The sequence below is a fragment of the Acinetobacter sp. S-1 genome, assembly GCF_059579785.1.
The window spans coordinates 3,168,952-3,284,294 of record NZ_CM184207.1 but is presented as its reverse complement, the minus strand read 5'-3'; the positions used below and the strand labels follow the sequence as shown (position 1 = coordinate 3,284,294).

Annotated in this window: 106 protein-coding genes and 2 pseudogenes (1 of these 108 running past the window's edge); 68 read left to right on the top strand and 40 right to left on the bottom strand. The window is 39.1% G+C overall.

Annotated elements, in window-relative coordinates; genetic code table 11:
* Positions 1-464: the start of an acetate/propionate family kinase gene (locus AC52J8_RS15760; protein ID WP_068930376.1), read on the bottom strand. It extends 739 nt beyond the left edge of the window; the window shows 464 of its 1,203 coding nt (coding positions 1-464); the start codon lies at positions 462-464; its stop codon lies off the left edge, out of view.
* Positions 446-565 carry a hypothetical protein gene (locus AC52J8_RS15755; RefSeq protein WP_079380912.1) on the bottom strand — a complete coding sequence of 40 codons (120 nt, stop codon included), beginning with the start codon at positions 563-565 and terminating at the stop codon, positions 446-448. The genes AC52J8_RS15760 and AC52J8_RS15755 overlap by 19 nt, the downstream gene beginning before the upstream one ends.
* 659 nt (positions 566-1,224) lie before the next feature.
* Here AC52J8_RS15755 and edd point away from each other — a divergent pair.
* The 5 genes from edd to AC52J8_RS15730 all read left to right on the top strand — a co-directional run bounded on the left by edd (position 1,225) and on the right by AC52J8_RS15730 (position 7,598).
* The gene (gene edd / locus AC52J8_RS15750) at positions 1,225-3,078 is read left to right on the top strand and encodes a phosphogluconate dehydratase (RefSeq protein ID WP_086400278.1); all 1,854 of its coding nucleotides are present in this window, start codon (positions 1,225-1,227) and stop codon (positions 3,076-3,078) included.
* A gap of 20 nt (positions 3,079-3,098) precedes the next feature.
* Positions 3,099-3,728, top strand: a complete 630-nt coding sequence (eda, locus tag AC52J8_RS15745) for a bifunctional 4-hydroxy-2-oxoglutarate aldolase/2-dehydro-3-deoxy-phosphogluconate aldolase (RefSeq protein WP_086265041.1) — start codon at positions 3,099-3,101, stop codon at positions 3,726-3,728.
* Between the two features lie 185 nt (positions 3,729-3,913).
* The gene (locus AC52J8_RS15740; RefSeq protein WP_002115035.1) at positions 3,914-5,272 is read left to right on the top strand and encodes a GntT/GntP/DsdX family permease; all 1,359 of its coding nucleotides are present in this window, start codon (positions 3,914-3,916) and stop codon (positions 5,270-5,272) included.
* 17 nt (positions 5,273-5,289) lie between these two features.
* On the top strand, positions 5,290-5,802 hold the full coding sequence (locus AC52J8_RS15735) for a gluconokinase (RefSeq protein ID WP_004794739.1): 513 nt from the start codon (positions 5,290-5,292) through the stop codon (positions 5,800-5,802).
* A 167-nt stretch (positions 5,803-5,969) separates the two neighbouring features.
* Positions 5,970-7,598, top strand: a complete 1,629-nt coding sequence (locus tag AC52J8_RS15730) for an NADP-dependent glyceraldehyde-3-phosphate dehydrogenase (RefSeq protein WP_086400277.1) — start codon at positions 5,970-5,972, stop codon at positions 7,596-7,598.
* A gap of 67 nt (positions 7,599-7,665) precedes the next feature.
* On the opposite strand, the gene AC52J8_RS15725 is transcribed toward AC52J8_RS15730, so the two are convergent.
* Positions 7,666-8,931, bottom strand: a complete 1,266-nt coding sequence (locus AC52J8_RS15725; RefSeq protein ID WP_086400276.1) for a glutamate-5-semialdehyde dehydrogenase — start codon at positions 8,929-8,931, stop codon at positions 7,666-7,668.
* A gap of 299 nt (positions 8,932-9,230) precedes the next feature.
* On the opposite strand from AC52J8_RS15725, the gene AC52J8_RS15720 reads away from it, so the two are divergent.
* Entirely contained in the window at positions 9,231-10,544 is a 1,314-nt protein-coding gene (locus AC52J8_RS15720) for an alpha/beta fold hydrolase (RefSeq protein ID WP_032005602.1), read from the top strand.
* Between the two features lie 55 nt (positions 10,545-10,599).
* Here AC52J8_RS15720 and AC52J8_RS15715 read toward each other — a convergent pair whose 3' ends face one another.
* Positions 10,600-11,442, bottom strand: coding sequence for a class I SAM-dependent methyltransferase (locus AC52J8_RS15715; protein ID WP_086400275.1), 843 nt, complete (start codon positions 11,440-11,442; stop codon positions 10,600-10,602).
* Positions 11,443-11,815: 373 nt separating this feature from the next.
* Complete coding sequence (nagZ, locus tag AC52J8_RS15710; RefSeq protein ID WP_032005600.1) at positions 11,816-12,835, bottom strand: beta-N-acetylhexosaminidase; 1,020 nt, start codon at positions 12,833-12,835, stop codon at positions 11,816-11,818.
* A gap of 192 nt (positions 12,836-13,027) precedes the next feature.
* Between nagZ and AC52J8_RS15705 the strand changes: the two genes are divergently transcribed.
* From AC52J8_RS15705 to AC52J8_RS15640, 14 genes are all read left to right on the top strand, one after another.
* Positions 13,028-15,211 (top strand): carboxy terminal-processing peptidase, encoded by a 2,184-nt coding sequence (locus AC52J8_RS15705; RefSeq protein ID WP_032005599.1) that lies wholly within the window; start codon positions 13,028-13,030, stop codon positions 15,209-15,211.
* 137 nt (positions 15,212-15,348) lie between these two features.
* Positions 15,349-16,638 carry a glycosyltransferase family 4 protein gene (locus AC52J8_RS15700; protein ID WP_081032067.1) on the top strand — a complete coding sequence of 430 codons (1,290 nt, stop codon included), beginning with the start codon at positions 15,349-15,351 and terminating at the stop codon, positions 16,636-16,638.
* Between the two features lie 24 nt (positions 16,639-16,662).
* The gene (locus AC52J8_RS15695; protein ID WP_005066176.1) at positions 16,663-17,214 is read left to right on the top strand and encodes a phosphatase PAP2 family protein; all 552 of its coding nucleotides are present in this window, start codon (positions 16,663-16,665) and stop codon (positions 17,212-17,214) included.
* Positions 17,215-17,313: 99 nt separating this feature from the next.
* Positions 17,314-17,514, top strand: a complete 201-nt coding sequence (iscX, locus tag AC52J8_RS15690; RefSeq protein WP_004698764.1) for a Fe-S cluster assembly protein IscX — start codon at positions 17,314-17,316, stop codon at positions 17,512-17,514.
* Positions 17,515-17,627: 113 nt separating this feature from the next.
* Complete coding sequence (gene ndk, locus AC52J8_RS15685; protein WP_000963851.1) at positions 17,628-18,059, top strand: nucleoside-diphosphate kinase; 432 nt, start codon at positions 17,628-17,630, stop codon at positions 18,057-18,059.
* 123 nt (positions 18,060-18,182) lie between these two features.
* Positions 18,183-19,415: a dual-specificity RNA methyltransferase RlmN gene (gene rlmN, locus AC52J8_RS15680; protein WP_000093084.1), complete on the top strand. Its 1,233-nt coding sequence runs from the start codon at positions 18,183-18,185 to the stop codon at positions 19,413-19,415.
* 15 nt (positions 19,416-19,430) lie between these two features.
* Entirely contained in the window at positions 19,431-20,231 is an 801-nt protein-coding gene (pilW, locus tag AC52J8_RS15675; protein ID WP_203079963.1) for a type IV pilus biogenesis/stability protein PilW, read from the top strand.
* Complete coding sequence (locus AC52J8_RS15670) at positions 20,222-21,013, top strand: helix-turn-helix domain-containing protein (RefSeq protein ID WP_033849429.1); 792 nt, start codon at positions 20,222-20,224, stop codon at positions 21,011-21,013. The genes pilW and AC52J8_RS15670 overlap by 10 nt, the downstream gene beginning before the upstream one ends.
* 21 nt (positions 21,014-21,034) lie before the next feature.
* Positions 21,035-22,150 (top strand): flavodoxin-dependent (E)-4-hydroxy-3-methylbut-2-enyl-diphosphate synthase, encoded by a 1,116-nt coding sequence (ispG, locus tag AC52J8_RS15665; protein WP_086400274.1) that lies wholly within the window; start codon positions 21,035-21,037, stop codon positions 22,148-22,150.
* On the top strand, positions 22,147-23,439 hold the full coding sequence (hisS, locus tag AC52J8_RS15660) for a histidine--tRNA ligase (RefSeq protein ID WP_086400273.1): 1,293 nt from the start codon (positions 22,147-22,149) through the stop codon (positions 23,437-23,439). Before ispG ends, hisS begins: the two co-directional genes overlap by 4 nt.
* Positions 23,440-23,467: 28 nt before the next feature.
* Positions 23,468-24,166, top strand: coding sequence for a YfgM family protein (locus tag AC52J8_RS15655; protein WP_086400272.1), 699 nt, complete (start codon positions 23,468-23,470; stop codon positions 24,164-24,166).
* Positions 24,166-25,311, top strand: a complete 1,146-nt coding sequence (bamB, locus tag AC52J8_RS15650) for an outer membrane protein assembly factor BamB (RefSeq protein ID WP_086400271.1) — start codon at positions 24,166-24,168, stop codon at positions 25,309-25,311. Before AC52J8_RS15655 ends, bamB begins: the two co-directional genes overlap by 1 nt.
* A 189-nt stretch (positions 25,312-25,500) precedes the next feature.
* On the top strand, positions 25,501-26,910 hold the full coding sequence (gene der / locus AC52J8_RS15645; protein ID WP_005066184.1) for a ribosome biogenesis GTPase Der: 1,410 nt from the start codon (positions 25,501-25,503) through the stop codon (positions 26,908-26,910).
* 115 nt (positions 26,911-27,025) lie between these two features.
* Positions 27,026-27,682 (top strand): 4'-phosphopantetheinyl transferase family protein, encoded by a 657-nt coding sequence (locus AC52J8_RS15640; RefSeq protein ID WP_086400270.1) that lies wholly within the window; start codon positions 27,026-27,028, stop codon positions 27,680-27,682.
* Between the two features lie 70 nt (positions 27,683-27,752).
* On the opposite strand, the gene secB is transcribed toward AC52J8_RS15640, so the two are convergent.
* The 4 genes from secB to rsgA all read right to left on the bottom strand — a co-directional run bounded on the left by secB (position 27,753) and on the right by rsgA (position 30,084).
* Positions 27,753-28,211 carry a protein-export chaperone SecB gene (gene secB, locus AC52J8_RS15635; RefSeq protein WP_002115005.1) on the bottom strand — a complete coding sequence of 153 codons (459 nt, stop codon included), beginning with the start codon at positions 28,209-28,211 and terminating at the stop codon, positions 27,753-27,755.
* 27 nt (positions 28,212-28,238) lie between these two features.
* The gene (gene grxC, locus AC52J8_RS15630) at positions 28,239-28,496 is read right to left on the bottom strand and encodes a glutaredoxin 3 (protein WP_002114715.1); all 258 of its coding nucleotides are present in this window, start codon (positions 28,494-28,496) and stop codon (positions 28,239-28,241) included.
* 11 nt (positions 28,497-28,507) lie between these two features.
* Positions 28,508-28,924 carry a rhodanese-like domain-containing protein gene (locus AC52J8_RS15625; protein WP_000443006.1) on the bottom strand — a complete coding sequence of 139 codons (417 nt, stop codon included), beginning with the start codon at positions 28,922-28,924 and terminating at the stop codon, positions 28,508-28,510.
* Between the two features lie 98 nt (positions 28,925-29,022).
* Positions 29,023-30,084, bottom strand: a complete 1,062-nt coding sequence (gene rsgA, locus AC52J8_RS15620; RefSeq protein ID WP_032042044.1) for a ribosome small subunit-dependent GTPase A — start codon at positions 30,082-30,084, stop codon at positions 29,023-29,025.
* Positions 30,085-30,209: 125 nt separating this feature from the next.
* Between rsgA and orn the strand changes: the two genes are divergently transcribed.
* The 3 genes from orn to AC52J8_RS15605 all read left to right on the top strand — a co-directional run bounded on the left by orn (position 30,210) and on the right by AC52J8_RS15605 (position 32,601).
* A complete protein-coding gene (gene orn, locus AC52J8_RS15615; RefSeq protein WP_000099436.1) occupies positions 30,210-30,776 on the top strand; it encodes an oligoribonuclease in 567 nt (188 codons plus the stop codon).
* A gap of 152 nt (positions 30,777-30,928) precedes the next feature.
* A complete protein-coding gene (locus tag AC52J8_RS15610) occupies positions 30,929-31,660 on the top strand; it encodes a Bax inhibitor-1/YccA family protein (protein WP_086400269.1) in 732 nt (243 codons plus the stop codon).
* A 137-nt stretch (positions 31,661-31,797) separates the two neighbouring features.
* Positions 31,798-32,601 (top strand): enoyl-ACP reductase FabI, encoded by an 804-nt coding sequence (locus tag AC52J8_RS15605; protein ID WP_031944198.1) that lies wholly within the window; start codon positions 31,798-31,800, stop codon positions 32,599-32,601.
* 68 nt (positions 32,602-32,669) lie between these two features.
* Here AC52J8_RS15605 and AC52J8_RS15600 read toward each other — a convergent pair whose 3' ends face one another.
* The 6 genes from AC52J8_RS15600 to leuS form a co-directional block, all read right to left on the bottom strand.
* The gene (locus tag AC52J8_RS15600; RefSeq protein ID WP_086400347.1) at positions 32,670-34,064 is read right to left on the bottom strand and encodes an efflux transporter outer membrane subunit; all 1,395 of its coding nucleotides are present in this window, start codon (positions 34,062-34,064) and stop codon (positions 32,670-32,672) included.
* Between the two features lie 22 nt (positions 34,065-34,086).
* Entirely contained in the window at positions 34,087-36,081 is a 1,995-nt protein-coding gene (locus AC52J8_RS15595; protein WP_017385757.1) for a MacB family efflux pump subunit, read from the bottom strand.
* 2 nt (positions 36,082-36,083) lie between these two features.
* Positions 36,084-37,424, bottom strand: a complete 1,341-nt coding sequence (locus AC52J8_RS15590; protein WP_208753446.1) for a MacA family efflux pump subunit — start codon at positions 37,422-37,424, stop codon at positions 36,084-36,086.
* Between the two features lie 107 nt (positions 37,425-37,531).
* A complete protein-coding gene (holA, locus tag AC52J8_RS15585; RefSeq protein WP_002114918.1) occupies positions 37,532-38,521 on the bottom strand; it encodes a DNA polymerase III subunit delta in 990 nt (329 codons plus the stop codon).
* An 18-nt stretch (positions 38,522-38,539) separates the two neighbouring features.
* Positions 38,540-39,049, bottom strand: coding sequence for an LPS-assembly lipoprotein LptE (locus AC52J8_RS15580; RefSeq protein WP_002115142.1), 510 nt, complete (start codon positions 39,047-39,049; stop codon positions 38,540-38,542).
* 27 nt (positions 39,050-39,076) lie between these two features.
* Positions 39,077-41,701, bottom strand: a complete 2,625-nt coding sequence (leuS, locus tag AC52J8_RS15575) for a leucine--tRNA ligase (RefSeq protein WP_069036275.1) — start codon at positions 41,699-41,701, stop codon at positions 39,077-39,079.
* A gap of 534 nt (positions 41,702-42,235) precedes the next feature.
* On the opposite strand from leuS, the gene AC52J8_RS15570 reads away from it, so the two are divergent.
* From AC52J8_RS15570 to AC52J8_RS15555, 4 genes are all read left to right on the top strand, one after another.
* Complete coding sequence (locus AC52J8_RS15570) at positions 42,236-43,960, top strand: acetolactate synthase 3 large subunit (protein ID WP_005079103.1); 1,725 nt, start codon at positions 42,236-42,238, stop codon at positions 43,958-43,960.
* Positions 43,960-44,451 (top strand): acetolactate synthase small subunit, encoded by a 492-nt coding sequence (gene ilvN / locus AC52J8_RS15565; RefSeq protein WP_002114824.1) that lies wholly within the window; start codon positions 43,960-43,962, stop codon positions 44,449-44,451. The genes AC52J8_RS15570 and ilvN overlap by 1 nt, the downstream gene beginning before the upstream one ends.
* A 32-nt stretch (positions 44,452-44,483) precedes the next feature.
* Positions 44,484-45,500, top strand: a complete 1,017-nt coding sequence (ilvC, locus tag AC52J8_RS15560) for a ketol-acid reductoisomerase (protein ID WP_002115094.1) — start codon at positions 44,484-44,486, stop codon at positions 45,498-45,500.
* Between the two features lie 326 nt (positions 45,501-45,826).
* Complete coding sequence (locus AC52J8_RS15555; protein ID WP_086400268.1) at positions 45,827-47,881, top strand: bifunctional diguanylate cyclase/phosphodiesterase; 2,055 nt, start codon at positions 45,827-45,829, stop codon at positions 47,879-47,881.
* Positions 47,882-48,298: 417 nt separating this feature from the next.
* On the opposite strand, the gene AC52J8_RS15550 is transcribed toward AC52J8_RS15555, so the two are convergent.
* Complete coding sequence (locus AC52J8_RS15550) at positions 48,299-48,871, bottom strand: TetR/AcrR family transcriptional regulator (protein ID WP_086400267.1); 573 nt, start codon at positions 48,869-48,871, stop codon at positions 48,299-48,301.
* A gap of 325 nt (positions 48,872-49,196) precedes the next feature.
* Here AC52J8_RS15550 and AC52J8_RS15545 point away from each other — a divergent pair, with 325 nt between their 5' ends.
* The 7 genes from AC52J8_RS15545 (at position 49,197) to AC52J8_RS15515 (ending at position 58,615) form a co-directional block, all read left to right on the top strand.
* Entirely contained in the window at positions 49,197-50,060 is an 864-nt protein-coding gene (locus AC52J8_RS15545) for a hypothetical protein (RefSeq protein WP_086400266.1), read from the top strand.
* 231 nt (positions 50,061-50,291) lie between these two features.
* Positions 50,292-51,884: a peptide chain release factor 3 gene (locus AC52J8_RS15540; protein ID WP_005066204.1), complete on the top strand. Its 1,593-nt coding sequence runs from the start codon at positions 50,292-50,294 to the stop codon at positions 51,882-51,884.
* A gap of 69 nt (positions 51,885-51,953) precedes the next feature.
* A complete protein-coding gene (locus AC52J8_RS15535; protein WP_208753448.1) occupies positions 51,954-52,796 on the top strand; it encodes a hypothetical protein in 843 nt (280 codons plus the stop codon).
* Between the two features lie 90 nt (positions 52,797-52,886).
* Complete coding sequence (locus tag AC52J8_RS15530) at positions 52,887-53,828, top strand: RsiV family protein (protein ID WP_086400264.1); 942 nt, start codon at positions 52,887-52,889, stop codon at positions 53,826-53,828.
* The gene (locus AC52J8_RS15525; RefSeq protein WP_086400263.1) at positions 53,828-54,640 is read left to right on the top strand and encodes a TatD family hydrolase; all 813 of its coding nucleotides are present in this window, start codon (positions 53,828-53,830) and stop codon (positions 54,638-54,640) included. The genes AC52J8_RS15530 and AC52J8_RS15525 overlap by 1 nt, the downstream gene beginning before the upstream one ends.
* A 124-nt stretch (positions 54,641-54,764) precedes the next feature.
* Complete coding sequence (gene acnA / locus AC52J8_RS15520; RefSeq protein WP_032005569.1) at positions 54,765-57,521, top strand: aconitate hydratase AcnA; 2,757 nt, start codon at positions 54,765-54,767, stop codon at positions 57,519-57,521.
* A 332-nt stretch (positions 57,522-57,853) separates the two neighbouring features.
* Positions 57,854-58,615, top strand: a complete 762-nt coding sequence (locus AC52J8_RS15515; protein ID WP_032035284.1) for a tRNA threonylcarbamoyladenosine dehydratase — start codon at positions 57,854-57,856, stop codon at positions 58,613-58,615.
* A gap of 64 nt (positions 58,616-58,679) precedes the next feature.
* On the opposite strand, the gene AC52J8_RS15510 is transcribed toward AC52J8_RS15515, so the two are convergent.
* Positions 58,680-58,802, bottom strand: a complete 123-nt coding sequence (locus AC52J8_RS15510; protein ID WP_002117232.1) for a hypothetical protein — start codon at positions 58,800-58,802, stop codon at positions 58,680-58,682.
* Positions 58,803-58,898: 96 nt separating this feature from the next.
* Between AC52J8_RS15510 and AC52J8_RS15505 the strand changes: the two genes are divergently transcribed.
* Positions 58,899-59,798 (top strand): LysR family transcriptional regulator, encoded by a 900-nt coding sequence (locus tag AC52J8_RS15505; protein ID WP_086400262.1) that lies wholly within the window; start codon positions 58,899-58,901, stop codon positions 59,796-59,798.
* 8 nt (positions 59,799-59,806) lie between these two features.
* Here the strand turns inward: AC52J8_RS15505 and AC52J8_RS15500 are convergent, their stop codons facing one another.
* Entirely contained in the window at positions 59,807-60,319 is a 513-nt protein-coding gene (locus AC52J8_RS15500; RefSeq protein WP_086400261.1) for a hypothetical protein, read from the bottom strand.
* A 335-nt stretch (positions 60,320-60,654) separates the two neighbouring features.
* Positions 60,655-61,672, bottom strand: a pseudogene (gene dusA, locus AC52J8_RS15495) (tRNA dihydrouridine(20/20a) synthase DusA).
* A gap of 134 nt (positions 61,673-61,806) precedes the next feature.
* Here dusA and AC52J8_RS15490 point away from each other — a divergent pair.
* The 6 genes from AC52J8_RS15490 (at position 61,807) to AC52J8_RS15465 (ending at position 69,292) form a co-directional block, all read left to right on the top strand.
* Complete coding sequence (locus AC52J8_RS15490; RefSeq protein WP_228149123.1) at positions 61,807-62,589, top strand: hypothetical protein; 783 nt, start codon at positions 61,807-61,809, stop codon at positions 62,587-62,589.
* 368 nt (positions 62,590-62,957) lie between these two features.
* Complete coding sequence (locus AC52J8_RS15485; RefSeq protein ID WP_086611595.1) at positions 62,958-64,004, top strand: DNA adenine methylase; 1,047 nt, start codon at positions 62,958-62,960, stop codon at positions 64,002-64,004.
* 17 nt (positions 64,005-64,021) lie between these two features.
* Positions 64,022-66,229: an Eco57I restriction-modification methylase domain-containing protein gene (locus AC52J8_RS15480; RefSeq protein WP_086611594.1), complete on the top strand. Its 2,208-nt coding sequence runs from the start codon at positions 64,022-64,024 to the stop codon at positions 66,227-66,229.
* A complete protein-coding gene (locus AC52J8_RS15475; RefSeq protein WP_086611592.1) occupies positions 66,226-66,810 on the top strand; it encodes a hypothetical protein in 585 nt (194 codons plus the stop codon). Before AC52J8_RS15480 ends, AC52J8_RS15475 begins: the two co-directional genes overlap by 4 nt.
* A complete protein-coding gene (locus AC52J8_RS15470) occupies positions 66,800-67,954 on the top strand; it encodes an AAA family ATPase (RefSeq protein WP_086611590.1) in 1,155 nt (384 codons plus the stop codon). The genes AC52J8_RS15475 and AC52J8_RS15470 overlap by 11 nt, the downstream gene beginning before the upstream one ends.
* A complete protein-coding gene (locus tag AC52J8_RS15465) occupies positions 67,955-69,292 on the top strand; it encodes a 5-methylcytosine restriction system specificity protein McrC (RefSeq protein ID WP_086611588.1) in 1,338 nt (445 codons plus the stop codon).
* 143 nt (positions 69,293-69,435) lie between these two features.
* Here AC52J8_RS15465 and AC52J8_RS15460 read toward each other — a convergent pair.
* The 4 genes and pseudogenes from AC52J8_RS15460 to AC52J8_RS15445 form a co-directional block, all read right to left on the bottom strand.
* Positions 69,436-69,501 (bottom strand): annotated as a pseudogene (locus AC52J8_RS15460) (hypothetical protein); the annotation flags it as partial.
* Positions 69,502-69,643: 142 nt separating this feature from the next.
* On the bottom strand, positions 69,644-70,834 hold the full coding sequence (locus AC52J8_RS15455) for an MFS transporter (protein ID WP_496538851.1): 1,191 nt from the start codon (positions 70,832-70,834) through the stop codon (positions 69,644-69,646).
* 15 nt (positions 70,835-70,849) lie between these two features.
* Complete coding sequence (locus AC52J8_RS15450) at positions 70,850-71,260, bottom strand: RidA family protein (protein WP_086400259.1); 411 nt, start codon at positions 71,258-71,260, stop codon at positions 70,850-70,852.
* Between the two features lie 68 nt (positions 71,261-71,328).
* Positions 71,329-72,255 (bottom strand): DMT family transporter, encoded by a 927-nt coding sequence (locus AC52J8_RS15445; RefSeq protein WP_017387604.1) that lies wholly within the window; start codon positions 72,253-72,255, stop codon positions 71,329-71,331.
* A gap of 238 nt (positions 72,256-72,493) precedes the next feature.
* Here AC52J8_RS15445 and AC52J8_RS15440 point away from each other — a divergent pair, with 238 nt between their 5' ends.
* From AC52J8_RS15440 to AC52J8_RS15430, 3 genes are read left to right on the top strand one after another with little or no spacing between them, the layout of a single operon-like run.
* A complete protein-coding gene (locus tag AC52J8_RS15440) occupies positions 72,494-73,621 on the top strand; it encodes a Re/Si-specific NAD(P)(+) transhydrogenase subunit alpha (protein WP_002117245.1) in 1,128 nt (375 codons plus the stop codon).
* Positions 73,622-73,632: 11 nt separating this feature from the next.
* Positions 73,633-73,947 (top strand): proton-translocating transhydrogenase family protein, encoded by a 315-nt coding sequence (locus AC52J8_RS15435; protein ID WP_000230434.1) that lies wholly within the window; start codon positions 73,633-73,635, stop codon positions 73,945-73,947.
* 12 nt (positions 73,948-73,959) lie between these two features.
* Complete coding sequence (locus AC52J8_RS15430; RefSeq protein WP_005079030.1) at positions 73,960-75,414, top strand: NAD(P)(+) transhydrogenase (Re/Si-specific) subunit beta; 1,455 nt, start codon at positions 73,960-73,962, stop codon at positions 75,412-75,414.
* A gap of 53 nt (positions 75,415-75,467) precedes the next feature.
* Here the strand turns inward: AC52J8_RS15430 and AC52J8_RS15425 are convergent, their stop codons facing one another.
* The 6 genes from AC52J8_RS15425 to AC52J8_RS15400 form a co-directional block, all read right to left on the bottom strand.
* A complete protein-coding gene (locus tag AC52J8_RS15425) occupies positions 75,468-76,289 on the bottom strand; it encodes an SDR family NAD(P)-dependent oxidoreductase (RefSeq protein WP_086400258.1) in 822 nt (273 codons plus the stop codon).
* Between the two features lie 206 nt (positions 76,290-76,495).
* Positions 76,496-76,897 carry a ribosome silencing factor gene (rsfS, locus tag AC52J8_RS15420; RefSeq protein ID WP_001047580.1) on the bottom strand — a complete coding sequence of 134 codons (402 nt, stop codon included), beginning with the start codon at positions 76,895-76,897 and terminating at the stop codon, positions 76,496-76,498.
* An 81-nt stretch (positions 76,898-76,978) separates the two neighbouring features.
* Positions 76,979-77,773 (bottom strand): hydroxypyruvate isomerase family protein, encoded by a 795-nt coding sequence (locus AC52J8_RS15415; RefSeq protein WP_017387608.1) that lies wholly within the window; start codon positions 77,771-77,773, stop codon positions 76,979-76,981.
* Between the two features lie 13 nt (positions 77,774-77,786).
* Positions 77,787-78,656 (bottom strand): NAD(P)-dependent oxidoreductase, encoded by an 870-nt coding sequence (locus tag AC52J8_RS15410; RefSeq protein WP_002117186.1) that lies wholly within the window; start codon positions 78,654-78,656, stop codon positions 77,787-77,789.
* 12 nt (positions 78,657-78,668) lie between these two features.
* A complete protein-coding gene (locus AC52J8_RS15405) occupies positions 78,669-79,457 on the bottom strand; it encodes a crotonase/enoyl-CoA hydratase family protein (RefSeq protein ID WP_005066251.1) in 789 nt (262 codons plus the stop codon).
* A 92-nt stretch (positions 79,458-79,549) separates the two neighbouring features.
* On the bottom strand, positions 79,550-82,357 hold the full coding sequence (locus tag AC52J8_RS15400) for a GacS-like sensor histidine kinase (RefSeq protein ID WP_496538850.1): 2,808 nt from the start codon (positions 82,355-82,357) through the stop codon (positions 79,550-79,552).
* A gap of 172 nt (positions 82,358-82,529) precedes the next feature.
* On the opposite strand from AC52J8_RS15400, the gene cysM reads away from it, so the two are divergent.
* Genes cysM through AC52J8_RS15380 form a run of 4 tightly spaced genes read left to right on the top strand, consistent with a single transcriptional unit; the run spans position 82,530 to position 88,031 of the window.
* A complete protein-coding gene (gene cysM / locus AC52J8_RS15395; protein WP_002117176.1) occupies positions 82,530-83,462 on the top strand; it encodes a cysteine synthase CysM in 933 nt (310 codons plus the stop codon).
* 12 nt (positions 83,463-83,474) lie between these two features.
* Entirely contained in the window at positions 83,475-84,293 is an 819-nt protein-coding gene (locus AC52J8_RS15390) for a 3'-5' exonuclease (protein ID WP_086400256.1), read from the top strand.
* Positions 84,294-84,302: 9 nt separating this feature from the next.
* Entirely contained in the window at positions 84,303-85,694 is a 1,392-nt protein-coding gene (gene rlmD, locus AC52J8_RS15385) for a 23S rRNA (uracil(1939)-C(5))-methyltransferase RlmD (RefSeq protein ID WP_496538849.1), read from the top strand.
* A 30-nt stretch (positions 85,695-85,724) separates the two neighbouring features.
* Positions 85,725-88,031, top strand: coding sequence for a RelA/SpoT family protein (locus AC52J8_RS15380; RefSeq protein WP_002117181.1), 2,307 nt, complete (start codon positions 85,725-85,727; stop codon positions 88,029-88,031).
* Positions 88,032-88,071: 40 nt separating this feature from the next.
* On the opposite strand, the gene AC52J8_RS15375 is transcribed toward AC52J8_RS15380, so the two are convergent.
* The 5 genes from AC52J8_RS15375 to AC52J8_RS15355 all read right to left on the bottom strand — a co-directional run bounded on the left by AC52J8_RS15375 (position 88,072) and on the right by AC52J8_RS15355 (position 92,842).
* Positions 88,072-89,076, bottom strand: a complete 1,005-nt coding sequence (locus AC52J8_RS15375) for a CsgG/HfaB family protein (RefSeq protein ID WP_086400254.1) — start codon at positions 89,074-89,076, stop codon at positions 88,072-88,074.
* A 70-nt stretch (positions 89,077-89,146) separates the two neighbouring features.
* Positions 89,147-89,749 carry a penicillin-binding protein activator LpoB gene (gene lpoB, locus AC52J8_RS15370; RefSeq protein WP_063098120.1) on the bottom strand — a complete coding sequence of 201 codons (603 nt, stop codon included), beginning with the start codon at positions 89,747-89,749 and terminating at the stop codon, positions 89,147-89,149.
* A gap of 53 nt (positions 89,750-89,802) precedes the next feature.
* The gene (locus AC52J8_RS15365; protein ID WP_063098121.1) at positions 89,803-90,213 is read right to left on the bottom strand and encodes a YcfL family putative periplasmic lipoprotein; all 411 of its coding nucleotides are present in this window, start codon (positions 90,211-90,213) and stop codon (positions 89,803-89,805) included.
* Positions 90,214-90,232: 19 nt separating this feature from the next.
* Positions 90,233-91,546 (bottom strand): COG3014 family protein, encoded by a 1,314-nt coding sequence (locus tag AC52J8_RS15360; protein WP_086400346.1) that lies wholly within the window; start codon positions 91,544-91,546, stop codon positions 90,233-90,235.
* A gap of 522 nt (positions 91,547-92,068) precedes the next feature.
* Positions 92,069-92,842 (bottom strand): SDR family oxidoreductase, encoded by a 774-nt coding sequence (locus tag AC52J8_RS15355; RefSeq protein ID WP_208753450.1) that lies wholly within the window; start codon positions 92,840-92,842, stop codon positions 92,069-92,071.
* Positions 92,843-92,954: 112 nt separating this feature from the next.
* Here AC52J8_RS15355 and mazG point away from each other — a divergent pair, with 112 nt between their 5' ends.
* From mazG to yjgA, 9 genes are all read left to right on the top strand, one after another.
* On the top strand, positions 92,955-93,761 hold the full coding sequence (mazG, locus tag AC52J8_RS15350) for a nucleoside triphosphate pyrophosphohydrolase (RefSeq protein WP_017482387.1): 807 nt from the start codon (positions 92,955-92,957) through the stop codon (positions 93,759-93,761).
* Positions 93,730-94,134, top strand: coding sequence for a ComEA family DNA-binding protein (locus tag AC52J8_RS15345; RefSeq protein ID WP_032007083.1), 405 nt, complete (start codon positions 93,730-93,732; stop codon positions 94,132-94,134). The genes mazG and AC52J8_RS15345 overlap by 32 nt, the downstream gene beginning before the upstream one ends.
* 125 nt (positions 94,135-94,259) lie before the next feature.
* Positions 94,260-95,723, top strand: coding sequence for a polynucleotide adenylyltransferase PcnB (pcnB, locus tag AC52J8_RS15340; protein WP_032007084.1), 1,464 nt, complete (start codon positions 94,260-94,262; stop codon positions 95,721-95,723).
* Entirely contained in the window at positions 95,720-96,202 is a 483-nt protein-coding gene (gene folK, locus AC52J8_RS15335; RefSeq protein WP_014208398.1) for a 2-amino-4-hydroxy-6-hydroxymethyldihydropteridine diphosphokinase, read from the top strand. Before pcnB ends, folK begins: the two co-directional genes overlap by 4 nt.
* A gap of 45 nt (positions 96,203-96,247) precedes the next feature.
* On the top strand, positions 96,248-97,057 hold the full coding sequence (panB, locus tag AC52J8_RS15330) for a 3-methyl-2-oxobutanoate hydroxymethyltransferase (protein WP_002117298.1): 810 nt from the start codon (positions 96,248-96,250) through the stop codon (positions 97,055-97,057).
* A gap of 3 nt (positions 97,058-97,060) precedes the next feature.
* The gene (panC, locus tag AC52J8_RS15325; RefSeq protein ID WP_086400250.1) at positions 97,061-97,909 is read left to right on the top strand and encodes a pantoate--beta-alanine ligase; all 849 of its coding nucleotides are present in this window, start codon (positions 97,061-97,063) and stop codon (positions 97,907-97,909) included.
* Between the two features lie 23 nt (positions 97,910-97,932).
* The gene (gene rapZ, locus AC52J8_RS15320; RefSeq protein WP_002117179.1) at positions 97,933-98,784 is read left to right on the top strand and encodes an RNase adapter RapZ; all 852 of its coding nucleotides are present in this window, start codon (positions 97,933-97,935) and stop codon (positions 98,782-98,784) included.
* On the top strand, positions 98,781-99,050 hold the full coding sequence (locus tag AC52J8_RS15315; RefSeq protein WP_000567533.1) for an HPr family phosphocarrier protein: 270 nt from the start codon (positions 98,781-98,783) through the stop codon (positions 99,048-99,050). Before rapZ ends, AC52J8_RS15315 begins: the two co-directional genes overlap by 4 nt.
* A 2-nt stretch (positions 99,051-99,052) precedes the next feature.
* Positions 99,053-99,589, top strand: coding sequence for a ribosome biogenesis factor YjgA (gene yjgA / locus AC52J8_RS15310; RefSeq protein ID WP_019767969.1), 537 nt, complete (start codon positions 99,053-99,055; stop codon positions 99,587-99,589).
* Positions 99,590-99,637: 48 nt separating this feature from the next.
* Here yjgA and AC52J8_RS15305 read toward each other — a convergent pair whose 3' ends face one another.
* Positions 99,638-101,275 (bottom strand): acyl-CoA synthetase, encoded by a 1,638-nt coding sequence (locus AC52J8_RS15305; RefSeq protein ID WP_069030166.1) that lies wholly within the window; start codon positions 101,273-101,275, stop codon positions 99,638-99,640.
* 392 nt (positions 101,276-101,667) lie between these two features.
* On the opposite strand from AC52J8_RS15305, the gene thrS reads away from it, so the two are divergent.
* The 4 genes from thrS (at position 101,668) to AC52J8_RS15285 (ending at position 105,479) form a co-directional block, all read left to right on the top strand.
* A complete protein-coding gene (thrS, locus tag AC52J8_RS15300) occupies positions 101,668-103,590 on the top strand; it encodes a threonine--tRNA ligase (protein WP_002117224.1) in 1,923 nt (640 codons plus the stop codon).
* Positions 103,591-103,595: 5 nt separating this feature from the next.
* Positions 103,596-104,147 (top strand): translation initiation factor IF-3, encoded by a 552-nt coding sequence (gene infC, locus AC52J8_RS15295; protein ID WP_075383312.1) that lies wholly within the window; start codon positions 103,596-103,598, stop codon positions 104,145-104,147.
* A 229-nt stretch (positions 104,148-104,376) separates the two neighbouring features.
* Entirely contained in the window at positions 104,377-104,997 is a 621-nt protein-coding gene (locus AC52J8_RS15290; RefSeq protein WP_002117212.1) for a glutathione S-transferase N-terminal domain-containing protein, read from the top strand.
* A gap of 53 nt (positions 104,998-105,050) precedes the next feature.
* Complete coding sequence (locus AC52J8_RS15285) at positions 105,051-105,479, top strand: YqaA family protein (RefSeq protein WP_086400249.1); 429 nt, start codon at positions 105,051-105,053, stop codon at positions 105,477-105,479.
* 40 nt (positions 105,480-105,519) lie between these two features.
* On the opposite strand, the gene nreB is transcribed toward AC52J8_RS15285, so the two are convergent.
* Complete coding sequence (gene nreB, locus AC52J8_RS15280) at positions 105,520-106,770, bottom strand: MFS transporter (protein ID WP_208753451.1); 1,251 nt, start codon at positions 106,768-106,770, stop codon at positions 105,520-105,522.
* A gap of 38 nt (positions 106,771-106,808) precedes the next feature.
* On the opposite strand from nreB, the gene AC52J8_RS15275 reads away from it, so the two are divergent.
* Genes AC52J8_RS15275 through rplT form a run of 3 tightly spaced genes read left to right on the top strand, consistent with a single transcriptional unit; the run spans position 106,809 to position 107,574 of the window.
* Positions 106,809-106,997 (top strand): hypothetical protein, encoded by a 189-nt coding sequence (locus AC52J8_RS15275; protein ID WP_068929622.1) that lies wholly within the window; start codon positions 106,809-106,811, stop codon positions 106,995-106,997.
* Positions 106,998-107,008: 11 nt separating this feature from the next.
* On the top strand, positions 107,009-107,203 hold the full coding sequence (gene rpmI, locus AC52J8_RS15270) for a 50S ribosomal protein L35 (RefSeq protein ID WP_002054552.1): 195 nt from the start codon (positions 107,009-107,011) through the stop codon (positions 107,201-107,203).
* Positions 107,204-107,214: 11 nt separating this feature from the next.
* Entirely contained in the window at positions 107,215-107,574 is a 360-nt protein-coding gene (rplT, locus tag AC52J8_RS15265; RefSeq protein WP_000124858.1) for a 50S ribosomal protein L20, read from the top strand.
* Between the two features lie 52 nt (positions 107,575-107,626).
* On the opposite strand, the gene AC52J8_RS15260 is transcribed toward rplT, so the two are convergent.
* Positions 107,627-108,619 carry a hypothetical protein gene (locus AC52J8_RS15260; protein WP_086400247.1) on the bottom strand — a complete coding sequence of 331 codons (993 nt, stop codon included), beginning with the start codon at positions 108,617-108,619 and terminating at the stop codon, positions 107,627-107,629.
* Positions 108,620-108,777: 158 nt separating this feature from the next.
* On the opposite strand from AC52J8_RS15260, the gene pheS reads away from it, so the two are divergent.
* Genes pheS through AC52J8_RS15245 form a run of 3 tightly spaced genes read left to right on the top strand, consistent with a single transcriptional unit; the run spans position 108,778 to position 112,465 of the window.
* A complete protein-coding gene (pheS, locus tag AC52J8_RS15255; RefSeq protein WP_002117277.1) occupies positions 108,778-109,758 on the top strand; it encodes a phenylalanine--tRNA ligase subunit alpha in 981 nt (326 codons plus the stop codon).
* Between the two features lie 32 nt (positions 109,759-109,790).
* Entirely contained in the window at positions 109,791-112,172 is a 2,382-nt protein-coding gene (pheT, locus tag AC52J8_RS15250) for a phenylalanine--tRNA ligase subunit beta (protein ID WP_086400246.1), read from the top strand.
* Positions 112,169-112,465 (top strand): integration host factor subunit alpha, encoded by a 297-nt coding sequence (locus tag AC52J8_RS15245; protein ID WP_000126166.1) that lies wholly within the window; start codon positions 112,169-112,171, stop codon positions 112,463-112,465. The genes pheT and AC52J8_RS15245 overlap by 4 nt, the downstream gene beginning before the upstream one ends.
* A 149-nt stretch (positions 112,466-112,614) precedes the next feature.
* Here the strand turns inward: AC52J8_RS15245 and AC52J8_RS15240 are convergent, their stop codons facing one another.
* Complete coding sequence (locus tag AC52J8_RS15240) at positions 112,615-112,866, bottom strand: hypothetical protein (protein WP_044099474.1); 252 nt, start codon at positions 112,864-112,866, stop codon at positions 112,615-112,617.
* 94 nt (positions 112,867-112,960) lie between these two features.
* Between AC52J8_RS15240 and AC52J8_RS15235 the strand changes: the two genes are divergently transcribed.
* Positions 112,961-113,086, top strand: a complete 126-nt coding sequence (locus AC52J8_RS15235; protein WP_002117184.1) for a hypothetical protein — start codon at positions 112,961-112,963, stop codon at positions 113,084-113,086.
* 190 nt (positions 113,087-113,276) lie between these two features.
* On the opposite strand, the gene rho is transcribed toward AC52J8_RS15235, so the two are convergent.
* Positions 113,277-114,545 carry a transcription termination factor Rho gene (gene rho, locus AC52J8_RS15230; protein ID WP_002117304.1) on the bottom strand — a complete coding sequence of 423 codons (1,269 nt, stop codon included), beginning with the start codon at positions 114,543-114,545 and terminating at the stop codon, positions 113,277-113,279.
* A 321-nt stretch (positions 114,546-114,866) separates the two neighbouring features.
* On the bottom strand, positions 114,867-115,193 hold the full coding sequence (gene trxA, locus AC52J8_RS15225) for a thioredoxin (protein ID WP_002054512.1): 327 nt from the start codon (positions 115,191-115,193) through the stop codon (positions 114,867-114,869).
* Positions 115,194-115,343 lie beyond the last annotated feature (150 nt).

Below are 115,343 nucleotides of genomic sequence, written 5' to 3'. Positions count from 1 at the left end.
ATTGCATAACGGTATGCATGCGGTGGCATGGTTTGATGGAATGCAGTGTCGAATACGGCAACTTGAGGTAATTCAGGAAATAGACGTACGGTTGCGTCAATACCAATTAAATGTGCTGGGTTATGAAGTGGGGCTAAAGGTGTCGCAGCACGAATACGTTCAATAATTTCAGGAGTGAGTAATTCTGCTTTGGTTAAACTACCACCGTGTACAACACGATGTCCGATTGCTTGCGGTTTGTAGTTGGCAAGACGTGCAAGTAAAGTTTCTAAAGCTTTGGCATGGTCAGCATAAGGGATTGAAAGTTCAAGTGGTTCACCACCTACTGTAATTCCCTTAATACGAGCATCAGCTGCCCCCAAGTTTTCTGCTAAACCGTAAATACGCTCTTCACGACGCTCTGAAACCAGTGCGTATTTAATAGATGAAGAGCCGCAATTGATAACTAATACTGATGTAGCCACGTTGAAATACCCAAGTCCTGATTTAAAATAGTTTTCCTAACTTCCTGTTCAAGATGTATTATTTTTTGATACAGATTGAACGGGTTGTCATGTTTTAGCATGTGTTGTTTTTCTGTCCAAGATAGACTTTAGCCCATTAGACTTAAGAACTATCGACCATCAAATTATTTGCAACTAATATCTGTCCAGTATAAAGCTTAACCACTGTATTCCTTGTTTTTTTGTAGAAGAATTAAACAGTTTTTTGTATATATTTATGAAAGGTAAATTTTGAATTAATGTAATTTTCAAATATTCGATATAAATTTTTAAAAGAAAAAGAAGTGCTGTTATTTTAATCAAACCCGATGGATATATTACAAATAATATACGTAACTGGAATTAAGTTTTAATCGCTTATATATAAGTTAAAAAGAATAAATCATAAACATTTTTAATATAAAACTCAGTATAAAAAGTCGGTATCTGTACATTTATAAAGATATTTCATTGCATTGATATTATGAGAATTTTCTCATAGTTTTTAGAGTGTAATATACCTGTAAATATAGTCCAAAATAAAACCCTTCACTTGTTTATAACTTAAACATTATTTGTCTTTAATACTCATGCTTGGGTATTCCCGTAAAGTTGACTAGGGCTTGCATGTCGCTTTTTGCCTTAATAATATTGTTCCTCCCCCTTACCAAATGATTATGAAATATATCATTTGGTCTATTTTTTATGTTCCGGCTTATCCGGTTGTACAGGAGCGTCCAGCATGGACTTGCCGAATCCAATATTGGCAAAAGTGACCGAGCGTGTAATCGCACGTAGTCAAAAAACTCGTTCTGCATATTTACAACGTATTGAACATGCACAAGGCAAATTTCCTGCCCGTGGAGCACTTTCATGTGCCAATCTGGCTCATGGTTTTGCCAGTATGGAAGATAATGAAAAATTAATTATTAAAGTAGGCCGTGAACCAAATATTGGCATCGTATCTTCGTATAACGAAATGCTGTCGGCGCACGCACCTTATAAAACATTTCCAGATTTAATTAAAAGTGCCGCTCGCGAAAATGGTGGCGTAGCACAATTTGCAGGTGGCGTTCCTGCGATGTGTGACGGTATTACCCAAGGTAATGCTGGCATGGAACTATCATTGTTTTCTCGCGAAACCATTGCGATGAGCACAGCGATTGCATTGTCTCATAACATGTTTGACGCAGCTTTATGTCTGGGCGTTTGCGATAAAATTGTGCCGGGCTTGCTCATTGGTGCTCTGCAGTTTGGCTATTTACCTACTATTTTTGTGCCAGCTGGCCCAATGACCAGTGGTCTATCTAACGATGAGAAAGCCAAAATTCGTCAGCAATTTGCAACGGGTCAGGTTGGACGAGATGCTTTATTAGAAGCTGAGTCAGCTGCTTATCATGGACAAGGGACTTGTACTTTTTATGGTACAGCCAACAGTAATCAGATGTTGATGGAAGTCATGGGTTTGCATTTGCCAAGTGCTGCATTTGTTCATCCTCATACACCATTACGTGATGCACTCACCGCAGAAGCTGCGATTCGTGTACTTGATTTAACAGTTGAGCGTGGAAACTACACGCCGATTGGTCATGTTGTCGATGAAAAAGCAATTATAAACGGTATTGTGGCTTTACTCGCTACAGGTGGTTCAACCAACCATACTTTGCATTTGATTGCGATTGCTCGTGCCGCTGGCATCTTGATTGATTGGGATGACTTTGATGAGTTATCGGCTGTTGTTCCATTACTCGCAAAAATCTATCCAAATGGTAAGGCGGATGTAAACCATTTCCAAGCTGCGGGTGGAGTAGCTTTCCTCATTCGTAATCTACTTGAAGCTGGCTTATTACATAACGATGTAACGACTGTAGCTGGTAAAGGTTTGCAGCATTACACCAAAGAACCAAAACTGATTGATGGTAAGCTCACTTGGGTTGACGGTGTGGTTCAAAGCCTTGATGATAAAGTTTTGCGTAGTATTGATGCGCCGTTTCAACCAGATGGTGGTTTACGTTTAATGCAAGGCCGCCTTGGCCGTGGCGTAATCAAGATTTCTGCTGTTGCGCCAGAACATCGTAAAGTTAAAGCTCCAGCAATTGTGTTTGATTCGCAAGAAGCAGTGCAAGCTGCATTTGATCGTGGTGAATTACACAGAGACTTTATTGCGGTTGTGCGTTTCCAAGGTGCACGTGCGAATGGTATGCCTGAATTGCATCGTTTAACGCCTGTGTTGGGTGTTTTACAAGATCAAGGTTTCCACGTTGCTTTAGTCACTGATGGGCGTATGTCTGGTGCTTCAGGCAAAGTTCCTGCGGTCATTCATTTATCTCCAGAAGCCTTATTAAATGGGCCGATTGCTAAAGTTCAAACAGGCGATATGTTAATCATTGATGCTGAGGCTGGCGTACTTGATGTCGAAATAGATGACGATTTATGGCAGTCACGCCCTGTTGCACAGCCAGAACATCAGGCAGAAAACGAAGTTGGCTTTGGCCGTGAATTATTTGGTGTTTTCCGTGCTGCTGCTGCGCCAGCTGAACATGGAGCATCTGTGTTTGGTGCATTGGTTGGTGAAAATTCACCAGAGCAGATTTGAATCAAAGGAACTGAAAAATAATGATTAAAATTGAAGATATCGTTAAATTAGGCCCGGTCATTCCTGTATTGGCATTTGATTCTGCCGAGCAAGGTGAAGATGTATCACGTGCTTTACATGCAGGTGGCGTAAAAGTCCTTGAAATTACCTTACGTACCGCTGCTGGTCTTGCTGCTATCGAGCGTGCTAGCCAATTGGCTGATGACATTGTGGTGGGTGTAGGAACAATTACCAAACCAGAACACTGTGCTCAAGCCAAAAAAGCAGGCGCTCAATTTGGGGTATCTCCTGGTTTGACTAAAGATCTGCATTTGGCTGCGCAAGATGCTGGTTTACCTCTATTGCCTGGTGTGATGACACCAAGTGACCTGATTCAAGCGATTGAATTGGGTTATGACATTGTGAAGTTCTTCCCAGCTCAACAAGCAGGTGGCGTTGAGATGCTAAAAGCATTTTATGGTCCATTTTCAAACTTGCGCTTTTGTCCGACTGGTGGAATTACGGCAGAGTCAGCGCCAGATTTCTTAAAACAACCTAACGTGGTTTGTGTAGGTGGTTCATGGTTAACACCTAAAGCTACTGTAGCTGCCCAAGACTGGGCTGAAATTACTCGCTTGGCACAAATTGCGAGTCAGTTGAGAGCTTTGTAAATGTAGACAATATTTATAAAAAATGAAGTGCATTCTATGTGCTTTAAAGGCTGTATTGATGTGACCAGTTTGTGCTGGTCACACCTAAATATAAAAATTTAATGTCTTAACAGTAGGAATTACTGTGGTTGAAGACCCTTGTTTAGGCAGTGTGCCTAAATAATTATTCCAAGGAGAAGTGTCCCATGGAGACGGTTCAGGGTGGCATGTTACTGATCTACACTGTAATCGCGATTATTGCTTTAGTGGTCATGATCGCGAAGTTTAGAATTTATCCATTTTTAGTTCTTATTATTGTTTCACTCGGTTTAGCCTTGGCTGTTGGCATGCCAATGGGTGATATTGTTAAGTCTTATGAAGCCGGTACAGGTAAAACCTTAGGTCACCTTGCGATTGTAATCGCACTGGGAACGATGCTCGGTAAAATGATGGCCGAGTCTGGTGGTGCAGAGCGAATAGCAATTACTTTAATTAAGTGGTTTGGTGAGAAAAATATTCACTGGGCCATGATGTTTATTGCCCTTATTGTTGGCCTTCCCGTATTTTTCGAAGTAGGTTTCGTTCTACTCATTCCAATTGCATTCAACATTGCTAAACGGACAGGCAAATCTTTATTAGTTGTTGGCCTGCCAATGGTTGCAGGTTTATCGGTTGTGCATGGCTTAATTCCACCACATCCAGCAGCATTGTTGGCAGTACAGGCTTATCATGCTGATATTGGTAAAACAATTGCTTATAGTCTGATCGTTGGTGTGCCAACAGCTATTGTTGCTGGACCATTGTATGCACTTTGGATTAATAAATACGTTAAATTGCCCGAAAATAATCCGTTAGCGAAGCAGTTTATTGAAGCAGATACGAATAGAACTCGTGAGCTACCAAGCTTTGGGATTACCTTATTCACAATTATGCTGCCTGTAGTATTAATGTTGGTTGGTAGCTGGGCTGATCTATTCTTTGCACCACAGACTTTCGCAAATGATTTGCTACGTTTTATTGGTACTTCTGATATCGCATTACTCATTGCCGTACTGGTCAGCTTTATTACCTTTGGTACGATGCAGGGCTTTAACCGTGAACAAATTGAAAAATTCTGTGGTGGATGTTTAGCTTCTATTGCTGGGATTATGTTGATTGTAGGTGCTGGTGGTGGTTTTGGCGGCATTTTGCGTGACACCGGTATTTCTAATGAGATTGTTTCTACAGCGTTGAAGGCAAATTTATCGCCGTTATTGTTGGGCTGGTTTGTTGCAGCATTAATTCGTTTGGCAACAGGATCCGCAACGGTGGCTATGGCTACAGCGTGTAGTATTGTCGCTCCAATTGCAGCTACGGCGGGTGTCGCAGTTAGGCCAGAACTTTTAGTACTTGCCACAGGTTCAGGTTCATTAGTTTTCTCACATGTAAATGACGCAGGATTCTGGTTAATCAAAGAATATTTTGGTATGACAGTAGGACAGACACTCAAGACTTGGTCAGTATTGGAAACAATCATTTCGGTGTTGGGTTTATCTTTCACGCTACTGCTTAGCACTATTTTATAATTAAAGGTGAGTAATCCATGATTGTGATTGCAATGGGTGTCTGTGGAACAGGTAAAACCCTAATTGGTGAATTGTTATCAGAGCGTTTGGCTTGTGAGTTCCTTGATGGCGATACGCTTCATTCAGCTGCAAATAAAAGTAAGATGAGTCAAGGCATTCCCTTAACTGATGAAGACCGCTTGCCATGGTTACAAGCAATTCGTCAGGTCATTGAAACCAAACAAAGAGACGGTGAAACGGCTGTCTTTACATGCTCATCTTTAAAACGCATGTATCGCGATATTTTAAGAGGGCAGGACCAGAATATTAAGTTTGTCTACTTAAAAGGTTCTTATGAGTTATTACAGCAACGACTTGCAGAAAGATCAGGTCATTTTTTTGACCCAGCGTTGCTACAAACACAGCTAGACACATTAGAGGAACCTGATGTGAATGAAGCAATTGCTATTGATATTGCTCTTACACCAGAACAGATCATTGAACAAGTCATCCAGAAGCTAGGAGTGACTGATAGTGTGTGTCGGGGGTAAATTCATCTAGAAAGATTATCAACGCTTTAAGATATTCACCTTGTGGTTTACGGTTCAAGCAAGGTGAGTACGGATAATAATAGTGATATTGACCCGAATAAAACCTGATTACAGTGGCGAGTTCGGGAATATATAAAAGACATACGAATAATAAGGTATTAAGAAGAATGAATCAGTTAAATAATTTACAGCATAAATTCCCAGTAGTGGGCGGTATTCCTGAAAGTGTGCGTCTGCCATCTCAAATTCATCAGCGTGTTTCACTCGTGGATGGTGAGTTGAAGTTATGGGCTGGTGCAACCAAGAAAACATTATCTCCAATCTGGATTCAGCAGCCTGACGGTAGCCTAGAGCAAGTTGAACTTGGTAGTTATCCGGTCATGGGTGAAAAAGAAAGCGATGAAGCACTAGAAGCAGCGGTACGGGCTTACAATAATGGTCGTGGCGAATGGCCAATGATGAAGGTTGGTGAGCGCATTGCCTGTATGCAAAATTTTATTCAGCGTATGGTGGAGCAGCGAGATCTGATTATTAAGCTGATCATGTGGGAAATTGGCAAAAGCTTGGCGGATTCAGAGAAAGAATTTGACCGTACAATTACCTACATGCGTCAAACGATTGATGCCCTAAAAGATTTGGATAATGCTAACTCTCGCTTTGTAATTGCCGAAGGTACGATTGGTCAAATCCGTCGAACTCCACTAGGTGTCGTGTTGTGTATGGGGCCATACAATTACCCACTGAACGAAACCTTTGCGACTCTGATCCCAGCCATGCTGATGGGTAATACCATTATTTTTAAACCACCTCAATTTGGGACTTTGTTGTTTGAACCGTTACTAGAAGCGTTCCGTTATTCATTTCCAAAAGGCGTGATCAATACTATTTATGCACCAGGTTCTCTAGTGGTACCCCATCTACTGGCATCTGGGAAAATTAACGTACTGGCACTGATTGGTTCTAGTAAAGTGGCTGATCACTTGAAGAAGCAACATCCTAAATCTCACCGTCTGCGTGCGATTTTGGGATTGGATGCGAAGAATGCAGCCATTATTCTGCCAGATGCTGATTTGGATCTGACAGTGAAAGAGTGTCTGCTGGGTGCATTGTCGTTTAATGGTCAGCGTTGTACCGCGCTCAAAATGCTGATGGTACATCGCTCGATAGCCGATGAATTTGTTAACCGCCTAACGGCTGAACTGGCCAAACTTAAAGTGGGTATGCCGTGGGAAAAAGGTGTATTTATTACGCCGCTACCAGGTATGCATCGTACGACCTACATGACTGAAGTCATTGAAGATGCTGTAGCTAAAGGGGCAAAAGTAGTTAATCCGGAAGGTGGTGAATTCTGCAAAACGATGTTCTATCCAGCTGTAGTTTATCCAGTGACTGAGGGAATGAGGCTGTATCGCGAAGAACAGTTCGGTCCAGTGATACCAGTCTCTGTTTATGATGACATTGAAACTGTACTGGAATATGTCACTACTTCTGATCATGGGCAGCAGGTGAGTATTTTTGGTAGTGACCCTGAGCAAATTGGTCATTTAGTTGATCCGTTGGTCCATCAGGTCTGTCGTGTAAACATCAATTGTCAATGTCAGCGTGGCCCTGATGTATTCCCGTTCGGTGGTCGTAAAGATTCTGCGGAAGGTACATTGTCTGTGCATGATGCTCTGCGAGCGTTCTCTATCCGTTCTATGATTGCTGCTAAGCAGACAGATGATAGCAAAGGCATGTTGGCCTCTATGGTGTCTGAGCACTATTCTAAATTCGTGAATACCGACTTTATTTTCTAATTAATAACTTGAATAATAAAAAACGCCTGAAATTGATCAGGCGTTTTTGTTTGAACTCATAGATTAATTATTGGCGAATTTGACCATCACCTAACACAATCCATTTTTGAGAAGTTAAGCCTTCTAAGCCAACAGGACCGCGGGCATGGATTTTATCTGTAGAGATACCAATTTCTGCACCTAAGCCATATTCAAAACCATCAGCAAAACGAGTTGATGCATTAATCACGACTGAGCTTGAATCTACACGAGCCAAGAACTGACGAGCCAAAGTATAGTTTTCAGTCACAATGGCATCAGTGTGATGTGAACCATATTTGTTAATATGGTCAATTGCTTCATCAATACCGCTAACCACTTTAACAGCAAGAATTGGCCCTAAATATTCGGTATACCAATCTTCTTCTGTTGCAGGTTTTACAGAGGCGCCCAAAATACGGCGTGTTTCTGGGCAGCCACGTAATTCAACTTGTTTTTCAGAATACAGTTCGGCAATGCGTGGTAAGAAAACGTCTGCAATTTTTTCATCAACAAGCAGTGTTTCCATCGCATTACAAACACCGTAACGATGTGTTTTTGCATTTAATGTAATTGGTAAAGCTTTTTGCAAGTCGGCCTGTGCTTCAACAAATACATGGCAGTTACCATCAAGATGTTTAATGACAGGAATACGCGCTTCGTTGGTTACGCGCTCAATTAAGCTTTTACCGCCACGTGGAACGATTACATCTACATATTCAGCCATGGTGATGAGATGACCAACAGCTGCACGGTCAGAAGTTTCAATGACTTGTACCGAATGCTCAGGTAAACCAGCAACTTTTAAACCATGTTTAATCGCTTCTGCGATTGCTTTATTTGACTCAAGTGCTTCTGAACCACCACGTAAAATAATGGCATTGCCTGATTTAATCGCTAAAGATGCAGCTTCAAGTGTTACGTTTGGACGTGATTCATAAATCATACCAACAACACCTAAAGGTACACGCATTTTTCCAATTTGAATGCCTGTGGGGCGATATGCAAGATCAGTAATTTCCCCAATTGGATCGACAAGCGCGATCACATCTTTTAAACCTTGCAACATCCCTTTAAAGCGTGCGGGCGTAAGCTCAAGGCGATCAAGTAAGGCACTGTCGAGCTGATTGCTACGACCTTTATCCATGTCGATTTGATTCGCTGCCAAAATAGCTGCCTGATTATTTTCTAAAGCAGTATAAATAGCAGAGAGCGCATGATTTTTTAGTGAGGTAGAAGCACTTGTGAGGACACGAGAAGCCTCGCGTGCTTGTTGCCCAACTTTTTGCATATATTGTTCAATTGAATCTTGCATAGCATTTTTTAATCATTTACCAATGACTACGATAGTAGCAGTCAAATGCGGAACAATGAATGGCTTTTTTTCAAAAATGTGACCGCCATAAAAAAACATTTAAATATTTTGCAAACTATTAGCGGCTTAAACAAGATGAGCGGTCATTTCAGCGATTGCGTATATTTCAGACAATTGTTTAGAATGTTATTGTGCAATACAAACTAATACAAATTTTAAAGATTTGTGCATAAAAGATTACGTGTTCAAGAAGGAACTCTTGCAGCATAAAAAAATTACAGCAAGGAGGAAGCAAGGATATGAATTCCATTATTCAAATGGATTCGGAGATCAACCAAGCTTATGCCGGTTTTGGCTTTTTCGATATCTACCATAGAGATAGTTTTAAACAACCTGCTCGTACAACATGGATTGACGGTTGGAAAATTGAATATATGGCAATTGCCGATCCTAAAACGATCCACAAAACGCCGATTGTGATTGTTGGTGGTGCTTTCCAGAATTTTAATTCTTATAAATATTGTGTTGAACAATTGTTTGAAAGTGGTCCGGTTATTTTAATTGACTTACCTTCAATGGGTGCAAATCAGCAAATTACCAATCGCGACACAGGAGTGTCTGCTGGTACTTTAGAACTTCCTGATTTATCTGAAATGTTAGGACGTTGGTTAGATATCGTTGGAATACAAAAAGTTTCTGTAATGGGAATGTCTTTAGGGTCCGTGATTGCCTCTTGTTTTGCTCATCAGCGCCCAGATTTGATGGATCGTATGATCTTGATGGGAGTTATGCAAAAGACTCGTAAAAGTTGGCGAATGATTTTGGAAGAATCCCTCAAACTCATGCAAGAAAACCGTATGGAAGAGTTTGGGCAAGCTGTAATTTTGTATTTAGTTAATCATGCAAAATTAGATAAAACTCGTATGTCGCCAACCGCTAAAAAGTTATTTTTTAGACAAATGGCCGAGTTTACGGGGACTGAGCGAGAACGTTATGAAATTAACTGTAACCGCCTTTTGCGATTAACAGATGTACCTATTCCAGAGTGCAAAACGCTGGTAGCAGCAGGGCAGTACGATAGTTTTACTTTGCCTCATGAAAATGCGAACTTTGCGTTGCAATGTCCAGATATGGAATTTGCACTTATTGCAAACGCTGATCATGTACCGCAACTCCAACGTCGTAAAGAAACCATGAGTTTGTTCACTTCATTTTTGAAGGGTGAATCTATCCAAAATCTGGATGGCATTATTCCTATGACACGTGAACAAATGCAAAACATGGAACGCCGTGGTGAAGAGCGAGTTCGGGTCTTGCAACCGAATACTCAACTGAGCCACCGTGAATGTAAAACAGAAGTGCCAGTGACGATTGTTGACGTGACTTTCTTTGGGATGTATTTAAAAATGGATGATGTTTCGCAACTTGATTTTGTGAATGACCATCCACGCGATTTGGCACTTCATTTAGAAGATGAAGAAGGTAGTTTTGCGATTGAGTGCTTAATTTTTGAAAGTACAGCGCAGGGTATTCGAGCTTTATTTAAACATGGTAGTTTTGAGCTTGCTGATCGGTTAAGCCGTTTTATTGCGCGTCAAAAACAAGCAGCTTAATAATATATTTATAGATGGGAGCTCGTTTATTTCGAGCTTCCATTTTTTATATTTATTATTTTATTTGCGCGTGAATAATCCAGACTAAATCGCCTAAATGCTCTTCATGGTTATCTTGAGAAACTTGCCCAAAGAATATTTGTGGCTGTTCAATAGTAACTTGCCCAAACTCTGTATCTTTAAAAAAGTCTTTAACCTCTTGTGGACTTTTGAAATGAAAACTAAATGAACTGCGAGACATGAGTTTAAGTAACTTACTACTATTCCAGATAATACTAGCAAGTTTGTTTTTAACTGGTTCAGGGTAGAGGTCTGTTAAATAGTGAAACTTTTTAAAAGTAACACCATAGTGGCCAATCGATTGGATCAATTGTTTTAATAAATTTTTATCAAAATAATTAATTAAACCTTCACTAATCACAACCAGTGGGCGGTTCGGGTCAAATACTTCAAATGCTTGTGCAAAAGCTTCTGTAAATAAATCAACTGATAAGATTTCAGGTGCATTTTTTTCAATTTGCTGTAACGCATTTTGTTTGGTTTGTGCCATATCGGGCAAATCAAGCTCCCGATAGGTAATAGAAGGGTAATGTTGTCTAAACCACCAGCCACGTGGCGACAAGCCACATGCTATTTCAAGCACCTGTAAATCAGGATTTTCTTGAATGAGGTGTTCTAAATGGTGATCAAGCATGGTGTGGCGTTGTTTGAGCGTCGTACGCATGCTACCGCCCACATATTTCTCTGCCCATGATTCTATCGGGTGAACTAAATATGCCAATGATTTGCCTTTGGTTGTGGCAAGTGCTTCATGAGAGATTCCCATTTGATACCAGATATAACCCGTATAGTGGGCTGTAAAAGAGATATGGCGGTGTTTTGAAAGTTGTTGTGTCATTCGTCCTGAACTCGATTTATTGTTTTTGTGTGATCTTCATTATTTATAAAAATGAAGAATTTTTACTGCATTGATGTTGAATGAACCTGCATGACGGAGTCCTGTGAATTAGGTTAGCATTTTGGGATGAACTTTCAGTTGGAGTTACTTTTCTTTCGGGAAAAGTAACCAAAACCTGAGGTACGAAAAGCAAAGATTGATTATCTTTGCCGTACCGTAAAACGAAAGCTATGCTTGAGTAAAATACTACGCACTTCGTTTGTCTTGCGCAATGCGAAAGCGCTAACGCTTTTGCATTGCTCAGGTTGCGTATGACTTAACCGCGTATCAGATAGTGAATAGGTTTTTGTAGCTAATTAAAATTTTTACTAACTTAAATCGAATTTTTAAACTCTTCAATGGCTGTTTTGACAGCTTGCCACTCGTTTCCAAGCGATAAGGTTTCACCAATTTGAATTTGTGGAATTTGGCCGCGCATGCGTTCTAAACGCTCTTGGTTTGGTAGCTCTAAATCTGTAATACCTTCAAGTGCTGTACAGGCTGCACTTCGGTCATTACATACCAGCCCCATGTCACACCCAGCCGCTAGAGCAGCTTGAATACGAGCATCTGCGCCACCTGCTACACATGCAGCCTGCATGCTTAAGTCATCAGAGAAAAGTACACCAATAAAATTCAAACGCTTGCGTAGAACTTCTTGAATCCAGAAAGGTGAAAAACCTGCCGGATTTGGATCAACTTGATCATAAATCACATGTGCAGGCATGAGTGCATCTAGCTGAGGCATAAGCTTAATGAAGCTTTGCATATCGTGGTTATAAATTTCGTCATAGCTACGGCTGTCGATTGCAGCAGCAACATGAGAGTCGGCTTTCACAGAACCGTGGCCTGGGAAATGTTTGCCCGTATTTGCCATTCCAGCTTTTTTCATGCCTTGCATAAATGCGCCTGCGAGTGGGGCAATATCTTCAATATTTTTAGAGAAGCCACGGTCGCCAATCACGTCACTAATTGCATTAAGATCTAAAACTGGTGCAAAACTAAAATCGATGCCGACTGCAAGCACTTCGGTTGCCATGAGCCAACCGCATTGCTCAGCCAGCTCAAGTGCTTTTTGAGGTTGAGTTAAATATAACTCCCCAAAACGACCCATGGCTGGTAATAATGTAAAACCTGATCTTAGGCGCTGAACTCGGCCACCTTCTTGGTCAACAGCAATCAAAATATCTGGGCGAATTTGACGCATATGGTCGGTTAAAGCACGCACTTGTTGTGGAGATTCAATATTTCGTGCAAATAAAATCATGCCACCGACTTGCGGAGCGCGTAATAGTTCAATATCTTCTTGAGTAAGTTCTGTGCCGGCGATGTCCAGCATCAATGCGCCAATCATATTGGTTCCATTTGAATTTTGATTGAAAAACAATAAGCGAATTTTGCAATGTTTTGCTACATTTTGTCAGTACAGAATATGATAAAACTACACGGTATAAACAATTTAGTTGGTTAAGATTTTGAATCTGCTTAGTTCATATCGAAAACAGAGCGTGTAAGATAGGAACACCCAAGGAAGTATTAAAAATTTATGAAACTTCAAACTATAGCTTGTGCAGTAGCGATCGCGACTGGCGGTTTATTCTTCTCTCATACGATGAATGAAGCGAGAGCGGCAACCAATACTGCTGCGGTTTCTCAATCAATCCAGCCAACGCAAGAACAGGCTTTGGTGGCTCGCCAACTGGCAACTTTAGTTGATCGTCAACATTATTTAAATATGCGTCTGGATGCGACCACATCAAATCGTATTCTGGATATGTATTTAGATAGTCTTGATCCAGATCACTCATTATTTCTAGATTCTGAAGTTCAAAATTATAAAAAACTATATGGTTCAAATTTTGGTGCTTCATTAAAAGCGGGGAATTTAACTGGACCGTTTGCAATTCATCAGCAATATCGTGAACGCTTAAAACAATTTTATGAGTTCATGTTAGCTGAGTTAAAACAACAGCAAAATTTAAAGCAGCCTAATAGTTATATTGAAGTTGATCGTGAAAAAGCACCGTATTTTAAAACGACTGCTGAGCAACAAAATCATTGGCGCAAAATGTTGGTTTCACAGTTAATCAACTTAACCATTAGCCGTGAAGAAGAGCAGGCGAAACAAAAAGCGCTTAAAGAAAATCCTTCACTTGCTGATGGTCAGGACTTAACTGGCCCAGAAGATTTAACGCCAGCTCAAACGTTAACTAAACGTTATACGCGTCAGCTTGAAAGAATTAGTCGTGTAAAAAGCGATGACGTCTTGGACAAAACATTAAATGCAATGTTGGCGACCTATGATCCACATAGTAACTATTACCCGCCAATTGATGCGATCGAACTTAATCGCCAAACTACCTTGCAACTAGAAGGTATTGGGGTGTCGATTCGTCCAGAACGTGGCAACGAAGATTACACCAAGATTGAAACCATTGTAGAAGGTGGTCCTGCAAGTAAGTCTGGTCAAGTGAAATCAGGAGATCGAATCATTGGTGTCGCCCAAGAAGGCGAGAAAATGATTGATGTGATTGGTTGGACAAGTTCTGAAATTGTTGGGCTTATTCGTGGTAAACGTGGAACGAAAGTCACATTAAAACTTCTTGGTGCTGGCGCATCAATGAGTCAGGCACGTAATGTGACCCTAGTACGTGATGTGATTCAAGAAGAAGATGCTGGTGTTCGTTCACGCACAGTTGAAGTGACACGTGATGGTAAAAAGCATGTGTTGGGCGTAATTGAAATTCCATCATTCTATTTTGACTATCGTTCACGTCGTGCGGGTAAACAATATCGTTCGGTTTCTGAAGATACTGCAAATGCTTTCGAAGCGCTAAAAGCGAAGAAAGTAGAAGGTATTATTATTGACTTACGTAATGACCCAGGTGGCTCATTAGAAGAAGTTGCACGTATGTTGGGACAGGTGATTAAGTCTGGTCCGGTTGTACAAATTCGTGATGGCAATGGCAACGTAAGCGTGTTTGAAGATAACGATGGTGGTCAGCAAATTTATACAGGTCCACTCGCTGTATTGGTGAACTTGGCATCGGCATCAGCAAGTGAGATTTACTCTGCTGCAATTCAAGATTATGAGCGCGGTATTATTATTGGTAGTACAACCACTGGTAAGGGTACAGCTCAGGTACAACTTGATACTCTGGCATATGGTCAAGCAACTTTAACTCAGCGTAAGTTCTATCGCATTACTGGCGGTAGTACACAAAATAAAGGTGTAGTGCCAGACATTAAACTCGTCGATATCTATAACGAAGAGTTTGGTGAGCGTAAATCGAAGAATGCATTGAAGTGGGACACAATTCCTACCGCACCATTTAAACGTGAAGGCTCTGTTCAACCTTATGTGACAAAGTTGTCTCAATTCTCTGAACAACGTGTTGCTAATGATGCTCAGTTTAAATATCTAAATAAACGTACTGCGATTGCTAAGATGACGAGTGATCAAAAACAAGTAGTACTTGATATTGATAAGCGCCGTGCTGAATTACTTGGTTTAGAGAAACAAACTTTAGATGCAGAGAATCAACGCCGTGCTGCAACGGGTCAAAAGCCTTTTGCAAACTGGGAAAGCTATCAAGCTTCATTAGATGCTCTAGCTGAATCTCGCGCTAAAATGAAAGCATCCCAACGTCCAGCGTTACCAGAAGAAGAAACTTTTGTGACTGAAGCTGCTAATGTACTCATGGATTATGCAAAATTGCAAAATCGCTAAGAGTTACTAGGCTTTAAGAAAAAAGCATGCTGTCATCAGTGTGCTTTTTTATTTTTCATGTCAGTAAACTGTCACGCATTTATCATCAAAATGTCAAAAAAACTGCTTAATCTTTAAGCATGAAAATAAATACATTGATGGATGGCGCTATGCAAAGTTCATACGCGACAGCACTATTAAAACAACAGCAACTTCCCGAAAGCTTCCAATTCTTTTTTAAACAAAAGCAGCAGCTATCTAATACGCATTCATTGCATGATTTGGTGCGCCCACGTTTAAAAATTGCGATTGTGACGGAAACTTGGCCACCCGAAATTAATGGTGTGGCACTTTCATTATTACAATTATGCCAAGGTTTACAAAAACAGGGGCATAAGATTTTACTGATTCGCCCAGAGCAAAAAGCAAAATGCCATGACTTTACACCAGAGCAAGAATGCTTGGTTATGTCGCAGGCGATTCCCAAGTATCCAACTTTACAATTTGGTTGGCCACAATATTTAAAAGTATCGAAAGCTTTTGAAAAGTTTGTCCCAGATGTCGTGCACATTGTAACTGAAGGGCCATTAGGTTTAACTGCCATGCAAGCTGCTAAGGCAAAAGCTATTCCTGTTTCGAGTGGCTTTCATTCACCATTTCAAGACTTTAGTCGATTCTTCGATTTGGCTTTTTTAGTCAAACCGATTCAAAAATATCTGTGTTGGTTTCACAATAACACTCATGTAACTTGTGTGCCGAGTAAAGATACTCAAGAAGCATTACGCGGTTTTGGTATTACTTGTCCACTGGTTGTCGTTGGGCGTGGCGTAGATACAACCAGATTTTCACCGAAGCATCGCTCTGAAAATTTGCGAAAACAATGGGATGCTGATGAGAATACACGCGTTATGCTTTATGTGGGGCGTTTGTCTCCCGAAAAAGAAGTACAAGTTCTCATTGAAAGTTATGCGAACCTGCAAACTATTCAGCCAAATAAAACTAAATTAGTAATTGTAGGAGATGGCCCAGATTTTGCTCGTTTAAAGTCACTACCTGAAGCGAAGGGTGTTATCTTTACTGGAAGTCTGAGAGGTCAAGATTTGGCGGCTGCCTATGCGAGTGCAGATGTATTCGTATTTGCGAGTCAAGTTGAAACGTTTGGTAACGTAGTTTTAGAGGCAATGGCAAGCGGTTTACCAGTTATAGCGTATGATTATGCATGTGCACATCAATACTTAACACATGGTGTGAATGGCTGGTTAAGCCCACTTGGACAAAAAAACCACTTTATACAACAAATTTATCAGCTTCCTTCAGTACAACAACTTAGAGAAATGGGCGTGCAAGCCTGTCATAAAGTACAGCAAAGCGGTTGGCAACTTCCGGTTCAGCAATTGGAGCAGGCATTTTATCAGGTAGTGAAGGAGCCCTCGTTGGACTTCACCTAAGTATCCTAAGATAGGAGAATGACCATGAAATTTAAGAATGCAAAAATAAAAATACTCGATTTAGATTTGAGAGGCTGTTTATATCTGAACAATTTCTCTCACTCACAGCGTGTTGCCCTTTTTTTCAAAATTATCAGTCGTGTTGGTGATGGTCCATTTTGGTATCTAATGTTGGCAATCGTGTGGGGTATGCAAGGCATTAACTATAGCTTGCAAATCATCTACTTGTTATTAGGTGGTTCTGTTGGCACAGCAATCTATAAATTTTTAAAACACAAAACAACGCGACCACGTCCTTATCAGGTGCATCAGGTGATTGTACTCGGTGAAAGACCACTTGATCACTTTAGTTTTCCATCAGGTCACACGCTTCATGCGGTCATGGTGACAATTGTATTGGGTTACATCCAGCCAGTTTTGCTTGCTGCCATGTTCCCATTTATGGTGCTTGTCGCTTTGTCTCGTATGGTACTGGGTCTTCATTACCCAAGTGATGTGATTGTTGGTGCGCTAATTGGTGCAGCGGTCGCGGCTACGATTATTTTTGTGGCGCCATTATTGAACATCGCTTTATAAGCATCGGTAATTTTTATCAGCTTAAGCTATCGATTAAGTTTGTGGATTTGCTAAAGTACACAGTTCGTGATTTAGCAGATTAAACAGATAGGAGCCGCTATGGGCTTACGTTGGACAGATACGATTGATATTGCCATTGAATTGTCAGAAGCACATCCAGAAGTTGATCCGCAATGGATCCGTTTTACCGATTTACATGCATGGGTGTGCGCATTGCCAGACTTTAGTGATGACCCAAATAAATCGACAGAAGGATTGCTAGAAGGCATTCAGATGGCCTGGATAGACGAAGTTCGCTAAAAACAGTAGAAAAAATCGCAACTTTTACACATTCAAAGCTGATTATTGCCTATGACATCGGTATAATGCGGCAAATTTTTTAAAGTTTAAATCTTAAAATAAAGGAGCCACTCATGGCTATTGAACGTACTTTGTCTATCGTAAAACCTGATGCAGTGTCTAAAAACCACATCGGTGAAATTTTTGCTCGTTTTGAAAAAGCGGGTTTAAAAATTGTTGCGACTAAAATGAAACACCTTTCTCAAGCTGATGCTGAAGGTTTCTATGCTGAGCATAAAGAACGTGGTTTCTTTGGTGACTTAGTTGCATTCATGACTTCTGGTCCAGTTGTAGTATCTGTTCTTGAAGGCGAAAATGCAGTTCTTGCACACCGTGAAATCTTAGGCGCTACAAACCCTAAAGAAGCGGCTCCTGGTACGATTCGTGCTGACTTCGCTGTAAGCATCGACGAAAACGCTGCTCACGGTTCTGACTCAGTTGCTTCTGCAGAGCGTGAAATTGCTTACTTCTTTGCTGACAACGAGATCTGCCCACGCACTCGTTAATCGAAAGCATTCAAACCAGATAAGTGGTATACTACTTATCTGGTTTTTTTATTCTCTTAAGAGAATATTGTTTGATTCTTGAACAACATCTTCAGTTTTTTGACATGGTTTAGGTAAATACACATGAGTTCTGCAGTGGTCGTTTCATCTGAAAATCTTGATGGACAGCAGCAATCTTCGTCCACGCCAGCATCGCCTGCTGCCGAAAAAGTGAATTTACTCGGCATGTCACGTGCTGAATTAGAAAAATTCTTTGAAGATATTGGTGAGAAAAAGTTTCGTGCCGGTCAGGTTATGAAATGGATTCATCAATACTTTGTTACTGATTTTGCTGAAATGACTAATATTTCAGGCAAATTGCGTGCAAAGCTTGAACAAATTTGTGAAATTAAAGCTCCTGAAGTGGTACACCGTCATTATTCAAAAGACGGAACACGTAAATGGGTGTTTCGCGTAGGTGAAGGTTCTGGCTCTTTAGTAGAAACTGTATTAATTCCTGCCGAAGATAAAACAGGTTCACGAAAAACTTTGTGTATTTCTTCACAAGTGGGCTGCGCATTGGACTGCTCATTTTGTTCAACAGGTAAGCAAGGTTTTCAGCGCGATTTAACGCCAGATGAAATTATTGGGCAACTTTGGATGGCAAACTATTCCTATATGGAAGAAGTGCCTGTTGCTGAGCGCGAGCGTTCAGTGACTAATGTCGTGATGATGGGGATGGGTGAGCCATTGCTCAACTACGATGCTGTATTAAGCTCAATGCACATTATGCTCGATGACTTTGCTTATGGTATGTCAAAACGTCGTGTGACTTTGTCAACGTCAGGTGTTGTGCCAAAAATTGACCAACTTGCAAAAGATATTGATGTTGCTTTAGCAATTTCCCTACATGCGCCAAATGATGAATTGCGTAATGAACTTGTGCCTATTAATAAAAAATATCCATTGGCTCAGTTGATTGCGGCATGTCAGCGTTATATTGCAAAAGATGGTAATGAAAGCGCGCGTAAACATGTGACCATTGAATATGTCATGTTAGAAGGTGTGAACGACCAACCTGAACATGCACAGCAGTTGCTTAAATTACTTAAAAACTTACCAAGTAAAATTAACTTGATTCCATTTAATCCGTTCCCTCATGCGCCATATGGACGCTCAAGTCGAAATCGTATCATCTCTTTCCAAAAAACTTTGTCTGATGCAGGATTTGTGTGTACGATTCGTCAAACACGTGGCGATGATATTGATGCCGCATGTGGACAATTGGTCGGCCAAGTTGCTGACCGTACGCGTCGTGCTGAGCAGTGGCAAAAGAAAGTGGCTCAACGACAAGAGATTTTACGTACACAAGGATAATATTGAGGGCAGACTTTGAGTACTCCGAAGTTGAAGATCATGTTATGTATGGGGGTTGCTGTTGCACTTTTGGCAAGTGGTTGCCAGACTTCGCAAACGGTTAAAAAGGACCCGGAAAAAGCAGTAAAAGTGCGTACGCAGCTTGCTGCCGAATACATTCGTTCTGGTGACTTGGACTCAGCAAAGCGAGCTCTTGATCAAGCTTTAAGTGTAGATAGCCGCGATGCTACTGCAAATATGATGATGGGTATTTTGCTACAGCAAGAAGGTAGCAAACCCAATTTAGAAAAAGCAGAACATTATTTCAAACGAGCAATTTCATCTGAACCGGATAATGCTCAAGCACATAATAATTATGGTACTTATTTATATCAAATGGAGCGTTATAATGATGCGGTTGAGCAATTTCGTATTGCTGGCGCAACATTAGGTTATGACCAACGCTATCAGGCATTAGAAAATCTGGGGCGTATTTATTTAAAATTGGGTGATGTTGCGAATGCTGAAAAAACATTCAAACAAGCACTCCTTGCTAACCGCGACTCTTATATTTCAATGTTAGAGTTAGCGGAAATTTTTTATTTGCAGCAGCAGATTCCGGCTGCTACACAAATGTATGAGCAATATGTTCGTACAGTGGGGCAGAAAAATCAGGGTGCAAGAGCACTTTGGATTGGTGTAAGAGTGGCTCGAGCCAATGCGGATAAAATGGGAATGCAAGTGTTAGTAAACCAGTTACGTGCCTTGTTCCCGGAAAGTCCAGAATATCAACGTTATTTGCAATTACAGTATAGTACTGAGGCCGTATGGAAATAAATCCTAATTCACAGCAGCCAACTGGCTCAAGCTTACCGACTTCTGCTTTAGGAAATATTCAACGTCCTGGTGAGTATTTACGTCAAATTCGAGTTGCTCAGAATAAAGAGTTAGGGCAAGTTTCTTCAGATTTAAATATGCCGGTTAAGACCTTGACCGCTTTAGAGCAAGATGACTATAAATCATTGCCGGAAGCGACTTTCATTAAGGGTTATTACCGTTCATATGCAAAATATTTAAATACGGACGCGACGGCAATTATTCAGCGTTTCGATGAAATTTATGCAAATGATACTGGGCTGTTACCAAATCATGCCTTAAATAATTCGCCAATTAAAATCATGGGCAAACTCCCGGGTTCTAATAGTGATCGTAATAAGAAATGGTTAAAGCGCGCACTTCTTGCTGTTGTAATTCTTGCTGTTGTGTCATTGCTTGTTATGGGTGTCCAAAAATGGACTTCAAAGAAAGAAGATGCTGATTTACCTAAAGTAAATCAATCGAATGTTGAAGTTTTACCTATGCAAGGAGCTACCACCTCAACAGTGGGTGACCAATTGGTGTTAAACTTCAACCGACCAACTTCTGTTCATATTGTTGATGCAACGGGTAAAGTTTTGGCGACAGGTCGTCAGTCATCAACTTTAAGTTTAAATGGTGAGTCTCCATTTCAGATTCGTCTTGATGATGCAACGGCTGTGTCATTAAGTCTAAACCAAGAACAGATTTCATTGTCTCCATATACGGTAAACGGTAAAGCAGAATTCCGTTTATCCCGCTAATACCATGAGTTGAGCGATACAATGATAGAGAACCCAATTAAACGTCGACCAACACGTAAAATCCGTGTTGGTTCGGTGTATGTCGGTGGCGATGCACCTATTAGTGTGCAAAGTATGACAAATACCGAAACTTGCGATGTCGATGCAACCGTTGCTCAAATTGAGCGTTGCGTTGATGCAGGTGCTGATATTATGCGTGTTTCGGTCCCATCTATGGAGGCTGCTGAAGCATTTGGCGCGATTCGTAAACGTGTTTCAGTTCCATTAGTGGCTGATATTCACTTTGACCATAGAATTGCTCTAGCTGTTGCAGATTATGGTGCAGACTGTTTACGTATTAACCCAGGTAATATTGGTTCAGATCAGAAAGTGCGTGAAGTGGTTGCTGCGGCGCGTCATCATGGCATTTCTATGCGTATTGGGGTCAATGCGGGTTCTTTAGAAAAAGATTTACAAAAGAAATATGGTGAGCCTACAGGTGAGGCGCTGCTCGAATCAGCTTTACGTCATATTGATATTTTAGATCGTCTTGATTTCCATGAGTTTAAAGTTAGTGTAAAGGCCTCAAATGTGTTTTTAACCATGGATGCTTACCGCTTGCTTTCTCAGCAAATTGATAATCCATTACATTTAGGCGTAACTGAAGCTGGTATTTACCGTACAGGTACGGTGAAATCAGCGATTGCCCTTGGTGGATTGTTGATGGAAGGTATTGGCGATACGATGCGTATTTCGCTTGCTGCCGAACCGGAAGATGAAATCAAGATTGGTTTTGATATTTTAAAATCACTTGGGCTTCGTTCTAACGGAATTAACTTTATTGCTTGCCCGAGTTGTTCACGCCAAGAATTTAACGTTATTCAGGTGATGCAAGCGTTGGAAGAACGTTTAGAAGATATTCGTACTCCAATGGATGTGTCGGTAATTGGTTGTAAGGTAAACGGTCCGGGTGAAGCAAAAGAAGCTGATATCGGGGTTGTTGGGGCTGCGCCTCGCTCATTGGTTTATCGTAATGGTGAAAAAAGCCATTTAATCGATACCGATCAATTGGTTGATGAAATCGAAACTATGGTTCGTCAACGTGTCCAAGAGCTTGAAGAAGCTAAATCTAAAGAAATTATTCGTAGTTCATCATGAGTTCAATCGTCGCAATCAAAGGTTTTAATGACATCTTGCCAACGCAAACAGTAGCGTGGAGACGTCTCGAGCAACATTTAGCATCTTTAATGGATGCTTATGGATATCAACAAATTCGTTTGCCGATCGTTGAACAAACGGGCTTGTTTAAACGTGCTATTGGTGATGCTACCGATATTGTTGAAAAAGAAATGTATACCTTTTTCGACAAAGGTAATCCACCAGAGTCATTAACCTTGCGTCCGGAAGGTACAGCAGGTTGTGTTCGTGCATTGGTTGAACATAACTTGTTGCGCGGTGCTACGCCACGCGTGTGGTATATGGGACCTATGTTCCGTTATGAAAAACCACAAAAAGGACGTTACCGCCAGTTCCACCAGTTTGGCGTGGAAACTTTCGGTGTTGCGACTCCTGATATTGATGCTGAATTGATTATGTTGACCGCTCGTTTATGGAAACGTATGGGCGTTGCTGATAAGGTTCAGCTTGAGTTAAATACTTTGGGCGAAACTGATGAGCGTACAGAGTATCGTAATGCTTTGGTTGCGTTTTTAAACGAGCATAAAGATGCGTTAGATGAAGATTCACAACGCCGTTTAACAACGAATCCATTACGTATTTTAGATTCTAAAATTGAATCTACTCAGAAAATTTTAGAAAATGCGCCGAAATTACATGACTTCTTGAAAGAAGAAAGCTTGGATCATTTTAAGCAGTTACAAGATTATTTGACAGCTGCTGGCATCCAATTTGTCATTAATCAAAAATTAGTGCGTGGTCTGGATTACTACAATAAAACCGTTTTTGAATGGACAACTACCGCTTTAGGTTCGCAAGGTACTGTATGTGCTGGCGGTCGCTACGACGGTTTAGTTGGTCAGCTAAAAGGTAAGCCAGATCAATCTGTACCTGCTGTTGGTTTTGCGATGGGTATGGAGCGTTTATTGCTTCTACTTGAGCAGGTTGAACAGGCTCAAGTTATTCGTGATTGTGAAGTCTTCTTGGTTGCAGAACCTGCTTATCAAACTAAAGCTTTGATTTTAGCGGAGCAATTACGTGACCAGTTAGAAGCTGCAAATAGCAGTATTCGAATCAAAACAGGTTCACAAGGCAGCATGAAGAGTCAGATGAAAAAAGCTGATCAGGCTGGGGCTGTTTACGCCATGATTTTAGGTGAGCGTGAATGGGAAGCACAGCAGCTTGCTATCAAAGAGTTAGCAACAGCTGAGCAGTCTCAAGTTGCGCTGGCTGAGCTTGTACCATTCTTAATCAAAAAATTTACAAAATAAACTGAAACATCTGGAAAAGGACAATCACATGAGCTTAAGTGATGAAGAACAATTCGACAGCTTAAAGTCGTTCGCCAAAAAATATGGTTCTGCCATGATTAGCGGGATTCTCATTGCATTGATTGCCTTTTTTGGGTGGGAATATTGGCAAAAAAGAAATCTTGCGAGCAGCCAGACAGAAACTGCAAAAGTACAGCAGTTAATGGATGAGGCAAATGCAAGTGCTGATAATCCTAATGCTTTAACTTCGGTCACTGCATCGGCAGATAAAATCGTAAAAGATGATATCAATTCTGTTCAGGCGATACAGACTCAGTTTGTATTAGCAAAATTAGCCTATGAAAAACAGGATTATGCTGCTGCTGAAAAAGCATTGAAGAAAGTTGAAAATTCAAAAGTAAAAGATGAAGGTTTGATTCAGGTTGTAAAATTGCGTTTAGCAGATGCACAATTGGCGCAAAACAAATATGATGAAGCACTAAAAACCTTGTCTGGTAACGTCGATCCTGCATTTAAAGCAACAGTAGAAGAGTTACGTGGTGATATCTTTGTTGCTAAGAAAGATGTTGATTCTGCTAAAAAAGCGTATCAGGCAGCATGGGATTCGTTACTGGAACGTAAACAAGAACGACAAATTTTACAAATTAAACTCGAAAGTGTTGGCGTTTTAGTTGAAGATCCACAGATTGAGCGCCCAATTTTGGAAACACAGGTGGAAGAGTCTTAATGAATCAGAAATTCAAACTGCCTTTGGCAATTGCAATCGCATCAGCTGTACTGGTGGGATGTTCTAGCAACAAAGTAAAAGAAGCAAAACCAAATCCACTACCGAAATTGACTGAGTCGAAAAAGACTCTAGTACCCGTGTTTTCGCGCAGTGTTTCTTCTACTGATAAGGCAGATCCGTTACGTTTGCAGCTTGACGCAAGTGAGGGCGTGGTCTTTACGCTTGACCCAAAAGGTGAAGTCGCTGCATATCGTGGTAAGCAGCGTCTTTGGGAGAAAAAAGTCAGCAAATTAGGCTTGAGCTCTGGTGTTGAAGCTGCTGAAGGAATTGTTGTTGTTGGTAATAGTAAAGGTCAACTTTTTGCTTTAGATCAGGCAACAGGTGAACAAAAGTGGACTGCGCAGTTATCTGGTGCACTATTAAGTCCTTCTTTAGTTCAGTCTGGACGCGTTATTACTATTGCTAATGATGGTACTGTATTTGCGCATGATGCTGGTTCAGGCCAACAAGTTTGGGCTTATAAATTACCAAATGTCCAATTTAGTTTACGTGGTCAGGCCTCACCGGTGAGTCTTGACCCGCGTACCGTATTAATCGCATCTGCTAATGCGTATGTTTATGCAATTGATACGATTAGTGGTATTCCACGTTTCCAACGCCGTGTTGCAGTAAGTGAAGGCCGTTCTGATATTCAACGTTTGATTGATATCGATGGTGATCCTGCAGTTGCTGGACAGTTTATGGTAACGACTAGTTTCCAAGGACAAGTGACCGTAACTGATCTAGCTTCTCAACGTGTAGTTTGGAGTGAAGACTCAAGTAGCACGAAGCGTCCAGAAGTTTATGACAATAAAGTATTTGTTTCATCAACTGATGGTAAGTTAACTGCTTATGATTTAACGACAGGCGAACAAGTTTGGCAAAATGATAGTTTATTAAACCGTCATTTAAGTAACCCTGTTGTGTTGGGATCGGATCTTATTGTTGGTGATTTAGATGGCGTATTACATCTTGTTGATCCTGCAACAGGTAAGTTGATTGGTCGTTCAAAAACAAGTGGTGAGGTCAATACATTACGTGTTATTGAGAACCAACTTTACGTTTCGACCAGAAAAGGCGATTTAAGTATTTGGCAGAATCGTTAATTTCGTTTGCTTGTGCTAAAATAGCCGCTTAACAAATTACGCTGTTAAAAAAATATCGGGGTGTTTGAATTAAATCAGTTCAAAGCCCCGTCTTTTATTATGGTCATATCTGACCTTAAAATATATCTCCTGTATTGTTTCTAATGCTCATGCCATGAGATATGGCTGGTCTTGAATTAAGGTTATTGTATGAAACCCGTTATTGCGCTCATTGGTCGTCCGAATGTCGGAAAATCAACGTTATTTAACCAGATTACCAAGAGTCGTGATGCACTTGTAGCCGACTTCGCGGGTCTGACTCGTGACCGTAAATATGGTGATGCGACTTATCAAAATAAGTCTTTCATTGTTGTTGATACTGGTGGTATCGGTGAGAGTGAAGGCGGTATCGATAACTACATGGCCGAGCAGTCAAAAACAGCGATCAATGAAGCAGATATTATTATTTTTGTGGTTGATGCTCGTGCGGGATTGTTAGCTTCTGATGAGCAAATTGCTCGTGAACTACGTACTTTAGGCAAGAAAATTTATCTTGTTGCGAACAAGGTAGATGGTGTTCATGCTGAAGCAGCTTTGGTTGAGTTCTATAAACTTGGTATGGGTGAACCATTACAAGTTGCCGCTAGCCATGGTCGTGGCGTACAGCAAATGCTGGAAGATGTACTTGCGGAAGTTCCAGAAGATGAAAATCCTGAAGAACATGACAAAGATACTGGCTTACGTTTAGCAATTATTGGTCGTCCTAACGTTGGTAAGTCAACACTGGTCAACCGTTTGCTTGGTGAAGACCGTGTGGTGGCATTTGACCAACCAGGTACAACGCGTGACTCGATTTACATTCCTTTTGAGCGTGAAGGCCGTAAATACACTTTAATTGATACAGCAGGTGTGCGTCGTAAAGGTAAGGTTGATGAAATGATTGAGAAGTTCTCAATTGTTAAAACTTTGCAAGCAATGAAAGATGCACATGTTGTCGTAGTTGTAGTCGATGCGCGTGAAGGTATTGTTGAGCAAGACTTGCATTTAATTGGCTATGCGCTTGAAGCTGGTCGTGCCATGGTTATTGCTATCAACAAATGGGATAACATGTCTGAATACGACCGCAAGCAATGTAAGCTTGATGTTGAACGTCGTTTTGACTTTATTCCATGGGCAAAAATCCATTTAATTTCTGCTTTACATGGAACTGGGGTAGGTGATTTATATCCTTCTATTCACCGTGCTTATGAGTCTGCGAACTTAAAAGTATCACCAGCTAAATTGACTCAAATTTTGAGTGATGCGACAGAAGCTCATCAACCACCAATGATTAGCGGTCGTCGTATTAAAATGCGTTATGCACATATGGGTGGTCAGAATCCACCGACTATTGTGATTCATGGTAATAAGGTTGATAAGACACCTGCCGATTATCGCCGTTATTTAGAAAACGTGTTCCGTAAAGTGTATAAACTCGAAGGTACACCAGTTCGTATTGACTTTAAAACTTCTGAAAACCCGTTTGAAGGTCGTAAGAGTCAGGTTGATGAACGTACTGCTGCACGTCGCCGTCGTTATATTCAGAAATTTAAGAAAGCAGAGAAAAAATTTAACCGTTAAGTTTTTTTACTGTTCAAAAACCCAAAGTTTTCTTTGGGTTTTTTATTACATGGTTTAATAAGTTATTGGTATTTTTTATATTAGCTTTAGTCCCTCATGGGATGGATTTAGAAAGATGAATGATAGGAAAATTGAAGTTTATATAGGAAAGCTCAATGAGTTTTTAAAACAAGAACAACAAAACTTTCCAGACTTCCGCTCATTTAACCATTATAAAAAACAACAAATACAGAGTGTCAGAAATCGACTGATTGCAGAGAAATTACAACTCACTTCAACGGAATTAGAGTTTGCCAAGCATGAATATGGTAAACCTTATTTATTGAATCACACTTTGCATTTTAATCACTCACATAGCCAACAATACTACGCTTTAGCCATGAGCGAACATGTTAAAGATATTGGTGTGGATGTTGAGGAACTTGATCGGAATGTACGCCTAGATGCTCTAGCAAAACATGCCTTTCATCCCGATGAATATGAAACATGGCTAAGCTTAGAACAAGATAGAGAATATTGGTTCAAAGTCTGGACCATTAAAGAAGCCGTTTTAAAAGCTTCAGGATTAGGAATACGTTTAGATTTAAATACGTTAAATACTCAGGCACATCCTACTGATCATGGTGGACTCTGTTCTCATCCACTTAATGGGACATTTGCTTATCAGAATTTTATTGTTGGCAATATGATATTAACCGTTGCATGGCGTTCAGAGTTATCTTGCCGTGGCTTCCAGTTTCCATCTATTCAGCTTCACTCACTTGATCTTTAATAATTTTAATAGCGCACATAAAAAAACCGCGTAATACGCGGTTTTTTTATTAAAAGGAGAAGCTAAAAAATTAAGCTTGACCTTCAACAGCAGCAGCTTGAGCACGTTGCATATTCGCTTCAAACTCTGCATCAAAGTTGATTGGAGTAAGAAGTAACTGTGGGAAGCTACCTTTAGTTACTAAATCATTTACAGCTTCACGTAAGAACGGGAACAAAATATTTGGGCAGTATGCGCCTAAAATATAAGGTAAACGCTCTTCTTCAATGTTGTCGATCAAGAAAATACCTGATTGAGTTACATCTACAATGAACGCTGTTTCGTTGTCGTTATCGGCTTGTACCACAACTTTTAAAGAAACTTCAAAGTGAGTTGGGTCAATCTTTTCTGCAGCAGAAGAAAGATTGATATTAAGTTCAGGTTGCCATTGTTTAGTAAAAACCTGCGCCCCAGGAACCTCAAAAGAAATATCTTTTGTATAAATACGCTCTAAAGCTAATTGTGGTTGAACTTGTTGTTCTTCGCTCATTGTTTTTTCCTTAATATGGATGCGATGTTAAGCCAATAATTCGTCGAGTTTACCTTCACGCTCTAAAGCATAAAGTTGGTCAAAACCACCGATAAACTGATCGTTAATGAAAATTTGTGGGACAGTACGATGATTTGTGCGTTGCATTAATTCAACACGTACTTCTGGTGCTTCAACAGAAAGATTTACTTCTTTATAAGCAACACCTTTACGCTCAAGTAACTGTTTAGCACGAACACAATACGGGCATACAGAAGTTGAGTAAACAATGACATTTGCAGCCATGATAATTCTCCTTAAGCTTTTGGTTTGCTTTTAACAAGAGGTAAGCCTTGTGCTTTCCAGTTACTAATACCACCATCAAGACGATAGCTATCGTGGTGAGCAACTTTTTGCAAAGCACTTCCAGCAACTTGCCCCAAGTTGCAAATAAATACCAGTGGACGGTCACTTGCTTTTAATTCGTCAGCATGACTTGCAATTTGGCTATACGGAATATTGCGACTGCCACTAATGTGACCTTCGCGGAAATCTTTGCTATCGCGTAAGTCAATCAAAAGAGCATTTTTCGCTTTCACTAAAATACCAAGCGACTGTGGAGAAATTTTACGACCATTACGTTGACCTTCAAAAATGAAGAACAACACGATCAAGACTCCGAGCGTACCAAACAAAATGGGGTGATTCCCCATAAACTCTAACCAGCGTTCCACAAGTCACCTAAAAAAATTAAAAAACAAAATTGACCTAGAGTATAGCGTATATAGATGGTGATCAAAATCACCACTTCAAGGGCAAATAGGGCAGAAAATCAGTTTTTTTGCTGCGCTTCTTGAATCTCATCGATTAAACGCAAAAAGCTATCTAAACGTCGTGGCAAAATTTCACCTGCTTCAACGGCCTGTTTTAGCCCACAATTCTTTTCATGAGTATGTGTGCAATTACGGAATTGGCAAGATCCTAGATGTGCGGCAATGTCAGGAAAGCCCATACGAATTTTTTCTAAATCGAGATGCCAAAGCCCAAACTCACGAATTCCCGGAGAATCAATTAAGGCACCATTTTTACCGAAGTTGATTAAGCGCGTAGAGGTTGTCGTATGTTGTCCAAGTGCAGAGTTTTCAGAAATAACATTGGTTTTTTGCTCTGCATCTGGAATGAGCACATTAATTAAAGAGCTTTTTCCTACGCCTGATTGCCCTACAAATGCTACGGTTTCACCATCTAAACGCTCAGCTAAAGCAGAGATATCTCCCTTCTTAGACTGACAAATCATCACCTCATAACCCAAGGTTTTATATTCTTCTAATAGGGTAAGAATTGGGTCATTTTCAGTGAGTAAATCAGACTTATTGAGGACCAAAAGAGCAGGAATATTAGCGTCTGCACAAGCAACTAAATACCGATCGATTAGCGTTGGCGCAGGTTCAGGAAGCGGTGAAAATACAATCACAATCAAACTGATATTCGCGGCCACTGGTTTAACTTTGTGATAGCGGTCAGGGCGGGTAAGTAAAGATGTACGTGGGTGAATGGCTGTAATAATACCTAGACCCGTATTTGGGTCTGCCTGCCATTTAACACGATCACCAGTTACAAGTAACTCAAGATTAGTTCGAGTATGGCAACGCCAAACACTATTGAGCTCGATCGGCTTCCAGAATGGTTCTGGTTCTCCTTCGGCAACTTGTGGTTTTTCTGGGTGATGCTCAGGTACAGAGAGGGCTTGTACTTCAAGTTGACGGCCATAATGTTGTACAACGAGTCCGTCTAGATCCTGTGAAGTATCGATCTCTTCTTGGCGAGTTTTATGCTGTTTTTCAATACGACGTTGCTGTTGTTCAGTTAAACGACGCTTACGAATTAAAGCCATTCATATCCCAAAAAAACCATTGTTTGAAGACCGCAAAAATAGCATGAAGCAGCTATAGAATTACAGCGCGGAAGCAAGAAATTTGCTACTATTGATGTTTTTACGGCATTTTAGAACGTACATTCATGAGCAGTACTTTAAATACACGATTAATTTGGATTGATCTGGAAATGACCGGATTAGATACCGATAATGACCAAATTATTGAAATCGCAACAATTATTACAGATGATCATTTAAATGTACTTGCTGAAGGTCCAGTTTTGGCGATTCATCAACCTGATCGTATTTTAAATGCAATGGATGAATGGAACACTCGTCAACATGGGCAGTCTGGTCTGATTGAACGAGTTCGTCGTAGTAAATTAACAGCCCGTGATGCTGAGTTACAAACTTTAGAATTCCTAAAAAAATGGGTGAATCCAAAAGTTTCACCAATGTGCGGTAACTCAATCTGTCAGGATCGTCGTTTCTTACACCGTCTTATGCCTGAACTTGAGCAGTATTTCCATTATCGTAATCTTGATGTATCTACGGTAAAAGAACTTTCAAAACGCTGGCGCCCTGAAATTATGAGTGGCTTGAAAAAGAATGCATCACATTTGGCAATGGATGATATTCGTGACTCAATTTCAGAGTTGAAATATTACCGCGAATATTTCTTTATTATGAATACAGATGGTAAAGATTAATAATGTTTTAGATTTAATATGAAAGGGGCTATAGCCCCTTTTTTTATTACTTAAAGGACCTTGTTACAATAATGCCGATCGCCTGATTTGGCTTTCATATTCATTTTGCTTAAAATGATGTTTTAAATTTTTATTATAAAAAGAGAGCATTTATGCAAAGTAATAACCCGATACTGACGCGCGTTGAAACGGTCAGTGACTATAGTCAACCGATGACTGTGCAAGGTGCGATTCAAAAATCTGTTATGTTGACGGCCATTGCAGCTGCAGTGGGTGTCGCTTTATTTTTCTATGCAGCCTTTACTGCAAATGTTGGTATTGCTTACGCAGCTTCAATTGTGGGTGCAATTGGTGGCTTGGTTTTAGCTTTAATTACAACCTTTAAACCAACGACCGCCCCAACATTAGCAATTCCGTATGCCTTATTTGAAGGGGCTTTTTTAGGTGGTATTTCTTTTACTTTCCAGTTGAAATACCCAGGTGTTCCACTTCAGGCTTTATTAGCGACCTTTGTCACCACTTTGGTGATGTTTGGTCTATATAAATTCCAAATTATCCGCGCAACTGAAAAGTTTAAGTCAGTTGTAATCTCTGCATCTTTGGCGATCTTTATTGTATTTATCGTGCAGATGATCATGCGTTTAGCTTTTGGTTCAAGCGTTCCTTATATTTTTGAAAGTAACTGGTTAGGTATTGGTTTTGCTGCATTTGTCGCTGTCATTGCTTCGCTTAACCTGATTTTAGATTTTGATTTAATCGAAACTAATGCAGCATATCGTGCACCAAAATTCATGGAATGGTTGTGTGGTATCGCATTACTTGCAACTTTAGTATGGATGTATATTTCTTTCTTACGCTTACTGGGCTTATTGTCTGACGACTAAGATTGAATTCATCTAGAAGTCGCTCCTCATCAGGAGCGATTTTTTTTCGTGCGATTTTTGAAAAAAGATGCATTATGCAATTTCGAAAACCGCCGAATATTGGCATTATGCTTGAAATTGTTTTGAGTGAGATCGGCATGACACAAGGACTTTTAGCAGGTAAGCGCTTTTTGATTGCAGGCGTTGCTAGTAAATTATCAATTGCTTTTGGTATTGCACAAGCATTACACCGTGAAGGTGCAGAGCTTGCGTTTACTTATCCAAACGAAAAATTAAAAAAACGTGTGGATGAATTTGCTGAGCAATTCGGTTCTAAGCTTGTGTTTCCATGTGATGTTGCTGTTGATGCTGAAATTGATAATGCATTTGCAGAACTTGCAAAACATTGGGACGGCGTAGATGGTGTTGTGCACTCAATTGGCTTTGCACCTGCACACACGCTTGATGGTGACTTCACTGACGTGACTGACCGTGAAGGTTTTAAAGTTGCTCATGACATCAGTGCATACAGCTTTGTTGCAATGGCACGTGCTGCAAAACCTCTATTACAAGCTCGTCAAGGTTGTTTATTGACTTTGACTTACCAAGGTTCTGAGCGCGTTATGCCTAACTACAACGTAATGGGTATGGCAAAAGCTTCTTTAGAAGCTGGTGTTCGCTATTTAGCATCAAGCCTTGGTGTTGATGGTATCCGTGTAAACGCGATTTCTGCGGGTCCAATCCGTACTTTAGCTGCTTCTGGTATTAAATCTTTCCGTAAAATGTTAGATGCCAATGAAAAAGTTGCGCCGTTAAAGCGTAATGTAACTATTGAAGAAGTAGGTAACGCAGCATTATTCCTATGCTCACCTTGGGCTTCAGGTATTACTGGTGAAATTCTATATGTAGATGCTGGTTTCAATACTGTAGGTATGAGCCAATCTATGATGGATGATGAATAAGTTTTAAAATTTATTTAGCCATAAAAAAGCCGTAGTTGAAGGACTACGGCTTTTTTAATTGGTACAAGTTATTGCGGTAGTTCTTTTACAGGGGAACCACCTAGAGCTTGCATGAGGGTGACATAAGCATTGTATTGGCTTTGCTTGGTTTCAACGAGGCTTAAGCGAGCAGTACGTGTGGTTTGCTGTGCATCGAGAAGTGTTTTTAATGCAACAGCACCATAACGGTAACGAACTTCGGTTAGACGTTCAGTTTTTTCTGCAAGTTCAACATTACGCTCTTGTAATGCTACTTGTTTGTCGAGTTCGGTACGACTCGATAAAGCATTTTCTACATCAGCAAAAGCCTGATAAAGCGTTTGACGATATTGAATAATCGCTTTTTCATAATCCAGATTACTAATCGCGATATCTTTTTTCATATCGTTATATTGCAAAAACGGTAAGCTCAAACTCGCCCCAAGCGTGAGGGCAGGGTTACGTAACAACTCCGTTAACGATGTGCTGCTTGAGCCCAAACTACTGGTTAAGCTAATCGATGGATAGTAGCTCGCTTTAGTAGCATCTTTAGTGGCTAATGCTTTTCTTAAGCGTAGCTCACTTGCTTGCAAATCAGGGCGTCGCGATAAAATATCTGCAGGTAAACCAGCACTAATTGCAGGTAGAGCAGTGCGTGGTAAACGCTTTGGCTCTTGAATATTTAATTGCTGCAATGGTTCATGCAATAACACCGCAATGGCTGTGCGAGTTTCAACCAGTTGTTGTTCAATCTGGCTTAAACTCGCTTTCTGGCTTTGTACTGATTGTTCTGCTTGAGTCAGATCTACACCTGAAACGGCACCAGCTTTATATTGAATCTGTACCAAGTCATAAAGCTTTTGAGAAGTTGCTAGACTTTGCTGTGCGGTTGTATAACGCTCATTTAAATAACCGAGTTGCCAATAAAGTTTGGCAGTAGTTGCAATTAAACTTTGTCCCGTGGCTTGTAAGTCTTGTTCTGTCGCTAAAGCTTCCCATTTACTTGCTTCGGTTTGGCGGGCAAGCTTGCCAAACAAATCAAGCTCATAGCTTACCCCAGCACTCATGGAAAGACCTTTAGCACTGTCATCTCCCGAATTTAAATCGAAAGAATGCCCTGTAGAAACACTTGAACTGGTTCGTAAGCCTTGTTTGTTAGCGGTTAAGTCAGCTTGTAGACGGGCTTGCTTTAGAGCAATACCTGCAACTGCTAAATCACTATTACGTTCTAATACATTACTTACAAGTTGATTGAGCTGTGCATCGTTAAAGAGTGTCCACCAACGGTCAGAATATTGATTGGCAGACATGGTTTTTGTTTTTGCTGTGTCATACTGAAAACTACCCGGAACTTGTACTGCAGGTGTTTCATAAGGTGTTTTTACTACAGCTGCACATCCGACAAGAGAACCTGTGAGAAGAAGTGCTGTGCTGAGTTTAGTCATAGAGAAAGACATGCAATTTTCCTTATTCTCGAGATAGTGCGGCAACAGGGTCAAGTTTCGCGGCATTCTTGGCAGGCAAGAAACCGAATACGACACCAATCAGTGTTGAACAGACAAATGCTGCAATAATAGAAGTGCTTGAATAAGCCACGCTAAAGTTACCGCCAGCAAATTTATTAATAAGTTGCCCAAGGCCAAGCGATAGTAAGACGCCAAGCACACCACCAATTAAACACACCAAAATTGCTTCAATTAGGAATTGCTGCAAAATATCACTTTGACGCGCACCTACGGCCATACGTACACCAATTTCTTGAGTACGTTCAGTCACCGAAACCAACATAATATTCATTACCCCGATACCACCAACGACCAATGAAATTACGGCAATTGCTGAAACCAGAAGGGTCATTGTGCTGGTTGTTTTCTCGATGGTTTGGCGGATACTGTCACTGTTCATAGTGAAAATATCTTGTGCACCATGGCGCTGGGTTAATAGATTTACAATCGCATTTTCTGCGGCAGCAGTTGAATATTTGTCATTAATACGAACCACGATATTGCGAACATGGGTTTGCCCCAACATACGGCTCATCACGGTTGTATAAGGCATATAGACATTTAGCGTGTCATCTGAGCCCATGCCACTCGTTTGCGGTTCTACAATGCCAATAATACGAGCAGGTACACTACCGAGCAGTACGACTTGACCGATAGGGTTGGTACCGTCACTAAAAAATTGTTTTTGAGTATTGGTATCAATGACCACATCCTGTGAGCGATCACGGACACTACGTTGATCAAAAGTTTGTCCATCTTTAAAGACCAAACCTTTCACATCGAAATAATCGTTACTCACACCATTAATGGTCGCATTAGCTTCATTTTGTTGATAACGCATGGTTTTGGATGTACTGACGATTGGGCTGACTGCACTAACATACGGTTGAGTCATTAACGCATCGGCATCGGCAGGCACCAAGGTTTTAAAACTTGCAGTTTTAGAGTTGTCACCAAAACCACGGCCCTGAAATACCGTAATCGTATTTGTTCCCAGACTACTAATATTACTTAAAATTTGCTGTTGAGAGCCTTTACCTAATGCGACAACCGTAACAACCGATGCAATACCAATAATGATCCCAAGCATGGTTAAAAAAGTACGCATGCGGTGGGCATTCATAGACAGTAAAGCCATTTGGAAGGCTTCTGATAAACGGTCTAAAGTAGAACGCCATGCAGAAATACTTTTGCCTTTCTTCTGTTTACCTTGCAAAGCAGGCGCCGCATCAGGATCAGTCTTGATTGGTTCAGCTGCTTGATCTGGAACATTAGGGCGGTCACTAATAATCTCTCCGTCACTAATCTCAATAATACGAGTCGCATTTTTTGCAACTTGCATATCGTGGGTGACTAAAATAATAGTGTGACCTGCAGCATTGAGTTCACGCAAGATACGCATCACCTCAACACCACTATGAGAGTCGAGTGCCCCCGTCGGTTCATCTGCCAGAATAACGTCACCGCCATTCATCAGCGCACGGGCAATAGAAACACGTTGCTGCTGACCGCCAGAGAGCTGGCTGGGTCTATTAAGTGTTTTAGTACCTAAACCTAATTCAGTCAGTAGAGCCGTTGCGCGTTGTTTACGCTCAGAAGGTGTAACCCCTGCATAAACAGCTGGAACTTCTACGTTACCTTCGGCAGATAAGTCACCGAGTAAATGGTAGCGCTGGAAAATAAAACCAAAATATTCACGGCGTAGTCGAGCCAGCTGATCTGGCTCAAGTTTACCTGTTTCTTGTCCATTAACCTTATAACTACCACTCGTAGGTCGGTCCAAACACCCCAAAATATTCATGAGGGTCGATTTACCAGACCCAGACTGGCCGACAATAGCAACCAGTTCACCTTCATAAATGGTCAGGTCAATGCCTTTTAAAATTTGTATCGTGCTTTCGCCAGCAGGGAATTCCCGGACTAGATTGCTGACTTCAAGCAAAGCTTGTTTTGTCATGCTTACATTCCCATTGGGCCACTACGGCGACGGTTATTACTACTATTTGCTGATGCAGCAGAAGTATCGGCACTATCGGCAATGACAACTTGATCACCTTGTTTTAAGCCCGCAAGAACTTGCGCATTTACACGGTTGTTAATGCCCACCAAAATTTGAGTCGGTTTAGTTGTGCCGTCAGCTTGTAATACACGTACAACACTTAACGTTAATTTACCTTGTTCAACGAGTTGTTTTTGTTCAGCAGTCAAGTTTAGGCGTTGTAGACGAGCTCCGTTTCCTTGAGATTTTTTATCTGCTTCAGGTGAAAAACTTGATTTATCAGAGGATTGGCCTGATTTTCTTTGACCTGAAAATTGTTTAGAACTCAGTGCTGATGAAGGAACGAGTAGAGCATTTTTAGCTGAATTTAAGACGATATAAACTTGTGCGGTCATATCAATACGCAATTTACCATCGGTATTTGGCACATCGAATAAAGCATTATAATAAACAGCCGAGCTTGTTGTTGAGCTTGTCGTACTTGTTGATTCGCTAGAAATTGAGTCGGGAGCAGGCTCAATTTGACGTAAAGTTGCGTAGCGTTTAGTTTCATCACCTAAGGTTGTAAAGTAAACCTGTTGTCCTTTTTCAACTTTCATAATGTCAGCTTCACTGACTTGCGCCTTAATCGTCATGTTTTGTAATTTTGCAATTTTGACAATTGTTGGCGCGCTTTGGTTCGCGTTTACGGTTTGACCTTCTTCAGTCACAATCGCGACAACCGTACCATCAGTTGGAGCAACAATACGTGTGTAACCAATATTGGTTTGTGCCGTAGATTTTGTGACTTTTGCAGATTCGATCTGTGCATCTAATGCTTTAATTTGTGCCTGAGCTGTTTTATAGCTTGCCTCAGCCGATTCTAAATCTGCACGTGGCGTTGCGTCTTGCGCATACATTTGTTGCTGACGACGGTATTCAAGTTGCTTTTCATTTAAGGAAGCAACTTGTTGAAGACGCTGTGCTTCTAAATTTTTAATGTTTGCATCAGAGGTCTTTAAGCTATTTTCTTGGGTGGTTGAGTCAATTTGCGCAATGAGTTGACCTTGTTTAACCTGATCACCCAACTGTACATACATCTTTTTAACCTGACCAGATACCTGCGCACCCACACTAATCAGTTTGGTTGCATCCAGTGTACCTGTCGCAAGTACATTATTTTCAATATCCCCACGTGTTACCTCAGCAGTAATATATTGAGGTTGCTGCTCTTTAGGCTTTAAAAACTTCCAAGCTAATACAGCAATAACTGCTATACAGAGGATAATAATAACAAGTTTGATTGGCTTTATTTTTGGCATGGTGAGAGGTCGAAAAGTTTAAAATTTAATTTAGTATAAAAGCGAAATGAGGATAAAACGTGAATTTTTATTATATTTCAAGAATGAAGAAAAATGATTCCGCCGAATTATTGTATAAATAGCGTTTTACCACATAATTCAGCAATGGCCTGCTGCATCAAATGTTGGGCATTTTCATTCGACATTCCTTTAATTGCTGCATCAACTTGCAATAGAAGGGTGGACCAGCCTAGAAATTGTTGAGGATTTAATCTTCTTAACGCTTGTTGATATAAACTGACTTTAGTTTTCCAGATACCAAGTTGTAATGCATTATGAGGCTGTTCAAATAATTGCATCAGTAAACGCATTTCTTTGCTTAGTGTCCATAAAATCAGACTTTCTGGTTCGCCAGCAGCAATTAAATATTGAAAAATTTTAATAGATTGAGCGAGATTACCTTCTAATAAAGCATCGCTTAAATCGTAAGTGGTGTAACGAGATTGATCTTGTAAACAAGCATACAACTGTTCAATTTGAATCAGTTGTTGGTCTGGAAAAGTATCTCTTACACGCATCAAGCTATTCTTAGCTGCGAGCAGATTATGCTCATGATGCTGCATGAGCCACTGCCATGCGTCATTATCGAGTTGAATTTCGAGTTTCTCTGCTTCGGCAGATAAAATTCTTTGGCGGTCTTGCGGATAGTTTGCCGTAAGGGCAACAACAACACCATTTGCTTCAACAACCTGGAAAAAAGCAGACTTTAAGCTACTACTATCTTGCTTAGGTAGAACAATTAAAAGCAGGTTAGTTTCATTATGCTGAATATAGCTTTTAAGTTGTTTTAGCCCATTTGCGTCAGGCTTTATATTGCCATGTACTTCAATGGCAAGCTGCTGAGAAAATAAAGATAAGCTGTTAAGAGCGTTAAAAACATTTTTCCAGTCGCTTACACTACTAATATCGTAGCGCTGTCTTTCAACTTCTTGTTGTTGCCAACTTTTACGAAAAGCATCTAATAAATTTTGTTCCAGCAAAGGTTCTTGGCCATGTAAAATCCACGCACCCCGTGCTTCCGGAATGCGTTTTAAGGCTTGTAAATAGTCAATTTTCATTGCTGGTAAAAATAAAGATTAAGGCTGAGCTTTTGGTAAACGATTTGCTGAAATCTGACGAGTAATTTGCTGTGCAATGTCATCGATCACAATACGTTGCAAATAAGATTCTTGCTGATTTTCGGTGTTAACCGTTGCAAGATCATATTGGTAACTACGAGATGCAGTTAATGAACGTGGTTCAGTAATTTTATTACCCTGACGGTCTTCAATCTGGAAGGTTACGGTTAAGCGTAATAATACTTCCGTTAGTTTTCCATTTAAAAGCTGACGACGTGGTGTGTACTCTAAAACACGGAGTACGTAGGCATCATTATCATTGCTGAATTGAACACCATTTGCAGCTAAATAAACTTTTAACTGGGTTTCTAAATCATCAGTTTTAGCTGGTAACTCAAGGCTTAATTTTTTATAAACAAGCGGAGTTGCAGTCGGGTTGGTTCCTTTTAAATGAAATCCACACCCGACTAAGCCTGCACTAAGGCCTAAGGTTAAAACAACAGCGGCTAAACGTTTGGCAAAGTGCATGCTTGATCCTCTCATTAATAACTTTAATTAAACCACGAGGTTAACTAATTTATTTGGAACCACAATTTCTTTCTTTGTTGGTCCTGTTAAGAATTGTTGAACTTCTGGAAGGGCTTTAGCTTGAGCTAATAGATCTTCTTTAGAGATATCAACCGAAACTTCAAGTTTACCGCGAAGTTTACCGTTAACCTGTACAACAATCGTTTGCGTATTACGAGTTAATGCAGAAGCATCGACTTCAGGGAATGTTGCTTCTGTTACATCCGTACCAAACTGAGCCAATAAAGTTTGACTTAAATGCGGTGCAAATGGAGCAAGTAAAGTTAACAGTGTGGTGATCGCTTCACGTTCTACAGCAACGTCGTTGTCATCTTTTGCTTCAAACTTATTGCTTGCATTTAACAATTCCATTAAAGCAGCAATCGCAGTATTGAATGCATGACGACGTTCGATATCATCACTTACTTTTTGAATAGTTTCATGAGTTTTACGACGTAAATCTTGAGCATCTTTAGACAAGTTAGCAGCATCAATCGTAGAAGCTTGGTTGCCTTTTTCAAGGAAGCTCGCTACAAGGCGCCATACACGTTTTAAGAAACGGTTTGCACCTTCAACACCTGCATCAGACCATTCTAAAGATTGATCTGGTGGAGCAGCGAACATCATAAATACACGTGCTGTGTCTGCGCCGTATTGATCAATAATCGCTTGTGGGTCGATACCATTGTTTTTCGACTTAGACATTTTTTCTTGTCCGCCGATCACAACTTCTTGACCGTCACCTGAATATTTTGCAGAAAGAATACGACCTTTTTCATCGCGTTCTAATTCGATATCAGCAGGGTTAAACCAAGTTTTCTTACCATTTTCTGCTTCACGATAGAATGTATCAGCAAGCACCATGCCTTGAGTTAACAAGTTGGTAAATGGCTCATTACCTTGTACTACACCTTCATCACGCATTAATTTGTGGAAGAAACGTGCATAAAGTAAGTGAAGAATCGCGTGTTCAACACCACCAATATATTGGTTTACAGGAAGCCAGTTTTGAGCTGCTTCAGGTTTAACCATACCGCCAGTAAAGTCTGGAGATGCATAGCGTGCGTAGTACCAAGATGACTCTACGAAAGTATCCAAGGTATCTGTTTCACGACGTGCATCGCCACCACAGCAAGGACATTTTGTTTCATAGAATTCAGGCATTTTATTAAGCGGATTGCCTGAACCATCTGGAACAACGTCAGTTGGTAATACAACCGGAAGCTGATCTTCTGGAACTGTGACTTGACCACAAGTATCACAGTTAATCATTGGAATTGGACAACCCCAGTAACGTTGACGAGAAACACCCCAGTCACGTAAACGGAATTGAACTTTAGAATTTGCTAAACCTTGTGGTTCTAATTTTGCAAGGAATGCATCGAAAGCAGCTTGGAATTCTAAACCGTCAAACTCACCAGAGTTAACAAGTTTACCTTCTTTTGAGCCATACCATTCTTGCCAATCAGTTGCAGAGTAGTCTGCATCGTCAGCGCCTTTGGCATCAATTACTTGCTTAATAGGCAAGTTGAACTTGTTAGCAAATTCGAAGTCACGTTCGTCATGTGCTGGTACAGCCATGACTGCGCCAGAGCCATAAGACATTAATACGTAGTTTGCAATCCAAACAGGGAGCTCTTCACCAGTTACAGGGTGTTTCACAAACAAACCTGTTGCCATGCCTTTTTTCTCGGCTGTTGCCAAGTCTGCTTCTGCAACTGAACCCATGCGGCATTCTTCAATAAATGCAGCCAATTCAGGGTTATTTTCAGCAGCTTTAAGTGCAAGAGGGTGTTCTGCTGCAACAGCAACATATGTTACACCCATTAGTGTGTCGGCGCGTGTTGTATAAACAGTTAAGCCATCAGCATAAATTTCGGTATTGGCAGATGGGAAAGTAATTTCCATGCCTGTAGAACGACCAATCCAGTTACGTTGCATGGTCAACACTTGTTGAGGCCAGCCGTCTTGTAGGGTGTCTAGGTCGTCTAATAATTCTTGTGCATAGTCAGTAATACGGAAGTAGTACATTGGAATATCGCGTTTTTCAACCAATGCACCAGAACGCCATCCGCGACCATTTTCAACTTGTTCGTTTGCTAAAACAGTTTGGTCAACTGGATCCCAGTTTACTGTTGAAAGTTTACGGTAGATCAGGCCTTTTTTATAAAGCTGAACAAATAACCATTGTTCCCAGTGATAATACTCTGGTGTACAAGTTGCAAATTCACGATCCCAATCTACAGATAGACCTAATTTTTTTAATTGGTCACGCATGTAGGCAATGTTTTCAAATGTCCATTTTGCCGGAGCAACTTTATGGGCAATTGCTGCGTTTTCCGCAGGTAAACCGAATGCATCCCAACCCATAGGTTGTAATACAGTTTCACCTTTTAAACGGTAAAAACGGCTAATCACATCGCCAATTGTATAGTTACGCACATGCCCCATATGCAGCTTGCCGCTTGGGTAAGGAAACATTGACAGGATGTAACGATGTTTACCTTCGACAGTGTCGGCAACTTTAAAGACTTTACGATTTTCCCAATCTTGTTGAACTGATGGTTCAATCGTGTTTGCTTGATATTCGGGGTCAATGTGAGAAATAGTCATAGACGTAAGCTATACAACAAAAATTGATATTAAAGATTGTTGCACAGCATAGCGCAAAATCGACAAAAATGCAGTTTTGGGATGGATTTATTTTCCGTTAAAAATTAAACAAGAATAAACCTGAAAAAAGCGGGGTAGTCATAAAAAAAGAAAAGTGGAAAAATCAAATAAGATGAAAAAATAGTCAGTTAAAAAATAATCATAGAAAAGTGTTTCTTTAATCTTGACTTTAGTGAATTAAACAACAAAAATGCTTCCTTTAGTTTTATATGCGATTATTTGATCACCCTTCGAATAACCGTCATGTTTTGTAATAGACATTCTCTCTAGCCGAGAGATTGATTTTACTTAAAGTATGTATATCCAGACATGCTTTATTAATGTTAAAAAAGCTTATACGGCTGAAAAACAGAAATTTTTCTATTGCAACGAAAACTAGACAATATGTGTGCTATAACAGTGCAGACAATTCAATGAATGAAACACTATTTGTGCCTTCCATAAATAGTGATAAAGATTTTAGGGTGAATCACGTTGGAACTTTTATCTGGTGGTGAAATGCTCGTTCGTGCTCTTGCGGACGAAGGCGTTGAACATGTTTTTGGTTATCCAGGCGGCGCTGTATTACATATTTATGATGCGCTATTTCAACAAGACAAAATTAATCATTACCTCGTACGTCATGAACAAGCTGCTGGTCATATGGCAGATGCTTACTCACGTGCTACAGGTAAGACTGGCGTAGTACTGGTCACTTCTGGACCTGGCGCAACTAATACTGTGACTCCAATTGCAACAGCTTATATGGACTCAATCCCGATGGTGATTTTGTCTGGCCAGGTTGCATCACATCTTATTGGTGAAGACGCTTTCCAAGAAACTGATATGGTGGGTATTTCACGTCCTATCGTGAAACACAGCTTCCAAGTTCGTCATGCAAGCGAAATTCCTGCAATTATCAAAAAAGCATTTTATATCGCAGCAAGTGGTCGCCCTGGTCCAGTTGTCGTCGATATTCCTAAAGATGCAACAAATCCTGCAGAAAAATTTGCGTACGAATATCCTGAAAAAGTGAAGATGCGTTCTTATCAGCCACCTTCACGTGGTCATTCTGGCCAAATTCGTAAAGCGATTGATGAGCTTTTAAGTGCAAAACGCCCTGTAATTTATACGGGTGGTGGTGTTGTTCAAGGTAATGCATCGGCATTATTGACTGAACTCGCGCATTTACTCGGTTATCCGGTAACTAACACACTTATGGGCCTTGGTGGCTTCCCTGGTGATGATCCACAATTCGTGGGCATGTTAGGTATGCACGGTACTTATGAAGCAAATATGGCGATGCATAATGCTGACGTCATTCTTGCAATTGGTGCGCGTTTTGATGACCGAGTGACCAATAACCCAGCAAAATTCTGTGTGAATGCTAAAGTTATTCATATTGATATTGATCCGGCGAGCATTTCAAAAACAATTATGGCGCACATTCCGATTGTAGGGGCGGTTGAGCCTGTACTTCAGGAAATGTTGACGCAGTTGAAACAATTGAATGTGTCTAAGCCAAACCCTGAAGCAATTGCTGCGTGGTGGGATCAAATTAATGAATGGCGTAAAGTTCATGGCTTAAAGTTTGAAACTCCGACTGATGGCACAATGAAGCCACAGCAAGTTGTTGAAGCTTTATATAAAGTCACTAATGGTGATGCCATTATTACTTCGGATGTGGGCCAACACCAAATGTTTGGTGCGTTGTATTACAAATACAAGCGTCCACGTCAATGGATTAACTCGGGTGGATTAGGCACCATGGGCGTAGGTTTACCTTATGCAATGGCTGCGAAGCTCGCTTTCCCAGATCAACAAGTTGTTTGTATTACTGGTGAAGCTTCAATTCAAATGTGTATTCAAGAGCTTTCGACTTGTAAGCAATACGGCATGAATGTGAAGATCTTATGCTTGAATAACCGTGCTTTAGGTATGGTGAAGCAGTGGCAAGATATGAATTATGAAGGCCGTCACTCAAGCTCATACGTCGAATCATTGCCTGATTTTGGCAAGTTAATGGAAGCTTATGGTCACGTTGGTATCCAGATTGATCATGCTGATGAACTAGAGTCGAAGCTTGCTGAAGCAATGGCGATTAATGATAAATGTGTATTCATTAATGTCATGGTTGATCGCACGGAACATGTTTATCCAATGCTGATCGCAGGTCAGTCTATGAAGGATATGTGGTTAGGTAAAGGGGAGCGTACATAATGAGACATATTATTTCTGTACTCGTTGAAAACGAAGCTGGTGCGCTTTCTCGCCTTGTTGGTTTATTTAGCCAACGTGGATATAACATTGAAACACTGAATGTTGCGCCAACCGAAGACCCAACTTTGTCACGTTTAACATTAACAACTTATGGTGATGACCATAAGATTGAACAGATTACAAAGCAGCTCAATAAACTTGTTGAAGTTGTAAAAGTAGTTGATTTATCAGAAGGTTCACATATTGAGCGTGAACTGATGTTGATTAAAGTAAAAGCGTTAGGTGCTTCACGTGCTGAAATTAAGCGAACAGCGGATATTTTCCGTGCGCAGATTGTAGACGTGACACCAACTACCTATACCATTCAAATAGCAGGGACAACTGAAAAATTAGATGGTTTTATCGATGCGCTTGCAGAAAACACTATTCTAGAAGTCGTTCGTTCAGGTGTATCTGGTATCGCCCGTGGCGAAAAAGTATTGGCCATTTAATTTTTTAAAAAGTATTTTAGCGGAGAACACAAATGCAAATTTTTTACGATAAAGACTGTGACTTATCAATCATCCAAGGCAAGAAAGTAGCGATTATTGGTTACGGTTCTCAAGGTCATGCTCATGCACTTAACCTTAAAGACTCAGGCGTAGACGTAACTGTAGGTTTACGTGCAGATTCAGCTTCTTGGAAGAAAGCTGAAAATGCAGGTCTTAAAGTTGCAGAAGTTCCTGCTGCTGTTAAGCAAGCTGACCTCGTAATGATTTTGACTCCAGATGAATTCCAATCACAACTTTACCGTGACGTGATTGAGCCAAACATCAAAGAAGGCGCGACTCTTGCATTTGCTCATGGTTTCTCTGTTCTTTACAACCAAGTTGTTCCACGTAAAGATTTAGATGTAATCATGGTTGCTCCAAAAGCACCTGGTCACACTGTACGTTCAGAGTTCCAACGTGGTTCAGGTGTTCCTGACCTAATCGCAATCCACCAAGATGCTTCTGGTAATGCACGTAACGTTGCTCTTTCTTACGCTTCTGGCGTAGGTGGCGGCCGTACAGGTATTATCGAAACTTCATTCCGTGAAGAAACTGAAACTGACTTATTCGGTGAGCAAGCAGTTCTTTGTGGTGGTGCGGTTGAATTAGTGAAAATGGGCTTCGAAACTTTAGTTGAAGCTGGTTATGCACCAGAAATGGCTTACTTCGAATGTTTACACGAACTTAAATTGATCGTTGACTTAATGTTCGAAGGCGGTATCGCTGACATGAACTACTCAGTATCTAACAATGCTGAGTACGGCGAATATGTAACTGGTGTTGAAGTAATCAACGAACAATCTCGTGAAGCAATGCGTAATGCATTGAAACGTATTCAATCTGGTGAGTACGCTAAGATGTTCATTCAAGAAGGTGCGTTAAACTACCCATCTATGACTGCTCGTCGTCGTCAAAATGCTGCACATGGTATTGAAGTAACTGGTAATAAGTTGCGTGCAATGATGCCATGGATTCAAGCAAACAAAATCGTAGACAAAGAAAAGAACTAATTTTCTTTATCTAACGTTTTAAAAGAACCCTGCTTTAAGCAGGGTTCTTTATTTATACTATTTTATTTGAATGTGAAAATTGCGATTAGGCCAACTTGACTAGATTAAATAAATTCTATATTTTTCATATAATTGGCTGCTTAATTTTTATTTACTTTATTGATTTATAAAGTAAAAAATACTTGACCAAAAGATAGATAATGTTATTGTTTATAACTGACTGAATAAGTCAAATTTACTAAAATTTCTTTAACATGTTTAATTGTATTTTGGGCAATGAGTTGAACAAAATAAAAAAAAGTATTGAATAATCATGGAAGTCCAATATGGGTCATGTTGATTACGATAGCACATTGATCGTCGGCTCTTTTATTGCAGCTGGCTTCATTTGTTATATTGTAATTTCCATGGAGCAGCTAATATTCAAGCAAGTCTATAAGAAATTTGAGTCCTTAATTTTATTTATTAATGGATTGCTACTCGCCTTAGCAATTAGCATCGTCCATATTGTTGGTATACAAGCTTATCATCTGTTTGATACAGCTCACTCTAATATTCCTTTAATTGCAATATCTTATGCTATTAGTGCATTGTTATCTTGCATTGCGATGTGGTTGACTTCGCGTTTTACACTCCCTTTATTTAGACTCATTTTGAGCTCGATTATTATGGGAATCGGAATTTCAGCTTCATATTACATTAGCATGCTGGGCTGGAATATTAATGTTTATAAAAAAGATTACACTTCGTTTTTACTTTTATTTTCTGTATTAATTGCGATGAGTGGTTCAGGGCTAGCGTTTTTATTAGCCTATAAATTAAAAGACGCTGAACGATATCGCTCAACTTTAAAAATCGCATTTTCGGTTATGATGACCTTAAGTATTATGGGGATGCACTACACAGCGCTTATTGCGACGAATATTACTGATAAATTTATTAGCCAATATCAGGCTGAACATGACTTATTATTATTCACAATTATTCTAGTCACCTGTTTGGTACTCGTAGCAAGTTTTATTGTTGCAATGTTAGAGCAACGCCTTACTCAACAGAATTTAGAGCTGCGCAAAGCAAATAAAGAATTAGCTAACCTATCTATACAAGACAATTTAACCAAATTACCTAACCGCCTTTATTTGGTGGATTATGCTGAAGTATTACTTTCAGATCATCGATATAAAGACCAGAAAATTGCTTTCTTATACATTGATTTAGATCGATTTAAATCGGTGAATGATGCATTTGGACATCATGTGGGTGATCAATTACTTATTCAGATGGCGAACCGCTTACATTGGCAACTCAATGAGAAGTGTAAACTGCTTAGAATTGGCGGTGATGAGTTTTTACTTATTGCCGAAAATACAAATGCCGATGAAGCAGTTATTTTGGCTGAGAAAGTTTTACAACTGATTCAAGAAAGTTATCAGATTTCTGGTAAAGAAATTAATATCTCTGCAAGTTTAGGGGTAGCACTATTTCCTGAGCACGGACAAAATGTTCAGGACTTACTCATGAACGCTGATGCCGCGATGCTCATGTCTAAAGAACAAGGCCGAAATACTTACACCATCTTTAGTTATTCAACCCATCAACAAGAAACGAGAAGTCAGTCAAAACTGATCAATGATCTTTATAAGGCCGTAGAAGAAAAGCAGTTCATCCTATATTACCAACCAAAATTTAATACGAATCTTGAAGTCTGTGGCGTTGAAGCATTAATCCGTTGGAATCATCCAGCTTTAGGAATACTCACACCGCATATGTTTATAGAAGGTGCAGAAAAAACGGGTTTGATCATTCCAATGGGATATTGGGCACTTGAGCAAGCTTGCCTGCAAATTCAAGAGTGGGAACGCAGTAACACTCCATTTTATCCAGTCGCAGTAAACCTATCTGCACTACAGTTCGAAAATAAAAAATTATTTAGTACACTCGAAGCATTATTGAAAAAATATCAAATTCAACCTCATCACTTAATTGTTGAGATTACTGAATCAACTGCAATGCGACATATTGATTTAAGTATTCGAGCTTGTGAGCGACTACGTGATATGGGTATTCGAGTCGCAATTGATGATTTTGGAACAGGCCATTCAAGCTTTTTATATTTAAAAGATTTACCTGTAGATGAATTGAAAATTGATCGTGGTTTTATCGTTGACTTAAAACCAGGCTCAAAAGAAGAAGTTATATTAGAAAGTATAATACATTTAGCTAAAAAGTTAGGTTTAACCGTAACAGCGGAAGGGGTGGAAACTCAACAGCAAGTTGAGATTTTAACTCGTTTAGGTTGTCAGCAATTTCAGGGTTATTTATTAGGAATGCCTGTTCACGTCGATCAACTGATTGAATCTCAAGGCGCTTACTTCGCTTAATCTTTTCTATATCGATTTTTAAAACTAATATTTCCTTTTAATTTTTTCTTTAAAGAACAATTAATTAAAATGAATTTATCTTCTAAAACACTCCTATATATTTGTAGTAGTGAATAGTATTAGTTTCTCAGTTAGTTAAGTATTTTACATATAATAATTTATGAATATATACTGCAAGTATAAAGTAATACTAATAAATTGATGTTTGTATTTTATAATACATAAGGAGTAAAAAGGATTAATATAAAGTATTGTGAAGTTTATGTAATAATTGGAATTAATTAAGGTAGAACTAAATAAAAATATTAATTTTTAGGGGTTGAATAGATTTTTGGTGGAGTTGGAGAGTAGACTCCACCGAATTAAAAAAATACTTTTTATCTTTATTAAAATATAAATATTTAATTAATTTATAAATTAAATAGTTGCGCACTCTTGAACTGTTTCTAACTCAATAATTTTGTTTATATAAGACCATGTTTGTTCTGGATTAATCTTTCCTTTATTTATAGTGCCATCGATAATGATTCCATCTACAATGTTAAGAAAGAGTCCTGTAAGAATTTTTGTATTTTCCACTTCTAACTCTGAAAGAGCTGAGAAAACTAATGAGTAAACCCACTCCCGATACTCATTAATTTGATGCTTAATAGAAGGGTACAATTGCATGACTTCGATGGTTGCTTTTTTAAATAAGCAGCCATTAAAGTCATCTGTATTAATCCAATCGATATACCAATTAAATATATTTTTTAATTTAATCAGTGGGTTATTAGTGTTTTTAATTTTTTCCAATATTGAATATTGGATTTCTAAATTTCTCTTATAAAGACATTCTTCAATTAAGGCTTCTTTAGAAGAAAAGTATTTATAAAAAGTCATTTTTGCAACATTTGATTCAGCAATAATGCGATCAACACCAATAGAAGTATAGCTTTTTTGGTTAAAGAGGGATGTTGCTGTTGTTATAATAGTTTCTCTTTTTGTCATCGGGTTCCCCGTTGCGGATATTTTTTGATTAACTTTGCTATTGTAAAGTGTATAAGCTTAAATAAAACTTATTTTATAGTATTTAAAAAATTATATTTATTCAATAGTTTGGTTAATTTAAAAAACAACATATTATATATTTAATTGGCAATAGTTTACTTTTTTAAATATTATTAATTAATCCGTTGATTTGTTGAGGTAATACACATAGTATCGACTTGTTAAGTATGGGTGTACGGAATTTATTTTGGCAATTGAATGCGAATTGTAATAAAGAGAGAGCCTATAACTTAACTATAAGAAAAACTTTTTACAGAGAATCATTATGTTAAAAAAATTTGAAGACTTTAATAATCCAAGAGAAAAAGCATTGCAGGGGATGAGAAATAGTATTCCTGCAAAACAATGGGATGAAAATTTACAATTTCTTAAACAATTAAGAAAAACAATTGCAGAGTTACCCGTTTGTAACCATCCTGCTATTGAATTGTTAAACGGTGGATATCTTGATAAACAACGTTTGACTCTTATCCATTTAGAATATCGTCATGCGATTGTACAAATTTTTACTGATGCTTTATTAAAGGCTCAATTTTTAACAAAACAATTGGAACCTAAACTCCACTCTGGAGCGAAGATGTATCCACGGGTATTATTAAGTTTAAATATACTTGATGAGTTTGGTTTTCGCCCTGGTTTAGGTAAAGATAATTATTATCTAGGGAATCCTGAATATGCTCACTATCCATTATATGAAGATTTACTTAATGATTATGGTTTAACAGAGCTTGATCGTCGTAACTTTAAACCATCAAAAATTTCAGATCAGGTTAGATCATTTTTAGAATCTTCTTATGATAGTTATATTAATGTCGTAGCATTATTAGCTGTTGCAGAAGAAGAAGTCATTCTTTTTAGTCCTCCATTACGTCAAGCAACCAAATTCGTAAATATCGATGTTGAAGGCGGTGGTTACTACCATGTACATGGTGTATCTACGGATGAAACATCTGAGGCCGCTGATGACGATCATGAAGATGACTTGTGGTTTGCATTAGCACAAGCAATTACAAAAGATGATTATGAAAGCTTAACCAAGCTATGTATTGATTACTGTGCTTTATGGAATGAGTTCTGGGATGCACAAATTGCCGATGTTCAATTCATTGAAGAAAAGAAATTGGCGTAAAGATTCTATTAAGTCTTGATCAAGCCCCATCTTAAACAGGTGGGCTTTTTTAACTGTAAAATTTCTAAGAAGTTAAACTCCATACCCAAAAAAGATCTAAAAATTTTGTGAATAACTCATGGTTTATCAACAATCATTAAACAGTTCTATAAATCTGCTACAATTACGCCAATTTTTATTTTGATCGACTTTAGGTCTTTGGCACTGCAATCTCCGCAGTAGGTGTATTTCATGAGTTTTAAAGATGAGTTAGCGGCACAGGTTGCTCAACGCCGCACATTTGCCATCATTTCCCACCCCGATGCCGGTAAAACGACCATGACAGAGAAATTACTGTTATGGGGTAAAGCAATTCAGGTTGCAGGGATGGTAAAAAGCCGTAAATCTGACCGCGCAGCTACATCTGACTGGATGGAAATGGAAAAAGAGCGTGGAATTTCCATTACCACTTCTGTTATGCAGTTTCCTTATAAAGGTCACACCATTAACTTACTTGATACACCGGGGCATGAAGACTTCTCTGAAGATACTTATCGTACCCTAACTGCAGTTGACTCTGCATTAATGGTGATTGATGGTGCAAAAGGTGTCGAAGAACGTACCATCAAATTGATGGAAGTTTGTCGTATGCGTGACACTCCGATCATTTCATTTGTAAACAAGATGGACCGTGAGATTCGTGAACCACTTGAGTTGCTGGATGAAATTGAGAACGTCCTCAATATTCGCTGTGTACCAATTACATGGCCATTAGGGATGGGACGTGATTTTGCTGGTGTATACAACATTCTTGAAAACAAATTGTATGTCTACAAAGCAGGCTTCGGCTCAACTATTACCGATATTGAAGTACGCGATGGTTATGACCATGCAGATATCCGTGAAAAAGTAGGTGAGCTGGCTTGGGCGTCTTTTGAAGAGTCACTTGAGCTCGTACAAATGGCGAATGAACCTTTAGACCGCGAATTATTTTTACAAGGTAAACAAACTCCAGTTCTATTTGGTACAGCATTAGGTAACTTTGGTGTTGACCACGTGTTAGACGCATTTATGAATTGGGCACCAGAACCTAAAGCGCATCCAACACAAGAGCGTGTTGTCGACGCGAAAGAAGAAGGTTTTTCTGGTTTCGTCTTTAAAATTCAAGCCAACATGGATCCGAAACACCGTGACCGTATTGCCTTTATGCGTATCTGTTCAGGCAAATACGAGAAAGGTTTGAAAATGAATCATGTACGTATTGGTAAAGATGTACGTATTAGTGATGCATTGACATTCCTTGCGGGTGAGCGTGAACATCTAGAGGAAGCGTGGCCAGGTGATATTATTGGTTTGCATAACCACGGCACAATTCAAATTGGTGATACTTTCACAAGTGGTGAAAATCTACATTTCACAGGTATTCCTCACTTCGCACCAGAGATGTTCCGTCGTGTGCGTTTGAAAGATCCATTAAAGTCAAAACAATTGCAAAAAGGTTTGAAAGAGTTGTCTGAAGAAGGCGCAACTCAGGTATTTATGCCACAAATTAGCAATGATTTGATCGTGGGTGCTGTGGGTGTACTTCAGTTTGACGTTGTTGCTTACCGTCTGAAAGAAGAATACAAAGTTGACTGTGTGTATGAGCCTGTAAGTGTTAATACGGTTCGTTGGATTCATTGTGATGATGACAAGATTCTCAATGAATTTAAGAAAAAAGCACATGATCAGCTTTCTATCGATGGTGGCGGTCACTTAACTTATCTTGCACCAAGTCGTGTGAACTTGCAGATTATGCAAGAGCGTTGGCCTGATATTCAGTTCCGTAACACGCGTGAACACTAATCTTTAAGATTTGACAGACAGCTTCGAACAGAAGCTGTTTTGTTTTGAAAAATAAGAAAGGATGATGAAATGAATTTGAATAGAAAGACAGTTATTGCACTTTTAGTTGCGGTAATCATATTACTTTTAGCTATTTGCCTTTTTGTCTGGAAAGGCTTTCAACCTTCATCATCTTATCAAATGAAATCGGCTTCTCACCAAAATCAAAATATAGAGAAAGCGGAAGTACTACCATTTCTAAACTTGCAACAAGTAAAAGCTGATTATGCTTTGCCATTTTGTGAGAAGAAAAATTGTATTGATGTCGATATTCAAACAATAAAGACTCAAGATGCATGGCTAAATGAATGGATCGCGAAAAGTCAGGCTAAAGTGATCCAAGACCAAATTGATTTGAAAAAAGACTTAAGTTTGCAGCAAGCCATTAATGCTTATGTTAAAAAGTCTGATGAATGGCAAGATAAATATTCAAAGAATCGGGCTTATGAATTGCATCTTCATACCCGTATTGCATCGCAGCGTAACCAATATGTTTTATTGCAATTAGGACTGGATACCAAGCAGGAAGAGCTCACGATTAAAGACCGTTATTACTTTTTTGTGGCCGACCGAAAACTGCATAAGAGCTTAACTTTGTTAGATGTTTTACAAAAAGATCAACAAACTACTGTGCATCAAATGGTGCAGGTGGCCTATCAAGACTGGTTAAAAAAGCAGACTGCTGACATAAAGAAAGAAGCACCAAAAACTTTATATTGGGGGCAGGCAGATTGGTTCTTTGATGGTGAAGGGGTTGGCTTACATTATCAGGCAAACCAGATTACTAAAGAAGCTCCACAGCTCGATATTTATTTATCTAAAGAACAGACCAAAAAAATATTACAACCCGAGGTTTATGAACAAATGTTTTAAGATGGTAGCAGAATTTGCAACCTCTATTTATATGCGCTAATTTCTTAGAAAGGCATAGCGTAATCTCCTTAGAATAAAAGGCAAAATATGATGTTATCTTCTAAAGCTTCACTGCGATTAACTTTGCTTGCTTCTGCTATATTTCTGGCAGCATGCCAACCTAAAGCTGATCCTAAGGATTCTCAAGAGCAGCAGAAATCAACTGTTCAAGAACAAAAGCCAGTAGAGTTGACTTTGAAGGGTGAAACAATTCCTAGTAAGGCGGTTTTACCTGATTGTGATGGTAAAACTTGTCCCGAATTCACAGTTGAACGTTTACAAAGTAATTTTCCTTTTATTGACAAAATTATAGATCAACAAATCTTAAGTACACTAAATCAAATTTTAGAAATTGCTGAACCTGATGCTAAGGGCACGCAAGCGGAACAAAAAGCAGAAGCTTCAGCAGTTGCGGGTGCAGAGCAAAAAAATAGCTTTGATGCACAGGTGCAGCGCTATGCAAATTCATTTATTGATCTAGATAATGAGTTAAAAGCTTTAAGTAGTAATCATCAGATTAATCTTTTAGTTAAACCTAAGATTTTGCAGGCTCAAGGTAAAGTTGTAACTGTAGTGCTTAACAGTAGTAGTTATTTAGGTGGGGCTCATGGCTCTGCTGCACAGCATTATTATAATTTTGATTTAAAAGAGCAAAAGCAAATTAAGCTTGAAGATTTATTACGTCCTCAGCAAAAAGCAGCTTTAGAGAAGTTAGCCCATGAAGCCTTTAAGACATGGGTGATGGACTCTAAATTGGCTGATAATGTTGCTGACTATGAACAAGCATGGCCATTTAAATTATCTAATAACTTCTTGTTGGGTGAACAAGGTTTAATCCTTCAATACGGTGAGTATGAAATTGGCCCATACGTGGTTGGACTCCCTCGATTAGTCATTCCTTATGACCAATTACAAGATGTGTTGAAAGAAGAATATTTGCCACAGCCTAAAGCTAAACCAGCTTCGGCACCAGTTGCAAAAAGTGCTGGCTAATGCATTTGTTCGATACCCATACCCATTTTGATGTTGCCGATTTTGATGAAGATCGGCAGCAACTAGCACTCGAGGCTAAAAAAGTGGGTGTAGATGCTTTGGTTTTAATTGGCTTTCTACAGTCACGTTTTGATGAGTTGGTGCAGACTCATCATCAGTTAAAAAGTTGGGAAAATGTGCCTACTTCTTATTTAGCACCAGGCTTACACCCGTTTTATATTGAGCAGCATCAACCAGAGCATTTGAGCCATCTTGAGCACATCTTGCAGCAAGAAAACTGCGTGGCTGTAGGTGAAATTGGCTTAGATACTTTCTTGAAAGAACATAAGCAGCCAGATGTATATGCAAAGCAAAAACAATATTTTGCAGCTCAGTTAGAGCTTGCAACCCAATACCAAAAACCAGTGTTACTCCACATTCGAAAAGCGCACGGTGATGTGCTCGCTCTATTAAAAGCTCAAAAATTTAAATTTGGCGGAATTGCTCATGCCTTTAGTGGTGGAGTAGAAGAGGCAAAGGGTCTTATTAAGCTTGGTTTTAAAATTGGTGTGACGGGGCAGATTACCAATCCAAATGCAAAAAAACTTCATACGGTTGTGCAGGCTATAGGTGCAGAGCACTTGGTGATTGAAACAGATTGTCCAGATATGACACCGCTTTGCTGTCAAACCTCAACAGAACAGCGGACTCGTAATACCCCTGTTAATTTGCCCTATGTTTTACAAAGTCTGGCTGAAAATTTAAATATGCCAGAGCCAGATTTGGCTAAGTTGCTGTGGAAAAACTCTCTTACTGCATTGAAATTATCGTAATAAAAATCAAAGATTAGAAATAGTAACTAAAACAAAACACAGCGATTAAAAAAGAAGCTTAAAGTAAGAAAACAACATGTAAAAACGTGAAAAATAACATTGCCAGACGTGGGAGGATAACCCAATGGCTAAGTATAGCAATATCAATAGTTTTAATGCTTTACAGACGCTAACAGTAGGTTCCAGCAATTATCAGATTTTTAGCTTAGCCCAAGCAGAGAAAACGCTAGGGGATATTGCCAAACTGCCGAAATCTTTAAAAGTATTATTGGAAAACTTATTACGGTTTGAAGATCAGCATAGCGTTAAAACGGAACACATCCATGCTTTAGCAGAATGGCTAAAAACCCGCACCTCAGATCAAGAAATTCAATATCGACCTGCAAGGGTTTTAATGCAAGATTTTACGGGTGTGCCAGCGGTCGTTGATTTAGCTGCAATGCGAGCAGCGATGGCACAAGCGGGCGGTGACCCTGAAAAAATTAATCCATTATCTCCTGTAGACTTAGTCATTGACCACTCTGTCATGGTTGATTATTTTGCCGATGATCAGGCGTTTGAAGAAAACGTACAAATCGAGATGCAGCGTAATGGTGAGCGATATCAATTTTTACGTTGGGGACAGTCTGCATTTAATAACTTTAGTGTAGTGCCACCGGGTACGGGAATTTGTCATCAGGTTAATTTAGAATATTTGGCTCAAGCGGTGTGGTTAGGCGAGGACAACGGACAAACCTTTGCTTTTCCAGATACTTTAGTGGGTACAGACTCACATACCACCATGATTAATGGTTTAGGTGTATTGGGTTGGGGTGTAGGGGGAATTGAGGCCGAAGCGGCTATGCTGGGCCAACCTATCTCAATGCTCATTCCTGAAGTCATTGGTTTTAAATTGACAGGAAAACTACCAGAAGGGATTACTGCAACTGACTTAGTGCTGACTATTACTCAAATGCTCCGTCAAAAAGGAGTTGTGGGGAAATTTGTAGAGTTCTATGGAGATGGCTTAGCCGATTTACCACTTGCTGACCGTGCAACCATCGCTAATATGGCACCAGAATATGGGGCGACTTGTGGTTTCTTCCCGATTGATGAAGTGACATTGGGATATTTGAAATTAACTGGCCGTCAAAGTGATCGTATTGAACTGGTTGAAGCGTATAGCAAAGCGCAAGGTTTATGGCGAAATGCAGGTGATGAACCTGTTTTTACAGACACTTTAAGTCTTGATATGAGTACGGTTCAGGCAAGTTTGGCAGGTCCAAAACGCCCTCAAGACCGTGTGCTTTTATCGGAAGTACCTAAAACGTTTAATGCGCTGATGGAATTAACTTTAAAACCAGCCAAAGAAGCTAAAGAGCGTTTAGAAAATGAAGGTGGTGGCGGTACTGCTGTCGAGGCAAAAAAAGCAAATATCCAACATGAAAGCCCTTCTTGCGTGATTGAAGGAAAAACTTATCCATTAAATCATGGTGATGTTGTTATTTCGGCAATTACCTCATGTACCAATACTTCTAACCCAAGTGTAATGCTAGCAGCAGGTTTGCTTGCAAAAAAAGCGATTGAAAAAGGTTTGCAGCGTAAACCGTGGGTGAAAAGCTCTCTTGCACCAGGTTCTAAAGTCGTGACTGACTATTTGCTGGCTGCTGGACTTACGCCGTATTTAGATGAGTTGGGTTATAACTTGGTGGGATATGGTTGTACGACCTGTATTGGTAACTCAGGCCCACTACCTGAACCAGTGGAAGATGCAATTCAATGCCATGATTTAAATGTTGCATCAGTACTTTCTGGTAACCGTAACTTTGAAGGACGCGTACATCCATTAGTTAAAACGAACTGGCTTGCTTCGCCACCTTTGGTAGTGGCATATGGTTTAGTTGGTAATATTCGTACCGATTTGACTACGCAACCTATTGGGCAAGGTAAAGATGGACAACCTGTCTATTTAAAAGATATCTGGCCAAGTCAGGCAGAGATTGATGCTGTCTTACAGAAAGTAAATACAGAGATGTTCCATAAAGAATATGCTGCGGTGTTTGATGGTGATGAAAGCTGGCAATCCATTCAGATTCCAAAAAGTAAAACTTATGAATGGGCGGATGATTCGACTTATATCCGTCATCCGCCATTCTTTGAAGGAATTGGTGAGCCACCAAAACCAATTAAAAATATTGAACAGGCACGTATTTTGGCAGTGCTTGGTGACTCGGTAACGACTGACCATATTTCACCGGCTGGTAATATCAAAAAAGACAGCCCAGCAGGTCGATACTTACAAGAGCAAGGTGTTGAGCCAAAAGACTTTAACTCCTATGGTTCTCGACGTGGTAATCATGAGGTTATGATGCGAGGTACCTTTGCCAACATTCGTATTAAAAACGAGATGCTAGGTGGTGAGGAGGGTGGTAATACGATTCATGTGCCAAGTGGTGAAAAGCTCGCTATTTATGATGCTGCAATGCGTTATCAACAAGAACATACACCGCTTGTGATTATTGCTGGTAAAGAATACGGAACAGGTTCTTCACGTGACTGGGCTGCCAAAGGAACGAACTTGTTAGGTGTAAAAGCAGTCATTGCTGAAAGTTTTGAACGTATTCATCGTTCAAACTTGGTGGGTATGGGCGTGTTGCCATTACAGTTTATTGATGGACAAACTCGACAATCTCTCAACTTAACTGGTCATGAGGTGATATCAATTCGAGGTTTGTCTGATGGCGTTCAGCCTCATCAAATTCTTGAGGTTGATGTGAAAGGGCCAAATGGAGTCGCCAGCCACTTTAATGTGTTGTGTCGAATTGATACGTTAAATGAGGTTGAGTACTTTAAGGCAGGTGGTATTTTGCATTATGTACTTCGGAATTTGATTGCTGGTTAATTTGGCTAAGTTTGCATAGCCTTGTAATGAGGGTGCTTTGGCTAATGTTGGGTATATAGCCATATCCTTACTTTTTAAGGATAAAAAGTAACAAAAATCCTTTGTCGGGCTGACGGTATGTCCTTATACCGCAGCCCAACTGAGCGGCATCCATGCCGCCTGCCACACTAGTAATCAATAGTTTAAATCTTAAGCCGTATAATTTGATTAATAATCATAAGACTTGTCGTGAGTTTAAATATTACAGTCTCAAGTTTTCTTTGATCTAAAATACACTTTCTTCTGAAAAGCAGTAAAATACTCTCTGTGTTTTATATCCCCAAAGAGTAGCAATGACCGATCTCCAACAAGATGAATATGACCGCCGTTTTGCAGGTGTAGCCAAAGTTTATGGTGATTCATCGTTCCAGCACTATGAAAAAAGTCATGTGATGGTGATTGGTATTGGTGGTGTTGGTAGTTGGGCGGTAGAAGCTTTAGCACGTACAGGTATTGGTGAGTTGACTCTGGTGGATATGGATGTGGTTGCGGCATCAAATGTGAACCGTCAGTTACCTGCGATGACATCAACTCTGGGCTGTGAAAAAATTGAGATTATGGCGGAGCGTTGTCGCCAAATTAACCCACGTATTAAAGTTAATATTATTGATGACTTTTTAACACCTGAGAATGTCACAGAACTTTTAAATCCTGTACCTGATATTATCTTGGACTGCATTGATGACGTTAAAGCAAAATTGGCTTTGATGCTTCATTGCCGTTTTAATAAAATTCCTTTAATTGTGTCGGGTGGAGCAGGTGGTAAGCTCGATCCACTTAAAATCCGCGTGGCCGATCTATCAAAAACAGAACAAGACCCAATGTTAGCGAAGCTACGTAGTCAACTTCGTGCTCGCGGCATCTGTAAAAAGCCAAAAGAGAAATTTGGTATTACCTGTATTTACTCAATCGATAATCCATTTTCTAGTGCAGATGTTTGCCCATCGGCGGGATTACGTTGTGGTGGCTATGGGTCAGCGGTAGTGGTGACTTCAAGCTTTGCTATGATTGCCGTGGCTGAAGTTTTGAAAAAGCTTGATTTAAAGAAAGCCTAATTTAAATATTGAAAAGGCATGTGCTTATGTAAGTGCATGCCTTTTTATTTTTGAGAGAAACTATTTAATCATACAGCTCTATGTTGTCTTGCTGGGGTTGTGTGGGTAACTGCTGATCATAAAATTTAAAGCACCATAAAATTAGAACAACAACGGTGAAAATGACAAACCCTTTTAAATACTTCATGAATAATTCAATCAATTGAACGGTCTTGATAAAATTCTAGCGAAGGCTATCTATCTAATCTAATATAGAAAATAGACCTAATAATCTAATTTTGAGATGGTTATGCTCACATTAAAACAATTCCAATATTTCATAAAAATTGTTGAAGAAGGGAGTTTCACTGCTGCTTCAGAGAAATTATTCATTGCTCAGTCTGCTTTAAGTCGGCAAATGAAGCTATTAGAGGAAGCAATTGATTTTCAGTTATTTGATCGTACTGATAAGAAAGTAAAACTCACGGCGGCAGGAGAGGTCTTCTATAAAAAAATTAAAGATAATATGCATTATTTAAATGAGATTATTGGAGTTTCTAAGAATATTGCAGAAGGAAAAAATCGTCAGATTAAAATTGCTCATTCGAGCAGTATTATTATGGATGATAGAAAGATCCAGATATTAAAAGAAATTAGCTTAACGCAACAAATCAATTTTGAGATAAATACCTTGTCATCTGAGCATCAGATTTTGGCTTTACTGAATGGGGAAATTGATATTGGTTTGATTAGACCACCAGTTCTGCATAGCCTTGAAGAAATAACGACCTTGAAACTATATGAGCAGCCATTATTTGCAGCTGTTTATATTGATCACCCTAAATTTAAAGAAACACAAAGTATCCAGATAAAAGATTTAAAAGATGAATATTTTGTTTCGACTCCACATCCTAAGCGGGGAGGTTTGAGTTATTTAGTCTCAAACTTGTGTGTAGGGGCTGGCTTCTGGCCTAAAGCAGCGACGATCCAATCACGTAAGCTAAACCAATTACAGTTAGTTGCTGCAAATTTGGGTATTAGCATTGTTCCCCAAGAGTTTGAGAAAATATTACCCAATCAGGTCAAGCTATTACCTTTGGCAGATTATTTGTCACTTTCAGAAGTTTTGTTGGTCTATAGAAAAGATCATGATGAAATGATTCAGCATTGTGCTGAACTCATTTATCAAACGTTTCAATCTTAGAAAAATGATTAAGCGGCTAATCTATAGTAAGTATAAGTGACGTTATCATCTTTATAGACGTCATAGCTATTTTGTTTGAAGTCAGAGACCCATTCACTTCCAGTGTACCCTGCGATATGTCCATAAACATGGTTGCGGGTTCTGTGAATGATGTAAATGTCACCTTCTTGAGGTTCGTCGAAGGCTGGATCAATTTGTTTATAGCCAATCTTTTTGAGAGTATCGCCCCAATCTGAAGCTGCGATTGGGTGGTTTTCAACATTAGCACCAGCAGATTCGAGTGCAAGACGGATACTACGTGCGCATCTAGCTTTACTGCGTCTAGAAGTTACGCTTTCTAATTTTTCTACAAACTTTTCTACGTCGATCGGTGGGTTGGTTGAAGTTTGAGTTTGATGATTATTGGGTTTCATGGTGAAAGGATAAGGGAGGCTTGGTGCGCTGTGCGATACAACAATGGCTGCCTGATTTGAATCCTGATACATGTAATTATCAGCTACTTGTCCGTCATAAATAATCATCGTGAAATCTCTACCGTGCTACCCATATCCATATTAAAAAAATCACCACCTACCTGTGGCGTTCAGAGATACTAATAGGCATATCTTAAAAGTTTTGTTTATGTTATGTAATAACGTATCTTTTTTCCAAAGGTGGCTGCCTTGGTGCGAAAATATACTTATCAAAAGAAGTGGTCAAAAATTGTGAAATTTAAATTATTGATATCATTATAAATAAATAACTAATCAGAACTTAAATTTGAATATTTTTTCCCAACATTTGCGAATATACTCAAAATCTAAGTCTCTGATTTAAAATGCCACATTTTCTTACAATTTAAAAAGTCGTTGTCAACTTAAACCTGCTGCTCTTTTACATACTCTTCAGTGCGAATCATAGCTTGCTCGCATGTTCTGAATTGCATTTTCAACATCAGCTAAAGTCTTTGCATTTCCGCCACTTAGTGCTTGGCGCCATTTACGAGCACCCGGTAAGTTTTGGAATAAACCTAAAATATGACGTGTAATGATTGAAAGAGGAGCACCTTCAGCTATGCGTTGCTCAATATAAGGTAGCATTTGTTCCATAATATCGAAACGATCTGGCGCTTCTAAATTCCAAAGCTGTCCCAATTCGGCGAGTAGGTAAGGGTTGTGATAGGCTTCACGGCCAATCATGACACCATCAACATGTTGTAAATGAGCTTGAGTTTCGGCAAAAGTTTTAATTCCGCCGTTAATTTCAATGGTTAGGTGTGGACGTTCTTGTTTTAAGCGGTATACATCTTCGTAGCGTAAAGGAGGAACTTCTCGATTTTCTTTTGGAGACAAACCTTTCAAAATAGCAATACGGGCATGCACAACGAAATACGTACAACCTGTTGCAGCGACAGTATCTACGAAATGTAGCATTTCTTCGTAAGACTGCATGTCATCAATACCGATACGGTGCTTTACCGTTACGGGAATACTCACCGCCTTTTGCATGCTGTGAATGCATTCAGCAACCAAGTCTGGCTCTGCCATTAAACATGCACCGATTTTATTATTCTGTACGCGGTCACTTGGGCAGCCTACATTGAGGTTGACTTCATCGTAACCCCAGTCTTCGGCCATTTTTGTGCAAGTTGCAAGCTCTTGTGGGTTTGAACCGCCAAGCTGCAATACGATTGGGTGCTCTTGAGCATTATAGTCCAAATGGCGTTTTGCATCGCCAAATAAAATCGCGCCTGTAGTCACCATTTCTGTATAGAGCACAACGTTTGGGTTAAACAAGCGTGCAAAGAATCGGTAGTCCTTTGTAGTCCAGTCCATCATTGGAGCTACACTGATTCTTGGAGATTTAATAGTTTCAATGGTTTTATCAATAGTCATTAAAAATCATACCTTTAATCAGTGTTTTACAACCTGTTTGAATCTGTGGGAACTCATGTTTAGCTGCATTAATCGGTTTGCATTTACACCAAAATTTACACCATAATGAAAAAAATGGTTCATGGTGTAAATTTATGGGGTCAATTACTGCCAGAAAAGGTGCAGATGGAAACGTTAGTTACCGAGCTGCTATCCGGATCAACAAAAAGGGCTATCCAGCATATTCTGAAAGCAAAACATTTCATTCAAAAAAAGTGGCAGAAAACTGGCTTAAAAAAAGAGAAGTCGAGATTCAAGAAAATCCAGATATTTTATTTGGCAAAGAACAACTAATTGACCTAACTTTGTCAGATGCCATAGATAAATATTTGGATGAAGTTGGGAGCGAATACGGAAGGACGAAACGCTATGCTCTACTCTTAATTAAGAAGTTGCCAATCGCGCGCAATATTATCACAAAAATACATTCAACACATTTGGCTGAGCATGTTGCTCTGAGACGGAGAGGTGTACCGAATCTTGGTTTAGAACCTATTGCAACAAGTACACAGCAGCATGAGCTTTTACATATTAGAGGGGTTCTGTCTCATGCTTCTGTTATGTGGGGCATGGATATTGATTTAAGTAGCTTCGATAAAGCTACAGCACAGCTTAGAAAAACTCGCCAAATCTCATCTAGTAAAGTTAGAGATAGGCTTCCAACAAATGAAGATTTGGTTACTTTACGGGGCAAGAGTACGATCCAAAGTTATCGTCAGCCTGTGTATTACGTGGATTTGACTCTAAGAGATTCGATTGGATTTGCAAGAGCTTTAAATGAAGCCCGTTTAATAGATCAGGATTGTAAAGCAAATGGTTTTAATCAAAGTGCATTAGATGAAATAGCTCGACGGGGATTTGAAAATTCTCCTTTTTAATTTTTGGAAGAAGAGAGTTGTCTCCAAGATAATATTTTTACTTATGATACTGATGATGAGAGAAAAAGTGATTTTGCTGAGGAATTAGCAAAAAGTTGTTTAACCCAATGATTAATATAATAAGAGAGCTTTTTTAGGCTCTCTTGTAATTGATAAGCAATTGTTTTTTAATCCTATTTTTTGTAAAAAAATAGGATGGGATTGTGATAGTATTACTGCCAATATTATTGGATTCAAAATTTTGACGGTCAAGAAATAATGAGATTTTCTTGATTCTGCTCAAGAGTTTTAATGTTGTAGGTATTGATGTTTAGGATTACACAAGATTTAAATATTCTATTGAAACAAGTTAATTGGCAGATAACAAAATGAGTTTTAGATATATTGGTTCTAAGGCTCGGCTTGTTGACCAAATTTCACAATTTATACCAGAATCTAGGAATGAAGGTTTTTTTGTAGATGCTTTTTGTGGAACAGGTAGTGTTGCAGAAATCGCTGCTTTAAAAGGTTGGAATATTAGATTAAATGATAATCTACTTTCTGCTCTAATTACAGCACATGCACGCTTAATAAGTGATGAGGAGGTGCCATTTTTATCTTTAGGTGGTTATGATAATGCGATTCAAATTTTAAATAATTTGAACCCTTTATCTGGATTTATTTGGCGCACTTATAGTCCAGCTTCTTTATCTCATTGTGGTATTGAACGACGTTATTTTACTGAAATCAACGCACAACGTATTGATGCTATTCGGGAAAAAATTTCTGCATGGTCTGAGAATAATTTAATTACTGAAATAGAAAAAAGGTTGCTAATAGCAGATTTATTTAGTGCTCTAAATAAAGTTGCTAATATTGCCGGCACTTTTGGTTGTTTTATGGCTAAGTGGACTAAGCAGTCAGAAGGAGACCTATATTTAGTTCCTAGAAAATTAAAGAGACAAAAGGTAAACGTGCAGGTATTTGTTGGGGATGTCTTTGATGTACCTAATTCTTATCAAGATGTCGTATATCTAGATCCACCATATACTAAACGACAATATGCAAGTTATTACCATATACTTGAAACAATAGCTTGGTGGGATTCTCCTCAAGTTGAGGGCGTCGCGGGTCTTAGACCATGGAAAGATAAAGCCTCTGATTTTTGTTATAAAGTTAGAGCTTTGAAAACTCTTTCACGATTAATCCAAAGTTTAAAAGCCCAAAATATTCTTCTTTCATATAGTAGTGAAGGGCATATTCCAATGTGTGAAATGGAGGAGGAGCTAAGAACTTTTGGACGGGAAATTAAAGTAATTCCTTTGGGGAAAATTGGTAGATACAGACCTAATAAGATTGCAAGTGAAAGTGCATCTGAAGTTAATGAGTATCTGATTCATTTGAATAATGAATCAGAAGTATCTATAGATAGTTAAGAGTTGGATAAGTATTTATGAGTTCGCCACGTCCATTAGAATGGGATTATCTTTCAGACATTGAAAAGAGCTTACAAAAAATTATCACTCCTTTAGGAAATAGCCACGAAGTCAGATTGCAAGTTTTGGAAACTATAGCATCTTATTTTGGTGGATTTGATATTGAAAATTTTCATAAAAAATTTAATATCAAACACTTATCTTTTAGTGCGGAAACTACAGAATTAATAAAAGAATTAAAAAGATTAATTGAAATTAGTCCTGTCGAGTATCCATTGATTTTGAGTATTTTGTCACGAGAAGATTTATTAGAACACAATAGAAAAACTACGGGTGCTTATCATACCGATTTTCGATTGGCTCAGCGTTTAGCAAGAGCTTTAATTGAGAAAATCACTCCAAATGACAAAATAATTGATCCTGCCTGTGGAGCTGGCATTCTTTTGACTGCTGTTGCGCTAGAGTTTCATAAAAAAACACCTAATATGATCTCTTCATGGCTAAAGAATTCAGTCTTTGCTGCCGACCTTTCAGCAAACTCTTTAAGAGGAACAGTGTTAAGTTTAGCATCCTTAACTGATGATGTTGATGCACTTATTAATATGCGAAATAAGTGGTTTTGTGGGGATAGTCTTCTGGCAGAAGATGAGATTTGGACTGGGATGTGTCCAAATGGTTTTGATGCAGTGATTGGTAATCCACCCTGGGAAAAAGTTAAAATTTCAAAACATGAATACCTTAAAGCGAATGGTGTCGAGAGATCTTACGGACAAAATATTGAACAACTAGATGAAACAGATTTCCATAATAAAAAAATAGAAGTAAGTGGTTACTCAAAGTTGTTGTCTAAAAAATATCCTATTTTAGGATGTGGAGATCCTGATTTATATATCGCATTTATGGATTTATCTTTTAGATTGTGTAGAAATCATGGGCATGTTTCTATCTTAATTCCTGGAGGATTTATCCGTTCTCAAGGAACTCAAACTATCCGTCAAACTATTTTAAGTTCTTCCGAATCTACTACCATTTCGATTTTTGATAATAAGTCTAGATTTTTTTCTATAGATACTAGGTTTAAATTTTTACTAGTGGAATTAACTAAAAATCCTAATATAGTTAAAACTAACTCTATTATTAAGTTAACCCATGAACAGGGTGCAGAATACAATACATATTTAATATCTGAATCCGATATACCATTACATGAGTTGGAAAAGGTTAGAAGAGATTTAAGTATTCCAGAAGTAAAGAATATTGAGAGTTGGAATCTATTCAATAAGTTATTCTCAAATTCTTGTTCATGGGAAGATGAAAATTATGGATGGTCGCCAAAATTTTGTCGTGAGATAGATATGACAAAAGATAAGCGACTATTTTATAAGGATAAACACATACATTCTTTACCATTAATTGAAGGACGCATGGTAAATGCGCATAGATTAGGGGTGAAAGGGTATGTAAAAGGAGATGGGCGAAGTGCAGTTTGGGAAAGTTACGATATTGGGGAAGAAAAACTCCAACCTCAATTTTTTTTGAGAATTGAAGATTTACCACATTCTATAGTCGAGCGTTCTAAGCAATATAGAGTAGGTTTTTGTGATATTGCTGGTCAAACAAACGAACGCTCATTGACTTCTGCTATTATTCCACCTGGGGTTATTTGTGGTAATAAAGTTCCGACTATTACATTTCCTCATGATACAAGTTTAGAGCGTTTAATTGTGTGGACTGCAATTAGCAATAGTTTTGTATTTGATTGGATGTTAAGGCGAGTATTAACAACTACCGTTAACTATTTTCTACTACAAAGCATTCCTTTACCTAAGCTTAAAAAATCTAGTGAAGAATGGAATCTATTAGTTGATCTGATTTCTAAAATTAGAAACCTATTAGAAAAGGGAAATCTGACCGACGAAAATAAATTTCAAATTGCTTTGCTTAGAGCTGAAATTGATGCTGAGATTGCAATGGCATTTAATTTGAATTTAGATGAAATGAAGCTAATACTCGATGATTTTCAATTATTAGATAGAGGTCAATCACCTATTAATAATGAAAAAAGATCTACAGTTACAACTGATCTTGTAATGAATCAATTAGCTAAAAAATTGAAATTAGATAATAGCTTTTGGGAAAAACGAGTAAAGCAAGCTTTTAATTTAGGGGCGGTTGGCTATATACCATCACAGTTAGCAATGAGTAATTTGAGAGTATCAAAATGAGTAATTTGGTTGTTAGAATTTTATATAAAGAATTGATGCCGGGGGATCTAAGAAAAATTCAGGCTAATTCTAACGATTCTCCAACAGGAGGTGGTGCTAGAGATTTTAGATTTGGGGCATATAAAAAATTAGCACCAGCAATAAAAAAAATGTTTCCTCAAGTAACTTTAGAAAAAAGAAAACGTGGAGAAGCAGAGGTAGAATTAGAAGTTTTTAAGGGAGTGTTTTCTTGGCTAGATAAAGATGGAAATTTAGTTGAAAAAGACTCTTTTTTTGAACCGCCTACTGATGCAAGACCTTCTGAAGGGCGTATTGTAAGAGTGCCTGAATATGAATGTTTTGATCCTTCTAAAATTCCTCAAGGTAGTGCTAGTAATAAGATCATTCTTCTATTCATTCAAACTGATGACGGTCGAGTTTGGCCATATTTTGCTGAGGAAAACTCCTTGCGTTCAGGACAATGGGATCCAAGAGTAGAGAAGGCAATATTGGGTTGCATTGATAAAGATCGGGCATGTAATAAAGCAGTTATAGGCTACTACGATTTACAAACACAGGAGTGTTATTGTAATGGCAACTAACTATTCTAGTGAAGTTATAAAAATTTTAACTTCCTTAATGAAATCTAAAAATGTATTAATTTCTGGTGCGCCCGGTACTGGTAAATCGACCTTACTTGCTGAGGTTGCGGAGGCATTCCAAAATATTAATAAGGTTAATACTCAAGGTGTGCAGCCTAAATTGAATTTAACAGGAGGAGTCGCGATACCTCCACCTTCAAGTAATAATGGACCTGTTCTTCCAACTTTTACTGCTCAAAATAGAAAAGTATTTCAGACAGTCTTTCATCAAAATACTAAGTATCGAGATTTCGTGACAGGTATTATGCCTGTTGTAAGTGCTAATCAAAATGGGTTAAATTTTAAAGTTACAAAAGGGATTTTATATAGAGCTAGTGAGTTTGCAAAACAACAAAATAGCGCAGCTTTAATTATTATTGATGAAATAAACAGAGGTCCTGCTGTACAAATTTTTGGTGACACACTAGTCGCCATAGAATCTGATAAAAGATTGGGAGTGGATGGATCTAAAAAAAATACGACTCACTCTTTTGAGTTACTTCATCCTGATACTGGGGAGTTAGGGGAGTATTCGTTACCAGAAAATCTATATATTTTGGGTGCCCTGAATCAGGCTGATGCTTCAGTTGATCCTTTAGATGTAGCATTTTTGCGAAGATTTGAACCATTTAAGCTATTACCTAACGAACAGTTGCTAAGAAATTATTATGAATTAACAGATTCTGATAAAATAATTGATTTTAATAATCAAGGTACTTTAACGCCAAATATTTTATTTGAGGCCTCAGTTAGAGCGTGGTGCTCTATAAATTTAGCTATATCAATTGGTAGAGGTGAAGAATTTCAAATAGGTCATGGTGTTCTAATGTCTGAAAAAGATATTAGTAAAATGACTCCTAGCGATGCATCCGAAGCTTTATGTCGAGGATGGGAAAAAATTATTGCACATGTTGAAGAATTATTTTTTGGTGATCTAAAAGGAATTGCAGTCACATTCAATGCATTAAATTCTACTTCTACAAATCCGTATAGTTTGGAAGAGATTGAATTTGGAGATACTTTGCGGTTGAAACTAAATCGCCCTGATCATTTATCAGAAAAAAATATTTTTAAAATCCTAAAGTCTTTTATTAGAGAAAAATAAATGATTAAGAATCATAGGTTTTCTCTGGTTGAGTATGGGAAGCCTAATAGTCTAGTTCAGCAAATAAAAGCTTCTACAGGGCTGCCAGAGTTGCAAGTTCTGAAGTTGTTAATAGATGCAGATTTACGGATATCAAAGCAATTAAAGGTTACAAATAACTCTTTGGTTATTAGTACAAGTGGAGTTTCTGCTAAAGCTTTTGCTGGAATTATAAGATTATCTCCTACCATTGAATTGGAAATTGCACCAAAATTTTTGGGACTTAACGACACCCATTCTGAATGGAAAGAGGATTTCTTTTTTTTACTAACTCTTTCTCGCTATGGTTCTTTGCTTCCTCGAGAAAATTTAAGATCTTCTACTAGTGCACATAGAGATCTAGCTAATTTAGTGGCAAGGTCTTTTATTCAAATGTATGAAAGTAGAAAAAGGCGACCGATAAGAAACTATCAAAAATTTACCTTTGAAAGTTTTGAATACGAAGGTGATCCTGATCCAATGGATTTAATTAATCCTTCTCCAGATGGATTTGTACAAAGTGTCTTTAGATTTGATAAAAGGAATCAGTGGAATTTTAATATACTGACAGCAGCCAAAATACTCTCAAATGAGGTTACTGAAGCAGAATTAAAAGGAGGGCTATTACGAATTGTAAGTGAACTTTCTCCACAATTTAAGAAAAGTTTAAATTTACGTAATCGCGTTATACCGTCAAGATCAAAGGATTGGGAAACTCTTTATGAATTATCGATAAATATTCAAAATGGTTTTGGCATTAATTATTTACAAGGTACTTTGGCGGCACCAGGGTTCGTTATACAAACGTGGAGAGTATGGGAAGATTTAATATCAATTGCTTTACATATGGCATTTGGTTCAAAAAATATACAAAGACAGCCATCAAGTAGACTTGGTTGTAGAATTAAATCTGACTCAATGAAAAAAGAATTAAGTGTAGAACCAGATTATTTAATATTTGATGACACAGAAAATGTAAGTTTCATTGTTGATGCTAAGTATAAGGGGCATATAGATAAAGGTGGGGACAGGATTGCTGAGACAGATATTTATGAATCTTTAGCTTTTTCTAGAGCTGTGGGATGCAAAAGAGTGGCGTTGATTTATCCTGCAATATATACAGAAGAAAAAAAATCAGTAGGTTGTTGTTCAATTTTTGAGGAAATCCAAGTCGAAGATATTAATATTTATGGAATATCTATCGAAGTTAGAGGGATAGCAAAACGAGGGGGATTGAAAGAGTTTGCCAAAGAGTTGCGTAAATATCTTATCGAAGTAGGACGCTGCCATTCTCATAAACAAAAGTCATCTACTCTTTAAACGTAACCATTCAAATTGTGTTGAATAGTGGGAATTTATAATAAATTCCCTAGTTTTTTAGCTAATAATTAATTTTTACGCCAAATTTACACCTTATTCTTTTGTTTTTATATTAATGTATTGATATATATCAATTATTATTTTTTTAGTGTCCAATCCATCATAGGTGCGACAGAAATACGAGGTTGTAACGATTGAAGTGATTGCATAGCCAATAGACCCAAAAGTCGCTAAATTAATGAAAGGGCAGCATTATACGGGGTTTAGCCCTGAATCGACAGTGGCATTTAACCGAGTAATTTATAACCACCCTTATGTTGAATATAGAAAGATGATTTATAACAATTTACTTTATGAGTGAGCGAGCTGCTTTTTTTGTAAGAAAGCATCAATGACACTAAATAAAATACAAAGCAGAACAAGAGCTACACCTGCAACACATGTCATAGTCCACCCGCCATGATTCCAAGCAAAAATCCCTAAGGCAGAGCCACCAGCTCCTCCAATAAAATAAGTCGTCATATAGATGGCATTAATACGAGATTTGGCATCTGGACGTAAACGGAAAATAATGCTCTGGTTGCTGGTATGAACGAGCGCGAGTGCTAATTGAATTAAAGCAAAGCCAATAACATAACTAGAAAGGAGGGTTTGTCCGAAATAGAAACAAAGCCAGCTCACCAAAAACAGTCCACAACCCATCCATGTAAGTAATCGTGTGTAGCCTTGGTCGGCATATTTACCAATATAGCGTGTTGATAATGCCCCAAAGATACCGACTAGTGGGACTAGTCCGATAAATAGATCGGGTAAATGGTGTGTCGAAGTTAAAAGTAAGGCGATGGTGGAATACAGAATACTGACTGCGGCAAAGGCGAAAGCACCTGTAAGCGCTCTTAATAATAGTCGCTTTTCCTCTTTTAAGAGTTGAGCCATGGAAACAAATATTTGTCCATAGTTCATTTTCATACGCAAGACATAAGGTAAGCGACTTTTTAAGGTAAATGCCAACAGAAGCATTAATACGCCGCTGACGACATACACTACTTTCCAGTGGAAAAGGTTGGAAAATAAGCCAGCTAAACTGGTAGAGAGTAAAATTCCGACCAATAAGCCACTCATTAAAAAACCAATGATCTCGCCAGTTTTCTCGGGTTTTACGGTCATTGTGGCAAGTGGGATGAGGACTTGGGCAGCAACAGAAAATAATCCCGCTAAAATTGTACCAATCCACAACATGGGTAAGTTCACAGCAAAAGCAGATGTAAATAGACCAACTGCGCAAAGCACCATCAAAAACGGAATAGCTTTGGCTTTATTGACAATATCACCCAATGGGACAATAAAGAGTAAACCGAGGGCATAAGACACCTGAGCAAATGTCACTGTTAAAGCAGCTTGTGCTTGAGTTACAGCAAACTCTTGCTGAATGGAGTGAATGAGAGGCTGACAATAATAATTCACACCTGCACATAAACCGCATGCTGCTGCCATCAACCAAAGCAAAGGTTTATTTTGACTGATATCTTCAGGGGTAGACATGACGTTCTCTCAGTTTTATTGGGTGTATGCCGTTGCTTCAACTTCAATAAGCATGTGTTCTAGCGCAAGGCGCGGCACAGGAATAAGTGTACAGGCAGGAAAAGGATGATTTTTCCATAAATTTTGCATAATTTTAATCAAAATTTGATGTTTTTCGACCGAGTGGTCAACAACTAAAACTCTCAATACAGCAATATTGCTAAGCTCTGCATTGGCTGCTTTTAAAGCATGTTGAATATTATCAAAAACTTGGTTCGCTTGTTCTTCAAAACTTGGGTTTAATTCACCTTGGGAATTTTCGCCTCCTTGACCTGCTACATGAATAATATTCTTAAAGCTTTCCACTACAGCAACATGACTATAAGCATTTGGCGTTGGGTTATATAAAGTTGATGGATTTATGATTTTAAAAGTTTCTTGATTCATTGGAACTCAACCGTTTATTAAAATTTAGATGAGTATCCAACCTCAACTTAAGTTGAGGTCAAGAGAATTTAATGTTTTAGTCTTTTCTTTCTGAGAGTAATCATCATGACACCGACAATATTAAGAAGGCAGCCGACCCATTGCCACATATTGAGATGTTCATTTAAAAAAGCAACGGCAAGCAAAATCGTTAAAACTGGTCCAATTGAAGCAATCATTGCAGATTGAGAGGCACCTAATCGTTCAATGCTTTGCATGAGCATAACGGTGGGTAATACGGTAACTAAAAAGCCTAAGCCAATGCCATACCAAATTACACTAGAGGGGAGTTGTAATAGGAGTTGAATTGGATGAGGTGTGCTTAATGCGTAATGAGTTAATGTACCGATACAAGCCACAGTTAAGGCTAACCCTGTGAAATTCCAAGAACCAAATTTCTTAATGAGAGGTGGCGTCAGCAACAAATAGCCGGCGAAAGCCACGGCACTTGCAAATACGAAACTTGTCCCTAACCAGAAGTTGCCCTGAATTGGTGCGTTGTTATGCTCCTGAAGCATAACCAGCACGGTTCCACCATAACTAAGAAAAATGGCAAAGAAACTTTTTACATCTAATTTTTGTTTGTAGAGTAAGCTTGATACGATGACAGTAAGCGTGGGATATAAAAATAGAATAATTCGTTCTAAAGAGGCACTAATAAACATAAGGCCCATGAAATCGAGCCAACTTGCAAAATAGTAGCCTAATAGACCGGCAAAAATTAAAATTAGCCAATCCTTCTTTTTTATGCCCTGATTATGATGCCTGTTAAACCAGCAAATTAATAGAAAGAACGGTAAAGCGCTTAACATACGTAAAGCCATCAGGACCGTACCGTCTACTAATGGAGAAAGGGCATAAGTCTGTTTAATAAAGATTGCTTTTGTACTGAATAGAAACGCAGAGCAAAGAGCAAAAAAAGACCCGATTTGAAACGAAGATAAAGAAATTTTCATATACAGGACTGTATAAGAGAGACTATTGTCTGCAAAAAAAGAAAAACCTTCCCATATTACACCTCTAAACAAATATCGTGAATCATCAGTTCAAAATATGGGTATTTATTAAATAAATAGTGGGTGGTATTTTAAAAAAGTTCAATTAGAATCCAAATTCTGTACAAAGAATACACATGGGGGAAACATTGCAGCTTGCAATGTTTTTGACAATGAGAAATTAGCTTGAGGAACGCTCATGCAGATCGGAATCCCAACCGAAACTGTCGTCGGTGAAAATCGTGTAGCTGCTACGCCAGAGACAGTAAAGAAGTTGATTAGCGCTGGTCATAGCGTTGTGATTGAACGTGGTGCTGGTGTAAAGGCTGCGTACATTGACAGTGCTTATGAACAGGTCGGTGCAACCATTACGGATGATGCCTATACGGGTAGTCAAATTATTTTGAAAGTTCGCGCACCACAGGGCGGGGAAATTCAGAAACTTGCAGCAAATACCGCTGTTGTAGCAATGTTTGATCCTTATCGTAATACCGAGCTAGATCAGTTTGCGAATCAACAAGTGTCTGCTTTTGCTTTAGAACTGCTTCCTCGTACGCTTTCTCGTGCACAAAACATGGATGTGTTGTCTTCTCAAGCAAACTTAGCTGGTTATAAGTCAGTTTTACTTGCTGCTGCTGAATATCAACGCATGTTCCCAATGCTTATGACTGCTGCGGGTACTGTAAAGCCTGCGCGTGTTGTAATCATGGGTGTTGGGGTTGCTGGTCTTCAAGCGATTGCAACTGCAAAACGTTTAGGTGCAATTGTTGAAGCGACAGACTTACGTCCTACAGCTAAAGATCAAGTTGAGTCTTTAGGTGGTAAGTGGTTAGACGTCCCAATGTCTGAAGAAGAACAACAACGTGCAGCAGATGCCGCTAAAAATGGTTATGGATGGATGCCGGGTGAGCAATACATCAAAGACCAAGCTGCGATTGTAGATAAAGCTGTTTCTAATGCTGATATCGTGATTACTACTGCATTGTTACCAGGTCGTGATGCGCCGCGTCTGATTAAAGCTGAAACTGTTGCCAAGATGAAACCAGGCTCTGTCATTTTAGATATGGCTGTTGAAACTGGTGGTAACGTTGAAGGCTCTAAAGTTGGTGAGACTGTGTTTACAGAAAATGGCGTGAAAATTTTGGGTGTTCCAAATATTCCGGCAACTGTAGCAACAGAAGCTTCTGCATTGTATGCGCGTAACGTTTTTAATTTCGTAGAGACCTTATTCGACAAAGAGAAAAACTTTGCGATTAATCAGGAAGACGAAATCCAAAAAGCCCTATTAGTCACTCATGGCGGTCAAGTACTGCTTAAGCGTGGTTAAGGAGATTTCTCATGGTTGAAACTATTACAATTTTCGTCCTTGCCATCTTCGTAGGTTATTACGTGGTTTGGGGTGTTACGCCAGCTTTGCATACACCACTTATGGCGGTAACCAATGCTTTGTCATCTATTATTGTGGTAGGTGCGATGTTGCAAACTGTAGGTCTGCCAGTTTTAGGTGTAGATGCTAACGTTGCATTTCAAAGTGTGAATGTGGTGAGCGTACTCGGTGCGATTGCAGTATTTTTGGCAAGCATTAATATTTTCGGTGGCTTTGCAGTAACTGCACGCATGCTGGAAATGTTCAAGCCTAAGCAAAAGAAATAAGAGGGCTTTGACATGGAATTTATTCAAGCAAATGCAAACTGGTTGTACCTTGTTGGCGCAATCCTCTTTATCTTGACGCTTCGTGGCTTATCTGGCCCTAAAACAGCAATTCAAGGTAACCGTTACGGTATGATCGCAATGGCGATTGCAGTTGTAACAACCTTCTTTGTTGCCAATAATCCAGTTATTTGGATGATCGTTGGGGCAATGGTGCTAGGTGCAATCGTGGGTATTGCGCGTGCACGTACAGTGCCAATGACGCAAATGCCGGAAACTGTTGCGCTTATGCACTCATTGGTGGGTTTGGCTGCGGTATTAATTGCGATTGCTGCAATTTTACATAACAACCAACTTACTGAACTATTCGCTCAAAATGAGGCGGCTTTAACAGCAGCTGGCGTGCAGCATGCACACATGAGTAAGGTTCATTTATTTGAATTGTTTGTTGGTTGTTTCGTTGGTGCGATTACCTTTACTGCATCTGTGTTTGCGTACGGTAAATTGGCTGCGAAAAAATGGGCTAAAACAATTTCTGGTGCATGGGTTAAACCTGTTCAAGCACTTATCTTTGTTGCGATGTTGGCTTGTGGTTTCTACTTCTTCACAACTGGCAACATGACTGCATTCTGGGCAATGACAGCACTTGCACTTGCATTTGGTTGGGTTTGGATTGCACCGGTGGGTGGTGGTGATATGCCTGTAGTGGTATCGCTTCTTAACTCATTCTCTGGTTGGGCAGCGGCAGGTATTGGTTTTACTCTTGAAAACAACATGTTGATCGTTGCGGGTTCGCTTGTAGGTTCATCTGGTGCGATTCTGTCGTACATCATGTGTAAAGCAATGAACCGTTCGATCATCAATGTATTGTTCGGTGGAGCAATGGGTGGTGCAGCAGTTGCATCCGCAGATAAAGGTGAACAAGTTCAACGTAACTACCGTTCAGGTTCTGCTGATGATGCTGGCTTCTTAATGTCAAATGCGGATAGCGTTGTGATTGTACCGGGTTATGGTATGGCGCAAGGTCGTGCTCAAAATGCTGTAAAAGAGTTGTGTGAACTTTTGAAAGAACAGGGTGTAACGGTTCGTTTTGCAATTCATCCGGTTGCGGGTCGTATGCCTGGTCATATGAACGTACTACTTGCTGAGGCAGACGTAGCATATGAAGACATTTTGGAAATGGATGAGATCAACTCAGATTTCCCTGCAACTGACGTAGTACTTGTAATTGGTGCAAACGATGTTGTAAACCCAGCTGCGAAAGATGATCCAAGCTCACCGATTTATGGTATGCCGATTCTTGAGGCTCATAAAGCGCGTACAATCATGGTGATTAAGCGTTCTATGGCAACTGGTTATGCTGGTCTAGACAACGATTTGTTCTATAACGAAAAAACAATGATGATCTTTGGTGATGCCAAGAAGGTTGTTGAAGATATGACAAAAGCAATTAACGGTACAGGCCACTAAGTTGCTTTGAAATAAAAAACCACCTTCGGGTGGTTTTTTATTTGGGCTGTTTTTTAAAGAAATTTTTCTACAAGGCCCATAGATTGTTGATAGAGGTCACGTGCAAGTTGCTGATTTTTAGCATGTGATGATTTCCAGTCTGGCATATGTGCGCTGACATATTCGCCATTACGGTTCTGCCATGCCTCAGAAGTTGCCATTTCTGTAATGAGCTTTGCTGGAACTGAGGTTGGGACTAGGCCTAATTTCATCGCTGCATAGACAGGTTTGGGTAAGTCGCGATAAATATCAGAAGCGACACCGCCTGGATGTAGTGCGTTATTGGTAATTGAACTTCCAGCTAACTGTTCTGCTAATGCATTGCTGAATAGTAAATTCGCAAGTTTTGATTGTCCGTAATAGAACAGGGGATTGTAAAAACCTTCTGCACGAAACTTGTTGGGTTTAATTGAGCCCACCCAGTGAGCAATAGATGCAAGATGAATAATGCGCGCTTTAGGAGATTGTTGTAAAACTGGGAGTAGTTTTTGAGTTAATAAAAAATGGCCTAAATAATTAACCCCGAATTGTTGCTCAAAGCCTTCATTGGTCAGTTGCTTTGTTTTGGAAAATAAACCTGCATTATTAATGAGTACGTCAAGGTTGCCATAGCGATCAGCAATTTCATCTGCTGCTTTTTGGGTTAACTCAAGGCTATTTAGATCGAGGGAAACTAAATCGACCTGGCCTTGATTGAGTGAACGTAGCTTGTTTTGCGCCTCTTGCGCTTTTTGTGGATTTCGACATGCCAAAATCACATGTTGCCCTTGTTTAACGAGTTGTTCTGCTGTGGCGAAACCTATGCCCGTATTAGCACCTGTAATTAATATCTTCACTTTCTGTACTCCAGTTATGCTATTTATTGGTGGGGACTTCAAGAATTTGTATAGTGCTGTAAATTTGACAATTTGTCATGTCAAATTTAGATATATGTGATGATTGGTGTTTTGGGGATAGGGTATGGTATTTGAAAGTGATTAAAATAGATGTGGATAAATAAAAAAAGCGGCTCAAAAGAGCCGCTTTTTTTAAAAGCAAAATTTTAAGCAACCGACTCTGGAGCGGTACGCCATAAGCTTTCTAAATCATAGAATTTACGAGCTGTTGGTAGCATTACGTGTACTACAACAAAGCCGAGATCAATCAAGATCCATTCTGCATCTCGTTCACCTTCAACGCCAATCGGGCGGAAACCGGCTTTTCGAGCTTCTTCTGCAACATTGTCAGCAAGTGCTTTGACATGGCGAGTAGAAGTACCACTTGCAATTACAATAGCATCAGCGACATTGCTAATTGAGCTAACATCTAACTGGAGAATATCTTTTGCTTTTACATCAACTAAAGCGTCGTGGACGACTTTGAGACAAGCTTGTACGTCTTTATTTGAGGTGTTCATTGCGAAATCGTGAGAATTAGACACGCTGGGCGATGGTTCTAAATTCATATAGGGTATATTTTCCTGACAATTACTCACTATCTAATATAGTGGTTTTCGCACTAAATTTCAAACAGAAGTCGTAACAGTTTATATATTTACATCATCAGAAAAGTATTTTTTCTTCCATGTAAACGACTGATTTGAACCATTCTCAGGTTTATATTCCGCTGCAATATAGTTCTGATATGAACTTTGCTTTAACCAAGAAAAAATTTGTTCATAAGGAATTTGAGCTGTATCAGGCTCATGGCGGCCCGGACAGTCTGCAAATTGAATATGTCCAATTAAGTTAATATTCTCTTGTAAACCCTCAAGTACATCTTCACCCATCATGGCCATGTGATAGCAGTCATATTGCATTTTGAGGGCAGGGTGATTGACTGCTTCTAGCATTTCTTGGCCCTGCGCAATGTTCTGCACCAAAAAGCGAGGCATATCCGTGCCATTAATCATTTCAAAAACGGGTTCTATATCATGTTCACTGAGTAAGTTGCAGGCAAGTTTTAAATTGGCTGCTAGTGTTTTTAAACAAGGAAGCAAGTCTGCATCTAGTGGTTGTTTGCCCGCTAAAATATTAACACGAGGAACGTTTAAAGCCGTGGCATAGCTAATAGCCAATTCTAATGCCTCATGGAAAGCTGTTTCTTGGCCAGGAATGCCTGCTAAACCGTTTCCACCTTGCATAAGATCACCGGCAGGCACATTAATTAAACAAAGGCTGAGGTTATAGCGTTCGAGTTGAGTTTGAATATCTGCAATAGACAATTCATAAGGGAATTGAATTTCGACATATTCAAAGCCCTGAGCATGGGCCAGAGCAAAGCGTTCAATTAAAGGAACTTCGGTAAAAATCATGGATAAATTGATTGCAAGACGACCCATACTCAAACTCCGTTTATTTTTGCTCTATTAATTGAATCATAGTAGCTAAATCTTTCTCGGCAAAGCCATTTTTTTGGTGAGTTTGTAGCTGTAATAGAGCTTTTTGTGCAACTGGGATATCTAAATTAACATTGTTAGCCAATGTTACTGCGTTGTTAAGATCCTTTGATAATGTTTGAACTTTCCACTGAACAGGTTCAAAGGTATGAGTTGCCATACGTGGAGTGAGAATTTGAAAAGGTTTTGAATCTGCAAATCCACCTGCTAAGGCTGGAGCGAGCAAAGTGGTATCTACACCAGCTCGGTCTGCTAGTGCAACAGCTTCTGCAATAAGAGCACTGTTGGCTGCAACAATGAGTTGATTGCAGATTTTGGTGGCTTGGCCAGTTCCTGTATCTCCCATTCGTGTTACACGTTGAGATAAAACATTATAAACAGGCGTTAATTCTGTAATGGTTTGAGCATCACCACCTGCAAAAATAACAAGCGTGCCTTGTTCTGCTCCAGCTGTTCCACCTGATACAGGTGAATCAATCCAAATAACGTCATGTGTGGCAGCAGTTTGAGCAAGCGTTTTTGTTGCAGCAACAGATAAGCTCGAGAAATCAACAATTACCTGCTTAGCTTTTAAGTTCGGCTGAATTTGTTCAAATACTGCCTCTACGGCTTTGTCATCTGCTAGACAGATTAAAATAACAGGATATTCGCCAATATTTATAAGATCTAAAGGCTGTGCGCCGATATCAATCAGTTCTTCACATGCAGAAGGGGTTCGATTCCAAACCGCAACTTGAAAGCCAGCTTGAATAAGGCGGGTTGCCATGCGGCTCCCCATAAGCCCTATACCTAAAAAAGCAATAGGGGTGTTGCGATCAAAATTCATAATCTAAGCTCTTTATTTATATTGGCGTGGTAAAAAATTAACTTCAGGATGTTTGTCTTTTTTACGAGCAAGTTTGCTATTTTTACCAAGTAATAATTTAAGTTGCCAGATTTTTTCTAGACGCAATGACTTTTCAGGTTGGTGTTCCATTGCATCAAGTACACGTTTTGCAGCAGTGAGAGCATCAGGTGAGCGTTGTAACATTTCAGTGGCAATTTCATTTGCTTTTTCTAGCGGAGAGTCGCTTAAATGAGTTACAAGACCAATTTCTTTTGCATAATCTCCATCAAAAACGCGGGCCGTTAAGGTGAGTTCTTTTGCAAGATCAACGCCAATTAAGCCTTTTAATGAACGAGTAAGTCCCATATCTGGAACTAAGCCCCAACGGCTTTCCATAATCGACATTTTTGTGTCTGGATGAGAAATGCGAATATCAGCTGCTAAGGCAAGTTGCATTCCGGCACCAAAACAATATCCTTCAAGAGCTGCAATCACAGGTACAGGTAAATTTTGCCAAATCAGGAATGCTTTTTGGAACAAGCTTTGTCCAGGTTTCACAAGCTCCCAAATGGCAAAGGCAGAATTTTTTGGATTATTCAGATCAGATAAATCAATTCCAGCACTAAAAACTTGTGCTTCACCTGTCAAAATCACACAGCGGATATCTCTATCTTTTTTAATGGCTTTTGCTGTTGAAACGAGTTCTTTTAATAAGGCAAAACTCATGGCGTTACGTTTATCAGGACGGTTTAGATAAACTGTTGCAATGCCATTATTCTTTTCAATACGTAAAAGTGCCATGAAATTCCCGCTTATTTTTTTATCGATAAGCGGAGCATAACATGGCTGTAATTTGGAAACATGACAGCTCAGTCATGCCTATTTTGTATATGTTAGTCAGGGATCACCAAGATTTGATGAGCAGCACTTTCTACTTCTTTCACCACAAGGCCTAACTCATCAAAGCGTCTCATAACTTCTTCAATAAATCCTTCATCGGCTATACGGCGTTCTTTGCGTAGTGTTGAAATAAATTGCTCAAAATCACCTGTCACTTGTTGCAGTTTTGGAGTACCTACATAGCGGGTAGCACCATAAAGACGATGTAAAACATGCTCAAGTTGAGGGAAGTCTTCAAGCTCCATGAGCTGCTGCATTTCGTCTAGCTCAGTTGGGAAACTATCAACTAACATTTTAAGTAAATCTTGAGCAAGATCTTCTTTGTTTGCTGCAAGCTGCAAGCTTTGTTGCCAGTTTAGAATTTCTGGGTCTAATGCTTCTGCAACGACATGATGGTCTTTATCTGGAGCTTTTGCTGTAAAGTTGTTTTTAGTCCATTGCGTTAAAATCTGAATAATTTGTTCCATTTGAATTGGCTTAGTGACGTAGTCATTCATGCCGACTTTGAGAAGTTTTTGTTTTTCATCGGCAAGGGCATGGGCTGTTAATGCAATAATTGGAAGCTGCATTTCACCATCTAAAGTTGACTCTAGTGAACGAATAGCGCGAGTGGTATCAATGCCTGACATAACAGGCATTTGAATATCCATGAACACTAAATCAAATGGTTTGAGTTTTTGATCAATTCGCTCTTGGATAAGGTTCAGGGCTTCTTGACCGCTGAGAGCTTTAGTTGTTCTAACGTTGAGCTCACCTAGCAGGGCTTCTAGCACAATTAGGTTAGGTAAGTGATCGTCGACTGCCAGAATGTGTAAACCCTGCCCATTAAAGTCTTGTTGTTCCTCTTCAAAAATAGGTTGATCATTTAATAATTGAATGAGTCCGCTTCGGCTTAATGGTTGATAGAGAGGGCGAGCACGATATTCATTGAGCATGTTTGGCTCAAGCGTCATTTGATAACCATAAACTGCCAAATTACCTTGATAACGACTACGGATTTCTTTTAATAAGGCTTCAGTATCACCACTGTGGTCAACAATGAGCCATGTATTATCTTTCTGATCAAGGTGTTTTAAACGACTAAATAAGTCCAGAATCGATTGTGTTTCGATGTGAGGAACATGATAGTTTTCAAGATAGTAACGTAAAACACTTGCGGTAGCAGGGTGTGCAAGATAAGACACCACTTGTAAATGCTCAAAGTGTGGATGTTCAATCTCGTAATCTTCATCTACCACAAATTGTGCGGTAAACCAGAACGTAGAGCCTTTTTCTGTCGGAGCGCGTTCTTGGTTATCCTCAAAGCCAATTTGACCATGCATGAGATGAACAAGCTGTTTAGAGATCGCAAGGCCTAAACCTGTACCGCCAAATTGACGTGTAACGGATGCATCACCTTGCGAGAATGATTCAAATAATTTTTTACGGTCTGTACCGCTTAAACCAATACCACTGTCTTGAACACTAAAATGAAGTAGGCATTGTCCGATATCATCATGTTCCATGCGAACACGAACAATAATTTCGCCGTCTGGAGTGAACTTAATCGCATTCGAAATCAAGTTAGTCAGAATTTGTTTGAAGCGTAAAGCATCACCAATCACTTGTTGTGGAATGTTGTCTGCATAGTAAAACGCCATTGCGATATGCTTTTGGGCAGCCAGTGGAGACAACATATCCATGACATCAAAGACAGCTTCTTCTAAATCAAACGGTGCTGTTTCTAGCTCTAATTTACCTGCATCAATTTTTGAGAAATCTAATACATCATTAATTAATGCCAATAAATGGGCTGATGACTTGCGAATAGTTTGCAGGTAAAGATTTTGTTCGTTATTTAGGTTTTGTTGACGAAGTAATAAATGAATAAAGCCATCAATACTGTTTAAAGGCGTTCGAAGCTCATGACTAATATTGGCAAGAAAAACCGATTTGGCTTGGTTCGATGAAATCGCTTGGTCACGTGCTTGACGATAGTTAATGTTTTGAACTTCTAAGGTATCTAAAGTTCTACGTAAGTCTTCTTCGGTTTGTTCGGTGTGTTCTTTTAACTCTAAAAAGCTAAAGTGCAATCGTTTAACAACGTTTGCAATATCACGCTGTAATAAGCGCAATTCACCCGTACTGTTAATGACCATATGCTGGTCCAACGTGTCTGCATTTAAACGTTGCAACTGCATGCGAATTTCGTACATCGGTGCAATCCACCGACGCGAATAAAAATTCAAGCAAAGTAAAAGTAACAGTAAGGTCATTAAGCCAGTAATGACGAGGGCAATCAAAATACGGTAACGTGCCAATTCTAGTGGCTGATTATCCATTTCAATCACAAGCCAGACAGGTGCTTTTCCGGGTGTGTCGCTAATCCGCTGTCCATAAATATTGTTGTGGTTATAAGAGATTGGACCAAAAAAATTATTTTTTTCAGTAAAGTTTGGCCAATAACGATTGTCTCGATAACCGATACTTAAATAAGTCTGACCATTGCTATCAATTAACGCAGCACGTTTTAGATTTTTTTCATTAAACATGCTTTGCATGATGTGCTGAGCATGGTCATATTCATCGGGCTGTAGTTCAACTAGGTGGTATAAATCTAGTGCGATTTGATTATAGCGGGCTAAAATTGCTGAGGCATGATGTAGCTGTTGTTGTTTTACTGAATGCGAGGTTTCAGTTAAAACCAGAAAAGCACCAACACACGTTAAAATCATAATGGGCACAAAAATAAGAGCAATCAATTGCCCATATGCATGATTCAGACGTAAGCGTTTCGATAAGGTTTTATTGAAATTAGACATGGCTACATCAGATTTATCTCTCTGTACGGCATCTTATCACGCTTTATTTTAAAACAGACGGCATTTTATAAATGACCGAGCTTTAATCGCTTTCATGAAAAAGCATATTGAAATGGGTGCAGTACCGAGCATTTTTTCATACAATAGGCCCACCTCGATATAGGTGTTGATCATGAGTAATACACAACCTGATTTTTTAGCTGACGAATTTTTGTTAGATCACTATGTAGGTAAGACACCTCTAGTTCGTTTGCAGCGATTAGCTTCTCATACGCAAGCGATAGTTTTAGCAAAATTGGAAGGTAATAATCCGGCAGGTTCTGTAAAAGACCGTCCTGCATATAACATGATTATGCAGGCAGAAAAACGTGGTCAAATTAAACCGGGTGATACATTAATTGAAGCAACCAGCGGTAATACAGGTATTGCTTTGGCTATGGTTGCGGCAATGCGCGGCTATAAAATGAAACTTATTATGCCGAACAATATGAGCCAAGAGCGTAAAGATGCGATGCTGGCTTATGGTGCAGAGCTGATTGAAGTAACACCACAGCAAGGTATGGAAGGTGCACGTGATTTAGCCTTGCAAATGGAAAAAGAAGGCAAAGGTCACGTTTTAAATCAGTTTGGTAATCCTGATAATGTTGAAGCTCATTATCTAACGACTGGTCCTGAAATCTGGAAGCAAACAGGTGGGAAAATTACCCATTTTGTGAGTTCAATGGGCACAACCGGTACTATTATGGGGGTTTCTAAGTATTTAAAAGAACAAAACCCAGATATTCAAATTGTTGGTTTACAACCTGCTGATGGCTCAAGTATCGCTGGTATTCGCCGTTGGCCAAAAGAATATTTACCTACTATTTTCGATAGTAGCCGTGTGGATCGTATTATTGATATTCCACAAATTGAAGCTGAAAAAACTATGCGTAAATTAGCACGTATGGAAGGTGTTAGTGCTGGTACATCTTCAGGTGGTGCAGTTTGGGCATCAATCAAAATTGCAGAAGAAAATCCGGATGCTGTTATTGTTTGCATTATCTGTGACCGTGGCGATCGCTACTTGTCTACAGGTCTGTTTTCAGTACAGGACGATAACTCATAATTGAGAGAAATAATGCGTTTCCCTACCTTAGTTTTTGATATTGAAACTTTAACTGATTTAAAAGCGGGTGCGCATTTATATCATCTTGATTTACCTGAGGCCGATGTAGAGCAAGCATTGACGAAAATCCGTCGCCAAGAATCTGGTATGGATTTTCAGCGTTTGCCTTTACATAAAATTGTTTGTATTTCTGGCTTATGGGTGGATGAGTCTGGTTTTAGATTATTTTCTTTTAGTCGAGAACAATATTCTGAAGCCGAAATTTTACAGAAATTTCTATCTATTTTTGATAAGCGCCATCCGACTCTAGTAAGTTGGAATGGTTCGCAATTTGATTTACCAGTTATCCTATTTCGCGCTATGTATCATGGGCTCTCTGCACCTGGTCTGTTTGATCAAGGTGAGATTGATAGCCAAAAGCGTTTTAATAATTACCAAAACCGTTATCACCATCGCCATATAGATTTAATGGACGTGATGGCAATGTTTAATGGTCGTAATTTTCAAAAGCTTGATGATATTGCCTGTATTTTAGGTTTACCGGGTAAGCGTGGTGAGTCGGGTTATCATGTGCCTGAATATGTTCGTAATCAACAGTGGTTAAAATTGACGAGCTATTGTGAAGGGGATGTGCTCAATACATGGTTTATTTATTTGCGTTGGTTAGTACTAAAAGGCCAATTAAATGCAGATGAGCATAACCACTGGATCAGTTCGAGTATTGAATATTTACAGACTATGCCACAGCAGGCCGATTTCCTTGAAGTATGGGAACGTACTTCGAAACATACTGAATTTACTTCTCACTATTTTAATTCTTCAGATTTTTAGGTTCATTCTTTGAAACAACAAGCCAAATCTCGCAACCTTCAACAGCCTGAATATATTTTTCAGGTTGAAACACTTTCTCATGAGGGGCGTGGAATTGCGCATTATGGTTCTCATCCTGAGCACCCTGCAGATAAGCATGGCAAAAAAGTTTTTATTCGTTATGCATTGCCAGGAGAAACTGTAAAAGCTCGGATTACCCATCAAGCGAAGCGTCTTGAAGAAGCTGAAATGTTACAGTTGTTAGGAGAACCTTCAGTACATCGGATCGAGGCAATTTGTCCTCATTATGGTATCTGTGGTGGATGTAGCATGCAGCATATTCATCCTGATGAACAAATCCGTTTAAAACAAAATGTACTCCAGTCACATTTACAGCATTTTGCAGGTATTCAACCTGAACAGTGGCTAGAACCGATTCGATCTTTACAAAGTGATTATCGTCGTCGTGCTCGAATAGGCGTGCGCTATTTGCCAAAACCAGATCGCTTAATCATGGGTTTTCGCGAACATCATAGTAATCGTTTAACTTCGATCCATAGCTGTAGTGTTTTGGATAAAAACTTATCAAATAGTCTGCCTGAGTTACGCACTTTACTCCAAAGTCTAAAAGGCAAAGCGCACATTGGTCATGTAGAATTAGCAAAAGGTGATAATGAAATTTCTTTATTGGTTCGTTATGTAGAAAAATTAAACAATTCTGATGTCAACCAATTAAAGCAATTTGCGTTACACAAAGGGTGGCAGTTGTATTTGCAACCTAAAGGTCCTGAAAGCATTCGTCGTATTGATGATGAACAAGGTGCTTTACGTTTACATTATGCCTTAGAAAGGTTTAATGTAAATTTTGCTTTTTCGCCATTGGATTTTACTCAGGTCAATGCCACAGTAAATGAACAGATGGTTCAATTGGCATGTGAATTGCTTCAGTTGCAACCAGGTGAAAAGGTACTTGATCTATTTTGCGGTTTGGGCAATTTCTCACTCCCGTTAGCACGATGTGTTGGTGAGAGTGGTCAGGTTGTCGGTGTTGAAGGGAGTGAAGAAATGGTGCAGCGAGCAACAGCTAATGCAAAATGCAATAGTTTGGTGCAAGCAACCTTCTTTTCACAAGATTTAACAAAAGATTTTTCGCATCATTCTTGGGCAAATCAAGGATTTGATGCATTATTGATTGATCCTCCTCGTGCTGGTGCATATGAAATTATGCAGTATGTATCAAATTTTGGAGCAAAAAGAATCGTTTATGTATCATGTAATCCAGCTACACTGGCAAGGGATGCGGGTGTTTTGGTCCAATATGGTTACCAGTTAAAAAAAGCAGCAGTGATGGACATGTTTACGCATACCGAACATGTTGAATCCATTGCACTATTTGAAAAAATTCAAGAGATAAACGATTAAAAACATGAGTTACATATTGAGGAGAATGGTATGGTCACAGTACGTGAACAGTTACCTGAACAACTAACCGAGTTGTCAGAGGAAACGACTGTAGAGCATGCCGCCGAAACGCAAATCGGTTTAGCCTCATGGTTGGATCGGGTGCGTGAAATATTAGATGGGGCGGAGCTTGAACAACTTGAAAAAGTCGCTCATTTAACCCTGCAAAAAGAGTTAGATTCAACGGTTAATCATCGTTCCAATACTTTTGCTACAGGCGTTGGAATGGCCGACATTCTGGCACATCTCCATGTAGATGAAGATACTTTATCAGCAGCAATGCTTTATCGTAGTGTGCGTGAAGGCATTACCGATATAGAAGAAGTAAAACAGAAATTCGGGGAGCAAGTTTACAACCTTGTCAAAGGTACTTTGGCAATGGGTAAACTCTCAGAACTTATTGAAAAAAATAAACGGTTAGAAGATCACTTTAATAATAATCAACGAGAACATCTAAGCGGCATTTATAAAATGCTGATTTCGGTGACAGAAGATGTTCGTGTTGTTTTAATTAAACTTGCTGAACGTACTTATTCTTTGCGAGAGCTTGCAAATTCCTCTCGTGAACGCCAAGAACGTGTAGCGCGTGAAATTCTTACTATTTATTCGCCATTGGCACATCGACTTGGTATTGCTCAGCTTAAATGGGAACTTGAAGATCTAGCGTTTCGCTATTTGGCTCCAGATCGCTATAAAGAGATTGCTTCATTACTCAATGAAAAGCGTTTAGAGCGTGAGCATTATATTCAGTTCGTCATTGATCGTTTGAAAAATGAGTTAGCGTCTTACGGCATTGAAGCTGAAATTACAGGTCGTGCAAAACACATTTATTCGATTTATCGAAAAATGAAGAGCAAAAACCTGAGCTTCGACCAACTTTATGACATTCGTGCTTTGCGTGTGTTGGTCAATAGTGTGCCGGAGTGCTACCACTCTTTAGGTATCGTACATCAAATCTGGCGTCATATTCCGCATCAGTTTGATGACTATATTACCAATCCGAAAGCCAATGGTTACCGTTCTTTGCATACGGCTGTAATTGCTGAAAATAAATCTCTTGAAGTGCAAATTCGTACTCATGAGATGCATGATGAAGCAGAGTTAGGCGTATGTTCACACTTTAACTATAAAGAAGGTTCAAAGAATACCGACCATTCCTTTAACCATCGTTTGCATTCATTACGTGCTGTTTTAGAACACTATCAAGAGCGTAATGAAACGACGGTACATCAAAACGAAGATGAAACAGAAGGCTTTGAACAGTTACAAGACTTTGAAGGCTTTGAGAAGATTTATGTTTTCAGTCGTGATGGTGATATTAAAGAATTGCCGCGTGGCTCAACAGTTTTAGATTTTGCCTATCATGTGCATACAGAAGTAGGGAATAAGTGTTATGCAGCGCGGGTCAACCAGCGTTATGTGCCACTTACCTATACTTTAAAAACGGGTGAACAGGTTGAAATTTTAACTAAAAAAGATCGTGAACCAAACCGTGACTGGTTGGTGAACTCTTTGGGTTATATCAAAACCTCTCGTGCACGTGACAAGTTGCGTCATTGGTTTAGACAGCAAGACCGTAGTAAGAATCTTGAAGTAGGCCGTGAACTGCTTAATAAAGAGTTGGCTCGTCTTGCGATTCACCCAAAAAGTATCGACCTAAACGATTATTCATCACATTTTAATGTGAAGACCGGCGACGACATTTTGGTGAATTTGGTCAGTGGCGATATTAGCTTACATGCCCTGATTAATCAGGTGAACCGCCAAATGCATCTAGATCAGGATGAGCCTGAACTAGTACTTAAACCAACATTAAATCCACGTGCCAGCCATACGCTATCAGCACATGGCATTTTAATTGATGGTTTAGATAATGTAGAGCTGCACATTGCTCAGTGCTGTCAGCCGGTGCATGGTGAATCAATCGCTGGATATATTACTTTGAACCGTGGTGTCAGCATCCATAAAGTTATTTGTTCTGACTATCAGCGTATGATTAAGCAAGAGCCAGAGCGTGCTGTTGAAGCTGATTGGGAAATGCAGCCAACACGTGGTCAAAGCGTTCAAATTGTAGTGGAAGCTTATGATCGTCGTGGTCTGCTTAAAGACTTAACTCAAGTGATTTTCTCTGACCAAATTAATATTCGTCAGGTTAATACAATTTCTGAGGCAGATGGTATTGCCAATATGAAGTTGCTCATTGAGGTTAAAGGTTTAGCACAGCTTTCTCGTTTATTGGCTCGCCTAGAGCAGCAACCGGGAATCATTAGTGCTCGACGCATGATTCAAGGCGTTTAATAAATTGAGTAAAAAGGCTGTCAAATGACAGCCTTTTTATTTACCAGTGAATTGGTTTTTCGCTAGAACCTGAAGGAAGATCTACATCTGATAATGGTGAAGAATTTACCTGATTATCAAAACTATCTTCGTTTTGAGAGTAATGATTTGATTTCAAAGATAAACCACGCAATACATCATTAACGACTTGATCTGCGAAAATTTCGGTACTAGAAGGTGGGGTATCTTGTGTGACTAAATTACCAATATTTGCTTGTGGTGGTTGCTTAATAGAACCAGCTGCTGCAATTTTGCCTGTATTTACTTCAATTACACGCCAGTTTAATTTAATCGCATCACGTTCGGCTGGAACTGCGCCGTAAAAAGATTGACCTTGAACCGTACGGGCTTCATTAATTCTACCAACAAGAATATAATCTGCACCCACTTTTTGGGCAATTCTTGCCATTTCGGATGGTGCACCATCCCAAGCGAGGAATGCATTTTCGCTTGCCATTTCTTCAATATAATCTCGACTTACTAAACTTAGTTGGCGTGAATTTGCCATTTGTGTACCAATGAGGTCCGCTACTTCTTGTACAAACTCATATGGGTCTTCACCCGATGCTAAGTTAAATTTTGACTCAACTACTTGAAAAGGAAAAACCGCCATTCTTCGTAAATGTTGATCAGCTACATTTGATTGATATTTACTAATATAAGCTCGAACTCGAGCTTTATAATGTTTGCCTGAACCAGAAACACTAAGAACTTGAAAACGGTTAATTGCACCTGAAGATTCTGTTTGGACACTAAACACAGGTGAGCTTTTGCCTTGATATGACCAGTGGTGATCTGTCATAACCATATTAACTTCTTCAGCTATCCCCATTTGTGAACTTACTTTTGTTCCATTCACAGATTGAGCTGCTGTCAATAAAGCTTCTGCAATAGCTTGTTGCTGGGTTGGTCCACTACCTGAAGCTTCTTTCATCACTTCTTGTAACGCGGCAAAACTTGAGGTGGCAGTAAGACTTAAGAGTACTGCGCAAAATATTTTTCTCATAAAGGCTCTTTTTATTCATAGAGCATAGCAATTAATAATTGCCATGCTATAAAGGGTTATTTAGAAAAGCTTATAAGCCGAATGTAGATTTTTTTGCAGATTTGCGAATTTCTTTTTCACTGGTCCATTCAACGATTCCAGTTTTTAAATTCAGTAGTTTTAAAGTGAATTTATAGTAAACATCACTCTTGCCACCCGAGTTTTTAACGATGCTAGATAAATTACCATTCAGCATATACTCAGCACCAATCTGTGAGCCAGATTTAACGGCAGTACGTTTATCTACCATTCCGCTACGTTGTTGATACGCCATCTGGTCGGCTACTGCACCCACAGAAGTCATGTCTACAAAGCGGAATTTTCCTGAATTGATTAGACGGTTTTGAATCGTATCGGTAATAGACTCTGTATCGATATGTTCTTGAGATTTGTTTTTAATTTTGTCAACAAATAAAACAGGACGACGATTTTTGGTCATATCAATAATTGGTGGGAAGGCAAGCATGTCATCCACCATTTTTGTCGCAATTTGCTGTAAGTCCGTAGAACCAAAATCTTTTGTTAAAGTTTCAACAGATTGCGCATCACCATAGCTAACGGTTTGTGAAGCACAACCAGAAAAAAGTGCAGCGCTACTCATTGCTGTAATTATGAATAGTGATTTAATTTTCATTAAAATGTCCTGTATCTATCTTTAAATAATATTGTGAATTTAGGTTTAAAAACTTAATCTTTTTTCATGTAAATCAATACATCGACTGCACTAGGGTTAGGTGCAACTGACTGAACAGTTTTAACTTCACGACCTTGTAAGCTAATAGGTTTCCAAATTGCGCCTTCTGGATTAATTTCAGTTCCTTCCGCATCAAACCATACAACTTTGTATTGGAAGTCTTGGGCATAGAACCAACCATTTTTCAATGCAAGTGAAGCGCGTTTGATGTCACCTAAAGTCGTCATGTTGATTCGACTAACACCAATACGGGTAGCTAAAACAGGGTTGCTGGTCTGTGTACGAACAGTACTTTTGCCTGTTACACTATCTGTTTTCGTTTGCATAGCATTTGGAGCTGTACAACCTGTAAAAAACGCAGATGCAATTGAGAGTAGGCTCAAATAAATTACGGCCTTTTTCATTTTGAATATCCTTTAATCATTAATGAGTAATAGCAAAACTATCGGTTAAAATTTCTTGATTTGCTTCTATGCCATGAATAAACACAGTTTGATTTGGCTTCACATCAATATTGAGTTCTTGAGTCATATAGCCATTTTTTAGTTGGATAGTATGAGTGCCTGTTGGCAAAGTAAGACGGGCAACTTGAGCATTACTTGGTAGAGTATTCCACGCACGAACATCGGCTTTTTCAGAAGCTGTGTTGTAAATATTTCCAGCAATTTGCCCGATAGCCCCTAGGTGATTCCCAAGTTCTTTTTGGACCATATATTTTGCTGTTGTGCGCGCAATTTGCGATGTCATATTGGCAGCTACATTTTCTTTTAATGTTTTTACAGCTAATGCGCCTATATCAGTTAAAGTAGAGGTGTTAGTCATAGGTCTACCATTTACAAATACCTGAAGACTAGTAGGGCTTTTATAGGTAGAGGGGTTGTAGCTAGCAAATGAAACATTAATTAAGCCGTTTGGAGTAGGCAATGCAAATGTATTGGGTATTTTTTGAGGTACTAGGCCTTGCTCTAAGAAAATTACAACTGGATATTGTTGAGATTTTTTACCTGAAGAGATGTCTAAGCGTTTAACATCATTTTTAATGAAGTCATTAGGCTGCAATTCATAAGCTTTTTTGAAGTCAACGAGGGCATCGTTTTCTTCTCCTAATGCTTCCCAAAGAGTGGCTGCCATGTAAAATGCATAAGCATTTTGATATGTATTTTTAACTTTCCCAGCAATTGTATCTAGACCAGCAAAAGCTTCGTCAAAGTTCTGATTATTATCGGAACCAGCTTTTTCTTTAGCTTTTTCAGCTTCCTTTGTGTGGGCGAGTTCAATTTCACGCTGAATACGTTGGGCGATACGCATTTCTACACTAGCGCTTTCAGGATTATTGAGAGCCATAAAATTTATGGCTTGATAAACATGCGCTAAAACTTGTTCATATTCTGGGATTTTGTAAGGAATAACACTGTCATTACTCACAAGTGAGAGAGCTTTGAATCCGAGCTCTGAGGCACTAATTTTTGCTTTATTATTTCTTTGTTCTAATAGTACAAATGCAGCTTCAAAAGATTTCTTACTTTCTTCATATTGATGATTAGCTTGTTGTAAACGACCTTTTTCAAGTAGGTAGAGTGCAGCATCGCTCCCTTTAGCTTTTTTATCTAAAAATTTATGAGTTTCTTCTGGGATGGGTTGTGTAAGGTTTGCACGGAAGCTCTGTGCAGTTTGATTGTAGTCATCAAAAAAGCCTGCTTGAGCAGTAGGTAAAATACTGCTAAATAGAATAGCCAGAAGAGTTTTTTTGTGTCGTTGTGAGTGCTTAATTATTGGAAAGTTTGTCACAAAAAATGCTCATAAGTTTACAAAAATAAACGAACTATAATTTTGTAAAGTGAGTATTTCAATAATTTTATTTATTATTGATTTTATTTATTATATTAGAAAATAAACGCAAAGGCTTATCTAATATAGCGTTGAATGTTTTTATTGTTTCATATTTTAAATGTTTGTTTGTTTGATAAATAATCTAATTAAGTTTTCATAATAATTTGAATCTTAGTTTTTAAGTATTATTTATCGTTTTTAATCAGTGTTAATTGGATTTTTAAATTTAAATAATTGATATGTTTATTTTTTCTTAATATTTATCTTCGGTGTTTAAAGATTTTTTAATTAATAGGCGGAAGTATTTATTTTATTGGACTTTTAAATTTAGAATAACTTAAAATTTGCGCTTATTGGTTTTTGTATTATAAATATTTATTAAATTGTTTTAGTAAAAAGGCTATCACATAACAGCCTTTTTATTGCAAATTACTTTCTAGATAAATAAATATTGGTGAGTCGATTTAGAAACTGAGGGCTCAATGTTGAGAGCTGATAAAGCAGTTTGGTTTTTATACCCACTGGAGTATGGGTAGGCGTCCAGAAATGAGCCCTTTTCTCTACAAGCGTAAGTACCTGCTGAGCAATATCATTGGGGGTTAAATCTATCCCCATATTTTGAATAGTGCCTGCATCCATATTGTTAACCATTGCAGTTTGTACAAATAGCGGCATCACATCTAAAACGCGAATACCATATTTTTTCCATTCCACATCTAAACCTTCAGTAATTCCGCGAACAGCAAATTTACTGGCTGAATAAGAGATCAAATCAGCTTGACCATAAATTGCAGAAGCTGAAGAGAGGTTGATAACACGTGCAAAAGACGCTTGCTTTAAGTAAGGGAGAGCAGCGTGACAGCCATTGATTACACCGTTTACATTAATATTTATTGTTCTTTGATGAGCTTTAATATCAGTCGTTTCAAACGCGCCAGAATATAAAATACCTGCATTATTTACCAAAATATTAAGTTCACCAGCCCATTCGGTAAATTCTTTTAATATGTGTTGCCACTGGCTGTAATCACTTACGTCTAGATAGCCGGCACGGGCATTTGAGCCTAAGTCATTTGCTAGTTCCTGAGCAAGCGATTCATTAATATCGTAAATGCCTACTTTATATCCTTGTTTGTAGAATACACGTGCAATTTCAGCCCCAATACCTTGAGCGGCACCACTAATCAGAATACTGTATCTCATCTTTTTTCTCTTTGTCAGTACAATAGTGCGACTGATTTAATCGCTTTGATTTTGATCATAACAAATTAAAATCTTAGATTGACTGACCGACTTTTTAAACTTGAGGGTTACCATGGATAAATTGCTTAAAATCATGCAAGAATTACGTGAAAAATGTCCGTGGGATCAACAACAAACCCCAATCTCACTGACTAAATATGCGATTGAAGAGGCATATGAAGTCGAGGCGGCCATTCGTCAAGGCGATATTAATGAAATTAGAAATGAGCTAGGCGATTTGTTATTACAGGTTGTGTTTCAATCACAAATGTTTAGTGAGCAAGGCGCTTTTAATTTTCAAGATGTTGTTGAGGCAATAAGTGAAAAGTTAATACGCCGTCATCCCCATGTTTTTCAGGCAGATCAATTTAATAATTTAACACCAGAACAAGTAAGTGAGCTTTGGAAACAAATTAAACAACAAGAAAAACAAGGCAAGCCGCAATCAAGATTAGATGAAATAAAGCATGGGCCAGCATTGTTGCAGGCACAAGAAATTCAAACAAATGTAGCTAAGGTTGGGTTTGATTTCGAAACGGTAGAAGATGCGTATGAAAAACTAGAAGAAGAGTTGGATGAGTTTAAGCAGGCCCTAAAAAATCAAAATATTGATGAAATTCAAGACGAATTTGGAGATTGCCTGTTTTCATTAGTCAATGTTGGACGTAAACTTGCGATTTCAAGTGAAACATCACTTTTATCGACAATACATAAATTTAGAAGCCGTTTTGCTTTTATTGAAGATCAAGCCCAAAAACAGCAAAGAACATTAGAAGACATGACCCTGTCTGAAATGGATGAATTGTGGAATCAGGCAAAGCGGCAGTTAAAGTTAGGGGAAAAAACACATGCAATTCAGCATGAATCTTTGGAAAAATAAGCACAATATTTTCATTATTTTATTTTGGAGCGTGATTTCATCAACTTTTGTTCAGGCTCAATCTTTTGATCAAAATTTTAAGGAGTGGAAGGCTAAACAGCAGATGTATGATCAGAAGTTGAGCATGCAACACGCCTCTCATTCTAATAGTCCAAAAAGCTCAGTTATGACTGATTCATCAGGACAAATTCATTTGAATCAAGCCAATATTGATGAGCTCCAAAAGCTAAAAGGTATTGGTGAGAAAAAGGCTCAGGCAATTGTGGAATACCGTCAAAAGAATGGCGGCTTTAAAAATATTGATGAATTTAAAAACGTAAAGGGTATTGGTCCAGCCATTTTTGAAAAGAATAAAACGCGTTTGACTTTATAAATCATCTGTCTGTCAATTATCATTTCATGCGCAAACTACAGAGAATCAAATTGCCCTTTGTGTGCGTTAGAGCTATGATTAGCGACAACTTGTTATTTACGTCCTGACGTAGGAGACAGCGTCTTTTGCAAACCTTGCGAGCGTCAAAATGTGGTTTGTCCACAGCCCAACTTCCTTCTTCGATTTTAGATGTGATCGATAGCCTGACTAAAGCTGGCTATGAAGCTTATATTGTTGGGGGTGGTGTCCGTGATTTAATGCTAGGGCTTAATCCTAAAGATTTCGATGCAGTCACTAATGCAACACCTTCTCAGATTAAAGAAGTTTTTGGTCGACGTTGTCGAATCATTGGCCGTCGATTTGAATTAGCACATGTCTATTCAGGGCGTGAGCTTATTGAAGTTGCAACCTTCCGTGCTCCTCCCAAAAAAGCAGTCACCAGTGCTTCAGGCATGATTTTACGTGACAATAACTGGGGAACCATCGAACAAGACTTTGCTCGCCGTGACTTTTCAATCAATACGCTATATTACCAACCGCGTAAGAGTATTGTGCTTGATTTCTGCAAAGCAATTGATGATGTAAAAAATAAAACTCTACGTTTATTGGGCGATCCGGCACAGCGCTTCGAAGAAGACCCAGTGCGTATGCTGCGAACTCTACGTTTTGCAGCCAAGTTAAATTTCAAAATTGACTCAGATATTCTCAATATATTTGATGCAGAGATGACGCAACTATTGCGTGATGTCTCTCCACATCGTTTATATGATGAATCTCAGAAGCTCTTTACAATGGGACATTTGGCGCGTGTTTTGCCAATGTTGATTGAGTTTGGTGTTTGGAAACAACTCTTTGCCGATATTCAGCCTAACCTCACTCCATTTATTTTAAGAGCAGCAAAGAATACAGATCAACGTATTCAGGTTGGTAAAACAATTAACCCTGCATTTTTCTATGCAGTCTTATTGTGGCAACCATTTTTAGAGCGTTGTGAGTTTTATTTATCTAAAGGTGTGGTACCAGCTGAAGCTCGTGCACAAGCTGGTTTAGATGTCTTAAAACGTCAAGCAACCCGCACAGTGATTCCTCGTTTTGCAGAAACTTTTATTCGTGAAGTTTGGGAAATGCAGACCCGTTTGCTTAATCCGAAACCACAGCAAATTGAAGCATTGGCTGGACACGCGCGTTTCCGAGCTGGTTTTGACTTCTTGTTACTTCGTGAAAAGTCAGGTGATGACACTACGCAAGGAATGGGAAGCTGGTGGGAAGCCTACCAAGAAATGTCGAATGACGAAAAAGAAGCAGCAATTAGCCAGTACAATCGTCAGAAGGCTAGAAACCGTCGTAAAGCTGTTGCTGAACCTGTTGAAAACAATAAAGTTGAGATGGAAATCGAACCTTTGGTTGATATTCCTGAACCACGCAGCCGTCGTGGGAAAAAAGAACGTGCTCGACAAGAACAATCGATGGGTCGTTTCGTTGAAAAAGCCTCTGCTTCAGAAGCTGGGGTGATGGGCGACCATCCGATTTTGAAGCGTAAGCGAGTACAACGCGATTTAAGCCAAGTTATTTTTGGGCCAACGCAATGACAACGAAGACCTATATTGGTTTAGGAAGTAATTTGGGTGATTCGCGCCAAATATTATCTGAAGCCATTGCTAAGCTTAAAACTTTAGGTGGAGTGAAAGTTTCTAAACTTTATCAAAGTCCACCTATGGGGCCTCAAGATCAACCAAATTATTTAAATGCAGTTGCAGAACTAAATACAGATCTCATGCCTTTAGATTTGTTAGACCAGTTACAGCGATTTGAGCAAGAAGCTGGTCGTGTACGCCTTCGTCGTTGGGGAGAGCGTACCTTAGATCTAGATTTGCTTATATATGGTGATGAAAAAATTCAAAATGAGCGCTTAACTGTGCCACACATTGGAATTCTAGAGCGAGATTTCGTTGTAATTCCTTTATTAGATTTAGACGCTGATTTACATATTAACGATCAGCCACTTAAAAATTTAGAACTCATACAGCAGCCCACGCTGACTGTACTTGCTGATGAGTCTTGGGCTTAAAGCCTGACTTATTACGTTCTGCAAACTCCTGTAGAGGATACCATCATGATTAGTCTAAGTGACTTAAGAAAATTTAAAGCCGAAGGACGTAAGTTCTCTTGTCTAACTTGTTACGATGCAAGTATGGCAAAAGCAATGGAACTTGCTGAAATTGATACAATCTTAATTGGTGATTCTCTTGGAATGGCAATTCAAGGTCGTGACTCAACTTTACCTGTAACTGTTGAGGACATGGCTTATCATACGGCGGCGGTGCGTCGCGGTAACCAGCATGCTTTGATTATGACTGACTTACCATTTATGAGTTATGCCACCTTAAATGATGCTTTGCAAAACGCAAGAACAGTTATGCAAGCTGGTGCCCAGATGATCAAAATCGAAGGCGGCGCTTGGCTAAGTGAAACTGTACAAGTGTTAACTCGTAATGGTGTACCTGTGTGCGTACATTTAGGTTTAACTCCTCAATCTGTACACGTATTTGGCGGTTACAAATTACAAGCTAAAACACGTGAAGCAGCTGATCAACTTATTGCTGACTGTACGGCAGTGGTTGAAGCAGGTGCGGCAGTTCTATTGCTTGAATGTGTTCCTGCTCAGTTGGGACAAGAAATTGCTGAGCTATTTCCAAATACACCTGTGATTGGTATTGGTGCAGGTAATGCGACTGATGGTCAGGTACTTGTAGTACAGGACATGCTTGGTTTAACTTTTGGTCGAGTTGCGCGTTTTGTCCGTAACTTTATGAAAGAACAATCTGGCGAAACAGCAATCCTAGACGCTTTTAAAGCTTTTCATGCTGCCGTGCAGGATCAGTCATTTCCAGCCAAAGAACATACTTTTCACGTTGAGCTGTAATTCATGAAAACAGAAACCACCATACAAGGTCTTGCAGCATCTTTAAATCCTGCTAGAGCTGCACGTAAAATTATTGGTTTTGTCCCAACCATGGGAAATCTACATGAAGGACATCTCACACTTGTTCGTGAAGCGAAAAAGTTATGTGATGTTGTAGTTGTTAGTATCTTCGTAAATCCAACTCAATTTGGACCGGGTGAAGATTTTGATAACTATCCTCGTACTTTAGAACAAGATAGTCGTCTATTAGCCGATGTTGGTTGTGACATTATTTTTGCTCCATCAGTTGAGCAAATGTACGGTACTCAGCCACGTTTAACCAATATAAGTGTTAGCCAAATTACTGATGCTTTATGTGGTAGTTCACGTCCTGGGCATTTTGATGGCGTAGCTTTGGTGGTCACCAAACTCTTTAATATTGTGCAACCTAACTATGCTTTCTTTGGTCAAAAAGATTACCAACAGTTAGCAGTGATTCGCCAGTTTGTACAAGATTTAAATATCCCGCTAGAAGTAATTGGTGTGCCAATTGTTCGTGCAGCAGATGGCTTAGCTCTTAGTTCAAGAAATGGTTATTTAAGACCAGAGCAACGTCAGGTCGCTCCGGTTATTTATCAAAGTTTAAAGCAAGCTGAGCAGCAGTTACATCAAGGCAAAGATCTACAACAAGTTTTAGAAGATATCAAAACTCAGTTGACAGATAATGGGTTTGTTGTGGATTATGTCGAAGCTCGTCAGTCAAATCTGTTACCTGCTACTCAGTTTGATCGTGATATTGTGTTGTTCATCGCGGCAAAATTGGGTGCAACTCGTTTGATTGATAATTTAGAAGTTGCCTTTACACCTCAATAAACAGATCAAAGGACAGCCATGCCATGAAGCGTATACTTATCGTGACAGGACAGTCTGGTTCAGGAAAATCTTCGGCGCTCCAAGTGTTAGAAGATTTGGGCTATTACTGTATTGATAATTTGCCTTTGGCATTGCTGCCCGAAATTGTGGCAAAGCTAGATCATGAAAATAATCTAGAGCAGTTGGCATTAGGTGTGGATGTTCGAAGCACTCGTGCTGATATGCAAGAGTTCGATCATGTTTTTGAGCAACTACAAAAACATGGCACAGTTGATGTGATTTATCTGACTACGCAAGATCAGGATTTGATCGCACGTTTTAGTGCATCACGTCGTCCGCATCCATTGGCCAATCGTTTTAAAAGTCTGTTGCAATGTATTCATGAAGAAAAGCAGTTACTGCTCCCAATTCAGTTCCGTGCTACGGTTCATATTGATACAACGGATAAAAGTGTTCATGATTTAAAGCATATTTTACTGTCTAAATTGGGGCAGTCGGATAAGCTTATCGTGATATTGCAGTCATTTGGATATAAACATGGCATTCCTTTAGATGCTGATTATGTTTTTGATGTACGGCATTTACCAAATCCGCATTGGGATTTAGAATTGAGACGTTTTTCTGGTTTGGATGAGCCAGTAAGACTATTTTTAGAAGCAAGTCCGCAAGCAAACGAAATGTTTGATGATATTCTTCACTTCTTAAAAAAATGGCTTCCAGCATTTGCTGAAGGGCATCGTCACTATATGACGATTTCTATTGGTTGTACTGGTGGTCAACATCGTTCCGTTTATATCGTAGATAGACTAAAACAAGCACTTGAGGCAGAATGGTCTGTTCAGGTCTTACACAGAGAAATGAAGCACTGGTCATGATAGACACAACTGTTGATGTAATTAATAAACTCGGTTTACATGCTCGTGCATCAGGAAAACTGATAGAGGTCACTACAAAATTTCGTTCGTCGATCCAAATTGGAAAAGGCGATCATTTAGTAGATGCAAAAAATATTATGTCTTTGCTGATGTTGGGTGCCGGTAAAGGGACCACTTTACGATTGGTTATTGATGGTACCGACGAAGAGCAGGCATTAAATGAAGTACAGGCGTTATTCGCCGCAAAATTTTATGAGGCAGATTAATCGTGGCACGTCGTCCCCAACGTTATACTGAAGAAGATTTTGGCTCTTTAGAAGGACGTGCAAGTAAAACAGAACAGAAAAAAGCAGTTCAACGTATGGCTGCTTTAGGTGAGCAGTTAGCACAACTTTCTATTAAGCAGATTCAAAAACTCCCAGTTGATGAACGTTTAATTGATGCGTTAATGGAAGTACAGAACATTAGTTCTTTTGAAGCTCGTCGTCGTCAGTTTCAACGTATTGGTAAATTATTGCGTAATGAAGATGAGACCGTTATTTTGTCTTATTTAACTCCGCAGCAAGGCGCAAAAAAACAAGCTCAATTGATGCGTTGGGTTGATCGTATGATCGAACAAGGCGACCCTGCAATTAATGAATTTAGTAAAATTTATAATGCATCGGAACGTCACACATTGCGTCAGCATGTGTTGAGAATCAAGCGTGATAAGACTCAAGAAGTGAGTGAAGCAGAGCTTGAGGCATCAAAAGGTAAATTTGTGAACTATGTGCAGCAAATTGCCTTATTGTCTGATCAAGGCTAATTGCTCTTCAATAGTAAAAAGCGACGCTCAAGGCGTCGCTTTTTTTATTTATATATTTTCAGCTCGTTCTTTTGCCCATTCGCGCAAAATGAATTTCTGTAATTTACCTGTCGATGTTTTCGGAATTTCTGTAATAACCACATCTTTAGGCACTTTAAAGCGCGCTAATTCTTTTTGGCAGTGTGCAATAATTTCTTCAGGTGTTGCTGTAGTACCCATCTTTAATTCAATAAACGCGCATGGTACTTCTTGCCAACGTGCATCGGGTTTAGCGACTACCGCAGCGGTTAATACAGCAGGGTGTTTATACAACACATCTTCTACTTCTAAAGATGAAATGTTTTCTCCACCTGAAATAATGATGTCTTTCGAACGATCAGTAATTTTTGCATAACCATCTGGGTGGCAAACGGCTAGGTCGCCTGTGTGAAACCATCCACCTGCAAATGCTTCTTGTGTTGCTTTAGGGTTCTTTAAATAGCCTTTCATGACAATATTGCCACGGAACATGATTTCTCCCATGGTTTGACCATCATTAGGCACAGGTTCCATAGTCTCGGGATCTAACACACGCATGCTGTCTTGCAACGGGTAGGGTACGCCTTGACGGGAATGAAGTTGGGCTTGTTCAGCAATTGATAGCTCATTCCATCCAGATTGAGAAGCGCATAGAGCAGAAGGTCCATAAGTTTCTGTTAAGCCATATACATGGTTTACGTTAATCCCCATGTTTCGCATCCCTTCAATAATGGCAACAGGTGGAGCTGCCCCAGCAACCATGACTTCAACATGGTGATCAAAGTTCGTTTGTTTTTCTTTAGGTAAGTTAAGAATCATTGAAAGAACAATAGGTGCACCACAGAAATAATCAACTTTATGGGCTGCAATCAATTGCATGACTAATTCTGGATCGACTTTGCGTAAACAAATATTGGTTCCACCACTTGCTGCTATGCTCCACGCAAAACACCAGCCATTACAATGAAAGAGAGGTAGTGTCCATAAATACACAGCACGCGGTTTCATTCCACAAGCCAAGATATTGCTCGCAGCATTAAGATAAGCCCCACGATGATGATAGACCACACCTTTAGGATTACCTGTAGTTCCAGATGTGTAATTTAAGCTAATCGCATCCCATTCATCTTCTGGTAAATGCCAAGAGAAGTTAATGTCGCCTTGAGCGATCCATTCTTCATATTCAAAAGAACCTAAAAACTGATTTTCACCTTCATATTCTGTATCGGCTACATCAATTACAATAATGTGTTGATTCGGAATAAGTGAGAGGGCTTCTCTTGCCAAATTCACAAATTCAGGATCAACCAACAGCACTTTACTTTCAGCATGTTCCAACATGAAAGCGATTGTTTTTGCATCTAAACGTGTATTGAGGGTATTAAGTACCGCACCCGCCATAGGAACTGCAAAATGTGCTTCAATCATGGCTGGAATATTTGGCAATAAGACAGATACCGTATCATTTTTCTCAATTCCCAGTTGCTTGAGCTGAGATGCAAATTGACAGCAGCGCTGATAAGTTTCTTTCCATGAAATTTGACGCTTACCATGAATAATTGAAGCTTGATCTGGGTAAATATAAGCCGCACGCTCTAAGTAGCGTAGAGGTGATAACGCAACAAAGTTTGCGGGTGTGCGTGGTAACTCATCATAAGCACTAACCATGTGAAACAACTCCGTGTTCTATTTTTAATTCATTCTTTGAACATATGATTTAATATTAATCAAAGCATCTATGCTTTAGTCTTAAAGAGCGATACCCTCCAGTCAAAAAATGAGCAGAAATGCTATTTTCTTCATCTTAAACCACTTGTGTTAAACATGTTTAAAAATCATCTCAATATATTTTTAAGTCATTTATTGCTGTTTACGCGATAAGCAAAATGTATTTATGATTTTATGGACTCAAAGGTTTTCACATTGCTTGAACAAGTGTAAAATCTTTCAGGTTTTTTAACTTTGATTTACACCGTTTTTATATTTTGAGGTTCGCCTCGATCATAATCTCGCGGTGAAATGCTCCTTCGTATAGGGCATCACTCCTTAAGGATTTTTTTATGCCAATTATCACATTGCCAAATGGCGATCAAAAGAGTTTTGATCACGCTGTATCTGTTATGGAAGTTGCCCAAAGTATTGGGCCTGGTCTAGCAAAAAATACTGTTGCTGGCCGTGTAAATGATCGCTTAGTTGATGCATGTGACTTAATTACCGAAGATTCGACCTTACAAATTATCACTCCAAAAGATGAGGAAGGTCTTGAAATTATTCGCCATTCTTGTGCACACCTTGTAGGGCATGCTGTTAAACAGCTTTTCCCTGAAGCCAAGATGGTGATTGGTCCAGTCATTGAAGAAGGTTTTTACTACGACATCTGGATGCCACGTCCTTTTACATTAGATGATATGGCAGCTATCGAAGAGCGTATGAAAAAGCTCATCGATCAAGATTACGATGTCGTTAAAAAAATGACACCACGTGATGAAGTTATTGCTGAATTTACTGCGCGTGGCGAAGAATATAAATTACGCTTGATTGCAGACATGCCTGAAGAAACACAAATGGGCTTGTACTACCATCAAGATTATTTGGATATGTGTCGTGGTCCACACGTACCGAATACCAAATTCTTAAAATCGTTCAAGCTCACTAAAATCTCTGGTGCATACTGGCGTGGTGATGCGAAGAACGAACAGCTTCAACGTATTTATGGTACAGCTTGGGCAGACAAAAAACAGCTCGCTGCATACATCAAACGTATCGAAGAAGCTGAAAAGCGTGACCATCGTAAAATTGGTAAAGCTTTAGACTTGTTCCATATGCAAGAAGAAGCACCGGGTATGGTGTTCTGGCATCCAAATGGCTGGACTATTTACCAAGTACTTGAACAATACATGCGTAAAGTTCAGCAAGACAACGGTTACCTTGAGATTAAAACACCACAAATCGTAGATTTTACACTGTGGGAAAAATCAGGTCATGCGGCGAACTATGCTGACAACATGTTTACAACTCATTCTGAGAATCGTAACTATGCCGTTAAGCCAATGAACTGCCCATGTCACGTGCAAGTGTTCAACCAAGGTTTGAAGTCTTACCGTGATTTACCGATTCGTTTAGCAGAGTTTGGTTCTTGTCATCGTAACGAACCATCAGGTTCTTTACACGGCATTATGCGTGTACGTGGCTTTACACAAGATGACGCACATATTTTCTGTACTAAAGAACAGATCGGTCAAGAAGTTGCAGACTTTATTAAGCTGACTTTAGAAGTTTATAAAGATTTTGGCTTTGAAGAAGTGCAAATGAAACTTTCTACACGTCCAGAAAAACGTGTGGGTGATGATGCACTTTGGGATATGGCTGAAAAATCTTTAGCAGATGCTTTAGATGCAGCGGGTCTCGAATGGGAATTACAACCTGGTGAAGGCGCGTTCTACGGTCCGAAAATTGAATTCTCATTGAAAGACTGTCTCGGACGTGTATGGCAGTGTGGTACTATTCAGTGTGACTTCAACTTGCCAGAACGCTTAGATGCGTCTTATGTGACTGAAGACAATGATCGTGATCAGCCTGTGATGTTGCATCGTGCAATTCTTGGCAGTTTTGAGCGTTTTATTGGTATACTAATTGAACACTACGCTGGTTTCATGCCACCTTGGTTGTCGCCGTTACAAGCATGTGTCATGAATATTACGGACTCTCAAGCTGAAGCTTGTGAGAAAGTCGTAGCAAAACTCAAAGAAAATGGCCTTCGTGCTATTTCTGACTTGAGAAATGAAAAAATCGGATTTAAGATTCGTGAGCGTACTCTAGAGCGTATTCCTTACCTATTAGTTCTTGGTGATCGAGAAGTTGAAGAAGGTACAGTGAATGTGCGTACCCGCTCAGGAAAAAATTTAGGTACTATGTCAGTAGATGCATTCATTGACTTAGTGAAGTCTGCCGTCGCCGAACGTGGCCGGTATATTGTGGAGTAAGAAAGATTAAACAGCCTGACCGTAACCAACAACAAGGTGCAAAAAGCAACCGTCCAGCAATTAACGACGAGATCCGTGCAAAAGAAGTACGCCTCGTTGGTGCTGACGGTGAGCAAAAAGGAATTGTTTCATTAAATGAAGCACTGCGCGCTGCTGAAGAGGCAGATCTTGACCTAGTTGAGATCGTTGCAAACGCCGAGCCGCCTGTTTGTAAAATTATGGATTACAACAAGCACTTGTTTGACCTTAAGCAGAAGCAAAAAGATGCGAAGAAAAAACAGCATCAAGTGCAAGTGAAGGAAATCAAACTGCGCCCTGCAACTGATGTTGGTGATTATCAAGTTAAGCTTCGTGCTATTTTGAAATTCCTTGAAGAAGGAAACAAAGTGAAAATCACTTTACGTTTCCGTGGTCGTGAAATGGCTCACCAACAACTTGGCTTAGCTCAATTACAAAAGATTGAAGCTGATGTTGCTGAGTTTGGGGTTGTGGAACAAGCACCTAAAATGGAAGGCCGTCAAATGGGTATGTTACTTGGACCTAAAAAGAAAAAGTAATACTCAAAAAAAGCACTGCAAAAGCAGTGCTTTTTTATATCCTTATCATAATAAAAAAAGATGATTTAATTTTCTCTGTTCAGTTTTATTTAAGACAATTGCTATATCTTTTAAAAGAAATTCAATTCTTGAATTTTATGTATTTTTTAGTGTTGGAAATCTCATTGTCCCTCTTAAAACATGCTATAACGCAAGACGCAGTCATGATAACGATGAATAGGAAAATAGAATGATTGATCTATATTATTGGGGAACTCCCAATGGACATAAAATCACAATTGCCTTAGAAGAAATGGGACTGGACTACACTCTTTACCCAATCAATATTTTAGAAAATGATCAATTTCAACCAGACTTTCTGAGAATTTCTCCAAATAATAAAATTCCGGCAATTGTTGACCAAGATGGACCTCGTGGTGAGCCAATTTCAATATTTGAATCAGGCGCTATTTTGCAATATTTAGGTCGAAAAACTGGATTATTTTATCCAACGGATGAGCAAGAGCGAGTTGAAGTTGAACAATGGCTCATGTGGCAAATGGGTGGGCTAGGGCCTATGCTAGGGCAGAATCATCATTTTAACCGCTTTGCACCAGAAAAAATTCCATACGCTATAGACCGCTATGTAAATGAGACTAAGCGCTTATATGGTGTGCTGAATAAGCAGCTCATTGGCCAGAAGTTTGTTGCGGGTGAATACTCGATTGCTGATATGGCAATTTTACCTTGGATTTTGCGCTATGAATGGCAAGGTATTCAGCTAGAGGATTATCCTTATGTGCAAGAATACATTGTCCGCTTGACGGCACGTCCTGCGGTACAAAAAGCACTATCAATTAAAGTCATCTAACTCTTATTGGTAGCGTAATGAATAAAGTGAAAGGTGATTTGGTCTAATTTAATATGCTAAGTTACTTTTTACTTTTTTTGAGCGCGTTTGGGGCGGCTACATTATTACCGTTACAATCAGAAGCTGTGCTCGCCACCTTATTATTAAAAAAAGAACATTCTGCTTCTTTTCTAATTTCTATCGCCACTTTCGGAAATGTACTGGGCTCGTGTGTGAACTGGTGGCTTGGTTTAAAAATAGAGCAGTTTAAACACAAAAAGTGGTTTCCTGTTTCTGAAAAGCGTTTAGAGCAAGCTCAAGGCTTTTATCATAAGTATGGATTTTATTCGCTGCTGCTAAGTTGGACACCTGTGATTGGTGACCCAATTACTTTAGTTGCAGGTTTGTTCAAAGAAAATTTTTGGCGCTTTTTAATTATAGTTTTGATTGCTAAAGCAGGACGCTATATTTTTATTTATTGGATGATTACAGATTTTATTTAAAATAAAAGCATCCGAAGATGCTTTTATTAAAATGGTTTAACTAGTCTTCTGAGCTTTTAGTAATATCGACTTTAAATAAGTCATTGGTTTTTGGCCAACAGAAGGTAACCACAGCAAGTGTCATGCAACCACCAAAAATAGTCGCTGCAATTGTTCCTAAATATTTGGCTGCTAAACCTGACTCAAATGCACCCAGCTCATTACTTGATGAAACGAACATTCCGTTTACGGCAGCAACGCGACCACGCATATTTTCTGGTGGAAAAATTTGCAAAATGGTTTGTCTAACCACAACTGAAATACTGTCACAAGCGCCTGTCATAGCCAACGCAAATAGTGATAACCACATGTTATTTGAGAACGCGAAAAGAATCGTGAAAACACCAAATCCTGCAACAGCAAGTAGCATGTTACGCCATGCATGTTGAGTTGGTGGAAAGCGAGTTAGAGCAATCATAGTGACAAGCGCTCCAATAGATGGTGCCGCACGCAAATATCCCAGTCCTTCTGGACCGACTTTTAAGATATCTTCTGCGAAAATTGGTAATAATGCGATCACCCCACCAAATAAAACAGAAGCTAAATCAAGAGAAATTGCCCAAAGAACAATTTTAGTTTTCCAGATAAAACGGAAACCATCTCCTAAACTTTCTAAAACATTAGCAGTTTCAATTTTAGGAAAAGTACGCTTATGCAATAGGTTAATTAAGATAAAACAAATACCAAGTAAAACAGCAACACTAAATAGACTTGTTTCTCGGCCTAAATAGGCAAGCATGAAACCACCAAGCATTGGCCCGATAATTACACCACTTTGCCAACCGATTGTCGTCCATGTTGCACCATTTGCATACAGTTCACGAGGTATCAAAAATGGTTTTAAAGATGTTGCAGAAGGATTGTAAAAACCACGAATTGTACCTAAGCCAAAAATAACCGCATAAATACCCCAAGAAAGGAAATTTACGCTGATATGACCTAAACCATGCAGATGGAACAGCGACCACAGCACTAAAGGAAGAGGAACCGAGAAAAACAAACAGATTTTCATAATAATCTGTTTATTAAATCTATCTGCAAAATAGCCACCCCAAAGAGAAAGAGCAATAAAAGGAATGGCTTCCGCGAGTCCAATTAAACCTAGAGTTAGAGGGTCTTTAGTGATTTGATAGAGTGAGTAGGCAACAATAATTTCTTGAATCAGAATTGCTAAAGTTAAGCAAAATTGATTAATCGTAACAATTGAGAAATCTCTGTAGCGTAAGACAGCAAATGCATCATGTTTCTGCATCAGGAATATCGTATGTTGATAATTTGATCGTATTATAAATGGAAAAAAGTATAGGTGCTTTATTTATTATTGATATTGCTGGCACGGTTGAATTTGGAAAAGTCTTTCTTGTAACCATAAAAACAGTAACTAATAGTTTTAATTTTGCTCAGGTTGCTATAAAATACGCGCTTCCTTACCTGCAGGTCGATTTTGCAATGGTGCAATCGCGCCGAACAGGTGCCTAAAAGAGGTTACTATGGCTAAGTTAAAAACTCGCCGTGGTGCAGCTAAACGCTTCAAAGCGACTGCAAACGGTTTTAAGCGTAAACAAGCGTTCAAGCGCCACATCTTGACCAAAAAATCTGCTAAACGTATCCGTCAATTACGCGGCTGTGTAATGGTTCATGTTTCTGACATGAATTCAGTTCGTCGTATGTGCCCATACATCTAAGGAGATTATAAATGGCTCGTGTAAAACGTGGTGTAGTGGCTCATCGTCGTCACAAAAAAATTCTTGCTCGCGCTAAAGGTTACTACGGTGCTCGTTCACGCGTTTACCGCGTAGCGTTCCAAGCGGTAATCAAAGCTGGTCAATACGCTTACCGTGACCGCCGTCAAAAGAAACGTCAATTCCGTGCTCTATGGATTGCGCGTATCAATGCTGGTGCTCGTCAAAACGGTTTGTCTTACAGCCGTATGATCGATGGCTTGAAAAAAGCTCAAGTGATCATCGATCGTCGCGTATTAGCTGACATCGCTATGCATGATGCAGTAGCATTTGCTGCTTTAGCTGAAAAAGCTAAAGGCGCATTAGCTGCATAAGCTTAGAGATTCAAAGAAAGACCGCTTTTTAGCGGTCTTTTTTATTATTTATCTAAAGCCCAAAATAATAAGCCAGAGCACAAATAATAATGGTTAGAATAATCAGCTTAATAACGCCTGAACCAGTGCTTTTATGGTGGTGAGATTTCAAATGTTGTGGATTTTCATTTGATTGCTCAAATGGAGATGCTTTAACTACAGGCACCATCTGAGCTGTCTGATAATGGTTGGCAACTTTCACAATAAGCTTGGCAAACAAATCATCAGTTTTTTGTGTAAAGTTTCTTAAATTGATGAGTTGCTCTTGATCTAGTTCTTCTCCCAAAGGATCATTTGCAATACGTTTCTTTTGTTCTAAGTAGTTAGCTAATGCTTGAGTACGAGATAAAAGTTGATGGGCATAATCTGCGGGATAATTCTCTGGAATTAATGCAAGTTTTGGTTCTAAGCCTTTAATATTTGTACCATCAAAAAGAGCATTTTGAAGTTCTGGCTCCTCAAAGCCTGCTGCATATTTACTATGAAATAATTCACTATCCATAAAATCAGCTATTTCTTGCCATGGCGGATTTTTTAAATCAGCTTCAATTTTTTTTGATAATTTTTCATTGAGTTCAAAACGCCAGAAAGTTTCTAAACGAAGCTCACAGGTTTGTGAAGCAGGGGCTTCAAACTCATTATCATTGTTATACCATTCGGCAAGCTCATGGCCAAAAATCCAAGCAAATTTCTTATCATTTTGATGACTCACGATAAAATGAGTATAAGGTAAGAGTTCGACGTTACTGTTTGGATTTTGCTCTTCATTGAGAAGGCTTGATAAATGTAAGCTAAGCTTGAGGGTGCCTTGTTTTTTTAATGCTTCTAGCCAAACTTGGAAATGTTGAGCCAATAAATGCTGTGAAGTTAAGTCACGAAACTGAAAACTATGATGGTCGAAAATATGATGTTGTCGCCATTGGTTAAAGCTTAAATTCTGACGGAGGTATTCATTACCATATGTCACAAGCGTAAGTTGTTGTTTCCAAATCTGATTAAGCGCCATAATAGTTGATCTCATTGACGATGCTACTATCTTATACGTTTTATCTTTTTGTTGCCTAATACATTTTTCATGATGGATAAACTTCATCAATTCGATGAAAAACTGTTAGAATGCAGTGTTTTATTATATTTTTTAAATTTGTTGCTTTGAGAGTTAATATGTCACTGGAAGCCCTGACCACAGAAGCGCTTGCTGCCATTGCAGCAGCTCAAGACCTTGTTGCACTTGATCAGGTGCGTGTGCAATTTACAGGGAAAAAAAGCCAGCTTGCAGAACAATCGAAAGCATTAGGGAAAATGGACCCTGAAGAACGTAAAGTACAAGGTGCTGCGATTCATGCTGTTCGAGAAACAATTAATACTGCATTAACAGAGCGTCAAGCGGCACTACAACAGGCAGCACTTGCACAAAAGCTAGCAAGTGAAACGATTGATATTACATTGCCGGGCCGTGGTCAACGTATTGGTACAGTTCATCCTGTTACTCAAGTACAAGAACGAATTTGTCAGTTCTTCACTAAAGCTGGTTTTACAGTTGCAACCGGTCCAGAAGTTGAAGATGACTATCACAATTTCGAAGCATTAAATATTCCTGGTCACCATCCAGCACGTGCTATGCACGATACTTTTTACTTTGATGCCACTCACTTACTACGTACGCATACCTCTGGGGTACAGATCCGTACAATGGAGACGAGTGAGCCGCCAATTCGTATCGTGTGCCCTGGCCGTGTTTACCGTTGTGATTCGGATCAAACGCATTCGCCAATGTTCCATCAGATCGAAGGCTTATACGTTGCTGAGAACACCAGCTTTGCTGAATTAAAAGGTTTATTGATCAACCTACTGAATGAATTTTTTGAGAAAGATTTAAAAGTACGTTTCCGTCCTTCATATTTCCCATTTACAGAGCCTAGTGCAGAAGTAGATATCATGGATGAGCGTGGACGTTGGTTAGAAGTATTAGGCTGTGGCATGGTACATCCAAATGTATTGCGTGCTGCGGGTATTGATCCTGATAAATACAAAGGCTTTGCTTTTGGTTTAGGGGTAGAGCGGTTTGCAATGTTGCGTTATGGCATTAATGATTTGCGTATGTTCTATCAAAATGATGTGCGTTTCTTACGCCAATTTGCCTAACAGTTTTTCAGGATTAAAAAAGGTTTATAAAGATGAAGATTAGCGAAAATTGGCTGCGCACATGGGTTAACCCAGCAATTGATAGTGAGACATTGTCTGATCAGTTAACTATGCTTGGTCTTGAAGTTGACGAACTTGCACCTGTTGCCAAGCCATTTACTGGCGTCGTGGTCGGCGAAGTTTTAACAGTTGAGCAGCATCCAGATGCAGATCGTTTGCGTGTAACGACAGTTAATATTGGTTCGGGCGAGCCTTTACAAATTGTTTGTGGGGCACCGAATGTTCGTGCTGGCATGAAAGCTCCAGTTGCAACGATTGGTGCTGTATTACCGGGTGATTTCAAAATCAAAAAAGGTAAACTTCGTGGAGTTGAGTCACAAGGCATGCTTTGTGGTGCTTCTGAAATTGATCTTGAAGATAAAATCGATGGTTTGCTTGAGTTACCTGCTGATGCTCCAGTAGGGGTAAACATCCGTGAATACTTAAAACTCGATGATAACGTCATCGATATCAGTATTACACCAAACCGTGGTGACTGTTTCAGTATCCGTGGTATCGCTCGTGAGATTGCAGTAATTAACCAACTGCAAATAAATGAACCTGATATTAAAACAGTTGATGCGACAATTGCTGATGAGAAGAAAGTAGTGATCAGCACTGAAGGTGCTCCACGCTACTTAGGACGTGTAATTAAAAACGTTAATGTAAAAGCTGCTACTCCTGAATGGATGGAGCAGGCTTTAGCTCGTTCAGGAATTCGCACGCACAGTATTTTGGTTGATGTGACGAACTATGTCCTTATGGAACTGGGTCAGCCAATGCATGCTTTTGATTTAGCTAAAATTGAAGGAACTGTACATGTGCGTCAAGCTCAGCCACAAGAAAAACTACAACTTCTTAATGATCAAGAAGTTGAGTTGCAAGAAGATATAATGGTGATTGCTGATGACCAGAAAGCTTTGGCAATTGCCGGAATTATGGGTGGTTTAGCATCAAGCGTAACTGATGACACAACTGACATTTTCCTAGAAAGTGCATTCTTCGCGCCACTTGCTATTGCTGGACGTGCTCGTCGTTTTGGCTTGCATACTGATTCTTCGCAGCGTTATGAACGTGGTGTGGATTTTGAGTTGCCGTTAATTGCAATGAACCGCGCTTCACAGCTTATTCAAGAGTTGGCAGGTGGTGAGTTTGGTCCAATTACTGTAGCTGAAAAAACTGAAATTTTACCAAAACGTGAAGCAATTGAACTGAAACAAGCTCAGGTAGACCAATTGTTGGGATATCAATTGACGGCTGATTTCATTGCAGATGCTTTAACTCGACTAGGGTGTGAAGTAACTGTTAAAGCTGAAGGTGAGTGGAATGTAGTACCTCCATCACATCGCTATGACATGGCTATTTATCAAGACTTAATTGAAGAAGTGGCACGTATTGATGGTTATGACAATATCCAAATTAGCTTACCAAGCATGGATGTTCAATTAGCTAAATATCAAGACCGATTTGAAATTGCAGAGTTACGCCAAACTATCGTGACTTTAGGCTATCAAGAAGCAATTAGTTTTAGCTTTGCTGATGCAAAACTTGAAAAGCAATTGAACCCACAAGTAAATCCGTTAATGCTAGCAAATCCAATTTCAAGTGATTTGGCTGCAATGCGTAGTACTCTACTTTCAAGTTTAATCCCTTGCGTACAATATAATCTCAACCGTCAACAAAGTCGTGTTCGTTTCTTTGAATTAGGACTTCGTTTTGATTATCAAGATGCTAAGACTATTGAGGATCTAAAACAGATTCCAACTTTAGCTTTAGTGGCAGTTGGCTCGCAACAACCAGAATCTTGGCATGTGAAGCCTCAACCAATGGATTTCTTTGACTTCAAAGGAGAGATAGAAGAGATTTTAGCTGCTGGACGTGTCAAAGTTGAATATGTGCGTTCAGAGCGTGCATGGTTGCATCCAGGGCAGTCTGCTGAAATTTTAGTTGATGGCCAATCAATTGGTTACTTAGGCCGTCTACACCCATCTTTAGAAAATGAGCTAGATTTAAGCACAACTTGGGTTGCTGAACTTGATCAAGCAGCCGTTTTGCAATCTTATGTATCTAATTTTACAGAATTATCACGTTTTCCTTCGATTAGACGTGATATTGCGCTTTTAATCTCTGATAATATAAATGTTAGAGATATTCAGCAGTTAATCGAAAAAACTGGTGGAGAGCTTTTAGACTCTACATGGTTATTCGATGTGTATACGGGGCAGGGTGTCGAAGAAGGTAAGCGCTCATTGGCGTTTGCATTATTATGGCAACATCCTTCACGTACGCTTGAAGATGCTGAAATTAAATCTGGTATGGACAATATAATCCAAGTGTTGGAAAACACTTATCAAGCGACATTGAGGGCCTCATGACAGCATTAACTAAAGCAGACATGGCTGATCATTTAAGTGAGTTAACCAGCTTAAATCGCCGTGAAGCAAAACAAATGGTCGAGTTGTTCTTTGACGAGATTAGCCAAGCACTTATTGCAGGGGAGCAGGTTAAGCTTTCTGGTTTTGGTAATTTCGAGTTAAGAGATAAACGCGAACGTCCAGGACGTAACCCTAAGACAGGTGAAGAAATTCCAATTTCAGCACGTAGGGTAGTGACCTTTAGAGCGGGTCAGAAGTTTAGACAACGCGTTGGAAATGAGCAGATCGATTGATCTGCTTTTTTTTATATTTATAATTTTAAATAAACCTAGAATAAATTTTGCTTATTATTAGAAAAGTATGTTTAGTCATTCATACATAAAATTTAGGCATAAAAAAGAGGACAAAATGTCCTCTTTTTTTATCTAACCTAATATATAGATTATTGTGCAGCAGAAGCAGCAGCTTCAGAAGCAGCAGCGTCAACAGCTACAGCAGCTTCAGAAGTAGCAGTAGCAGCTTCAGAAGCAGCAGCGTCAACAGCTACAGCAGCTTCAGAAGCAGCAGCAGTAGCTTCAGAAGCAGCAGCTACAGCTTCAGAAGCAGCAGCAGGAGCTTCTTCTTTCTTAGAACAACCAACGAAAGCTAAAGTAGCAGCAACGGCAGCAGCAACAGCGAATTTTTTGAATAACATGGCATCACTCTCACAAAAAAGATTTGAGATTAAAAAAACCTAAGTTGGACTGTTTTGCTTTTATTATTCCTAAAACGTAGCTAGGTAACAACGCATGGAGCAGTCTAACTGGTCTGCCGCTATGCTATCACTGCAAATGCTGAAATACTACTGTCGTCTATCAAAAAAACGTATGAAAAAGAGAAAAACAGACTGTTTTTTAACAGAAAAAAACAATTAATCAGCTCGTGTATATTGGAAAAGGTAGAGGTAAGCTACTAAAAAAATTAAGCTTTTTTATGCAAAAATATTTATTATCAAAAGCTTATAAATAATTTTACATAAAAATAAGCAAAATGTATTTTTGTGTAAAGCTTGTCAACCAAATAAAAAGCCACTCAAGAGAGTGGCTTTTTTGAAGGCTTAATTACTTAAGTTGAAGCTTTACGTTTCATTTGATCAAAGAAATCATCATTTGTTTTGGTTTCTTTCATGCGGTCAAGTAAGAATTCCATTGCTGCCAACTCATCCATAGGGTGAAGTAGCTTACGGAGGATCCATACTTTACGTAATTTATCTTCATCCATTAAACGCTCTTCACGACGTGTGCCAGATTTTTTGATATTCATAGCAGGGAAGACACGTTTTTCAGCAATACGGCGATCAAGCGTAATCTCTTGGTTACCTGTACCTTTGAACTCTTCATAAATTACATCATCCATTTTACTACCTGTTTCAATCAAAGCAGTAGAGATGATCGTAAGTGAACCACCTTCTTCAATATTACGTGCAGCACCGAAGAAACGTTTAGGGCGCTCTAATGCATGAGCGTCTACACCACCAGTTAACACTTTGCCTGATGATGGGATTACTGTGTTATAAGCACGTGCAAGACGAGTAATAGAGTCAAGAAGAATCACAACATCTTTTTTATGTTCAACAAGACGTTTTGCTTTTTCAATGACCATTTCTGCAACTTGTACATGGCGAGCTGGTGCTTCATCAAATGTTGAGGCAATAACTTCACCGCGAACAGTACGCTCCATTTCAGTTACTTCTTCTGGACGTTCGTCAATTAATAGAACAATCAAAAATACTTCTGGATTGTTTCTAACAATCGATTGAGCAATATTTTGAAGTAACATTGTTTTACCCGCTTTCGGCGGTGCAACAATAATAGAACGTTGGCCTTTACCAATTGGCGCAACTAAATCAACGACACGAGCAGTTAAGTCTTCTGTCGTACCATTACCTAATTCCATAACCAATTGTTCGGTCGGGAAAAGGGGAGTTAAGTTTTCAAATAAAATTTTATTACGAGAATTTTCTGGCGTGTCGTAGTTAATCTGGTTAACTTTGAGCAATGCAAAATAACGCTCACCTTCTTTTGGAGGGCGAATAGTACCTGTGATGGTATCACCTGTACGCAAGTTAAAGCGTCGGATCTGTGAAGGACTCACATAAATATCATCCGGACCTGCTAAATACGAACCTGCGGCAGAACGCAAAAAACCAAAACCATCAGAGAGAATTTCGAGAACGCCATCACCAAAAATTTCTTCGCCATTCATCGCATGGCGTTTCAAAATGGCAAAAATAATATCTTGCTTTCTGTTACGAGCCATACCTTCCAGGCCCATAAATTCAGCAATTTTAATTAGTTCGCCGATTGGTTTTTTCTTGAGTTCAGTTAAATTCATAAGGGTCAGAATTAGGAAAGAGTAGAGTGTGGTTTAAAAAGGAGAAAAATCGCTCGCATACAAAAAAGATTATCGCAATTGTATTTACACAATAACAATTCAGAAGTCTGATTAATTGTTTCGAAGAGAAATGTGAAAAAACAATTTCTGTTGCCGAGTGGCGATCTTTATGTTTGTGTCTTGTAAGAAGCCGGACGAAGATGATTCCCTTCAGTGCCTCTTGAGCATGCAATATAAGCCAGCCTAGCAAATTTGTCAATTTATAGGCGAAAAAAATACGCTATAAAAAGTATAGCGTATTTTCTTTTTTAGCATTTTGACTTAAACGTTTTCATCAATAAAGCTAACAAGTTTAGAGCGAGGTACAGCACCAATTTGTTGAGCTACAACTTCACCATTTTTGAAAAGTAGTAAAGCAGGAATGTTACGGATGTTGTATTTCACTGCTGTATCTTCGCAAGAAGTCACATCAACTTTAACAATTTTTACTTTACCAGCATATTCACTTGATAGGTCTTCAAGCACAGGTGCGATTGCTTTACAAGGTGCACACCATCCTGCCCAGAAGTCAACAAGTACAGGGGTTTCAGCATCTAAAACATCTGCTTGGAAGTTATCATCAGTTGTATTTACAATAGTCGCAGACATGGTACGGCTCCAATTTTTAGAAAAAAGTGCTATTACAGGAGAAATTATCTCTATCAGTATTACATAGCTACTTAGTTCAATGTAAGGGTTTGGTGCTATTATTCAAGGCTTAACTAAATTTGTCTAATGGATGCTCACGATATTCATCAT

What these genes read in the sequence shown, in the direction of transcription:
- AC52J8_RS15755 (WP_079380912.1), bottom strand. Translation starts at nt 565, where the DNA reads ATGCTAAAACATGACAACCCGTTCAATCTGTATCAAAAAATAATACAT.
- edd (WP_086400278.1), top strand. Translation starts at nt 1,225, where the DNA reads ATGGACTTGCCGAATCCAATATTGGCAAAAGTGACCGAGCGTGTAATC.
- eda (WP_086265041.1), top strand. Translation starts at nt 3,099, where the DNA reads ATGATTAAAATTGAAGATATCGTTAAATTAGGCCCGGTCATTCCTGTA.
- AC52J8_RS15740 (WP_002115035.1), top strand. Translation starts at nt 3,914, where the DNA reads ATGGAGACGGTTCAGGGTGGCATGTTACTGATCTACACTGTAATCGCG.
- AC52J8_RS15735 (WP_004794739.1), top strand. Translation starts at nt 5,290, where the DNA reads ATGATTGTGATTGCAATGGGTGTCTGTGGAACAGGTAAAACCCTAATT.
- AC52J8_RS15730 (WP_086400277.1), top strand. Translation starts at nt 5,970, where the DNA reads ATGAATCAGTTAAATAATTTACAGCATAAATTCCCAGTAGTGGGCGGT.
- AC52J8_RS15725 (WP_086400276.1), bottom strand. Translation starts at nt 8,931, where the DNA reads ATGCAAGATTCAATTGAACAATATATGCAAAAAGTTGGGCAACAAGCA.
- AC52J8_RS15720 (WP_032005602.1), top strand. Translation starts at nt 9,231, where the DNA reads ATGAATTCCATTATTCAAATGGATTCGGAGATCAACCAAGCTTATGCC.
- AC52J8_RS15715 (WP_086400275.1), bottom strand. Translation starts at nt 11,442, where the DNA reads ATGACACAACAACTTTCAAAACACCGCCATATCTCTTTTACAGCCCAC.
- nagZ (WP_032005600.1), bottom strand. Translation starts at nt 12,835, where the DNA reads ATGATTGGCGCATTGATGCTGGACATCGCCGGCACAGAACTTACTCAA.
- AC52J8_RS15705 (WP_032005599.1), top strand. Translation starts at nt 13,028, where the DNA reads ATGAAACTTCAAACTATAGCTTGTGCAGTAGCGATCGCGACTGGCGGT.
- AC52J8_RS15700 (WP_081032067.1), top strand. Translation starts at nt 15,349, where the DNA reads ATGGATGGCGCTATGCAAAGTTCATACGCGACAGCACTATTAAAACAA.
- AC52J8_RS15695 (WP_005066176.1), top strand. Translation starts at nt 16,663, where the DNA reads ATGAAATTTAAGAATGCAAAAATAAAAATACTCGATTTAGATTTGAGA.
- iscX (WP_004698764.1), top strand. Translation starts at nt 17,314, where the DNA reads ATGGGCTTACGTTGGACAGATACGATTGATATTGCCATTGAATTGTCA.
- ndk (WP_000963851.1), top strand. Translation starts at nt 17,628, where the DNA reads ATGGCTATTGAACGTACTTTGTCTATCGTAAAACCTGATGCAGTGTCT.
- rlmN (WP_000093084.1), top strand. Translation starts at nt 18,183, where the DNA reads ATGAGTTCTGCAGTGGTCGTTTCATCTGAAAATCTTGATGGACAGCAG.
- AC52J8_RS15670 (WP_033849429.1), top strand. Translation starts at nt 20,222, where the DNA reads ATGGAAATAAATCCTAATTCACAGCAGCCAACTGGCTCAAGCTTACCG.
- ispG (WP_086400274.1), top strand. Translation starts at nt 21,035, where the DNA reads ATGATAGAGAACCCAATTAAACGTCGACCAACACGTAAAATCCGTGTT.
- hisS (WP_086400273.1), top strand. Translation starts at nt 22,147, where the DNA reads ATGAGTTCAATCGTCGCAATCAAAGGTTTTAATGACATCTTGCCAACG.
- AC52J8_RS15655 (WP_086400272.1), top strand. Translation starts at nt 23,468, where the DNA reads ATGAGCTTAAGTGATGAAGAACAATTCGACAGCTTAAAGTCGTTCGCC.
- bamB (WP_086400271.1), top strand. Translation starts at nt 24,166, where the DNA reads ATGAATCAGAAATTCAAACTGCCTTTGGCAATTGCAATCGCATCAGCT.
- der (WP_005066184.1), top strand. Translation starts at nt 25,501, where the DNA reads ATGAAACCCGTTATTGCGCTCATTGGTCGTCCGAATGTCGGAAAATCA.
- AC52J8_RS15640 (WP_086400270.1), top strand. Translation starts at nt 27,026, where the DNA reads ATGAATGATAGGAAAATTGAAGTTTATATAGGAAAGCTCAATGAGTTT.
- secB (WP_002115005.1), bottom strand. Translation starts at nt 28,211, where the DNA reads ATGAGCGAAGAACAACAAGTTCAACCACAATTAGCTTTAGAGCGTATT.
- grxC (WP_002114715.1), bottom strand. Translation starts at nt 28,496, where the DNA reads ATGGCTGCAAATGTCATTGTTTACTCAACTTCTGTATGCCCGTATTGT.
- rsgA (WP_032042044.1), bottom strand. Translation starts at nt 30,084, where the DNA reads ATGGCTTTAATTCGTAAGCGTCGTTTAACTGAACAACAGCAACGTCGT.
- orn (WP_000099436.1), top strand. Translation starts at nt 30,210, where the DNA reads ATGAGCAGTACTTTAAATACACGATTAATTTGGATTGATCTGGAAATG.
- AC52J8_RS15610 (WP_086400269.1), top strand. Translation starts at nt 30,929, where the DNA reads ATGCAAAGTAATAACCCGATACTGACGCGCGTTGAAACGGTCAGTGAC.
- AC52J8_RS15605 (WP_031944198.1), top strand. Translation starts at nt 31,798, where the DNA reads ATGACACAAGGACTTTTAGCAGGTAAGCGCTTTTTGATTGCAGGCGTT.
- AC52J8_RS15600 (WP_086400347.1), bottom strand. Translation starts at nt 34,064, where the DNA reads ATGACTAAACTCAGCACAGCACTTCTTCTCACAGGTTCTCTTGTCGGA.
- AC52J8_RS15595 (WP_017385757.1), bottom strand. Translation starts at nt 36,081, where the DNA reads ATGACAAAACAAGCTTTGCTTGAAGTCAGCAATCTAGTCCGGGAATTC.
- AC52J8_RS15590 (WP_208753446.1), bottom strand. Translation starts at nt 37,424, where the DNA reads ATGCCAAAAATAAAGCCAATCAAACTTGTTATTATTATCCTCTGTATA.
- holA (WP_002114918.1), bottom strand. Translation starts at nt 38,521, where the DNA reads ATGAAAATTGACTATTTACAAGCCTTAAAACGCATTCCGGAAGCACGG.
- AC52J8_RS15580 (WP_002115142.1), bottom strand. Translation starts at nt 39,049, where the DNA reads ATGCACTTTGCCAAACGTTTAGCCGCTGTTGTTTTAACCTTAGGCCTT.
- leuS (WP_069036275.1), bottom strand. Translation starts at nt 41,701, where the DNA reads ATGACTATTTCTCACATTGACCCCGAATATCAAGCAAACACGATTGAA.
- ilvN (WP_002114824.1), top strand. Translation starts at nt 43,960, where the DNA reads ATGAGACATATTATTTCTGTACTCGTTGAAAACGAAGCTGGTGCGCTT.
- ilvC (WP_002115094.1), top strand. Translation starts at nt 44,484, where the DNA reads ATGCAAATTTTTTACGATAAAGACTGTGACTTATCAATCATCCAAGGC.
- AC52J8_RS15555 (WP_086400268.1), top strand. Translation starts at nt 45,827, where the DNA reads ATGGGTCATGTTGATTACGATAGCACATTGATCGTCGGCTCTTTTATT.
- AC52J8_RS15550 (WP_086400267.1), bottom strand. Translation starts at nt 48,871, where the DNA reads ATGACAAAAAGAGAAACTATTATAACAACAGCAACATCCCTCTTTAAC.
- AC52J8_RS15545 (WP_086400266.1), top strand. Translation starts at nt 49,197, where the DNA reads ATGTTAAAAAAATTTGAAGACTTTAATAATCCAAGAGAAAAAGCATTG.
- AC52J8_RS15540 (WP_005066204.1), top strand. Translation starts at nt 50,292, where the DNA reads ATGAGTTTTAAAGATGAGTTAGCGGCACAGGTTGCTCAACGCCGCACA.
- AC52J8_RS15535 (WP_208753448.1), top strand. Translation starts at nt 51,954, where the DNA reads ATGAATTTGAATAGAAAGACAGTTATTGCACTTTTAGTTGCGGTAATC.
- AC52J8_RS15530 (WP_086400264.1), top strand. Translation starts at nt 52,887, where the DNA reads ATGTTATCTTCTAAAGCTTCACTGCGATTAACTTTGCTTGCTTCTGCT.
- AC52J8_RS15525 (WP_086400263.1), top strand. Translation starts at nt 53,828, where the DNA reads ATGCATTTGTTCGATACCCATACCCATTTTGATGTTGCCGATTTTGAT.
- acnA (WP_032005569.1), top strand. Translation starts at nt 54,765, where the DNA reads ATGGCTAAGTATAGCAATATCAATAGTTTTAATGCTTTACAGACGCTA.
- AC52J8_RS15515 (WP_032035284.1), top strand. Translation starts at nt 57,854, where the DNA reads ATGACCGATCTCCAACAAGATGAATATGACCGCCGTTTTGCAGGTGTA.
- AC52J8_RS15510 (WP_002117232.1), bottom strand. Translation starts at nt 58,802, where the DNA reads ATGAAGTATTTAAAAGGGTTTGTCATTTTCACCGTTGTTGTTCTAATT.
- AC52J8_RS15505 (WP_086400262.1), top strand. Translation starts at nt 58,899, where the DNA reads ATGGTTATGCTCACATTAAAACAATTCCAATATTTCATAAAAATTGTT.
- AC52J8_RS15500 (WP_086400261.1), bottom strand. Translation starts at nt 60,319, where the DNA reads ATGATTATTTATGACGGACAAGTAGCTGATAATTACATGTATCAGGAT.
- AC52J8_RS15490 (WP_228149123.1), top strand. Translation starts at nt 61,807, where the DNA reads ATGGGGTCAATTACTGCCAGAAAAGGTGCAGATGGAAACGTTAGTTAC.
- AC52J8_RS15485 (WP_086611595.1), top strand. Translation starts at nt 62,958, where the DNA reads ATGAGTTTTAGATATATTGGTTCTAAGGCTCGGCTTGTTGACCAAATT.
- AC52J8_RS15480 (WP_086611594.1), top strand. Translation starts at nt 64,022, where the DNA reads ATGAGTTCGCCACGTCCATTAGAATGGGATTATCTTTCAGACATTGAA.
- AC52J8_RS15475 (WP_086611592.1), top strand. Translation starts at nt 66,226, where the DNA reads ATGAGTAATTTGGTTGTTAGAATTTTATATAAAGAATTGATGCCGGGG.
- AC52J8_RS15470 (WP_086611590.1), top strand. Translation starts at nt 66,800, where the DNA reads ATGGCAACTAACTATTCTAGTGAAGTTATAAAAATTTTAACTTCCTTA.
- AC52J8_RS15465 (WP_086611588.1), top strand. Translation starts at nt 67,955, where the DNA reads ATGATTAAGAATCATAGGTTTTCTCTGGTTGAGTATGGGAAGCCTAAT.
- AC52J8_RS15455 (WP_496538851.1), bottom strand. Translation starts at nt 70,834, where the DNA reads ATGTCTACCCCTGAAGATATCAGTCAAAATAAACCTTTGCTTTGGTTG.
- AC52J8_RS15450 (WP_086400259.1), bottom strand. Translation starts at nt 71,260, where the DNA reads ATGAATCAAGAAACTTTTAAAATCATAAATCCATCAACTTTATATAAC.
- AC52J8_RS15445 (WP_017387604.1), bottom strand. Translation starts at nt 72,255, where the DNA reads ATGAAAATTTCTTTATCTTCGTTTCAAATCGGGTCTTTTTTTGCTCTT.
- AC52J8_RS15440 (WP_002117245.1), top strand. Translation starts at nt 72,494, where the DNA reads ATGCAGATCGGAATCCCAACCGAAACTGTCGTCGGTGAAAATCGTGTA.
- AC52J8_RS15435 (WP_000230434.1), top strand. Translation starts at nt 73,633, where the DNA reads ATGGTTGAAACTATTACAATTTTCGTCCTTGCCATCTTCGTAGGTTAT.
- AC52J8_RS15430 (WP_005079030.1), top strand. Translation starts at nt 73,960, where the DNA reads ATGGAATTTATTCAAGCAAATGCAAACTGGTTGTACCTTGTTGGCGCA.
- rsfS (WP_001047580.1), bottom strand. Translation starts at nt 76,897, where the DNA reads ATGAATTTAGAACCATCGCCCAGCGTGTCTAATTCTCACGATTTCGCA.
- AC52J8_RS15415 (WP_017387608.1), bottom strand. Translation starts at nt 77,773, where the DNA reads ATGGGTCGTCTTGCAATCAATTTATCCATGATTTTTACCGAAGTTCCT.
- AC52J8_RS15410 (WP_002117186.1), bottom strand. Translation starts at nt 78,656, where the DNA reads ATGAATTTTGATCGCAACACCCCTATTGCTTTTTTAGGTATAGGGCTT.
- AC52J8_RS15405 (WP_005066251.1), bottom strand. Translation starts at nt 79,457, where the DNA reads ATGGCACTTTTACGTATTGAAAAGAATAATGGCATTGCAACAGTTTAT.
- AC52J8_RS15400 (WP_496538850.1), bottom strand. Translation starts at nt 82,357, where the DNA reads ATGTCTAATTTCAATAAAACCTTATCGAAACGCTTACGTCTGAATCAT.
- cysM (WP_002117176.1), top strand. Translation starts at nt 82,530, where the DNA reads ATGAGTAATACACAACCTGATTTTTTAGCTGACGAATTTTTGTTAGAT.
- AC52J8_RS15390 (WP_086400256.1), top strand. Translation starts at nt 83,475, where the DNA reads ATGCGTTTCCCTACCTTAGTTTTTGATATTGAAACTTTAACTGATTTA.
- AC52J8_RS15380 (WP_002117181.1), top strand. Translation starts at nt 85,725, where the DNA reads ATGGTCACAGTACGTGAACAGTTACCTGAACAACTAACCGAGTTGTCA.
- AC52J8_RS15375 (WP_086400254.1), bottom strand. Translation starts at nt 89,076, where the DNA reads ATGAGAAAAATATTTTGCGCAGTACTCTTAAGTCTTACTGCCACCTCA.
- lpoB (WP_063098120.1), bottom strand. Translation starts at nt 89,749, where the DNA reads ATGAAAATTAAATCACTATTCATAATTACAGCAATGAGTAGCGCTGCA.
- AC52J8_RS15365 (WP_063098121.1), bottom strand. Translation starts at nt 90,213, where the DNA reads ATGAAAAAGGCCGTAATTTATTTGAGCCTACTCTCAATTGCATCTGCG.
- AC52J8_RS15355 (WP_208753450.1), bottom strand. Translation starts at nt 92,842, where the DNA reads ATGAGATACAGTATTCTGATTAGTGGTGCCGCTCAAGGTATTGGGGCT.
- mazG (WP_017482387.1), top strand. Translation starts at nt 92,955, where the DNA reads ATGGATAAATTGCTTAAAATCATGCAAGAATTACGTGAAAAATGTCCG.
- AC52J8_RS15345 (WP_032007083.1), top strand. Translation starts at nt 93,730, where the DNA reads ATGCAATTCAGCATGAATCTTTGGAAAAATAAGCACAATATTTTCATT.
- folK (WP_014208398.1), top strand. Translation starts at nt 95,720, where the DNA reads ATGACAACGAAGACCTATATTGGTTTAGGAAGTAATTTGGGTGATTCG.
- panB (WP_002117298.1), top strand. Translation starts at nt 96,248, where the DNA reads ATGATTAGTCTAAGTGACTTAAGAAAATTTAAAGCCGAAGGACGTAAG.
- panC (WP_086400250.1), top strand. Translation starts at nt 97,061, where the DNA reads ATGAAAACAGAAACCACCATACAAGGTCTTGCAGCATCTTTAAATCCT.
- rapZ (WP_002117179.1), top strand. Translation starts at nt 97,933, where the DNA reads ATGAAGCGTATACTTATCGTGACAGGACAGTCTGGTTCAGGAAAATCT.
- AC52J8_RS15315 (WP_000567533.1), top strand. Translation starts at nt 98,781, where the DNA reads ATGATAGACACAACTGTTGATGTAATTAATAAACTCGGTTTACATGCT.
- AC52J8_RS15305 (WP_069030166.1), bottom strand. Translation starts at nt 101,275, where the DNA reads ATGGTTAGTGCTTATGATGAGTTACCACGCACACCCGCAAACTTTGTT.
- thrS (WP_002117224.1), top strand. Translation starts at nt 101,668, where the DNA reads ATGCCAATTATCACATTGCCAAATGGCGATCAAAAGAGTTTTGATCAC.
- AC52J8_RS15290 (WP_002117212.1), top strand. Translation starts at nt 104,377, where the DNA reads ATGATTGATCTATATTATTGGGGAACTCCCAATGGACATAAAATCACA.
- AC52J8_RS15285 (WP_086400249.1), top strand. Translation starts at nt 105,051, where the DNA reads ATGCTAAGTTACTTTTTACTTTTTTTGAGCGCGTTTGGGGCGGCTACA.
- nreB (WP_208753451.1), bottom strand. Translation starts at nt 106,770, where the DNA reads ATGCAGAAACATGATGCATTTGCTGTCTTACGCTACAGAGATTTCTCA.
- AC52J8_RS15275 (WP_068929622.1), top strand. Translation starts at nt 106,809, where the DNA reads ATGGAAAAAAGTATAGGTGCTTTATTTATTATTGATATTGCTGGCACG.
- rpmI (WP_002054552.1), top strand. Translation starts at nt 107,009, where the DNA reads ATGGCTAAGTTAAAAACTCGCCGTGGTGCAGCTAAACGCTTCAAAGCG.
- rplT (WP_000124858.1), top strand. Translation starts at nt 107,215, where the DNA reads ATGGCTCGTGTAAAACGTGGTGTAGTGGCTCATCGTCGTCACAAAAAA.
- AC52J8_RS15260 (WP_086400247.1), bottom strand. Translation starts at nt 108,619, where the DNA reads ATGGCGCTTAATCAGATTTGGAAACAACAACTTACGCTTGTGACATAT.
- pheS (WP_002117277.1), top strand. Translation starts at nt 108,778, where the DNA reads ATGTCACTGGAAGCCCTGACCACAGAAGCGCTTGCTGCCATTGCAGCA.
- pheT (WP_086400246.1), top strand. Translation starts at nt 109,791, where the DNA reads ATGAAGATTAGCGAAAATTGGCTGCGCACATGGGTTAACCCAGCAATT.
- AC52J8_RS15245 (WP_000126166.1), top strand. Translation starts at nt 112,169, where the DNA reads ATGACAGCATTAACTAAAGCAGACATGGCTGATCATTTAAGTGAGTTA.
- AC52J8_RS15240 (WP_044099474.1), bottom strand. Translation starts at nt 112,866, where the DNA reads ATGTTATTCAAAAAATTCGCTGTTGCTGCTGCCGTTGCTGCTACTTTA.
- AC52J8_RS15235 (WP_002117184.1), top strand. Translation starts at nt 112,961, where the DNA reads ATGGAGCAGTCTAACTGGTCTGCCGCTATGCTATCACTGCAAATGCTG.
- rho (WP_002117304.1), bottom strand. Translation starts at nt 114,545, where the DNA reads ATGAATTTAACTGAACTCAAGAAAAAACCAATCGGCGAACTAATTAAA.
- trxA (WP_002054512.1), bottom strand. Translation starts at nt 115,193, where the DNA reads ATGTCTGCGACTATTGTAAATACAACTGATGATAACTTCCAAGCAGAT.